Origin of the sequence: Chitinophaga terrae (ex Kim and Jung 2007), from assembly GCF_900107795.1 — a bacterium.
Taxonomy (GTDB): Bacteria; Bacteroidota; Bacteroidia; order Chitinophagales; family Chitinophagaceae; genus Chitinophaga; species Chitinophaga terrae.
In genome coordinates this window covers 159,493-271,361 of record NZ_FNRL01000007.1, presented here as the reverse complement: position 1 = coordinate 271,361, position 111,869 = coordinate 159,493, and the positions used below count along the sequence as shown (strand labels likewise).

Genomic DNA, 111,869 nt, shown 5'->3' with positions numbered 1-111,869 from the left:
AAGGCTTACCAAATGAACCCGCAAGGGTAAGCGCTTATAATAACGGTTTGATTGATGCTTTCTGTTTGCCGCATTGATTATAGCACTGGGTATTACATCTAATATTTGAGATAATACCGGCTGTCCGGAAAAACTTTTATTTTCGCCCATGGTAATTTTAAGTGTGGTAACTCAAACTTACCAAATTGGGCGGTTCTTCGGAACTGCCTTTTTTCATCCTAAAACATTATTTTAGTCGGACAATAGTGAAAAATAATATAAAACCTGTAATACCGTACACAATCAAATCAATCGCTTTTAATTAAACTAACCGATGATGAAAAGAACTATTTCCGCTTTCCGGCGGGGAATGTTATTCCTTTTGCCTGCGAGAGCCAGGGCAACGGCTAATATGCTGGTTCTGCTGCTATTCACCCTGGCGCTGAGCGCTTTTGCTGAAGCTCAGAAAGTAACCTTGTCTGTTAAACAGGTTCCCCTGGAACAGGTGTTTACAGCCATCCGCCAGCAAACAGGTTATTATTTTCTTTATAATAACGACCTGCTTAAGAAAACATCTCCTGTCAGCATCCAGGTAAAAGACGCGGATCTTACAACGGTAATGGATATGTGTATTGCCGGTCAGCCGCTTGCATACAAGATCATCGATCGTACCATCACCCTGAAAGAAGCGAACAAGCCTGCAACGGTAACCGCAGTAGCTGATACCGTGATAACAGGAAAGGTAACCGACGAAAAAGGTAATCCTTTGCCTGGCGTTACTATTGCCGTGGAAGGCTCGGCCCGTGGTGCGGTAACAGATGCTTCTGGTAAATATACTTTGCAACTGCCTGCTGGCGCCAACGCCCTGGTATTTTCTTTTATAGGTTTTACCAAACAAAGGATTGAAGTAAATGGCAATACCAATATCAATGTAAAACTGGCGGAGGCTTCCAAAGGCCTTTCGGAAGTGGTAGTAACAGCGCTCGGCGTGAAAAGGGAAACCAAATCGCTGGGTTATACCGTTGCTGAACTGAAAGGGGCCGACCTTTCGCAGGGTAAGGAAGCCAACGTAGCCAATGCGCTCTCCGGTAAAGTGGCTGGCGTACAGGTAAGCCGCCCTGCCTCCGGCGCCAGCGGTTCCTCCAAAGTAGTGATCCGCGGCAACAACTCCCTGGTCGGTAACAGCCAACCCTTGTATGTAATTGACGGGGTGCCGTTAGATAACCAGAATATTGGCGCGGCCGGAAGTACCGGCGGGATCGATTTCGGTGACGGTATTTCCAACATCAACCAGGAAGATATAGAAAGCATTTCTGTACTGAAAGGCCCCAATGCGGCAGCATTGTACGGGCAACGAGGCAGCAACGGGGTGATACTGATCACAACAAAATCAGGATCTGCACGTAAAGGCATCGGCATAAAATTCAGCAGCGACTATTCTATAGGCAATGCGCTGGTGACGCCCGATTTTCAAAACGAATATGGACAGGGCCTGAATGGGGAATTTACCCACTTCAGGGGAGAGGATGGTAAAATATATACCATTGCCCAGGCCAAACAACTGGGCATCAAAGGAATGCCTAAAATGAGCGCAGGCCGCGATCGTATTGCACGTAGCAGCTGGGGCGCGAAGATGGAAGGTCAGACCTATGAAGACCAATGGGGGAATATCCTGCAACTGACCCCGCAGCCTAATACGTACAAAGATTTCTTCAATACAGAAAAACAACGGGTGAACAACATCAGTGCAGATGGTGGCAACGAAAAAGTGAACTATCGCTTCTCTTATTCCAACACGCACGTTGACGGCTATGTGCCTACCAACACGTTAGACCGTAATACCTTTACGCTGCGTACCCAGGCCAGTATCACGCCTAAATTCCAGCTAGACGCCAAAGTCAACTACATCTCGCAAAAAGGAAAGAACAGGCCTACTTTATCTGATGCTTCCGATAACCCGGCTTACCTTTTTATCAGCATGCCGCGCAGTATGCCACTCAGCGTTCTGGCCAATGATACCTGGACCGCAGAAGATGTGGCCAAACAACTTGGTTTCAGCGGCATTACGCCGGGTATCGAGAAAACCTATGCAACCAACAGCAGCACCGCAAACCCTTACTGGACTATCAACCATACATCCAATACCGATCATAGGGACAGGGTGCTGGGTATGCTCCGGTTGTCGTATGATCTTACAAAATGGCTGAAGATCTCTGCCCGCGGCGGTACAGATTTCTATACCGAACAACGTTTGCGCTGGAGAGCGAAAGGCACTTACCAGAGCACTAACAGGAATGGAGATATAGAAGAAAAAGTGATCAGGGTAAGGGAAGATAACTATGATGTGTTGCTCACCGGCAATTTTGAACTGAATAAAGATTTCAGCCTGGGATTGAATGCCGGAAGCAGCCATCAGAAAAAATACCTGCGCCTGACCGGCAACACTGGTAAAGAGTTTATCATGCCTAACCTGCATGTGATTAACAACACACTTACCAACAGTTACCTGTTTGACCTGCAGGAGTCGGAGATCAACTCCGTATATGGTTTCGGACAATTGTCGTTCCGCAACTACTGGTTCCTGGATTTCTCTGCCCGTAACGACTGGTCTTCTACTTTATCTGCTTCCAACAACTCTTTCTTTTATCCTTCAGTCAGCACCAGTGTGATCATGACCGACCTGCTTAACATACGGAGCAACGCGATCCCTTTCTGGAAGATCCGCGCGTCTGTTGCGCAGGCAGGAAGTTCGGGAAATCCTTACCAGTTAACGGGTGCATATAGCCTCGACCAGTTCACCCATGGCGGCCAGCCCCTGGGTTACTTTACATCGGTGATCCCTGATCCTAACCTGAGGAACGAATTGACCACGTCCGTTGAATTTGGAACGGATGTTAAACTATTCAACAACCGCCTGGGACTCAGCTTTACTTACTATAACGCCTCTACTAAAAACCAGATCCTGGATGTGCCATTGCCGCCGTCCAGCAAGTTCGAGGCTCGCCGTATCAACGCCGGCGAAATCCGGAACCGGGGTATAGAGGTATCCGTTAATGGAACGCCTGTAAAACTGAAGAACGGCTTCACCTGGGAGAGCGCCTTCAATTTCTCCCGCAACCGCAACGAAGTGGTTAGCCTGGCGGAAGGAGTAGAAACCTTCAGCCTGGGAAGCGATAGGGGTATCAGCGTGGTAGCCGCGCCCGGCAAGCCTTTCGGAACCATGGTTGGCACGGGCTTCGCCTGGTTGAAAGATGAACAGGGCAATCGCCTTATCGATCCAACAACCGGACTGCCTTTACGTACAGCCGCCGCAACATTGACAGAGCTGGGCAGCGCATTGCCCGACTGGACAGGCGGTTTCTCCAACACTTTCCGCTATAAAGGAATTTCATTGGGTGCATTGGTAGATATCCGCCAGGGCGGCGTCGTATATTCCCAAAGCAACAGGGAAGAACTGATATACGGAACTACGCGTCGTACCCTCGAAGGAAGAGAGGGCGGTTATATCGCTTCAGGTATGTTGGCGCAGAAAGACGCGAACGGCAACTGGGTAAGCACCGGCAAGCCTAACAATATTGGCGTTAAAGCGCAGGACTATTGGAACGTAGTGGCCAGCGATAAAGAGAATGTAGTATCGGAAGAAATGATCAATGATGCCAGTTACATCGCGATGCGCGAGATCAGTTTAAGTTACCAGTTGCCGGCAAAACTGTTTGCTGGTAAGATAGTAAAGAGGATGGGTGTAGGTTTATACGGAAGGAACCTGTTTTATTTCCAGCGCCACACAGATGGATTTTCGCCCGAAGCGTCAGGGTTTAACGTAAACAACTCATCGCTGGGGCTGGAATCTACTTCTCTGCCAATGATGAGGAATTTTGGTGTGAACCTCAGTCTTGATTTTTAATCATATCAAAAAAGCAAGTGATGAAATATTTATCAGCAAAATATACAGCAGCATTCCTGGTAGCCGGCGCATTGATGACAGGAGGCTGTACAAAGGATTTTAACGAATTGAATACGCCGCCTACCTCTGTAACCAGTATAGACCCGGGCATCCTTTTGTCGAAAGTGGAGAAAGACGCCGCTTTTTCTGAAGGCACAGAAAGTATAAACATCCACGTTGGTTCCTGGATCCAGTATTGGGCTGGAGGAGCTGTGGCGCCTACCAGCAGGTATTTCCAGGTAAGCAAAACAGACAACCAGATATGGGCGGCTCATTATACGTTGCTGAGGAACCTGGGGCAGATCAGGTACCAGGAGTTGAAGGGCCTTGAAAATGATCCCAGGGGCAGAACAAAGCTGGCAATTGCCCGGATACTTGAAATCTCCGTCTGGCAACGGCTGACAGATCTGTACGGGGACGTGCCGTTTTCGCAAACCACGGAGTTTGCAGGAGCAGTGAACAATAAACCGAAGTACGACAAGCAGGAGGATATCTATAAGCAATTGATAGCCGACCTGGATGAAGCGATCGGGAAACTCAACGCCAGCGACGCTTCTTATGGCAATGCCGACTTCTATTATAAAGGGGCGGTAGATAACTGGAAGAAGCTGGGCAATTCCCTGAAACTACGTTTAGGCATGCGCATTAAATACGCCGCACCTGCGCTGGCAGAAAAAACGGTACGGGAAGCAATGGCGCAGCCGCTGTTGTCTGACAACCGGGATAACGCTGCTGTTCCAACTTTCAATAATGCGCAAACAACCAATGCCAATCCTGTACTTCAGCAGATCCTGACCGGCAGCCCCGATCTTCGTTACCTGGCTTCTGCGCTGGTGAAAACGCTGACAGATAAAAACGATCCGCGTTTGACGATGATCGCTGCGCCAACGGTGAATTCACAGAAAGCAGGTACGCTGGAATACAAAGGAATAGGAGTGGCGTTGACAGACGAGCAATTGGCTGGTGTGATCAAGGATAATTTTTCTACGGCTTCCATGACCACATGGTTTAACCAGAACCTGGCCGCGCCGATCCCGGCTTATGTGTTCACTTATGCAGAAGTCTGCTTTTTCCAGGCGGAAGCGGCCCTGAAAGGATGGGGCGCCGCGCCTGCCGATGCTGAAGGTTTTTACCAGAAAGGCATCCGCGCAGCAATGGCCCAGCAGCCTTATAATATTACCGTTATCCCGCAGTCCTATATCGATGCTGAGTTCTCGCTGGCCGGGCTTACAGAAGAACAGCAGTTGGAGAAGATCCTTACCCAGAAATGGCTGATGCTGTTCGGGCGCGATTATGAAGCGTATGCAGAATGGCGCCGTACCGGTTATCCGAAATTAACGCCGGGCGACAATAAGGGATCTACCAATGGCGCCATTCCCCGCCGGGCTGCTTATTCCACACAGGAAGCGCTGCTGAATACGGACAATTATAATGAGGCTGTTTCAAGAATGCCGAATAAAGACAGTTATCTTTCGAAAGTATGGTGGGATCAGAAGAAATAGTTCTTCTCCTTCCCGGTAGTGTTAAAAAGCGGGAATATTGTGGTTTATCTCCACACTATTTCCGCTTTTTTATTCTTGTTGCACATCCCTGTAAAAGCTGTTTAAAAATTCCATATACCGCGGTACGCTTTTTTCAATCCATTCTTTCCTGCTGTTAAGTTCTATGCCGTAATAGGCAAATAATGGCCTGTAATCGGCTTTTACATACTCGAAGGTCAGTTCAAAGGGCCGGGTGAGTTCCGTTAACGTATACTTGTATTTGGCCGTTGCGGCATATTCCTTCTCATCGATGCCGAGAGAAATGGCCAGGGCAATTTTCTTGCCGGCAACTTTATACCCGCTCTGCTGGCCATAAGCCCAGCCATAGGTAAGAACATCATCCAGCCACTGTTTAAAAAACGGAGGGCAGTTGAACCAGTAGAAGGGGAACTGGAATACGATGTTGTTGTATTGTTCTACCAGCTTTTGTTCTGCATCAACATCTATTTTCCCGTCAGGATAAATTTTGTGCAATTGATGGACATGGAATTTGTCCGGATGCCTGTTCAATTCTTCTATCCATCTTTTATTGATCACCGATTTTTCTATATCCGGATGGATAACAATTACCAATGTTTTCATATCTCGCTTCATCTGAAATGTATGTTGGCAAAAGTAATGGCCTAAACGCTAAATTTGCAGGTTAGCGACCAGTTGTATGGTAATATAAAAAATGTAAGTAATGACGAAGATAAAGAAGACATCAACGAACTATGCGAACAAGCAGGCCCTGGCCAACGAGTGCCTGGAAGTATACGCATCCAATATAATCGGCGGCCAATGGGCATTAGCCATTTGTTGTTACCTTATAAACGGAAAGCAAAGGTTTGGCGGGCTGAGAAAATGTTTGCCGAATATCACCGAGCGTATGTTAACCCTGCAATTGCGGAAATTGGAGGAAAACAACATTGTTAAAAGAACAGTGTATGCGGAAGTGCCGCCGCGTGTTGAATATGAGCTAACGCCTGTTGGATATGAATTAAAGCCGATCATTAAAGAGCTGGAGAAGTGGGGGAGAAAGCATAAGGGATCATTGAATTTATTGTAAGGAACAGTATCGAATGTTTACTATATTTAGCAGATGAACAACGAAGTATTACTGAATAACCCTGCGTGGAGTGCGTTAACAACTGAACAATCATTTTTTGCCAGGGGAAATGAAGTATTTAAAAGGTATCAGCCCGGCATACTTTCATTTGCCGCCTGCGCTGATCCTGGTAATTCCGATCCGGCCAGGCTGGACGAATGGCTGGAAGCCGGCGAATCATTTTATATGATAGGAGAATTGCCTGCTATACCGGGTAACTGGAAGGTGGAGTTCACACTACCTTGTTTTCAAATGGTATTAACAACACTGAACAGGAATGCCAGGTCCGGAGATGCGCCTATCCGGATATTGGGAGAAGCAGACGGAGAAGAGATGTATGAACTGATCAACAGCCTGCAACCAGGTTATTATTTGAAAGATACCAGGCAATTAGGCACTTATATGGGTATCCATGATAATGGAAAACTGGTGGCGATGGCCGGTGAAAGAATGAGAATGAGCGGGTTTACTGAACTAAGCGCCATATGTACTCATCCTTCCTACACAGGGAAGGGGTATGCCCAGCAACTGATCATCGCATTGTGCGAACAACATAAAGCCGCCGGTATTACCTCCTTCCTGCATGTTTCGGCTGCCAATGAAAGAGCGGTCAGCCTTTATGAATATATGGGATTCCGTAAAAGGACATCCATCAACTTCACTAAGCTGAAAAGAATTTAACGTTGCAGGATAGCAGTAGCAACCTGTTATCATGTTTGCTGTTAATGATTTTCCATTCCTTCATCGCGGCAGGATATCAATTATTTAGTTGTCAGGTAACCAAACTATTAACTAACGTATAACTACGCATTTTGGAAAAATTCCTTTTATGATTGTTGTTAATTCAAAATTATTTTCTACTTTTAAATCAACTTATCGACTGTTTGTTGAGACACAAAAAAATAGGATCGTAGAATAACTCCAAATAGAAAGAGAAAACCATATTGAACAGCCGCCGTTTATCAGAGCAGCCCCAAAAGAATTGATGCGTTAGTATAGTTTTCCATTTAGCTTACTTTTTCTTTTAGAGTTGATAGGTTTAATTTTTCAGCATTTTCGTGCGGTATTGTAACTGTGTTGCAAGACGAATAACCCCTTAATCTCCTTTTGTTATGATTTTCCAGGCAATGGAATTAATCAGGCAGAATGTGAACTCTTTTATTGCATCTGCTATTCCACTCCCCAATCCCGAACCGGTAGTGCTGGGCAATATTGCCTTTGCTACGCCCGATAATCCTGCTACCACGTTGGTAGACGAATCTGCGCAGGTATATATGACAATGGTCAATGTGGAAGAAGAAGCTACTTACAGGAATCTCGGCGCTGTCAGGCAAAGTGAAATAAGGCCAATGGCGTACGTCAACCCGCCTATGTATTTAAACCTGTTTATTCTTTTTTCTGCCAACCATAAAGATTATAGCACCGCGTTAAAAGTATTGGGTCTTGTTTTACAATTCCTGCAGGGCAACCGGACCTTTTCTATTTCACAGACACCGGTACCGGCAAGCGGCGTGTTTACCAACCCCGGGCCGGCGGAAAATGATATCCGGATCACGCTGGACCTCATGAGCCTCACCTTCGAACAGGTAAACTATCTCTGGGGCTCATTGGGTGGAAAGCAGCAGCCATTTTTATTGTTCAAGGCCAGGCAGATCGAGATTGACGCCGCAAGGATGCTGGCCGCCGGACAACCTGTTACAGAAATATTCATCAACTAACTGGTATGCAAATAATCTATCGGAACATATTTGAGGTGCAGTGGCACCACGATTACTTCCTGGTACCGGGGCCTGTGATGAAGTATCCTGGTATCTATGATGTACGCCGGCTGGTGAGTATCTGGCCAGATGACAGAACGCAGCGGTTAATGCAGCAATACAGGATGGTTTTCAGGAATACGGCCAGGGGTTTTGCAGTAATGGCCGAAGTAACCGAAGTAAGCCCCGGCAGTTATGCCCTGCATATTGATCCGGAACCTAACGACCGTTTTTCTTTCTGCTGGTCGCTGAATGACCCGTTGTTTGTCAATTATACGAATTGCCGGGTCAATGAACCTACTGCTTCCCTGTATTACCTGTCTAACCGTACAGGAACAAGCATAGGCGCCGTTGCCTACCTGAATAAGGCTGTACCGGCATTCGGAACAGCTTATCCGGGGCAAACATCCTATTGGTTAGGCGATACAATGGTAATGGGAGGAAAGGTTTATGAGGCGATAGAAGAAGATGTTCCGTTGGTCAACTACGCTGCAAATGCGGCGAAATGGAAGCAGATCAGCAGCGCCGTAGTGAATTACATCAACCCCGGCGACAGGCTGCTGCAACAAGGTACAAGGTTCACTTATACGCGGCCCAATACTTTACCCGGCGAATGGATCACCTGGCAGTTATTTGATTGTAATAACAACCCTGTACAGTTTACCGGTACAACCGCATACAGAACAAGTATGAAAGCCTCCGAACAGGTAGCAATAACACTGGACCTCGGATGGCTTGAACAAGGGGCTTACCGGATGGTGATCCAGCAACAGCCGGCGCCTGCGCAATTATCTTTCTACTACTATAACCAGTTAGGAGGGCCGCCAATTGCAGGCGTGTGCGAATACTTCATCAGCGGGGCCTCCCCGGCGTTCACCTTCTGCAAAAAAGATCCCGCTACCCAGAAATGGATAATAGACACCCCAAATAAAACATTTATGATCCGTTTCCGCAACCGGCTGACTCACTGGCAATACCTGCGCCAGGACCAGTCGATCTTCGACCAGCCTCCGGATCCGAGGCCGCTGACATGGTTCTATTCCGGGTACACTGTACCAGGCCCCATGGGATCTACCATACCCATGCCCGATCCGACACCTGCCAGGATCGTCCCGGAAATCAACCCCGTCACTCATCTGGTAAAAAACATTTACTCAAAAATATATTTAGCTAATTAAACTGCTTATCATGCCAAGCACTTATAAAACCCCAGGCGTTTATGTTGAGGAAATTTCAAAGTTCCCTCCATCGGTAGCTGCTGTAGATACAGCCATTCCAGCTTTTATCGGATACACGGAAATAGCTGAAAAGAATGGCGTATCCCTTCTCAATGTACCTACCCGTATAGAATCGTTCCTTGAATTCGAACAGTATTTTGGCGGTCCTCCATCCAGGAATGTGACCATTCGCCTGAATGCGGCTAACCAATACCTTTACACGGAACAGAAAGGAAATACATTCCTGCTATACGATTCTATACGCCTGTTTTACGACAACGGAGGCGGTATCTGTTATATCGTTGCCGTAGGAGGTTATGATAAGCCGCCAGCTATAGGAAATGTGTCGACCGGCCTTCTGGGTGGTCTGAAAGCGTTGGAAAAATATGATGAGCCAACGCTTATTCTCAGCCCCGACGCAACAACCCTGGGCGCGGGTCTTTATACCTTCCAGGTGCAGGCGCTTGCGCAGTGTAACGACCTGCAGGACCGTTTCCTGATCTGCGATCTCAGAAAGAACGATGAGCATACCACCGGGCAAACGCATGACGACCTGGTTGCTGAATTCAGGGATAATATCGGCATTAACTTCCTCAAATACGGCGCCGCCTATACGCCATGGTTGCAGACGTCGCTGGATGCAGGCCTCCGCTTCAGGGACGTGATCTTCGCACTGGAATCGGACCCTTCTCCCACAGCCACCTCTTCACTGGCCCTGCTCACAGGTATGACAACTACAGGCGCGCTCTCACAATTGATTTATGATCTTTCCAACGCCGTAGATACTGTCAACAAACTTCAACAGAACCTGAAGCCCGGCGGCGGATTTGTAGATGCCGGGGTTGCAGATGTGGACGCACAACTGAAAAAATTGCAGCAGAACTACATGCAGTTGTACAACGATCCCGCCAAAAACAACTATACCTTAATGCTGCCTGGCGTAACAGCTATCTACCAGCGGATTGCAGATATCATCGCAGCTGTAAAGACCATCAACGATGGGTTGCCAACTATCGTCAGCCCTGTAGTGCCGGCGCCATCCCTTTCCCAGACAGTAGAATTCAAGATGCGCAATGACATCGCGAAGATAGTGACCCAATTCAAGCAGCTATTGTCTTCCCTTGCTACGCATCACCAGGAAATATTGCAGAAAAGCGGTACAGGCAAGCTGATAGACGCGGCCAATGCCAATGTTATAAAAGCCTTGACCCTGGCTGGTTTGCCAACTACCCTGGCAAATATCCCTACAGATGCTTCTGTACAGGTATTGTACAGGATACTGGCTGCAAAGATCGCGCTGATGGACCAGTTGTCCAAGATTGCAAACGGCGCATCGGTAGGGCCGACAGCGACCGACGGACGGGATGCGGTGTTGGCGGTGATACCCGATTTTACCACGCTGAAAGCCAGCATCGATGCAGAGATCACCACAGCTAAGGCGGGTGCTGCAAACCCGGCCGCGGTAATCACGAACCTGAATAATAAGCTCACCAACGTTGCAACGCCAGACAAGGATAAAGTGATCGTAGCAATTGCTAAATCATATGCAGATGAAGAGAATAAAGTGAAAGCGCCTGCCGCCACTAACGACCTGGTGCCAACGCCGCCGGGAGTTCCGGGCGCATTCATCACCGCGATGGTCCAGGTATTTGTGGATGCGCAGCAGAAAGCCAATGCAGCGGCTATTACCGGAACTGTAAAGGCAGACGTGGCAAACGCTTTAACCTACACGCCTGTGGAAGCTAAAGAATACTCTTATATAGCTGCCGGTGTGGCAGGGAACGTAGGACCAGCAGTTGTTGGCTACTATAAAAGCCTGGTGAATACGGCTTCCACCTATGAAGACGTATTTGATCAAAGTCTTATGCAGACATTCGGAAACTATAAAACCTTTATGACCAAAGCAGGGCAGTCGCTGATGATCCTGCCGCCAGGTGCTGCCATTGCAGGTGTTTATACCAATGTCGACAATAACAGGGGGGTATGGAAAGCTCCGGCCAACGTAAGTCTTGCTTCTGTGCTTGGACCTTACTTATTACTGAATACCAAAGACCAGGAATCATTGAATGTTGATGATAATGCTGGTAAGTCGATCAACGTGATCCGGGCGTTTACAGGAAAAGGCACCATTGTTTGGGGTACCCGTACGCTTGCCGGCAACGACAATGAATGGCGCTATATCCCTGTACGGCGCTTCTTTAACTATGCCGAAGAATCTATCAAGAAGGCTACGGGAGTTTTTGTGTTCGAACCAAACGATATCAACACCTGGATCAGGGTAAAAGCGATGATAGAGAACTTCCTCATACTTGAATGGAGAAGAGGGGCGCTGGCGGGAGCCAAGCCTAACGATGCCTTCTATGTGAAGATCGGCCTGGGAGAAACGATGACAGCGCTGGACATTCTCGAGGGCCGGATGATAGTTGAAATTGGTATGGCGGTAGTAAGGCCTGCAGAATTCATCATCTTACGGTTCGCACACAAAATGCAGGAATCCTGATAACAGATTATTCATCATAAAATTCTATAAGTATGGCAAATTATCCAATGCCAAAATTCCATTTCAGTGTAGAATGGGGACCAGGAACCAAGATAGGTTTCACCGAAGTGACAGGTCTTACAATGGAATCCGATGTGATCGAATACAGGGAAGGAAGCAGCCCCGAATTTCATAAGATCAAAATGCCCGGGCTACAGAAGCTAAGCAACATCACGCTTAAAAGAGGAACATTCCAGGGCGATATAGCCTTTCATGAATGGATGGAAACCATTTCCATGAATACCGTTTCCCGCAGGGATGTTACTATCAAACTGCTGAACGAAAAGCACGAACCGGTGATCACCTGGCAGGTACTGAACGCATGGCCGGTAAAGGTACAATCCAGCGACCTGAAAGCAGATGGCAACGAAGTGGCTATCGAAACCATGGAGATTGCACACGAGGGAATAAAAGTATCCAAACAATAATTCCTGGCAGATGGCTGACATCTATTATCCGCCTGTTTCATTTCACTTCAAAGTGGAATTCGGGTTTACAGAAGCGCTGCATGGCGTAACGGCAGGGAAACAGGATATCATGTTCCAGTCGGTTGGCGGTTTGTCGACCGACCTGCAAACTGAAGCCCTTAAAGAAGGCGGCGAAAACCGGTTTGAACATGAAGTGCCGGTACGTACCAAGTACCCTAACCTCGTCCTGAAACGAGGCATAGTAAAGGATTCTGCCCTTATTAAATGGTGCCTGAACACCTTTGAACACCTGGAGATCCGGCCGGTTGACCTGGAAGTGAAACTACTAAACGAAAAACATGAGCCGCTGATCACCTGGGCGGTGAAACAGGCATGGCCGAAAAAATGGTCAACAGAGGAGTTGACGGCTATGGAAAGTAAGATATTGATCGAATCCCTTGAATTGCGTTACCAGTTTTTTACCATTCTTTAATCAACTGTTATGCCCCTGGAAATAAGAGAACTTTATATAAAGGCGGTAATTGATACCGGGGCCGGCGCGCCGCCATCATCACGGCCTGGCGAAACCGCTGCTAACGTAGCGGCCCCGGACAAGCCCCGGGAACAGGATGACATCATCGCCATCTGCGTTGAAAAAGTATTAGAGGTTTTGAAAGACAAACAGGAAAGATAAATCTATGTCTGCCGAACTGAATAAAGTAGAAATCACTGCTTACAAATCGTCAGGGTTTGAAGAAGATAAGAAGATATCTTCAGGCAAATTCACAGTGCTTATTAACCCTGAAGGCTATACGCGCTCTTATAAGATCAAATACAAGGAACAGCAGGCTTCCGGAACCAAGTCGCAGCAAATGAAGTTCGATAAGGTAGAACCGGAAGATATTGATATGGAATTTGTGTTTGACAAGACAGGCGCACTCCCCGGCACATTCAAATCTAAAGACCAGGCGGGTATACAGCAGGAAAGCAAGGAAGGTATCTGGCCAGACCTGGAACAGTTCAAGAAAGTGGTGTACGATTACAAAGGCGAGATACATCAGCCTCCTTATCTGAAGATCGCCTGGGGAGAACTGATCTTTAAGTGTGTACTGAAGGAGATGTCCGTAAACTTTAAACTCTTCAGGCCTGATGGAACTCCTATACGGGCCATTGTAAAGGCCAAGTTTGCCAGCACGGTTGAAAATGAACTGAGAGTAAGGCAACAATCGGATAAGTCTCCCGATATCACGCATAAACGCATTGTACAGGCCGGCGATACGCTGCCTATGCTTTGCTACAAGGTATACGAAGATCCGGGTTACTATCTCCAGGTTGCCAAAGCTAACGGGCTCGCAAACTTCCGGAACCTGACACCGGGGATGGAACTGATCTTCCCCCCATTGCAAAAACAATAACATGTCTAATAACCGAAACATACCAGGCAGGGTGCCCGGCGCCGCAGTAACCTTCACTGTAAAGATCGATGGAAACCAGATCCCAAGGTCGTATGAAGTGTATGCCGTTACGGTTATTAAAGCTGCCAATCGCATTCCTCAGGCCAAAGTAACGTTGATAGACGGAGAACCGGCTAAGGAATCATTTGCAGCGAGCAATGACAGCCTGTTCCTGCCCGGGGCGGCAATTGAAATATACGCCGGGCACCAGTCGCAGGAAGATTGCATTTACAAAGGGATCATTGTCAAACACGGAATATCCGTAAGAAAGAATGGTAGTTCGCAATTGAAAGTGGATTGTCGTGATATTGCCATGCGCATGACCCTTGGCCGCAAAGCGGCTATTTACACGGAAGTAAAGGATACAGACGTGGCTACGCAGCTCTTTGGCAATTATAACGTCAGTATTGCAGAAAAAGAAGAAACAACTTATAAACACGCAGAACTGGTGCAATACGACTGTTCAGACTGGGATTTTATCCTGGAACGGATGGACGTGAACGGGAAACTGGTAATAGTGAATGATGGTGCGGTGTCTGTTAAAGCGCCTTCTTTCAAACCGGACCCTGTACTTACGCTGCAGTACGGGGCAACCATACTGGAATTTACCGCAGAGATGGATGCAAGAACGCAACTGGCCGGAGTGAAAGCAACCGGCTGGAGCCCGGCAGACCAGCAGTTGCTGGAAGTTGATGCACAGGCTCCGACAGGAATAAAAGAACCGGGAAACGTAGCATCCTCCAAACTGGCTGATGTAACAGGGCTGCCTGAATTAGTGTTAAGACACGGCGGCAACCTGACCCGGGAAGAATTACAGGCCTGGGCTAATACCGCCTGGCAGAAATCCATGCTGGCCAAGATCTGTGGCACTGTAATGTTCGACGGGTTTGCAGGGATTAAGCCCGGCGACCTGGTACAGTTGCAAGGGATGGGCGACCGGTTTAACGGCAAGCATTTCGTATCCGGTATCCGCCACGATATCAGCAACGGCGGCTGGACTACAACAGCCCAACTGGGAATGGATAAGGAGTGGTATGCACAGCAAATCGCCTGTAGCGAACGCATTGCAGCAAGTAGCTTGCTGCCGCAGATACATGGTTTGCAAACGGGTATCGTAACCCGGTTAAAAAAAGATCCTTTGGGAGAAGATCGCGTACAGGTGAAGATCCCTACCATTAATGCATCCGACGGCCTTTGGGCCAGGATCGCAACGCTGGATGCGGGTAAAGACAGCGGTACATTCTTCAGGCCAGATATTGATGATGAAGTGATAGTCGGATTTATCTCGAATGACCCGCGGCAGGCAGTGATACTGGGAATGTTGAATAGCAGCAGGAAACCTGCGCCGGTAGCGGCAACTGATGAGAATAAGGAGAAAGGTTTTTATAGCGACAGCAAAATGAAAGTAGTTTTCCAGGAAGAAGACAAAAGTATTCTTATAGAAACGCCCGGCGGCAATAGTATGCTCCTGTCAGAAAAAGACAAGGGTATTACGATCCAGGATCAGAACGGGAATAAACTGGTCATGAACCAGGATGGCATCGCCCTGCAGACGGCTAAAAAGCTCTCGTTTAATTCCTCGGGCGGAGATGTAGAAACAGCAGGATTGAATATTAAGCATGCTGCCAAATCCCAGTTCAAAGCGGAAGGCACTACAGGTATAGAACTAAGCAGCAGCGCAGTAGCGAAATTAAAAGGTTCATTGGTACAAATAAACTGACCAGGTATGGGACAACCCGCAGCCCGGCTTTCTGATATGCACGTTTGTCCCCAGGTAACGCCGGGGGCGCCGGCTATTCCGCATGTGGGCGGACCCTGTAGCGGGCCTGGGGTGCCATCGGTGCTCATTGGCGGAGTTCCGGCAGTGGTAGTAGGCGACATGGCGGTATGTACAGGGCCTCCGGATACGATCATACAGGGATCGGTCACCGTTCTTATAGGAGGCAAACCGGCGGCAAGAATGGGAGATCCAACCGCGCATGGCGGACAAATAATCGCCGGAGAATTCACCGTATTGATAGGTTGAAAAATAGCAGATCACTATGAATACAGATCAATCATTTTTAGGTAACGGATGGAGCTTTCCCATATCGTTTCAACAAACAGGAGATGTAGAGATGGCATCCGAAGAAGCGGATATACGTCAAAGCCTCCAGATCCTGCTTGGCACCAGGCAGGGCGAAAGAGTGATGCAGCCAAGGTATGGCTGCAACCTGGATGTATTGTTGTTTGAGCCGCTTACAACAAGCATGCTCGCATATGTGAAAGACCTTATCCAAACAGCTATCCTTTATTATGAACCGAGGATTGAGCTGAATACTATCAAAATAACACAGGTTGATGAATTAACCGGCCTGTTGCTGATATCCCTGGATTATACCATACTGTCAACTAACTCCAGGTACAACCTTGTTTATCCTTTTTACCTGAATGAAGGAACAATTAAGTAATGGAAGAATTAAAATCAATATACCAGGCGCTTTTGTATTCCGACGGCATCGGGCAATGGGACAGGTTACTGTCGGCCTTGCGTGATGACTATGTGCAGTTGGAAGACCGGGACCCGGACGAATTGCTGCAATTCCTGTACGGGTTATCCAAACAACTGGTGTTTTTCAATAAAGAGGGGTACGATGCGGGTAACTGGACAGGATTGTTTAAAAGCCTGCTGGCCAACACCGTTACCCCGCAACTGGAGCCAATAGAAGTAGTGGCGGAAAGCAGGCGTGAAACACAGGACCTGCCCCCGCAGGTTACACTGCTGCTCACTTTTTTATCTCTCTATAACAAACTAAAAGATCATCTCAACGCTCTGCCATCAGCACATGCAAAGTGGTATTACAGCAAGCTGCTAAAATTTCCTCTGCATGAACCGGTTCCAGACAAGGTGCAGGTGTTATTTGAACTGAATAAGAATGCGGCGCCGCAGTTAATCCGTGCAAACACTTTATTGAATGCAGGAAAAACAGAAGACGGTATATCGCTTGGCTACCTGACGATGAGCGATATAGTGGTGAACCACGCGCAGGCAGTGACAGCCTGCTCACTGTTTCCGGAACGATTCCCTTCCGGGACAAAATATTGGAAGAAGGTATACGATCTTACCAGCCTGCAAGGTAATTTTTTGCCTTTTGGAATACCGCAGGGCAGTACAGAAAACCCCGCCCAGGTAATGGAACCCGCTACAGTGGGATGGGCTGTTGCCTCGCAATTGCTGGAGATGAAAGGAGGTAGACGACAGGTTACCATCACACTAACTTCGGTATCGTATCCTGTGGCGCCGGCATTGGCAGATATATCAGGCATCACGCTGGCACTTACTGGCGAAAAAGGCTGGATCACGCCTCAGATCCTGGCTGCCGAAATGATAGCAGCGCCTTTCAACAGCATACAATTGCGCTGGACATTATTGTTGCTGGAGGGCTCAGGGGCGGTTACAGGATTCAGCAATGCGATCCACACAGGCAATTTTCCAGAAGGAATACCGGTACTCAAAGTGCTGGGCAGTGAAAAGAACGGGATACCGGCCGAGTTGCTGAACTTCCAGCTTGCTGCGGCAACGGTCACTGTTACGGTGAAAGGGTTGAAACAATTGGTAGTGCAGAACGATGAGGGATTGTTGAATCCCAATAGCCCGTTTGCCATTTTCGGCTCCTGGCCTGCCATTGGCTCCAGGTTTTATATTGGATGCAGGGAGTGTTTCAGTAAGAATATCACCCAGGCAACCGTTCATTTGAAATGGCAAAACCCGCCGGTCAATTTTGCGGCATACTATGCAGGGTATTCAATTGTTCCCTGGTTCTCGTATACCGATTTTAAAGTGAATATAGATATGCTGCTTAACGGGACATTCGACGGGCATGAACTGGTGGAAGACGGATTGATGTTCCAGGGCGGCAGCAAAGACCTGGAAGCCAGTATTGAACTGACGGAGAATAAGATCCAGACGGCCAACGGCGCTGTTCCGTTGGCAAGGGATGTGGAAATCCCTGACCTGTCGGGCGGTTACGTGCCAGGCATAGACCGCGGCTTCATTCGCCTGACCCTTTCAGGGCCCACTTATCCCAGCTTTACAGCGTTCGGGCATAATAACTATGCTAATGCACTGGCAGCGGCAACACAGGCTATGATCCAGAATCCTGCGGGGACTCATACTATTCCCCAGGCGCCCTATACTCCGGTGTTGAAAGAAGTATCGCTGGATTATACGGCAACAGATACCGTTTTTCCCGGGGATTCAGACAGGTTTTTCCATATCACTCCATTTGGTATTGAAGAGCAGAAAGAAGCGGGTATATCGCTGTTCCCTTCTTTCCCGGATTATGGTTACCTCTATATAGGGTTCGATAACCTGTTGCCTTTACAGCAGGTGAATACCCTGTTCCATTTTGCGCCTGATGAAGTGCCTCCTTCGGGTACTGATCCATCGGGCTACGCAGACCCGGTTATTAGTTGGAGTTACCTGGCCGGCAATACCTGGCAACGTTTGCGTACCGACCAGGTTGCGTTGGATACGACGGCGGCTTTCAGGCAAACGGGTATTATCGCCCTCCAGACCGGCGACGATGCGAATAATAACGCAGCCGCCATGCCTGGCCGGTTAACCTGGCTACGTGCAGCGCTACAGCAGGGATTGAACCGCATTGCACCGATAGACGGAATTTTCACCCAGGCCGTAGAGGCGGTGCTGGATATTGCATCACTGGAAGAGTTCCCCGATACCCTGGCTGCCCATCTTACCGCCGGTCTGCCACCGGGGGGTATCGCCCAGTTGCCTGCGGGCAGCAATGCGCTGAAAAGAGTAATGCAACCTTATGCGTCTTATGGTGGAAGGCCGGCAGAAAGTGCAGGCAGTTTCATGACGAGGATGTCGGAAAGGTTGAGACACCGGAACCGTGCTATACAGAGTTGGGATATTGAACGTATTGGGCTGGCGGCCTTCCCCGAAATAGCAAAGATAAAATCGCTCAATGCCAGTACTACGGTCAGTCCGGGTATTACTACCGTGGTGATCATCCCAAAAGTGAATATGCACCAGCCTTTAGCCAAACGATTGCAACCTAAAGCTAACGGCTATACGCTGGATAATATCGCCTCAGGTTTGCGCAGCTACCTGCCTGCCTTTGCCGGTATACAGGTGTTGAACCCGGTGTATGAAGAACTGCTGGCAGATTTTATGGTCAAGTTCCTGGCCGGATACGACCCCGCTTATTACCTGGAGCAATTGAATACGGATCTTATCAGGTACATATCGCCCTGGGCATTTGATGAAGCATCCAGGCTGCATTTCGATACTGCGGTTTACAGGTCGGAGATCATTTATTTCATAGAGAACCTGCCGTATGTCGATTATATAACAGACTTCCGGTTATTTCACCTGGAGGCAACGGACAATGGCAGCTCGGCTATTGGTAAAATGAAAATAGGAAAAGACTTCAGCATCAGCAGGAAACCTAATCCTTTTATAGATGTGATGACAATAGGAGATGATTTTTTAGTTGGAACAGACTGGGAAGTGGTGACCCCTTCTTTGCCTGCATCCATACTGGTTTCTGTACCCAGGCATGCAATCACAGTGGTCGACAGCTCCCGTTCCTGCAACAGCGTGATAGCCCTGGGAATAGGAATGATGACAGTGAACATTGATTTTATTATCAGTAAAAGTTGATGTACCCCTAAATACTAATATTATGGAAAAAAACCGGTCAGTATTAAAAGTTTTGTTCCGTGATGGCGCGAGGCCTAACGGGAACGATTTCTCTGACTTATTCGATTCATTTGTTCACCGGTTGGATGATAATTTCAACTTTGCGAATAATCAGACTACCATTGGGAATTTTACGCTGGGTAACTTCTCGGCCACTCCTCAGAATGGCAGCATGCGTTTTAACGGAAGCGTGATCCAGTATTACGTAGGAGGAGCCTGGAAGTCGGTAGGCGGCGATACGCAGGCGTTTACCCCGCTGGCCTCACAATCGCCTACTGTATTGTCTGATATCGCTTATCGCGGAAAGGTAGGCATTAATATAGGTCCGGCGCCTTCAGCCCTGGTAGATAATCTTGAAGTGGGCACCGTCAGCGCTAAAAGTACCATCAGGACCGGTACCGCAGTTATCGGCAACAATGGCGTAGGAACCAGCAAAGCCCTGTTCTTCCATAATTCGCTGAGAGATCCAATAGCTGCGCCCAATGCCGGGAATGTAGACCTGAATTTCGCCATAGGACAGGATAGCGACGGATCAGTGAGCATCAACACAGTCAATGGCAAACCTATTAACCTGTGCAACAACAGTATCCCGTTTGCACAGTTTAAAAACGGGATCATGATGTTAGGCAACACAACGGAAATTCCCGGCCTCACCGTTTCGCCGCCGGGCCCTGTGCTGCTTCACGTACATGGTCATGCCGCCAAAACAACAGGCGCAGGCACCTGGCTGTATACTTCCGACCTGCGGGCAAAAAAAGATATTGCGGCCTTTGACGATGGACTTGAAAAAATAAAAGCGTTGCGTACAGTTAGTTATACTTATAACGGGAAATGCGGAACTACGGCTGGTGAAACCCAAATAGGAGTGGTAGGGCAGGAGGTGGAAGAAATAATGCCGTATATGGTTAAACGTTGTGGGAACCCGGGCTCTGAAGAGTACCCCGAAAATATGATCCTCCTGGATGTAAGCCCGTTGATGTTTGTAATGGTCAACGCCATCAAAGAACTGGATAGTAAAATTGAACAATTGCAACAAAAATCCTGAAAGATGTCTGAACCCCTGCACTTACAAATCACGCCGGAAGAAGCAAGCCTTATCCTGACAGCGTTAAGCAATCTTCCTTATATCCAGGTACACCAGCTTATCCATAATCTGCAGGCGCAGCTCGGCCCGCAGCTGGCCGTACAAACGGTTGGCGCAACGCAGCGTAATGGAACCAATACCAAACAAGTTGTTTCATGATCCCTTTTCTCCAGAAATTAGCGCCGGATAAGAGCAACAGCCGGTATGCCCAGTTGCTGAAAGATGCCATGCAACAGGTGATCAGGCTTTCCGGTAAAGTGTGGACAGACCACAACGAGCATGACCCAGGCATTACCATACTGGAAGCGCTTTGCTATGCAATAACGGAACAGCAGTATTTTACTGACCTGCCGGTTGAAGAACAATTGCAGATATTGAGGAAAGATAACATAGCAACAGACTTTTTCAGCCCTGAAAAGGTATTGTTTAACGCGCCTGTTACCTTGTTGGATTGGAGGAAATGGCTGATAGACAAGGAAAGCATCCTCAATGCCTGGATCACGCCGCGCAAGATATATGCTCCTTCTTTTTTTCTTCAAAATAACAGTTATAACTATACCGCAGGTACGCTTGTAGACCTGCGGGGGATTTATAATATCCTGGTACAATGGGACAGGGATAAAATATTGGGCGAGTTGAACGGCAATATTCTTTCCCTGTCCCGGACCGTTAATTTGCTAAATGGCAGCAGCGCCACTTACTGGGCCGACCTGATCTTTCCTTTCGTTTGGGATACCACAGACAGTGATTTCATCGCCTTCAGAGATGCTATGGCCTTTAATAGTATCACCATTGCAGGCGGTAACCTGGAACCTGATGCTGCCAGCCAGGGCGTCTTTTTTGCCGACCTGGATATTACCTATAACGGTATACAGCATTTAGTGTTAAGCGTTATCCTGCGGGTCAATACCCCCATGTCTACAGACGACGAAAAGGCTGCGGTGCAGGCGGTGTACGAGGCTTACCTGACAGACCTGAACGGGCCGGTTATCCTGTATAATAAAATTATACAGCAATGCAATGTGCTGGCTGCCCAAACCCGGCAGCTGCTGATGGCTAACAGGAACCTGGCAGAGGATTTTGCAGAACTAAGCGCTGTTAACATCCTTGAAATAGGCGTGCAATGCGATATTGAACTGACGCCGGGAGTTGATGTAGTACCGATTTTAGCAGAAATATTTTTTGTGCTGGATGGATTTATCAGCCCAGTTATACTGCCCGAAACGCCGGCAGAAGATGAATTGTACAAAAGCTGGGAGGGACCCGAGCTGCTGCATGGCTACCTCTCAGATACGCAGTTGCAGATGCCTCCCGGTAGAAGCATCTTCCTGTCAGACATCCTGCACATCATGCTGGAAGGGCGGCAACACCAAAGGAATCCTGATATCATTGCCATATTCAACCTGAGCCTGCAGAGCTATATCAATAACAAACTGGCCAGTGAAAGCGCAGAGAATTGCCTGCAATTGCCGGATGATTTCACCTGGAGGCCCAGGCTCAACATATTTAAATCCAGCGTTAATATCCGGCAGCGGGGCGTGACAAGGACCTACAGCATTACAGAGGTCTATAACGCTTACCAGGCGCTGAAGAATACAGTTGTCACCAGTCCGGTCATCTCATTACTTCCTCCCATTACCCCTATAGAAGATATTGCGCCTGTTCAGGCTTATTACCCGGTACAATACGAAATGCCTGCCTGTTATGAACTGCGGTTAGATGAACGTACGCCGGCCAATGCGCAGGCGCGGGGATATTTCTTTTTCTTTGAGCAGGTACTGGCCAACTTCAAATCGCAATGGGAGCATAGCATGCAGTTGCTCTCTGTAAATAATACAGCAGCGGAAACCCGTTTTCCTGCTAACCTGCGCCAACTTTTGCCTTTTTACGATGCGTACCTCGATAGCAATTATGAAACGGCGCTGGCCCCGGCAACAGCAGAAAACCAGGCAAGACGAAGTTTGCTGCTGGATCACCTGCTGGCCAGGATAGGCGAAGATTTCCGTTATTATGCCGCCTGGAACAATCTCTCTCCGGTTGCAGCTAACAGCGCTAAATATAACTTCCTGCAGGCAGCCCCGGTATTGGCGCCCCGAAGATTTCAGGCAGCGGATTATACGATGCCGGTACTCAATACAACCAACGCCCCGGCTATCCTTCAGAAATTTGTTCATTTATTCCAATTGCCGGATAACCTGGTTAAACGCAGATGGAAGAACCCCGCTCCTTTGTTCAGCATCTCCGGCGCCCCGTTTAACATCGCTTATACGGTATACGACGCCGGCAGCAATCCTGCGATGATAAGCCGTAACTACGCTTTTACGTATGAAGCGGAAGATGGTACTACCGACTTCTTTCTGTTCGGGGTAAAAAAGGATAATTACAGGATAATTGAAAATGCGGGTCTTTTTTCTTTTGTGCTGATGGACGATCAGCAACATATACTGGCTTCTTCCATCAATACCTACGCAACAGCGGCATTAGCCACAACGGCAGCCTATAACCTGGCTGGTTATATTATTTCCAACTGGCTGCCTGAAGAGGGAATGCACTTTGTAGAGCCCATCCTGCTGCGCCCCAGGTCTTATGTGAATCCTGCCCTGAAAGATGATTTCCTGGAAATTCCATTGCAACCGGATATGTCTGTAGCCGAAGGCTTCGGAACAGACCTGTATTCCTCTCACCTGTTGGTAGTACTGCCGGGGGCAGGTTCAAGATTTGGCGATCCGGGCTACCGGGAGGTCGCATCGGCAGTCATAAGGAAAGAACTTCCTGCCTGGCTGCAGGTAAGGGTGTTATGGCTGAACATCTTCCTGATGTATGAATTTGAAAATGCCTGGGAAACTTACACTATTGCTTTGAGTACGCCTGCAACACCTGAGGTGAATTTTAATACGGCGAAAAATGACCTGGTAGCTGTTATAAACAAAATTTTTGTCTGGCTTCAAAATAGGGGTGAATACTGAAATGAATTTGCACCAGATATATAAACAGGTAGTGGATCTGTCTCTCAGCGAGGGCAAAGACTTCCATGCGATAGCCGATAGCATCGGGAGCCTGATGGAGGGAACAGGGCGGCAGCAACTTGCTGCAGTGATGGATGACCTGGCCCCATCCTCCGGCCATTGGAGCATCAACAGGCTCGAGATCGACCTGGGCGTGATCAGCCTGGAAGAGTTGCAGACAGAGTTCCCCAGACGAATGGCCAGCCTGCTGGCAGCCAGTTTATCTGGTCTTTTATCAACAGCAGGGCAGGCGCCGGCAGCAGCTATCACCCCAACCTCTATTGCAATATGGAAGGCCTGGTACGACTATCTCCATACTGGGATAATGCCCTGGAACTTCGCAAGTAAATACCCGTCAAATGCCTTGTGGGAGCAGGATCTGTTAGTGGCAATGGAACAGGATGGAACAAGGGATAAAGTAAAAGATCTTGTGAAAGATGCAGTTGGCTCACCGGGTCCGCTAAAGCGTTTGTTACAGGTATTTTCATCATCTTTCATATCAAAACTTATAGCTGCTTTTCAGCTGCTTTCCGGTGTTCAGCGGCAAATACTGGAAGCCTTCAGGGTATTGTTGCTGATAACGGGCAAAGAAGCAGTTTACCAGGCCCGCGTGCTGGAACTGTTATTGGGAGCTGCAGGCAAAGCACCCGCCGAAATACTCTTTTACACGATTACAGGAGAGTTGTTGCATCGCTTTCCGCAAACAGAATGGAAACAGCTCTTACCCTTATGGGATAAACAACTGTTAGCCGAAGGAAAGGAAAATATTCTGCCGACAGATATGCGGGCGTTGATCGCAGTGCTTGATCTTATCAGTTTGCAGCAACGGGGCGGTTATACAGGTTGGCGTCTCTCAGCCGCTATTTCTTCCCGCGAAATTCAATTGCCTTACGCCGCTTTAACGTTGCTGCAGCAACTTGTCCGCCCGCCGCTTGGATCAGGTAAAGACAGCGCTGCGGCTCAGACAGCGCGTTTAACCGTTGATGACATCGCGGTAAAGACAAACCAGCCGGTAGAGGAAATATTTATTCAGAATGCCGGGTTGGTATTGATAGCAGCTTACCTGCCTGCCCTGTTCACAGAACTGGGATATATAAAGGAAGGAGAATTCGCTGATCTGCCAGCCAGGCATAAGGCTGTATTGCTTACTGCATTTATTGCGAACGGAGAACCGCGAAATCCTGACTGGCAATTGTGCCTGCCTAAAATACTCTGCGGCTTGCCTCCAACCGCTGTAATTTCTTCATACCTCGATTTAAAGGAAGAGGAAATGCAGGAAGCAGACAATATGTTGAACGCTGTTATCAGTCATTGGACCATATTGGGAGATACCAGTATTGCGGGGCTTAGAGAAGGTTTCCTGCTAAGGGAAGGAAGACTTTCCAGGAAAGACAACTGGCATTTATTGGTGCAGGCATCAGCGATCGATATACTATTGGAAACCATCCCATGGAGCTTTGGAATAATAGGACATTCATGGATGCCGGAATTGCTGGTCACTGAATGGCCTGGCGCGATTTAAAAACCGATAACCTCAAAAACAACATACGATCATGAAAAAAATTGCCCTTATACTTTTCCTGTCCCTCGGTGCTATTACCGTACGGGCCCAGGTATTGATCCAGAAGCCTGCGAATGTACGGCAAGACGGTAATATATTCTCACTGGTAGTAGTAAGAGGCGCGCCGCCTGTGACGCTTGATTTTGTGTATACCGGCGGTTCGCCGGGAGAACCTGTGGAATGGAAGATCACCCCCATTACCTGCAACTCTGCCCCGCTGAATCCCTGCTCTACTCCCCAGTTGAAAGGAGGTACTGTTAACCAGTTTACTGTGAATACCAGTTCATCATACAGCCTGTTGTGTAAAGTAACGGTGAATGCGGGCGACCCGGATCTTGGCACTATTAAAACCGCGGATACAACTTTACTTGTCACCGTCCGCAACCCCATCGATTATTCCCTGATCCTCGACAAATCCGGCAGTATGAGCACCATTATGGCTAATCCCAATGTTAGCAGGATGGACGCTTTGAAAAAAGGAGTAAGCATCATGGCTACCAAACTGGCCGAATTTGGAACGGAATACGATTCCATAGGAATCCGCTTTTTTGACTATGACAGCGTGCTGCCTGCTTCCCCAACTTTAAAAGGAAGCCTTGTTCCGCTTACAAATACTAACCTCAGTATTATACAATCGACTGTCAATGATACGAACGCCGGCGGCAACACTGCCTTGGGGCATGGCATGAGGGCGGGCCGTAACCAGTTGCTGAATGCACCTGCCGTTAAGGGCCATACCAAGGTAATGTTCGTGTTTTCCGATGGAGAGCAGAACAGCGGTAACCTGGTTAATCCCGCTAACCCCCGGTTCCTTACTACCGGCAACATCGACCTGCGCGGTACTTATCCTACTACAGATACAATTACCACTTATACGGTATGCCTGGGAGTTGTGGGTGACTACCCTCACCTGATGGCGGCAATAGCAGACAGCAACCCTAACAGGTACCTGATCCTGGAAAATTTCGATCCTGAGTTTCCGGCGAAGATTGAAGCAGGGCTCGACGCCATGGTGAACAAGATACTGAAAGGGAACAGCCCCCAGTTCGTAGGTATACGGAACAAGGATTATGCGCAAAGCGGGGCTGATTATGTTTTCAAAGAACAGTTTGTTGTCAATAAAGGCGTGCATAAAGTATTCATATCAATGGTTTCTCAACCGATCGGACGAGACACAATTACCAGCCTGACTTTAAACGGTACCAATGTATTGCCTTATGCGGTTAAACGTTATGGCCAGGGATACAGGACTTTTGTTGTGAACTTTCCTTTGGCTTCGAACCCGGTTTTAACGCCAGACGGAACATGGGAAATTAGCGGGATGGTAAGGGACTATTCAGTACCACCGATCGGGGTTTCTCACGGTGCTGCCCCTGCTGCAGTAAAACCGCACTACTACCTTTCCTTTACAGTAGATGATCACCAGGTGCATTTGGATTATTCTGTAGGCGGTAAATCCTTTACAACCGGTCAAACCCTGCATCCTGCCGTAAAACTGACCCGTAACGGCGCCGTAATAAAAAACGCTACCATCAAAGTTGGCGTATTTGCACCGGGAGTAGATTTCGGAGATTTCATTGCCCGGGCCGGGGGAACTTACGCTGCGCCACAAACGGGCGACCCGGGTTCTCCCGGTCTGCAAAAGTTGCAGGAATTAATGCAGGACACCGCGAATGCAAGTAAGTTCAGGGCAAAAGAAAATGAGATCACACTAGTATATGATCCTGCCACAGAAACGTATAAGGGAGATTTTAACCAGTTGAATGTTTCTGGCGTTTACCAGGTATTGTACAGCGTGATGGCAGAAGACAGTGTAGAAGGTAATATTCAGCGCTTCGAGCAAAACAGCGTAATGGTGACGCATAGCGGCGTTGACCTCTCACAATCCGGCGTTTCTATTTTACAGAATAATGCAGGCCAGACAGTAATTACTTTCAGACCTGCGACCAGCACCGGTATCTTCTGGGGACCAGGATGGGCAGGCGGCATCGGGGTGAATTTCCCCGGAGCGGCAATAGACAGTGTGATCGACCTGGGCGATGGAACTTATAAAGTATTTGTAAAAGGAAAGCTGGAAGGAAGTGGAAGTATTACGATAGGCGGCATCAGCGTTTTCAACGGCAATGCTTCAGCGCTTGGCTGCTACAACAACCAGGCTGGCTGGTGGAGTAAACTGGTTTGCTGGTTACTTTCTTTAGGCCTGCCGGCATGGACGGTTTGGGTAATCCTCTTCATTATTTTACTGCTGCTCTGGTTAATCTTCAGGAAGAAAAAATAATTATGAAAAAAGTTGATTCAAAATCTCCTTTCCAATCAGGACTGCAACGTAGCGTTAGCAGCCGCCCATTCTTTTCGAATGCGGGGAAAGGAGGTTTTGAACAACCCGGCAACATGGCTGTTCCTTTTTTCAGCCAGCCTCCTGTTCAGGCAAAGCTGAAAGTGCACCCGTCGGACGATGTGTTCGAGAAAGAAGCGGACGCCATGGCCGACAAAGTAGTACAGGGAAAGCAGGCGACTGCCGAAAGTGGGGAAGAAAGCAATGGTGTACAAGCGTTCCGCAATATCCAACGGCAACGGGCATTTGAAAGTCCAACTGTTTTGGAACAGAACCATGCTGCTGCAGCCCCTGAAAATGTTAACCTGCAAAGGAAGGCAGAAGGAGACGCCACAGAAGCGCCGCCGCGCCTCGAATCCCAGCTGGCCGCCTCTCAAGGCGGCGGTACGCCGATGGGAGAAGAAACCCGCAGCCAAATGGAAGGAGCGTTCGGCCAGGATTTCAGCGATGTGAAGATCCATACAGGACCCGATGCCGCCGCCATGAACAATGCCATAGACGCAAGAGCGTTTACGCATGGCAACGATATTTATTTCAATGAAGGAGAATATCAACCTGCTACAGCAAAAGGAGAACATCTGCTGGCCCATGAATTAACCCATACCATCCAACAGAACGGGGGAGTGGCAAAAAAGAAAGCTATCCAGAAAGCCGGCGAGGGAGGAGGGCCTAAAAGCCGGGACAAAGGAGTGGCATCCATCGAAAACGGTACGAAAATAATTACCTACCCGGGAACCGATAAAAAGCTGGAGCTGACCTCTTCAACCCTTAAAGGCCTTGGCCTTTCTATGCCGCAGGGAAAAGAACCCCGGCAGAGCTATTACAATGGTAAAGAATTAAAGTATGTTTTAAAGAAAGCTGAAGAAGAACAGCAGGGCGGAACAGCCGCCGAACCTGAAGAATCCAAACAGGTAAGTAACTGGAAAAAGGAAGTTAAAGTAGAAGTAGATAAGAAAGCCGATGAAGTACTGGCCAAAGCAACACCGGATAGCAGCGGCGTTTATTTCTTCCGCCTGAATGAACAGGCCGACTATCATATTATCGGTACGGCCGATGCCATTAAGGCGCAACTATATATCCCATATTGGAACGTTGGCGGGAAAAGAACGCCGCACCACGTGGATCATATTGTTGAGAAACAACTTGGCGGGGTAGACGACCATACCAACTACGAATTGCTGGATGCAGTGGTAAATACTTCCTGCGGTTCTTCTATCCGTATTGAGAGGAATAAGCGCATAGCCGGCGCCATGAGCGAATTTAACAGCGTGAACGAAAATTCGCCGGGCTTCTTTCCTGACCTGCCTAACCTCGATGCCCCGGCGACCGAGATAACCGTCTTCTTTAAAATTGACGACTGGAAACTGCAGACAAAAGGTACTTTCAGCAACCGGTGGGACCTTGGCCAGATAAAGAACGGGGAACATATCAATAAGATAGGCGAGATGAACGATGCGGAGAAGAAGGCCCTTGGCGGAAGCGAGAAAGAGGTAACCCTGTATGTCAGCGCGCGCCTGGGAACGCCTATGAAGAAAGCCTATGATGCGCTGAAGGGAGAGGTGAAAGACTTTTACCCCGGGCTGGATTATGTGAGTTCAGATCTCCAGGCCATTCAGAATACAGAGAATAACGGCAACATCACGTTCCGGTTAAACAAGGACCTTAGCAAGCGGATACAATCGCCCGACATTACATTACAACTAATAAAGCTTCCGAATCGTAAGAACACCTACTATATAAAAACTACCAGGGCCTTTACCCGCAGCCGTTTTAAAGGTATGAGCCCTGTTACGGTCAACGAATTTTATATCGATGAGAAGAATGGCCTGGTAGTAACAGGCACCATCGAACCGGATATAGACCTGCTGAAAGGGGCCTACCTCGATTTCCTGATCAGTAAAGGAGATCTGCAATTCACGGTTGTTATACCGATGGGCGTGATCGTGAAGAATTTCCCTAAACTGTTCAATGTTACGAACGCGTTCCTGATGATCAGCTACTCTACCAAAAAAGACCAGATAGACCTCTCCGGTATGATCAGGTTCAGGGTGGATAAACTGGGTGAAGGCGAGATCACCGCAGGTACGGACGGTAAAGCATTTAAACTGACAGGTAAATTTATTTTCGACAAATCCAAGTTCGACGGAGAATTGCGGGTCGGCTATCATAGCGAGAAGGGATGGTCGTTCGGCGGTACAGCCAGGATTGGAGCCGGTAAAGTAAAGGGAGTGAAAGACGCCGTGGTGAACTTCGATTATGCGGAAGGCGTGATCATTGTAACGGGTACGGCTAACCTCACAGTGCCCGGCCTGAAAACCTTGAAGATCAGCGCCAATATTGGTAAAGACGGCGACTTTGTGATCGTAGCGGAAGCAACGTTGGGAGAAGTGACCGGGTTGAAGGGAGGAAACGTTACTGTTACAATCGCCTCCAAAAAAGGAGAAGACCTGAGCTTTGCTGTGAAAGGAAATGCAGTGCCGGACTTCCCTGGCGTACCGGGTTTGGGAGCAAATGTAACCTTCTCTTACGACAAAGGAATATTGGATGTAAGAGCGGTTGTGGACTACAACAAAGGAAGGTTCATTGGAAAACTGGAACTTGGATTAACTAACAGGGGAGTAGATGAAAAAGGACAACTGACCGGAGAACCGCAGGACGGAAAGGTCTTGGTATTTGGCTACGGCGAGCTGACAGTCGAAATCTTCAAAGGCGTCAAAGGTACTATCAAAGCGCGTTTCACCCCTGATAAGAAACTGCTTGTGGCCGGCGAAATTGGTGTGAACAATATCCAGCCGTTTGGTCCGGGTGTCAATTTCCATCATAAGCTCTTTGATTTTCCTTCTATCAAAATACCGCTGGTAGGCATTCCTGGCGTAAGTATATTCTTTGAGATCAGCGGTGGCGCACATTTCAACTTTAACTGGGAGCCATTGGTGTTGCAGGAACTGACCATCGGATTCAGGGAAATTGATATTAATGAAATTGACAGCGCCCAGGTAGATATCAAAGGCAAGATTGGTTCTAAAGCATTGGCGGAAGCGTATATGGAGATTAAGGCCTCCCTTGGCGCCCAGGTACTGGTAGCGACTATTAAAGGCTCTCTTGGCGGCCAGGCAGGTATCGGAGTAGAAGGAGAAGTGGGCGGGGAAATGACCGCTACCTGGAACCACGAAAAAGGCTTGCAGTTAAAAGAAATACTGGCTTACATCACCGTTAACCCGAAAGCGATTTTCAGGCTTACTGGCAGCGTAAGCGTTGATTTGGATCTCTGGCTGACAACCATTAACCTGTACTACAAGGAATGGGTGCTGGCAGAAGGCGACGCCGATCTGAGCGGGTTAAGTCTTAAAGTGGGCGTACCAATTAAGTTCGACGAAAATGGAAATCTCATACCGCCCGACGATTTTAGTAAGCTGAATGTAGAACAGCCTAATTTCTCAGGAGAGCAGGGCCGGGCAGCGCTGGACGGCGGTATTAACGGCGATGCCAAAAATGAAAGAAAGCTGGCTAAAGATAAACTAAGGGCCGACATATCACGGGATATGAAGGCTTCTGTTAACGATGATGAATTTTCTCCATCCGAATACGCTAAGAGCCTGCAAAAGAAATATGCAGATGACCCGGAAATGCAAACCTTTATACTGGATTCCGTTAACGAAGAGGTTAAGATCCAGGAGTATGAAGAGTTTGAAAATCTAAAGGCCGAACTGAGAAAATCGGATGACCCGTTGGAGAAAAAGGTTGCAAGAATAATGGTGTTCAGGATGTTCAGGCACCAGGTATCGCCTGGCGATATAGATGGCTTCACTGCTGAACTCTATGCCCTGGAACAACAGAAGAAGGCGCAACCGGCCGCACCGCAGGCATCCGGAAATAGTTAATCACATAATACCGGTAATATGAGATCAAAAAGTATCCGTAAGAAAAAACGCCCCGCCATCCAGAAAAAGGGCCCCTTCTTCGATAAGGGCGCGAAAGAACCGTTCTTTGGCGGTTTACAACGTGCTGAAGCTGGTAAAAAAGAAGAAGATAAACCTGTACAGAAAGCTGATAAAAAAGAAGAGGAAAAACCTGTACAAAAGGCTGATAAAAAGGAGGAGGAGAAACCTGTACAAAAGGCCGATAAGAAGGAAGAAGAGAAACCTGTACAAAAGGCCGATAAGAAGGAAGAAGAGAAACCCGTGCAGAAAAAAGTTCTTCCGCCATCCGCTTCGAATATGGATAGCGCATCAGGTAAATCATAATTTTTTTATTTATGCAGATACAGGATAGTAACTGGGAATACTATTTCCAGGCATTGTCTGGCCTTCTGAATGCCCGTATCAGCCAGGCCCTCCATAACAAAGCAGGCGATCCGATATTGGTACTGCCATCCCTCGACCATGCCAGCGGGCCCCTGGCCGACTATGTGCGGAAGCACCAACTTACTTTAGCTGATCACTACTGGTTGCTGATAGCGCTATGTCCGCATATCAGGCCCGGATATTTCGATGAGGTGATCCAGGAAGCATTGGGGCAACCGGGCGATTTTCCGCCTATCGGCGGCCTGAGAGGCCGGCAGTTCAGGGGATTTCTGCCAACTGCCGAAACAGGTTTATTCCTGATAGTGGGAGAGAATTGGAAAGAACGGCATCTCTTATTCCATAAAACTTTTCATCCTAACCATTTCTTCGCAGAAAAACGGGTGCTTACCCTGGAAACTCCGCCTGAAGGAGAACCCCTCATCAGTGGTAAACTGATCCTCACGCAGGCAATGATCACGTTCTTCACAACCGGGGAAGAATACCTGCCCGTTTATAGTTCGCAGTTCCCGGCCGGTGAGCTTAAAACAAAATTAACCTGGAACGATGTTGTATTGAATCCTCAAACCGGTCATCAGCTTTCTGAATTAAGGGCCTGGCATTTTCATAACCGGGTATTGACCGAGAATATGGGTATGGGCAACAAGGTCACCCCGGGATACAGGGCCTTGTTCTATGGTCCTCCGGGTACCGGTAAGACTGTATCTACCGCCATTTTAGGGAAGGAGTTCGGACAAACAGTTTTCAGGATAGACCTTTCTAACCTCGTTTCCAAATACATCGGGGAAACGGAAAAGAACCTGAGCAGGTTGTTTGAAGAAGCCACCAACAGGAACTGGATACTCTTTTTCGACGAAGCGGATGCCCTTTTCGGGAAACGGACGCAGGTAAAGGATGCACACGACAGGTACGCTAACCAGGAGGTATCGTACCTGATGCAAAGAATAGAGACTTTTGATGGCCTGATAATTTTAGCCAGCAACCTCAAAGGAAATATGGATGATGCTTTTGTAAGAAGGTTCCAGTCAGTGATCCATTTTCCGTATCCAACTCCTGAAGAACAGTTAAGAATATGGGAGAAGGCATTCCCCGAAAAGCTGGCGCCCTGCCCCAGCATCGATTTGCAATTCATTGCTCAGCGCTATAAGCTGTCCGGAGCCAATATTGTTAACATCGCGCATTACTGCTGCCTCACTGCCATGGCAGGAAAAGAAGATAAAATAAACGCGCATTTACTCGAGCGTGGCATCCTCCGGGAACTTTCCAAAGAAGGCAAAGCATATTAAAATTCAATTAAAGTTTAATCATAGGTTCGTATAAATAATAAAAAGTCGTCAAGCGTCTTGTTACTTCCTGACAATTAATGTAATTTCGGCCCCGACTTTAGAGAATGTGGGAATTGCTGCCTTAATCATCATTCATACCATGCTTCAGTACCATTTTATGCTGAATTCTGGGTTATGAACCAGTTACCTCAAAACGGCGAGCTATGAATACACTGTAATTCTTGGAGTCATGTTTTTGTTTGGTTATAGGAGTAAATATTCCTGGAAACACGTTACCTATGATGACGGAGAAACACTTAAGTGATGCCATTTTTTACCTGTTTGGGCTGATCGTTGTATTAAGCCTGCTGGAATCTTATTTCAGCTATAAACAGGATAAAAAGCTTTATGAAACCAAAGATACGCTCACTACTATTTACCTGATGGGCGTAAACTTTTTGGTGAACCTCGTTATGAAAACAGGAACTTTCCTGTTCCTCGATTACTGCTACCAGCATTACAGCATGGTACGCATTACCAACGTTTTCTGGTATTGGACGGTATTGGTCCTGCTGCAGGATTTCCTTTACTGGTTGCTTCATACCACCGGTCACTTTGTTCGTGTTTTCTGGGCCGTACATGTTACACACCATTCTTCCGAACATTTTAACCTTACCACTGGCTTCCGTTCCAGCGTGTTTGAACCCATGTATCGCCTGTTCTTCTTTGTGCCGCTGGCACTGCTGGGCTTCAGCGCCATCGATATCCTGTTTGCCTATTACGTTACCCAGATATACGGGAACCTGGTACATACGCAAACCATCGGGAAACTGCACCCCGTCATCGAATATATTTTTGTGACGCCTTCTCATCACCGGGTGCATCATGCCAGCAACGCAAGGTATCTTGATAAAAATATGGGTATGCTGCTGATCATCTGGGACAGGATGTTCGGAACTTTCCAGGAAGAATTGCCGGAAGATGAGGTACGATATGGGCTGGTAAAAGAAGTAGAAGACCGTGGACCGGTAAATATCATCTTCCATGAATTTATTGCATTGGGTAAAGACATGAAAAAAACGCCTTCCATCATCGATAAAATAAGATATCTTTTTAATCCGCCCGGCTGGAGTCATGACGGTAATTCCCTTACCAGCAAAGATCTTCAAAAACAGTTGCTGGAAGAAGAGAATGGGATATATGTAAAATCTTAAAACATTGACCGGGTAAAAATAATTACCCGGTTTTTTATTGCCTTTACCAATAGTCGTTCACGTTAGCCCCTTCAAACACTAATCTCATTTCCTTTCTTAACATATTGATTTTCCCCGTTTAATCTCTTCTTCTATACAGATCAGGATAGTACAGGATAGTGCATGACAGTACAGGATGGTTCATGATAGAGCAGGATAGTACATGATAGGGCAGGTTGCCGGCGCTGAATTATATAGCTAATATTGAATTGTGCTTAACAGCCAGGCAGTGCACAGTGAATCAAGTCAGAGGGTCAACCAGAACAGAATTCCACTATGAATAAAAACGCGATGCGGGGAGTATGTAGCAGCATCTTATTACTATTGGCTGCTTCAACTTTTGCTCAACAACCGCTTATTAACTACAGCGCTGGTTTGCCAGCCACTGATGCAATCGGCAGGAAGTTGCCAACATACCAGGAAGTTGGAAAAGAGAAGAAAGACAAATTTGTAGGTATGTTTTATTGGACCTGGCATTATGAGCAAAGCAAAAATCTGCTGCCTCATAATACAACAGCATTCCTGGAAAAACATCCGGATGCCCTATACGATTTTAATCATCCTGCGTGGCCCAAGGGCATTATGAATTTCTGGAATGAGCCGCTTTTCGGCTACTACACGAACATGGATAAGTGGGTAGTATGGAAACATGCTGAAATGCTGTCTGATGCCGGTGTGGATATGATCATGTTCGATTGTACGAACGGCGACCTGGTTTGGAAGTCGGCCTATCAGAACCTTTGCGAAGTATTCACGGAAGCGAGAAAGAATGGGATGCGTACGCCGCAGATCGCGTTTATGATGGCTTTCGGCGCAACGCCCGGATCAAAGAGCGCTATCAACCAGGTGTATAACGACTTGTATAAACCTGGTAAATACAAAGATCTATGGTTTATGTGGAAGGGAAAACCATTGATCATGGCCTATCCGGAAAATATCACAGATCCTGAGATCCGTAACTTTTTCACCTTCCGCCCGGGCCAGCCTGTTTATAACAAAGGACCGCAACGGAATGACCATTGGGGATGGCTGGAAATTTACCCGCAGCACGGTTTTGCAAAGAACGACGACGGCAGCTTCGAACAAATGACGGTGGGCGTTTCGCAAAACTGGACGAAGGCAAATGGTCTGAATCCCATGAATGCAAGGGGAGCATTCGGACGCAGTTATACAGATAAGAACGGTCACGACAGGCGCCCGGACGCATACCAGTATGGACTTAATTTCCAGGAACAATGGGATCATGCGCTTAAGCAAAATGTACAACTGGTTTTTGTAACAGGTTGGAATGAATGGATAGCAGGCAGGTACGATGTATGGTGCGGACAGCCAAACGCTTTCCCGGACGAATTCGATACGGAGAACAGCAGGGATATTGAGCCCATGAAAGGAGGACATAACGATAACTATTACTATCAGCTGGTAGCCAACATCCGCAGGTTTAAGGGGATGCCTGCACCAGGGAAAGCATCTCCCGAAAAAACAATAAAGATCGATGGCGAATTTGCCGAATGGCAAAACGTAACGCCGCTTTTCAAAGCGCACAAAGGAAGCACCCTGCACAGGGATGCTGATGGATTTAAAGGAACACACTACACCAACACAACAGGCAGGAACGATATTGTAGCAGCAAGAACGGCCAGGGATAAGGATTATGTATACTTCTACGTAGAAACAGCAGCGCCGCTCACGCCCTCGTCTGATCCGGCATGGATGCGTTTATTCATTGACGTAGATCGCGAGAAAAGTACCGGATGGGAAGGTTACGACCTGGTCGTTAACCGCGTTACTCCTAATGGCAAAGCATTTTTAGAACGTTCCATCAATGGCTGGAACTGGCAAAAAGTTGCAGAAGTAGAATTTAAGTACAACAGTAACCAGTTAGAACTTCGTATTCCACGTATTTACCTGGATGCAGCAGGTAGAGGACTGAATTTTGAATTTAAATGGTCGGACAACATGCAGGAAGAGGGAAATATCATTGATTTCCTTGTCAACGGAGACGTAGCGCCGGCAGGCCGTTTCAATTATCTCTACCAGGAATAGCACGTCAATCTTTAACCAATTTTATCATACCAAAATTCGCGTCAGCAGAAGTCTTAAAAGACCACGATATGAAAAAACACAACAATCGTCGTTGGGTGACGGTGTGTCTGCTCCTATTCGGAATAGTCAGCTCACTAACATCCCTGGCCCAGAACAAGATCAAAGTATCAGGAACCGTCCTGGATTCGGCAGGTTCTTCGCCGATCCCGGGGGTAACCGTACAACTGCAGGGCACCAACACTGCCACACAAACAAATCCCGATGGTAAATTTACTCTCGATGCCGATCCGCGTGGCGTACTTATTTTCAGCTTTATTGGATACAACAAACAGTTGGTATCCATCAATAACAAAACCAGCTTCCTGGTAAGATTAGTCTCTTCCGATCAGAAGCTGAACGAAGTGGTGGTAATGGCATACGGTCAGCAGAAAAAAGTTTCGGTTACCGGCGCTGTTGCTTCCGTAGGCGGGCAGGAACTGCGGCAAAGCAGCTCGGCCAGCTTAACTTCCGCTCTCGCAGGGCGTTTGCCCGGCCTGGCTGCCGTGCAGTCGAGCGGGCAACCAGGGCGTGACGATGCCTCCCTTTATTTAAGAGGCGTGAGCACTACCAACGGCCAGAGTCCTCTCATCCTCATCGACGGCGTACCCCGCGATAACCTCCGTACCCTGGATGCGAGCGAAGTAGCTTCCGTAACAGTACTGAAAGACGCTTCCGCTACAGCAGTGTTCGGGGTAAGAGGCGCCAATGGCGTAATCCTGGTAACTACTAAAAGAGGTACCCCCGGTAAAACAGAATTAAATCTAAGCGTGGATCAGAGCATGTCGGCCTTCACTACTGAACCCGGCCGCCTGCATTCTGTAGAGTACCTGGAACTGCGCAACCAGGCATCTGCCAACGATGGCCTGCCTTTACCTTTCTCCGAAGAAATTATTGATAAATACAGGAATCCCTTAGCAGGGCTGGATCCTAACGATCCTGACTACGAACGGAAGAAAAAAGTAAGGGAGTATATCTATCCCGACCACGATTATTTCCGCGAACTGGTAGCCCGTTTTTCTCCTCAGACCAGGGTGAACCTGAATATGACAGGAGGCACAGAACGCGCCAGCTACTTTGCAAACGTGGCTTACCTGCACCAGGGCGGCAATATCAAAACCGAACCTAAATCACAACTCGGCTACGATCCTTCTTTCAAAATGGATCGCTTTAACTTCCGCGCCAACCTGGATTATAAAGTAACCAACACGCTGAAAGCATTTCTCAAAATCGCCAGTTATATAGAGAAAGTGAATATGCCTTCTGCCAATACTTATCCGGGTTCGTCCACAGACTGGATGATGAACGATATCATGTACCAGGCCCGTTCTATCCTGCCTATCACTCCTGGCCCAACTACCATTGATGGCTACGGTGTAAAACCTGGCATGGTAGTGCACCCGCCGTATCTCGACCGTGGCGCCTTTGAAGTGACCAACAGGCAGGGATTCAGGAATGAGCTCCGCTCCAACCTGAACAGCACCTTCGGGATGGAATGGGATCTGAGCCAGGCGGTAACAAAAGGTCTGAGCATGAAAGGAATGATCTCTTACGATTCCCGCTCTACCTCCGCGATGCAGGGCAGCAAATACGAACCGCTTTACATCGCCAACGTAAATTATGAAACCGACGAACTTTCTTACAGCGTAAAGAAACAGAGCGACGACAGGTTGTCTATTGTAAAAGGAGTAGACTCCCGTTATAACATTAACCTCCAGGCCAGTATCAACTATAACCGCACTTTCGGCAAACATGCCATCGGCGGAATGTTCCTGGGGCAGCGCGACTACTGGGAATCTACCGGCGGTGAAATCCCTTTCAACGTGATAGGCGTTGCAGGAAGGGCTACCTATGGTTATGATAATCGCTATTTTGCCGAATTCAATATGGGATACAACGGGTCTGAACAGTTTGCGCCTTCCAGGCGTTTCGGTTTCTTCCCCGCTGTATCGGTTGGTTACGTGATCACCAACGAAAGATTCCTGAAAGGAAACAACTACCTCACTAACCTGAAACTCAGAGCTTCGTATGGTAAGGTGGGTAACGATAAAATGGGATCTACCCGTTTCCTCTACCAGTCGAACATCACTACTACAACCAGCGGAGGCCCGCTGGGCAGCCTGGGCGGCGTTGTAAACCAGGGACTGCTGGGGAACCCGGATATTACCTGGGAAACTTCTGTTAAACAAAACTATGGTATAGACCTGGAGCTCTTCAAAAGCCTCACAGTGAACTTCGACTACTACTTTGAGAACAGGTCAGATATCCTCATCTCACGTGGTATGGTGCCTATTATCCAGGGTGTGCCGCTGGGAAATATCCCGAAAGTGAATATGGGAAAGGTGGATAACCAGGGGTATGAACTGGTAGTAGCTTACCGTAAAGACCTGGCCAAAGACCTGTACCTGAATGTAAGCATCAACTATGCCCGCAATAATAACGTAGTGAAATACTTTGATGAAGCCATCAGCGGGCTCGAATACGCTTACCGCTACCGCACCACCGGTTTCAGGCTGGGACAGAATTTCGGGTATAAGATCGACTATAGTAACGGTAACGGCTACTTTAATTCACAGAAAGAACTGGACGAATACCTGGCGCATACTACTTACGGATTTGGAAAACCGAGAGTGGGAGATTTTAAATATATCGATTTGAATGGCGATGGAGTAGTAGATAACAAAGACATGGCGCCTATCAAGTATTCCGGTATACCCGGTACTGTTTACGGCGGCAACCTGAATATTGGTTACAAAGGTTGGGAGCTGACAATATTCCTGCAGGGAGTTGGCCGTTTCTCTGGTCAGTATGGCGACCAGGGAGTATACGAAACAACCACTTTAGGTACCTATTTCGATTATCATAAAAATGCATGGACGGCAGAAAGATATGCGAAAGGAGAAAAGATCACTTATCCTGCATTGAGCACAGTTGCCAATACCAACCAGGTGCCGAACGATTTCTTCATACAGGATAGGTCCTATGTTCGTTTAAGAACCCTGGAACTGGCTTATAACCTGCCACAGCGCTGGCTGAAGCCTATCAGGATGAAGGCGACGCGTTTGTATATCGGCGCCCAGAATCCTTTCACCTGGAGCAAGTTGCACACTACTCACCTGGATCCTGAAAATGGAGGTCCTTTGGGTTACACTATCACCAAAACGTATAACCTGGGTCTGAATACCACTTTCTAATTCCATCAACCACATATGCAGTTATGAAAAAGCTATATATTTATTTCTTCGTGCTTTCTATGTTGTCTGTCGGGGCCTGTAATAAAGCCCTGGATATGGCCCCTGATGGGAAGATCTCACTGGGCGATGTTTTTACAGATACCACCAAGCTCAGAGGTCTGCTCAATACATGTTATGATAACGTACCTACCAAAGGTACGCGGTATTACTTCTGGAGCCGTGGTCCGGTTGTCTGGAGCGATGAAGCCTGGGATACCGATGCTGAGTCAGAACCCACCTTGTCTTCCGGCCGTCTTTACAGCGGAAGCGTATCGGCCGAGAACTTCACTCCGTTGAATTCGTTCGATGCCAGGAACGGCGATTACTGGGCTAAATACTGGACTTCCATCCGCAACTGCGCCCTGATCATTAACGGTATAGATACCGCCAGCGCACAACTCCACCCGGATGTGAAAAGCCGTTATAAAGCAGAAGCATACCTGCTGAGAGCCTATTTTTATTCTGAACTGCTGAAATGGTTCGGCCCTGTGCTGCCTATCTCCCGTAGTCCTTACAACTTCACAGAAGACTTTTCCAAACTTAAAAAGGAGAGTTATTATAATGTTGTAAAATTCATTATAGAAGACTGTGACGCTGCGCTGGCGCTGAATTTACCTGAACGGATCATGGATAGGAACGAGCCTTACAGGATGACCAAAGCGGTAGCGGAAGCCATCAAATCCAAAATGATCCTCTTTGCTGCCAGCCCGCTGAATAATGATGGTGGAAATTACTGGGAAGAAGCCTACCAGGTAAATAAAACATCCCTGGCTAACCTGAGAAAGATGGGATATGAACTTTACAGGCAGGTGAATTTCCCTTCCACCTATAAATCGGAAGATGCCCATTTTGGCCCCGATAACAACGAATACGCGGCTTTATACAACGAATATTTCACCAATAAGGTTAGTTATAGCGAATCGGTGCCTTTAGACAGGGAAACCATCTGGGAAAGCCGGGATAACCAGGGAAATGTATGGAATATCGATGGCATAGGCGCACAGGATGGCTATAAATCCGGTACCTGCCCGTCGCAGGAGCTCGTGGATGCTTACGAAACAATAGATGGCCAACCGATCCTGGACCTGGCAAATCCATACCTGGACGAAAAACATACCCAACCTAACTACAATAAAGCGAATACCCTCTACAACCCTGACGATCCGTATAAGAACAGGGACCCGCGTTTCTATGCTTCCATCTATTACAATGGGTCAAAAAGAACCGCATGGTGGGGTTTCAATGAAGTAGCTGAATCCGTAGAGAACTATCCTGCAGGTATTGGTTACCGTACAAGGGTAGTAGCTACCTGGGTGGGAGAGCCGCAGACAGGGATTAGCGGGACTGTAAGAAAAGCTACCCGCACCGGGTATTTCGAACGTAAATTCCAGCACCCCAATGCCGGTTCAGGAAACGTGATCGTTGCCGGCGCAAACACCAAGTTGTTCCGCCTGGGAGAAGTGATCCTCAACTTCGCGGAAGCCGCCGCAGAAGCAGGACACCTGGATGAAGCCGCAGCTGCAGTAAACGAGATCCGTCGCCGTGTGAACATGCCCGATATCCCAACCGGTTTAACCAAAGAACAAATGATCCTCCGTGTAAGACATGAAAGACGGGTTGAATTAGCCATGGAAGAGAACAGGTATTTCGATGTACGCAGGTGGACAGCCCCGAACGGCGACCTGTCGAAAACCGATAAGTATGTTACTGCAATGGAGATCACCCGAAGACCGGATGGAACTTTTTCCTACAAACGCCGCCCTGTTCGTGAATCAGAGCGTTTGTGCTACACCAACAAATTCCTGCGCTGGCCAGTGCCGCTGGCTGAAGCCAACCGCCTGAAAGCAATTACAGGCCAGGATTGGCAAAACCCGGGATGGTAACCACATTTACAAACGCCGATAACAGATAATCAAATGAGATCAAAATTTAGTCCACATACCATATTTGTTAGTGCTTTTGTTATGCTGACAGCCTTCGGCTCCCAGCTTTCAGCACAACAAATTTCCACCATCGTAAAAGGGAAGGTGACAGACCAATACAACAGGCCGCTGCAGGGCGTCCTGGTAAATACTCCGGATGGCAAAACAGGTACCAGCACCAACAAAAAAGGTGAATACCAGTTTGAAGTAAGCGAGGATAATTCGCAGATCACCTTTTACCAGAAGGGATTCCTGCTGCAAACAGTTCCTGTACATGCCGGTGAACAGGCGGTTGTTGTATTGCAACCAGATGCACATAAGAAAGATGAGATAGTTGCGCTGGGGTACAGCACGCAGCGACGCAGGGAGCTGGCCGGCGCTGTATCGACCGTCAGCGGAGAGGAGTTGCAACGCGCGCCTGTGGCAAACCTTGGCCTGACGCTCGCTGGCAGGCTCTCAGGTCTTACCGCCCAGGAAACCTATTCCGAACCATCACGCGCCAATACACAATTAAACGTAAGAGGATATTCTTCCGAAAGGAAAAACGGTCCCCTGGTGGTGATAGACGGGATACCAAGCGCCTATAACACCGCACAGACGCTGGAGTACATTTCAGCCAGCGAGATTGAATCCATCAGCGTATTGAAAGATGCATCCACCCAGGCTTTGTATGGCATACAGGGAGCCAACGGGGTGATAGTGGTACAAACAAAAAGAGGAAGAAAAGGGGATCTGAAAATAGATGTACGGTTGGACCAGGCCTGGCAACAGGTAACGACCAAGCCCACCTGGTACAGTTCTTACGATTATGCACGGCTGATCAACGAAGCGGCAAAGAACGACGGCAGCGCGCCAACCTACACTGATGAGCAGCTCGAAGGGTATAAGAATGGCGCTGATCCCAAACTGTACCCGAATAACAACTGGTACGACAAATACTTCCGTGACTTTGCCCTGATGCAGCGTGTCAATGTGGGTATCACAGGAGGTAACGATAAAGTGCAGTTCTACTCCAACCTGAACGTTATGCACCAGGGAGGACAGTTCAATACCGAAACAACCAAGTATAAAACAGATGCAAACGATGTTTGGGTGAACTATCGCACAAACATGGATATGCAGTTGCATAAGTACATCAAGGCTTACCTGAGTCTTGCAGGAAACGTAAAGAGAGAACGCGTTCCGGCAGGCGCCAGTGTTGCCAATGTATACAGCAGCATGCTCCAGACGCCGCCAAACATTTACGGACCGGTCAGCGAGATGAAAGTAGACCCTGCTACCGGTAAAGTAATAGATCCGGGAGGCAGGATGGTGGTGACGAATTCTTTTAACTCTAACACGTACGCATACCTGAACCGTTCCGGTTTCACCAGGCATACAGTAACCAATATCGTTTCGCAGGCAGGGTTGGATATAGACCTGGGCTTCCTGACAAAAGGACTCGACCTCACCGGAACCTTTGCCTATCAAACCAACTCAGTAGGCAGCCTGGTGGCTTCCCAGAATTATGAGCGTGTTTTGCCTAACGGACAGCGGCCTTCTTCCGGCGGAACCAATACGCCGCTGGGATATTCAAAAAGCCATTCGCTTTATTATCACCTGACCTATAATGCAAAGCTGGGCTACGACAGGACTTTCAACAAGCACCATGTAACAGGCCTGGGTTATATGTATTACCAGAACCTGACAAGGACTGAAACGTCTATGCCCAACGTATTGCCATGGAACAGGTTAAGCCTGGGAGCGGAAGCTACCTACGGGTATGATAACCGTTACTTCGTAAAACTGGACCTGGGATATTCACAATCCGACCAGTTCGTAAGAGGTAACAGGTGGACGGCCACGCCATCTGTAGCTTTGGCCTGGGAGCTGGCTAACGAAAACTTCCTGAAAGGACAGAAATGGTTAACACAATTGAAACCAAGGGTTTCATGGGGTAAAACAGCCACCGACCAGATAGGAGTGACCCGTTATGCTTACCTGGATGATATCAGGAGCGGAGGCGGAGGACCAATCGGTTCGCTGGGCGGTACCATCGTCGAAAACGCATTGGGCAATCCTTTTATCAGCGCTGAAATATCTACCAAGCAAAACGCAGGTATAGACATCGGTTTGTTCAACGCCTTATCGATCTCCTTCGATCTCTTCCAGGATAAAATGGATAACATGGTAGTAGGCGCCATCAACGAAATCCCTGCTTACCAGGGCTTCCCGCTAGCCAACTATCCCCGTAAGAATGTTGGGATCTTCAGGAATAAAGGATATGAAATCTCAGTGAACTATGTGAAAGACCTAAATAAAGACCTGACTATTTCAGTAGGCGGCATGCTCAGCTACCAGAAGAATACTGTTGTGAGCTGGAACGAAGCTGATAAGGGAGAAGGATATGCATACCGCCACTGGAGCGAAGGATATTCGCTGGGCCAGTCGTTTGGTTACCTGGTAGATTACAGCAACGGTAATGGCATGTTCAATTCAGAAGAGGAACTCAGCAAACGTAACCTGAACTACACCGCGTTAGGTAAGGTGAGAGTGGGAGACCTGATCTATAAGGATCTGAACGGAGATGGAATGATAGATGAGAAAGATAAAGCGCCATTAGGGAATGGAGACCTTCCAAGGAAATCGTTTGGTATATCCGGTGGCGTTAGGTACAAAAGTTTCGACCTGAATTTCCTGTTCCAGGGCGTAGGAGAATTTTATACCGTGTTTTCAGGAACCGGGGTGTATGAAAACGCTTATGAAGGAACATTTACTGCGCTTCATGCCAATGCCTGGACACCGGAAAGATATGCGAACGGGGAAACGATCACTTATCCTGCATTGTCGAGGAAAACAAGCACCAATTTCCAGGCCAGCGACTTTTTCCTTTACAACCGTTCCTATATCCGCCTGAAAAACCTGGAATTATCATATACGCTGCCTGATGTTGTAGCAAGGAAGATAGCGGCAGATAAAATACGCGTATTGGTGAGCGGCCAGAATCTAATCACCTGGGATCATATGAAAACAAAGGATTTTGGTCCTGAAGGCGGCGGATATCTTGCCATCCCTGTATATCGTGTATACAACGTAGGACTGAATGTAGGGTTTTAATCTTTTAACTAGAAGGATATGAAAAAAATTATCATCATATTATGTACCGTGATCGGGTTATTTGCCTGCCAGAAGCAAATGGACCTGCCATCGGATGGCCGTTTAACGACGCCTGAGATCTTTGATAACTACGACAGGGTAAAAGCCTACCTGAACTCCTGTTATGGTTATTGTCCTGCACCTGCCTTCAACAGGGCCGTTTACAGCGACGAAGCACAGGATGCCAACCTGGCCGATCCAAGGGTAACAGCAACCAGGAACTGGTATACGGGAGCGGTAACCTCTATTAATTACGGTGGTATATCACCCGATGGAGATCCATGGGATAATCTTTATACCGGTATCCGTAAATGCAATTACTTCCTGGCTAATATAGGCGCTTCCAATACTATTGCTACAGAGGAAGAAAAAGCCGGATGGACGGCGCAGGCCCGCACACTCAGGGCGCTGTATTTCCTGCAACTCATCAAACGCTATGGCGAAGCGCCGTTAACTGATTCTTTGCTGACCATCTATCATGATTTTTCTAAAGACAAAAAGAATAAAGTAAGTGAGATCGTGACATTGATATTGGCAGATTGTGATTCGGCGTTGAAGGTATCAACAGCCCGTGCTGGTTTCCCTTGGCAGATCTATGAGAACCAGTATGGTATCATGTCCCGCGCTGTCGCTTATGCGATCAAATCAGAAGCCGTGTTGTATGCCGCAAGCCCTTTGTATTCTGATGGTACTTATACCTGGGAGAAAGCGAAAGACATTACCGCAGAAGCATTGTCGCAGTGCCTGGCCAACGATTACAAACTATTCACTGAAACGCCTGCCAATTCTGCCTCTCAAAATGCTTACGGGCTTTATCACCTGATCGGGTCTAACGACCAGCGGTCGAGGGATAAAGAAACGATCCTGCATCTTGGAGGACAAATGCAGATCTGGAAAAATTCGGGCCTGCCTTCCATTACTGCCGGCGCATCGGCAGGCGCCTGCCCAACCCAGGAAATGGTAGACAGGTATGAAATGAGCAATGGCGAGGCGCCTATCACCGGTTACAGCGATGCGGCGCATCTAAACCCGATCATCAATACCGCTTCCGGTTACAATCCTGCTACTCCTTATTCCAACAGGGACCCTCGTTTCTATACTGCTATCTATTACAATGGGGCTGTACGCAACCTGAACGATCCGGATGGTATAAAAGTGGAAACATTTGTGGGCGGAAGAGAAGGCATTGACGCTAGTAATTTCAGGAATACGCCTACTGGCTACTATATGCGCAAATTCAACAGCTTCAGGTCTAACGAATCTACCAACCAGGATGGTTCTATCAGGTTGTTCAGGTTAGCAGAACTGTATCTCAACTTTGCCGAAGCAGCCTACCAGGCAGTAGGTCCGGATGCGGTAGTGAATGTGGGCAGTTTTTCAATGAGCGCCCGCGACGCGGTGAGCGCTGTCAGGGCCCGGGCAGGAATGCCGCCTTTCCCTGCAGGCATGTCAAAAGCCGATTTCGAAAAGAAATACCGCAACGAAAGAGCCGTTGAACTGGCCTTTGAAGGACATAGGTACTTCGATGTCCGCCGCTGGAAAGTCCTGGACCAAACCGATAAGTTCGTAACAGGCATGCGGATCACTAAAAATGGTGCAGATCTTACTTATACAAGGTTTAAATTTGAAGACAGGAATTGTTCTGATAATAAATTCTTACTCTATCCTATAGATCAGTCAGAAGTCAATAAAGTAAAGCAGATATCTGGCCAGGATTGGCAGAACCCGGGCTGGTAATAAATTTTTCTTGTTCACTGGCTTTCTAATCAACACCGTATGGGCATCCGTCTTTTGCTGAAAAAGACGGGATGCCCATACACCTTAAAAAGAGACGTGATGTTTAAAAAAATTGCAGCTATAGTGCTATTTTCCATTGTTACCGCAGGATCAGTATCCGCGCAACAGGCGCCCTCCCTTATTCCTCAACCGGTACAGCAGGTTGTTGGTAAAGGCGCTTTCACCATTTCAAAGGATGTTGTAATTGTTGCAGGAACCAACCTGGCAACAGAAGCAGGTTTCCTGAAAGAATTGCTTGACCAGGTTACAGGCTATAAAATACCTGTAAAGCCATCTGCAACGGGAAAGACTATACGATTATCATTGAATACGGCCAGCGATAAAACCATTGGCAACGAGGGGTACAAGCTGACCATCAATACCAATAATATTGCTATTGTTGCCAACACGCCGGCAGGAATATTCTATGGCGTACAATCCCTTCTCCAGTTGCTGCCTCCTGAAACAGAAAAACGGGAACGAATTAAAACAGCCTTGCAGTTGCCGGTTATCGCAGTAACCGATTACCCGAGGTTCGGCTGGCGGGGACTGATGCTGGATGTTAGCCGCCATTTCTTCCCGCTTAGTTTTGTAAAGAAGTATATAGACCAGATGGCTAAATACAAATACAATGTATTTCACTGGCATTTGACGGATGATCCGGGATGGAGAGTGGCCATTAAATCTTATCCCCGTTTAACAGAAATAGCGGCATGGCGACCTTTGAGAGTGGGCAGATGGGGATCTTTTCCTCCGCCTGCCAAAGATGAAAGGAACAACGACGGCGGTTTTTACAGCGCTGCTGAAATTGCGGAAGCTATCCGTTATGCAAAGGAACGCCATGTTACTATCGTGCCGGAAGTAGATATGCCGGGGCATAGCGCCGCTATTATTACCGCATATCCTGAACTCAGCTGTTCGGGGAAACCAAGGCAGATGTACAGCGGCAGCAACGATGGCGCCGGCGAAAATGTATTGTGCGCCGGTAAAGAAAGGACCTTCGAAGTATTGGATACGCTCATAGGCGACCTTGCGGCCATGTTCCCCGGCGAGTATATCCATATAGGCGGGGATGAAGTGGATAAGAGCTTTTGGAAGCGTTGCGAGTTGTGCCAGAAACGTATGAAGGAAGAAGGTTTGAAGAACGAAGAAGAATTGCAGAGCTATTTTATAAAAAGAGTGACCAAGCTGGTGAACAAGCATGGAAAAAAAGTGATTGGCTGGGATGAGATACTGGAAGGCGGATTGGCCCCCGGAGCGGCGGTAATGTCGTGGCGCGGCTATGAAGGAGCAATTGCTGCCGCCAGGGCGCAGCATAAAGCAGTGATGACGCCAACCAGTTTCTGTTACCTCGATTATATGCAAACCGACATGCACATCGAGCAAACAGGCGGCGCCTATCTCACCCTTACAAGAACATATGAGTATGAACCGGTGCCCGCTGAAGTGGATGAACAGTATATTTTAGGCGGGCAGGGCAACCTGTGGACAGAGTTTATCTCTTCTCCCGGTAGGGCGGAGTACATGACCTGGCCAAGAGCCTTTGCCTTATCAGAAATTTACTGGTCGCCAAAAAAAATGAGATCAACTGCCGAATTTCTTTCCAGAGTAGAAAAGCATTTTGTACGTTTATATTATGCAGGGGTCAACTATGCGCCTGCTGTTTATGATCCGCAGATCCATGTGAAGAAAGACGCGGCTGGTAAACCAACAATTTCGTTTACCACGGAAGTGAAAGACCTGGAAATTTATTACACCTTCGATGGCGTGATACCGGATCAATATGCCACGAGATATACAGGTGGCCCCATCATGCTTCCTCCCGGCGCTTCAGATGTAAAAGCGGTCACCTACCGGAACGGGCGGCAAATGGGTCGGGTATTGTCAATTAACCTAAATGAGATACAAGGAAAATAGAAACCCTTTTGTTATGAGAAAACTGGTACTGTGCTGGCTTTTGTTGATTGTTACACAAATAGCCCTGGCAGCAGGCGGAAGTTCCGTCGTTCCACAACAACTACGTTGCGAATACCTGGTTAATCCCAGGGGAATAGATGAAAAGCTCCCCCGTTTAAGCTGGACGTTGAAAGCGACCGATGCCGCTGCTTTCGGGCAACGGCAAACTGCCTACCAGGTGCTGGTAGCTTCATCGGAAGCCGAACTGGACGCAGGGCGGGGAAGCGCCTGGTCATCTGGCTGGGTTAACAGCGCTGATATGCAGCATATCGAATACAAAGGCAAACCGCTGGAATCAGATAATGCCTACTTCTGGAAGGTAAGGGTGAAAGATGAAAAAGGACGGATCTCCGACTGGAGCCCCGTTGCTACCTGGACAACCGGTTTATTCCGGCCATCCGACTGGAAAGCGTCCTGGATCGGGTCCGGCGACGTCTATAAACCAGGCGCGGGAACCGCTAACATAGCGGACCCCTGGTTCAGGAAAACATTTGAGTTGCAGGGCAAACCGCAGAAAGCCAACTTCTTTGTAGCCTCTGTTGGGTATCATGAGCTCTATGTGAATGGCGTGAAAGTAGGAGAAGATGTGCTGGCGCCGGCGGTAACAGATCATGCAAAAAGAGCCAGGTACGTGGCCTATGATATAGCTCCCTACCTGAAACCGGGGAAGAATGTAATTGGTCTCTGGCTGGGTACTTCCTGGTCTATCTTTGGTCCTTACATTGCGCCGGGCCGGCCTAACGCACCTATTGTAAAAGCGCAGGGCACGGTCTATGCCGGTACTGCTCCCGTTCTTATTCAAACCGATAATACCTGGAAAACTCATCCGAGCCCCAACATGCTCCTGGAAACCTGGGACTTTGCACGGATGGGAGGCGAATTATGGGATGCCAATAAAGAGATACCCGACTGGAACGCGCTGACATGCAACGACAGCGATTGGAAACAGGCGACGGTCTATCATCCTGACCTGGTCCTTTCCGCGCAGATGGTGGAACCAAACAGGGCGCTGACTCCTGTTAAACCCGTGGCGATCGAAGCCCGGCCCGACGGCAGTTATCGTGTAGACATGGGCGTTAATTTTGCCGGGTGGACGGCCGTAAAGCTTCGCGGTAAACCGGGCGACAAGATCACTTTCCAGTATTCAGAAAGGGAAAAGATGGATATGACCTTCAATCTTCACAGTGCTTATATCATAGGGAAGGAGGGACACGGCACTTTTCATAACAGGTTCAATTACAGTTCCGGGCGCTGGATCACTATCAGGGGATTATCGTACAAGCCATCGCTTGACGATATCCAGGGCTGGCTGGTACGTACCAACTATGAACCGGCTGCTACGTTTAGCTGCTCAGATTCTTTGCAGAACTGGATGTACGACCGCATCAGGTGGACGTATGAAAACCTTTCCCTTGGCGGTTATGTAGTGGATTGCCCGCAAAGGGAAAGACTGGGATATGGAGGAGATGCGCATTCGACCTGCGAAACAGGGATGTTTAATTACCACCTGGGCGCTTTCTATACGAAATGGATGGAAGACTGGAGAGATGTACAGGGTACAGAATCGATAGTGGGAAATATGTACGATACTTCCTTTGCGCATAAAGCGGTAATGAGCGGCAGGTATTTGCATAAAGGTATTTTGCCGCATACAGCCCCTACCTACTCGGGAGGCGGCGGGCCGGCCTGGGGAGGAATAGTGGTTTCCCTGCCCTGGTATGTATATCAACAGGAAGGAGATAAGCGGATACTGGAAAAAAACTTTGAAATGATCAGTCTCTGGCTGGAATTCCTGGATACCCAGACAAAAGATAACCTGTTGCAACGTTTCGGGGGCAATTGGGATTTCCTGGGCGACTGGCTATGGCCTAATGCTACCGCTGAAGGGATGAATAATAACTCTCCACAAACCCTCTGCCTGAATAACTGTTACAGGGTATATAACCTGCGCACGGCAGCCAGGATAGCAAGGGTGCTGGGAAGGAAGGCAAACGCCGAAGAATGGGAGAAGAAGGCCAAGCTGGCTTCAGATGCCATTAATACACGCTTCTATAATGCAGGCGATCATAGTTACAGCGATAGTTCTATGGGCAACCTGGCGGCAGCCTTGCTGGCGGAAGTTCCGCCGGCCGATCTTCGTCCTCTGGTAATGAAACGCCTGGAGAATGAGATCCTCGTGAAACGCAATGGGCATATTCATGTGGGAATTACGGCAGGAGCGCTGTTGTTTAAACTTTTAAGGGAAGAAGGGAGAGATGATCTTATTTATAGTATGACATCACAGACAACCTATCCGAGTTGGGGGTATATGAAAGCCAATGGGGCCACTACTATCTGGGAAATGTGGGAGAAAGACCTGCCGGGGCATTCTCTTCTTCATAGCTCTTATTTGTACCCCGGCGCCTGGTACATTAACGGCGTTGCGGGCATACGCCAGGACCCGGCCAGCGACAAAGGATACCGGAAATTTATTGTAAGACCTCCATACCTGAAGGCAGACCAGATTGCCTGGGCGAAAGCAACATTTGAATCCTCGGCGGGTACTATAAAAACCGACTGGCGCCGGGAGGGTCAACAGCTTACATTAAACGTTACGGTGCCGCCTAATTGTACAGCCCTGGTAGAGTTGCCAGGGAAGGTAACATTCAATGGCCGGGTACTTAAAAAGAATTCTTCAAAAGGCTATGTACTGGAAGCAGGTACTTATTCCCTGCTCAGCGAGCTTTAATTCTTTACATCGGTGGGGGCGGGGAAACCCGCCTTCGCCCTGTTGTTTTCCCTCCATTTAAGAAACAACACGAAATAGCCGAACTCCCAGTATAAATGATCTTCCAGCAACGCTGTAAGCAACTGGCTTTTTTCATTTCCATCAATTCCTTCTACCATAGCTACTTGTTCCTGGAGGGTTTGTTCCATAGTTCTTAACAGTACAGGTAATTCATCAACGGGGGTCCGGAGAATTTCCTGCCCGCGGGCAGTTTCTTTTAGCAATTGTGCCTTCTGGTGGGTTAATGTCGTCATTTTTACTCCTGTTACTTGTAATTTTGATCGCATACTCGTTCGGTTATATAACTATTGGAGTAAATTTTTTTAAATAGGTTACAAAAACCTATAACAATTTTTGTAACTTTTGGATTATACTTAATCAAATTATTTAATAATGAGTACCCTACTAACCGTTGCCTCTGAAACCGACATTGACCTTATTAACCGGGTTTTAAACGGAGAACAGGCTGTTTACGAACAACTGATACGCCGTCACAATGCCAGCCTTTTCCGGATCGGTATGTCCATTTTACAGAATGATGCCGATGTGGAAGACATGATGCAAACAACTTACATCAATGCCTGGCAGCACCTGGCGAGTTTCAGGAATGAAGCCGCATTCGGAACCTGGCTGAAAAGGATCATGATAAATGAATGCAACCAGCTGTTGAGAAAACGCAAACAGCAGTTGCAGGAAGATCTGAGTCAGCACGACGCGGCAACACAGAACATTAAAGAATCACCGGAAAATGCCGTTCTTAATAAAGAACTGAGCGTGGCTATGCAAAAAGCTTTGCTCCTGCTGCCAGAAAAATATCGAGCTGTTTTCCTGTTGCGGGTGGTCGAAAATCTTTCCGTCGCGCAAACAGCGGAAATCCTTGCCATTTCACAGGTTAACGTAAAAGTAAGATTGATCAGGGCTAAGTTGATGTTGAAAGAAAAAGTATCTAATTACTACAAAAACGACCTGGTATTCCCATTCCACCTGATCAGGTGCGACAGGATAGTAAATCATCTCCTCAACGAACTGAATATCAAGCGATAGTTTATCCCCGCCTATCAAAATACTTATGCTTTAAGCCCATAAATGTATATATTTATGGGCTTTACTTTTTTCAACGATGAGAAACTATTTACTAGGATTATTAATAGGAATCACGCCAGTTGCCTATGCCCAGCAGCATACGCCTGCCGATTATGTAAACCCGTTTATCGGCGCCAGTACATCTACAGCCGCTGCGGGCGTCTACCATGGACTAGGCAAAACATTCCCGGGCGCTACAACGCCTTTCGGCCTGGTACAGGTTAGTCCGAACACCATCACCGGTGGCGACAATGGCAGCGGTTACAGCTACGAACACCAGTTTATTGAAGGTTTTGCTTTTACCCAGATGAGTGGCATCGGTTGGTACGGAGATCTTGGAAACTTTCTGGTAACACCCGCAACGGGGCCGCTGAGAGTGATCGCCGGCCGGCATGCTGCGCCAGGTAAAGGTTACAGATCTGGTTATGATAAAAGCTCGGAGATAGCGGAAGCCGGCTATTACAGTGTTATGCTCACCAACCCTGACATCCGCGTTGAAGCCTCTGCAGCGCCACACAGCGGGATGCTGAGGTTTGTATTCCCCCAGCACAAACAATCGCGTATCCAGGTAGACCTGGCCCGCAGGGTAGGCGGCACCGCTATTGAACAATCTGTGGAAGTGGTAAACGCCAACACCATCGAAGGCTGGATGAAATGCACCCCCGAAGGGGGCGGCTGGGGCAATGGCGACGGAAAAGCTGATTATATAGTTTACTTCCACGCAGAGTTCAGCAAGCCGCTAAAGAACTACGGTTACTGGAATGCGCATATTCCTGAAGGGCAAAGCCGCAAGCGTGAAGCCATTGAAAGCGCAGCTTACGACAGCCTGGTAGAAAAAGCCGCCATCGTACGCAATACAAGGAAACTAACGGGGAAGCATATAGGTTTTTTCACCGAATTTGAAACGAAGGCAAACGAAACAGTTACCATGAAAGCCGGTATTTCATTTGTTTCCGTTGCCGGCGCAAGAGAGAACCTGGCCAAAGAGATCAGCGGCTGGAACTTTGAAAGCGTCCGGAAAAATGCTAAGGAGCTGTGGAACCAGGCCCTGTCGAAAGCAACGATCGAAGGAGGTACCGAAGAGCAGAAACATGTATTCTATACCGCCCTGTATCATACAATGATCGACCCGAGAAGCGCAGCGGATGTCAACGGTTTCTACACCGGCGGCGACGGACAGGTACACCGGCAGCAGCAGTTTACCAAACGTACTATATTCAGCGGCTGGGATGTATTCCGCAGCCAGTTCCCTTTGCAGAGCATCATCAATCCAACGGTGGTAAATGACATGATCAACTCCCTGGTTGAACTGGGAACTGAGTCTAAAAAGAATTACCTGGAAAGATGGGAACTGCTAAATGCCTACAGCGGTTGTATGATCGGCAACCCTGCCGTAGTGGTGATCAACGATGCTTACAGTAAAGGCATCCGCAACTTCGATATCGCTAAAGCCTATACGCTGGCTAAGAATTCCGTAGAGAAATTTGGGAATGGCGAAAGGGGATATGCTGATGGTATTTCCCAGACTTTGGAATATGCTTTCTCTGAATGGGCGCTATCCCAATTCGCGAAACAATTGGGCCACACGGCCGATGCAGCCAAATATGCCCAAAGAGCGAAGAGCTATCAAAACCTTTTCGACTCCACGCATCACTGGTTCAGGGCTAAGAATGCAGACGGTTCCTGGCAGCCATGGAACAACGGCGGACGCATAGCTCAACCAACCCTGGAAAGCAACGCCTACCAGCAAGGCTGGTTTGTGCCGCATGACCTGGATGGGCTGGTAAGCCTTTTGGGCGGCAAAGAAAAAGTAATTGCCGACCTGGAAGATCTCTTCAACAAAACTCCTGAAAACTTCTCCTGGAACGATTATTACAACCATGCCAATGAACCCGTTCATCATGTTCCTTTCCTTTTCAACAGGTTGGGCGCTCCATGGTTAACACAGTACTGGAGCAGGGTGATCTGCGAAAAAGCTTATCATAATTCTGTGGAAGGCCTGGTAGGAAATGAAGACGTAGGGCAGATGTCGGCCTGGTATGTACTGGCAGCTTCAGGTCTGCATCCCGTTTGCCCGGGCGATAACCTGTACGAGATCACCAGTCCTGTTTTCGATAAGGTGACGTTCCGCCTGGAGCCTAAATACGCCAAAGGAAAAACGTTCACTGTTGTTGCTAAGAACAACAGCGCCAATAATAAATACATTCAATCCATGACCCTTAACGGTAAGCCATATACGAATCATGCGATCAGATATGAGGATATTGCAGCCGGTGGAGTGTTGGAACTGACGATGGGGCCGGAGCCTGTAAAATAATGAATAACCCCTGTTCCGGCTTGTATCAATGCGCGGAACAGGGGTTTTAAAATCAGCATACTGCACAGCAGCATGCTGAACGCCTTTCTTACCTTACCCGTTCATAGTTCATACAAACCACGCCGGTAGATTTCAGTTGTTCTGTCTTGATCAATTTCAAAGGTAAATGTTCCCTGATCTTTCCAAACATAGGGACTCCCTTGCCCAATAATATTGGGTTATAGAACAACCAGAATTCATCTATCAGGTCCAGTTCCAGCAGGGAGTGCACCAGCCCGGGACTTCCAAACATAATGATCTCTTTGCCGGGTTGGTTCTTAAGTGTTTCCAGTTGTCCTTTCATGTCTCTACTGATAACAGTAACCAGGGGATTATCGGATTGAATGGAAGATGATACTACGTATTTGTTCACCTTATTATACCAGGTTCCATGTTCAATATCGTGTTTGGAGGCATTCGGTTTATCCGCTGCCGTGGGCCAGTAATTGTCCATCATCAGGAAGGTGTTCCTGCCGTAAAGAGCGGTATCGGATGCACTGGTACGGTTGGAGGCATATTCAAATAATTCTTCATCCACTTTTATCCAGTTCATTTCTCCATTAGGTCCTGCTACGAATCCATCCAGGGAAACATGCATAAAGGAAACTATTTTTCTCATATTATATCGGTTAGAGTGATTTACTGGTCTGTTGCAGCCATTTTTTCAACTGTTGGTAATCAACTTCCGTGTTTTCCTTTATAGAAGCTGTTTTGCGGTCGGCCGCCGTCGTAGACTGGAAATAACCTTTCACTTCGGGCAGGTCGGTAGCGTTGAATAACATGAAAGACACTTTGTCTTTGGCCGCATGAATAACGGCGGCATAATGCCCGTTTTTCAGGTAATGAGGTTTGCCATACTGCAAACGTTCTTCTGCGTTGGGGATCGCAGCCAGCGTGATTTTCCTCAGCTCATTGCAAACCTTTACCTGCCAGGGCTGGAGCTTTTCGAGGTAGGCGGATACTGCTTTGTCCATAATGCTGATTTTTTGTTATTGCAAACATAACCAGGATCGTTGAGTTTGAAGAGGGCAGTTCCGGACATAAAAAGGGGTGATTGCGTCAACAAAAAAAGGCCCGCTGAAAACAGCAGGCCTTTACAAAATAAAAAGCCAATTATTAAATATGTTTCAGTACTTCTGCACCAATGGCATCGGTACCTAAAATTTTATCGGCAGGCGTTTGTGCATCTGCGATATCGCGGGTACGATAGCCAGCTTTCAGTACCTGGTCTACAGCGTTGATAACAGCGGCAGATTCGGCCTGCATGCCAAACGAAATATCCAGCAGCAGGGCCGCCGAGAGGATAGAAGCTAACGGGTTAGCTACTCCTTTGCCTGTGATATCATGAGCCGATCCGTGAATAGGCTCATATACGCCTGTACCGTCGCCTATCGATGCGGAAGCCAGCATACCCATTGAGCCGGCGATCTGCGATGCTTCGTCTGTAAGGATATCGCCAAACAGGTTAGCGGTAACTACTACGTCGAAACGGCGCGGATCTTTGATCAGCAACATTGCTGTGGCATCAACGAACTGGTGTTCTACTTCCACATCAGGGTATTCCAGCGCTACTTTCTGAACAACCTCTCTCCACAGGCGGGAAGTTTCGATTACGTTCGCTTTATCTACAGAGCAAAGTTTCTTTCTCCTGGTCCGTGCAGCCTCAAATGCTTTCCTGGCAATACGTTCTACTTCGAACCTGCTGTATTCGGCAATGTCGAAAGCCGTGTCGCCATCGTTCTTCCTGCCTTTTTCACCGAAATAGATATCACCTGTCAGTTCACGGAAGAAAAGTATATCTGCTCCCTTGAGGATTTCAGGTTTGATGCTGGATGCGCCTAACAGCTCATCAAATAATTTGATAGGGCGGAGGTTTGCATATAATCCCAGCTCTTTTCTCATTTTCAGCAGGCCTTGTTCTGGTCTTACTTTCGCTGTAGGGTCATTGTCGTATTTCGGATGGCCTACTGCTCCGAATAATACAGCGTCAGATTTTTTCATCTTCTCCAGCGTTTCATCCGGTAAAGGATTGCCGGTTGCTTCAATCGCTACGTGTCCGATCAGCGCAGTATCATAATTGAAAGTATGACCAAATTTTGAGGCAATGGCGTCTAACACTTTTTTGCCCACTGCGGTTACTTCCTGTCCAATTCCATCGCCAGGAACTACTAATATATTTTTGGTTGCCATTCTGTTGGTTTATTGAATTTAGATCAGATTCAGCATTTTTTGAGTAGCCTTGATAGCCGATACCGTCTGGTCGCTATCCAGCCCTCTTGTTTTGAATTCTTTGTTGTTGAAACGCCAGGTAATGACAGTTTCACACAAGGCGTCGCTTTTCCCGCCGGGAGGGATACGTACGGTATAATCCGTAAGGGTAGGCAGTTCCTGTTTCAGCTTTTTGTATACTTTTTTCAAAGCGTTCATAAAAGCGTCGTACTGGCCATCGCCCTGGGAATGTTCTTCGTACAGTTCTCCGTTGATCGAGATCTTCAACGCCACAGCAGGTTGTAAATGTTTGGAGTGGGTCAGTACATAATTTTCAATTACCACTGTCTCACCTATCCGGTTGCTATCTAGTACGTCTGAAATGATATAAGGCAGATCTGCCTGCGTAACCACTTCCTTACGGTCGCCCAGTTCGATGATGCGTTGGGTTACTTTCTTCAGATCAGGGTCCGATAGTTTAATGCCCAGCTGTTGCAGGTTGTTCTCGATATTGGCTTTGCCGCTGGTTTTACCCAACGCGTATTTACGTTGCCTGCCGAACCTTTCCGGCATCAGGTCACTGAAATAGAGTTTGTTTTTCTTGTCTCCGTCTGCGTGGATACCGGCTGTCTGAGTAAATACATTTTCTCCTACTATCGGTTTGTTGGCAGGGATCCGGAAACCGGAAAATGTTTCCACCAGTTTGCTGACGCTGTACAGGGATGTTTCTGATACAGATGTTTTAACCTCCGGCAGAAAATCGTTCAATACGGCTACGGCGCTGGCCAGGGAAGCGTTCCCTGCTCTTTCACCCATCCCGTTGATGGTCAGGTGAATGCCTTTTGCCCCGGCTTTAACTCCTTCCAGCACGTTAGCAGTTCCAAGGTCATAATCGTTATGCGCATGGAAATCGAAATGCATGGCGGGGTAGCGGGTAACGATGGCGGTAATGAATTCCTTTACTTCATCGGGCGTCAGGATGCCCAGGGTATCCGGCAGCATCACCCTTTTGACAGGTTGTTGCTGCAGGAAATCCAGGTATTGATATACATAGTCGGGAGAGTGGCGCATACCGTTGCTCCAGTCTTCCAGGTATATATTGCATTCCAGTCCTTTTTTCTTGGCTGTTGCCAGTACTGCGGCTATTTCAGCAAAATGTTCCGCCGGCTTCTTCTTCAGCTGGTGCGTTAAGTGGTTCAGGGAGCCTTTGGTAAGCAGGTTCATTACTTTTGCGCCGGCTTGTTGCATCCAGTCGATGGATACTGTGCCGTCTACAAAGGTGAGTACCTCTACTTTATTGAGATAGCCATTTGCCTTTGCCCATTTGGTAATTGACTTGACAGCTGCTAATTCACCTTCAGATACGCGGGCAGAGGCAATCTCGATCCTGTCAACCTTTACCTCTGTGAGTAAAAGCTGAGCAATGGTCAATTTCTCAGATGGTGAAAAGGATACTCCGCTGGTTTGTTCCCCGTCGCGGAGGGTCGTGTCCATTATTTCAACGTGGCGAGCAGTTGCTGGCATAGTAGTTTTGGCTGTTTTAGTAGATGCTTTTTTCAGCGAATTGTTTGATTTCCTCTTTCATAGCCTGGAGGTAATCAATATCGTCATAACCGTTCATCAGGTTATGTTTTTTGTAGCTGTTGATGTCGAAAGATTCTGATTCGCCGGTTGCCGCAATGGTAATGGTTTGCGCAGGCAGATCAACTACCAGTTCTGTTTTCGGATCTGCTTCGATAGCGGTGAAGATCTTATCCAGGAACTCGGGACTTACTGTAACTGGCAGGATACCCACGTTCAGGGAGTTGTTTTTGAAGATATCAGCGAAGAAGCTGGATACCACGCAACGGAAACCGTAGTCGTAGATCGCCCATGCGGCGTGTTCGCGGCTGCTGCCGCTGCCGAAGTTCTTGCCGCCTACGAGGATCTTTCCACTGTAGATCGGGTTGTTCAGTACGAAGTCTTTCTTCGGTGTGTTGTCTGATTCGTAGCGCCAGTCGCGGAACAGGTTATCGCCAAATCCTTTACGTTCGGTTGCTTTCAGGAACCGGGCAGGGATGATCTGGTCAGTGTCCACGTTTTCAATAGGCATTGGTACTGCCGTACTTCTTAATATAGTAAATTGATCGTATGCCATTATTAATATTGTCTGTGGTGTTGGAAGAATTAAGATTAAGCGATCAGTTCTCTCGGATCTGTTACAACGCCGGTAACTGCAGCGGCGGCTGCAACCAGCGGGCTGGCCAGCAATGTCCTGGAACCAGGTCCCTGGCGGCCTTCGAAGTTCCTGTTGCTGGTACTTACTGCATATTTGCCGGCAGGAACTTTATCGTCGTTCATAGCCAGGCAGGCAGAACAACCAGGCTGACGCAGCTGGAAGCCGGCTTCTGTCAGGATATCCAGGATACCTTCTTCCCTGATCTGTTGCTCTACGATGTGAGAACCCGGAACGATCCAGGCAGTAACATGATCTGCTTTCTTTCTTCCTTTTACTATGGATGCAAATGCACGGAAATCTTCGATGCGGCCGTTAGTGCAGCTGCCGATGAATACGTAGTCCACTTTTTTGCCCAGCATTGGTTCTGCTTCATGGAAGCCCATGTATTGCAGCGATTTTTCGTAGCTGGATTTGCTGCCTCCTGCCGCTTCGGCGGTAGGAATGCTTTTGGTGATGCCGATACCCATACCCGGATTAGTTCCGTAGGTGATCATCGGTTCTATATCTGATGCATTAAATACATATTCTTTATCAAAGGTGGCGCCTTCGTCTGTTTTCAGCGTTTTCCAGTAAGCCAGCGCTTTATCCCATGCTTCGCCTTTAGGCGCTTTTTCACGGCCTTTAATGTAGTTGAAGGTTGTTTCGTCCGGAGCGATCATACCGCCACGGGCGCCCATTTCAATACTCATGTTGCACACGGTCATACGGCCTTCCATGCTCATGTTTTCAAACGCTTCACCCGCAAATTCCACGAAGTACCCGGTAGCTCCGGCAGCAGTAAGCTGGGATATAATATATAATACCACGTCTTTAGGCAGGATGCCTTTACCTAGTTTACCGTTTACGCTGATGCGCATCTTCTTAGGTTTAGGCTGCATAATGCACTGGGAAGAAAGTACCATTTCCACTTCTGAAGTACCAATACCAAATGCAATAGCACCAAAAGCGCCATGTGTGGAAGTGTGAGAGTCGCCGCACACAATTGTCATCCCCGGTAAAGTGATCCCGTTCTCTGGTCCTACAACGTGCACAATCCCGTTTTTAGGATTACCTAAGCCCCAATGCGAAATACCATATTTACCTGTATTTGTTTCCAAAGCTTTCAACTGGTTGGCAGAAAGCGGGTCTGCAACCGGCAAGTGCTGGTTGATGGTCGGTGTGTTATGATCGGCCGTCGCAAAGGTCTTTTCAGGAAACATTACCTTCAAGCCCCTGCTTTCCATTCCCAGGAAGGCAACCGGGCTGGTTACTTCATGAATAAAATGGCGGTCTATAAACAAGACATCCGGTCCATCTTCAATTTTCCTCACAACATGTGAATCCCATACTTTGTCAAATAAGGTAGCGGGTTTAATGCTCATTTTTTACAATTTTAAAAGTAGCTACTTGATTGTTCAAATTTATTCATAAAATATCATTTATTTCAACATTTTTTCTAAGAAGGGTCCTCGCCGCCCGAAAGACATCCAATACTGGCAAGGGTTTCAGCGCTTGGGAAGATTTTTGGAATTTGGTCAACGAATTGTCAATTTCGGGAAAATGAATTGGAAATAAGAAGAATTGATTTGATATGAAAAAAATGCTTATGTGTTGGGCAGGGGCGTTTCACCAAAAATGCCTTTAAAAGTTCAGGCACTTCTAAAGGCATTCAGGTCTTCATCTTAATTGAAAACATTTCCAAATGATGAGTATTTTTTGCGCGCTTGATCTACTGGGCGCTCTTGCGGGAAAAAATGGGTCGATAAGTGGAAAAGAGTAATAAAAGGTACAAAATAATATGCACACTCAACTTGTTTTTCTGTAATTAAATATAGCCCATCCATTCAGCACACCCGCAAACCCTACCAGGTATGCAAATTCCAACCCGACATCAGCAAACGAACTTCCTTTCAACACCACCATCCGGATCACTTTAATAAAATGCGTCACAGGCGTCAGGTTCGCAACAATCCTGGCCCAGCGGGGCATACTGTCCACCGCTGTAAACAACCCGCTCATCAGCATAAATATCATCATGAAAAAGAAAGCCACAAACATCGCCTGCAACTGGTTTTCGGTATAGGTAGAGATCAGCAGCCCGAATCCCAGTAACGCCACCAGGTAGATCGCCGCAAACGCATAGATGGTCAGTAAACTGCCAACCGGCCATATTCCATAAACCGCCCAGGCGATCAGCAACCCAAGGGTAAAAACGATCATTCCCACTACCCAGAACGGGATCAGCTTCCCGGAAATAAACTGCCACTTCTTAATAGGCGTTACGTTGATCTGTTCTATGGTGCCTGCTTCTTTTTCTCTCACTATATTCAGGGCCGACATAAACCCGCCTATCAGCGTAAGCAACAGTACCAGCACCGCCGGCACAATATAGAAACGGTATTCTGCCAACGGGTTAAACCAGTTCGACCAGGTGATCTCTATTTCATTCATCTTCGTAAAACCATTGGCATTGACAGGGATTTCCCTGTTGTAGTCACTGATCACTGTCAGCAGGTAATTGCCCCCGATAGCCGCTTTCGTGCCGTTTATGGCATCAACGGAAATGCCCAGCGGCTGTTGGCCCTCTCTCACAAGATTCCGCTCAAAACCCTGCGGTATCTCCAATACCACATCCGCTTTTTCAGTTTCAACATAGCGGATTGCCTCGCCGAACGAAGCGGCGCCGGCTACCAGCCGGAAGTACCCCGACGCATTGATCTTGTTGATAAGCCGGGAAGAATAAGTACTATGGTCATGGTCTACCACCGCCAGGTTGATACGCTTTACATCAAAGTTCATCGCCAGCGGCAGTATGATCAACTGTATGGTAGGCATCGCAAACATCATCGCAAGGATGGTCTTATCCCTGAATATCTGCTTAAACTCTTTCTGCAATAAATAACCCAGCACTTTCATGATAACCTGGTTTTAAATTTCTTCAGCGCAATAGTGAGCAGGATCAATGTCATCGCCAGCAATACCAATGTTTCTTTCCATATATATTTAAATCCAAGTCCTTTCAGCATCACCGCCTTGATAATAAGGAAATACCACCTGGAGGGCACCAGGTTGGAGATCAGCTGGAAGATCTTTGGCATGTTCTCCAATGGGAACATAAACCCTGTAAAGATCATGGTGGGGATCATGAGGCCCATCATGGAAAGCAGCAGCGCTGTTTGCTGTGAGTTGGTAGTGTTGGAGATCATCAGGCCGAAAGACAGGCAGGTGATGATAAACAACATGCTTTCCAGGAACAGCAGGATAATGCTGCCCTTAATGGTTACATTCAATACAAATACCGCCAGCAGGAGGATCATGATAATATTCAGCAACGAGAGGATCAGGTAAGGCACCGCCTTTGCTATCAGCACCAACAGCGGTTTAAAAGGAGAAACCAGCAATATCTCCATGGTGCCGGTTTCTTTTTCCCGCACCACCGACACAGAAGTAAGGGCAGTGCATACGATCATCAGTACCAGCGCCATTACCCCCGGTATAAAGTTCAGCGAGCCATTTCCTTCTTCATTGTACAACATCCTGGGTTCAGGGATAATGAGGTATTTTAAAGGCCTTTGCCGGCTGATCTCGTGCTGGTAAGCAGTGGTGATACTGCTGATATAGTTTACCACCGTTTTGGCGGTATTAGGGTCCGATCCGTCTGTCAGGATCTGGATCTGCGCTTTACCCTGGTGCAAAAGATCATTCCCGAAACCGGCGGGGAAGATAAGCGCGCATTTGGCGCTTCCTTTCCTGAATGCGGCCAGTACATCGTTATAGTCGATGCTGGATTCATCTACCACAAAATAGGACGACGACCTGATCTTGTTCACCAACTGCCTGCTGTTCTCATCCCTGGAGTTGTCTATTACCGTTAAGGTAATATTCTTTACCTCGCTGGTAAGGGCATACCCGAACAGCACGATCTGTACCAGCGGAAGCCCGAACATGATCAGCAGTGTACGCCGGTCGCGGAATACATGGAAAAATTCTTTTCTTATGAAAACAAGGAATTGCTTCATAGCAGTGGTTTTAATCGGCCGACCTGGTAGCCCGGCGGGCCAACTGGTAAAATACTTCATCCATAGAGGATGCGTTGAATTGTTGTTTTAGATTACCGGGAGTATCCAGCGCTTCCACTTTCCCGTCTACCATGATGGTAACCCTGTTGCAGTATTCCGCTTCATCCATATAGTGTGTGGTGACAAACACCGTAATGCCGTTGGCAGCCGCTTCGTAGATCATGTCCCAGAATTGCCGCCGGGTTACGGGATCAACGCCGCCGGTAGGTTCATCCAGGAAAACGATCTTTGGTTCATGGAAGATCGCAACGGAGAATGCCAGCTTTTGCTTCCAGCCCAAGGGTAACCCTGCCACCAGTTTCTTTGCTTCATTGGTTAATCCCAGGTTGCTGATGAGCTGCCGGCTGCGTTCTTTGATAGTGGCGGCAGGCACTCCATAAACGCCGCCAAAGAAAGTGATATTCTCTTCTACCGTCAGGTTTTCGTACAACGAAAATTTCTGGCTCATATAACCGATATTCTTTTTGATGGATTCCTGTTGGGTATACACGTCGTAACCCGCCACGGTAGCCTGGCCGGAGGTCGGGAACGAAAGGCCGCAGAGGATACGCATAGCCGTGGTTTTCCCCGCGCCGTTTGCTCCGAGGAACCCGAAGATCTCTCCTTTGCTCACATCAAAAGTGATCTTATCTACCGCATAAAAATCGCCGAATCTCTTGGTGAGTTCCCGGCAACTGATTACTTTATCTGTCATACTTCCGTATTTGCCCGGTTCATTAACTGTATAAAACTGTCTTCTATCGTTGGCCTGATCTTTTTGATCTCCACGTCTTCCTGGCCCGACCTTACCAGCGCCTGTTCTAGTTCTTCCGGCGATGCAGGAGCGTTTAAGGTAATATGGATATACTCCCCGAACGGGTAGCAACTGGCAATCTCCTTTCGTTTACGCAGCTCCGTTAGTAAGCCGTAAATATTCTTTGCTTTAATAGCGTACAGGGTATCAGGAAACCGGGAGATAATGGTATCCGGCCGCTCTATTGCCATGATCTTTCCTGCCTGCATAAGCGCTATCCGCTCGCAAAGAACCGCTTCATCCATATAAGGGGTAGACACTACGATGGTGATGCCCTGCTTTTTCAACTGTTGCAGCATCTCCCAGAACTCTTTGCGCGATACCGCATCTACACCGGTAGTAGGTTCGTCGAGGAACAGCACTTCCGGCTTGTGTATCAGCGCGCAGCAGAGCGCCAGTTTCTGTTTCATGCCGCCGGAAAGTTTTCCGGCCCGGCGATTGTTAAAAGGTTCTATTTGCCGGTAAATGTCTTTGATCAGGTCATAGTTTTCACGGATGCTGCTTCCAAAGAGCGTGGCAAAGAAATCCAGGTTTTCTTTCACCGTCAGGTCCTGGTACAGCGAGAACCTGCCTGGCATATAACCTATCCTGGCCCTGATCTCCCGGTATTCTTTATTGCAGTCATATCCCAATACTTTGGCTGTTCCCTTATCGGGCAGCAGCAGAGTGGTGAGGATGCGGAACAGCGATGTTTTGCCTGCGCCGTCTGGTCCTATCAGGCCAAACAGTTCGCCGGCTTCCACTTGCAGCGATACGTCATCTGCTGCAATTACCTTCCCTTCTTCGTAGGTTTTGGTGATATGATCCAGCAGTACTGCGCTCATGATTGTTTTTTGTTGATCAACATTTCTGCATACATACCTATTTTCAGGTAGCCATCATTTTTTACCCTTACTTTAATTGCATATACCAGGTTGGCTCTTTCATTTTTTGTCTGTATGGTTTTGGGTGTGAACTCCGATTTATCGGAGATCCAGGTGATCACGCCGGGGTAGGATTTATAGTCCGTCTTTCCCTGGTCTATCCTTACCGTTACCTGCTGTCCCAGCTGGATTTCCGGCAGGGTTGCGCCGGTTACATAAGCTTTCAGGTAAAGGGTATCAATATTGGCGATCTTATACAGCGGCTTGCCAATTGTTGCCATCTCTCCCTGGTAAGCGTATTTCGATAATACGGTTCCGGTAACAGGATTGATGATCTTTCCTTTTCTTACCTGTTCTTCCAGCTGCGCCAGGTTCTTTTCCAACGGCGCTTTCTCGCTTAATATGCTCCTGTTTTGCGTAGCGGTATTGGAATTGTTCAGTTTAAGCTGTTGGCGGGTAACGTTGAGCTGCCGTTCCAGCTGAACGATCAGCGCATTGATATCGTCGAGCTGCTTTTGGGTGGCGGCATCGCTTTTCACAAGGTTCTCTGTTCTGATCCTTTCCCTGTATTGTTGCTGAAGTTGCGCTTCCTGCACCAGCAATTGCCGTTGTACCAGCTGCGTCTGCGGAACCGGGTCTGCTGTCTTCTGGCTTAATGCCTGTATAGTGGCTTGCACCTGTTCTTTTTGCAGGGTTGGGATGGTAACATCCAGTTGTCCTACTATGTCTCCAGCTTTTATTTGCGCGCCTTCCTGGAGGGGAAAGGAAAGTATCTGGCCATTTTGTTCGGCAGATACGATCACTTCATCCGCTTCGAAATTGCCAGATGCATCGTAATCCAATTTGCCTCCTCCGCAGCTGCTTATAAAGAGGGTTAAGAAAATGCCTGCTGTTAGGTTGTATTTCATATATGAAGATTGATCAGTTTCCGGAAGTGTTTTTAAAATTGTATTCGGCCAGTAGCAGCTGTATGCGGTGCAGGATACGCGATTGCTTCGCCTGGTTCTCGGCATTCAGCTTGGAGATGTATTCATGGACGGTGATAACCCCGTTGTCGAGCTGCGCCTGGGCCGACTGGCGAACAGACGACCGGAGGGCTATTACTTCATCGTCCTGCGAAATGAGTTTCGAGAATTTATCTATATCCTTATCCTGCTGCCAGAGCGACAGATGGGTGTTGAAGAGAAATGTCTCCTTGCTGATGTCTGCCAGTTGCCTGCTGATCTCGAATTGCTGCCGGTTGTTCCTCAGGGTGTACAGGGCGCCGAGCGACCAGCTAAGCCGGATACCGCCTATCCACCAGGCGCCGAAGCTATTGTCGACAATATTGAGGGTAGGCCTGCCGTAAGCTCCTTGCAGGAATGCGTTTAACCTGGGCAGATAGCCGGTTTTGAGTTGTTTTTCCTGCGTGTCATAATATCTTTTCTGCGCATCGTATAAGGCAAGTTCCGGCCGGTTGATGGTAAAATTCTTGGCCTGGGGAGCGGGGTAGGTAAGCCGTATGCTGTCGTTAAGCGGCTGGTTCACAAAAAGGCTGAGCATTTTAATATAGCCTTGCCTGTTAGCCTGCAACTCCGTAGCCGCCATATCTGCATTTCCTATTTCTGCTTTCAGCTCATCAACATTGCTTCGGAAGGCTACCCCGTTGTTCAGCGCTGCCTGTGCCTTATCCGCCGCGCTTTGGAGGTCTGCTTTTCTTAGCTGGTTCTGTTCCAGTTGCGCTTCCAGCAGGAGGATGCCAAAGTATAACTGGGTTACCCGTTCTTTAATGCTGTACAGGTTCACTTCCAGTTGTTGCTGTTGTACCTGCTCGTTGCTCCGGCTGTTCTCTTTCTGGAATTTGCTGACGCCCCCGTCGTAAAGTTGCTGGGAGATCTCTGCCTGTATCTTATACTGGTCTTTGCTCAGGCTTGGAAATGTAATGCCCGGAAGGGGAGGGATGACATCCGAAAAATTAACGGTAGTGGATTGGTAAGTGGCCTGCCCGTTGATGCTGAGCTGCGGCAGGTATTGTTTCCCTGCATTTTCCACCGCATAGGAAGCGCTTTTGCTGATCAGGTCATGCTGCTTTATCAGCGGGTAGTTCTCCCGTGCCAGCCTGTAACACTCGTCCAGGGTCAGTGTATTGGTTTGCGCTGCGATCGCCGCCGGGCATAGCATCGCCACCAACCAACCTGTTATCTTCATTTTCTTCATGTGATAGCAGATATAAGTAGTTTAAAGGATCAAGGTCTGATCAGTATAGCCCCGGAATTATTTCAACATGCTCTTGATCCACAAAGGGATCAGTTGCTTCCGATCTTCTATAAATGCCTTAAAAGCTTCAGGGTTCAGGATATTACTCCTGTCCAGTAATGGCCTTGCGAGGAAGGGCATTACCATAAAGCCGATTAAATTAACGAGTATGTGAAGGGGATTGACTGAGAGTTTGCCGTTTGCCTGTAAAGCAGCCAGTTGCTGGAAGAAATGAGATTGAAAGATGGCGTCTTTACGGTTACCTTTTAAAATAGTATCGCCGCCCGAAAACAGTTCGTTGACCATAAACAGCGGGAAATTGGGATTCTGCAGGAGCAAGGCAGTATAATAACTGACCAGCTGCTCTATCTTTTCGTGGAGCGACAGGTTACGGTCATTCAGTATGCTGGTAACGCCTGTGAAAAGTTGCTCCACTACTTCGCTCATCACCAGCTGGAACAGTTTTTCCTTGCTTCTGAAATAATAATTAACCAGCGAGAGATTGATATCCGCTTCCGCAGCTATATCCCTGATCTTGGCCGACTCGTAACCTTTTCTGGTAAATACGATCCTGGCGGCAGCAATGATCCTTTCCTCCGTGGAGGCATCCATAGAAACTTTCTTCTCCCTGGGCATGGAAAACTGTTTATGACACAAAGATATAAACAAAAGTACAAAATTGAACAACTTTTCAAAACAACTTTTCAAACTTGCACGCAAAGGTTTCACGCAGAGAGGCATAAGGAGCAAAGCGCGCAAAGATTTTTGGATCGAAGCGGATTTTAAGAGGCAAAGGTGATATTTGGACCGAAGCGAATTTTAAGAAGCAAAGGCAGTAGAGATTGTGTTATATAACTCAATCTCTACTGCCTTTGCTTTCTTATTTTCCTTAATAAAAATCTTTGCGCGCTTTGCTCCTTATGCCTCTCTGCGTGAAACCTTTGCGTGAAATTACAAAAGGTCTTTTACGGGTTTGCCCACGCAGCCGTTAGGCATTTGGATGTGCAGCATTGCGGCCAGCGTTGCCGCGATGTCGGTCATGTGTACAGTGTCGTTGGTTGCACCGTGTTTAACATGCCAGCCCATAAATACCAATGGGATATGGATATCGAACGGATTCCAGTTGCCATGGGTAGTACCTTTCAGGGAACCTTCGAACCATCCTGGTTCAGGGATAATGATAACAGCGCCTGTACGTTTAGGGTTGTAGCCATTGATCGCCATTGATTTGATCGGCTCCGGCAGTGGGCTGTTGCCTATATTGTCCAGGTCTGCAGCGAACTGGATACCGGGTTGTGACTGAAAGTAGTTCACGGTTTCGGCTTTCACTGCATTATAATCTAATTTGGACGCTTTGATCTTTGCTTTATCGAAGCTCACATGGTAGTTCATAATAGATGAAACCAGTTTGCTTACCCCGAAGCGTTCAGTTAACACGCTGTCCAGGCCTGCTGCAAGTTTGCTTCTTTCTACCTGTCCGGCTGGCAGTTGATGCTCCTGCATAAACCTGATGGAGTGCGCGGCGCCATGGTCGGCAGTCAGGAATACCAGGTAATTGCCTTTACCAACACGTTGGTCCAGGTAGCTGAAGAAGGAAGACAGGTCTTTGTCCAGGCGGAGGTAAGTATCTTCCACTTCTATGGAGTTAGGACCGTATTTATGTCCAACGTAATCGGTAGATGCGCAGTTGATGGTGAGGAAATCAGTTGCTTCTCCTTTACCCAGGTCGTACCCGTCGATTGCCGCTTTGGCAAAGTTCAGGGTCAGCGTATTGCCGAAAGGAGTAGAGCGGATGATCCCGGGATCTTTCTTATACACGTCTTTCAGTTCATGCGGGAAAACCGGTGATTTCTCGCCGGCCGACAAACCTTCCCATTCTACATCGTCAGCAGTGCTTTGCTTATATGATTTGATAGGATACAAGGTTTCCCAGTCTTTCGACATCAGGTTCTTAGGCTCGTTCCTTTTATTAAATTTCTTAACCCAATCCGGCAGTTCATTCATATACCAGCTGCTGGTAACGAAGCTGGCATTTGCATCATCGAACCAGAAAGCGCCGTTAGGCGTATGGCCGGCCGGCAGGATTGATGCGCGGTCTTTTAATGAAACGCCCACTACTTTAGAGCGGAAGTTGGTTGCAAGTCTCAGTTCATCAGTGATTGTGCTGGCAAGCAGGTTGCGGGGCGACATTTTGCCTGCGCTGCTTGTAGTGCCAACTGGCTGTACCAGCGTGTCTTCCGTGCAGTACCATTTACGGCCGGTCACCTGGTCGGGCCAGTCGTTGCCTGTAATACCGTGAATAGCCGGCACGCTACCTGTGTAAACGGTACTGTGCCCTACTGCTGTAAAAGAAGGAAGATGGCTGATGTAAGTGTTTTCGCAGGAAAAGCCTTCTCCTAATAACCGTTTAAAACCGCCGTTCTCATAACGGTCGTAATACCTGTACAAATAGTCCCAACGCATCTGATCTACAACGATGCCTACAATTAATTTGGGTTTTTCATTGACCACCTGTGCGGATGCTGTTAACCCCTGCAGTACAGTAAATGCTCCGAAAAGCCCTGCTACTACAGCTTGTTTCATTCCATTCATAAGCTGATTTATTGCAATTAAAAGAATCGACCCTCCAATAGGGAAGGGGCAAACGTAAGAAAAAATGTATTATTTGGTTATTTTTTTGGCTGAACGGTAATTATCTGTTCTTTTTAGGTTGATAAACCCTTACCCAGTCTACCAACAACTCCTGCGGCAATACTGAATCGTCTATCGGTCCTGGCCAGTCGGCGCCCATGGCAAGGTTGAGCAGTATATAGAACGGATGCCTGAAAGCATTGAAATCCCCGGCCTGTGCTTTTGCTAAAGGGAAGCGATGATATACGCTGTCATCAAACCAGACAGATAATTCATCCCTGTTCCATTCCACTGCATACACATGGAAATCGTCGTGCAGCGACGGCGCACTGATCTTGCTGCCACTGGAGGTATGTCCGCCGCCTGCTTTCCCCCAGTGTATGGTGCCATAGATATTGGATGGCTCATTGCCGATGAATTCCATGATATCGATCTCGCCTGCCATAGGCCAGCCACCGTGGCTATGGTCGGCGCCCAGCATCCAGATGGCAGGCCACATGCCGCCGCCGGCAGGCAGTTTTGCCCTTACTTCGATCCTGCCATAGGTAAATGCAAACTTTTTATTGGTATTGATGCTGGCGCTGGTATACCTCGCCAGGCTGTCTTTCCGGTTCCATTCCCTGGAGCCGGGATTGTAAGCCGCATTGGGCCAGTCTTCCTTCCGCCCTTTGATATGCAGCAGCCCATCGGCTACCTGGATGTTCTCCGGCCTGGCATTGGTGTAGTATTGCTGCTCCCGGTTCCGTACATGGCCTACTTCATAACTCCATTTGCTGGTGTCAGGCAAGCCGGTATAATTAAATTCTTCCTGCCATATCAGTTTCCAGCCTTTCTTCTTCTGGGCTGCGGCAGGCTGGCAGGTAAAACTGCATAATCCCGCGATCATCGAAGCGGCTATCATAATTTTGTTCACTGGCATCGTAACGTGGTTTTTGACAAGATAGAAATATTACGGCAAGGATAAAAGCCGAATCGCTCATTTGCTCGTATATACCATACGTTTACAACCAAATTGGCGGGTTTATTGTAATAGGTCCAATAGCCATTTGATCCCCTTACTATCGGAATAAGAGTCATAATTGTTTAGCTATATGCGCAAATCGTTCGTTCTGTTTATTGTTCTACTGGTCGGCATTTTACTGGCACTTATCAGCGTCATATTTATAGGATACAGGGTACATCAGCGGAGCGCCGACTCTCTATTGCAGGCTACCGATACCCTGGCGGCAGACGATCCCAGCATTCACCTGCTGGATTCGGCCATCTTTACTTTAAACGATGCAGAAAACAATTTCAGGATATATACAGCACTGTACGAACGGAAAAGTCTGGCCCGGTTCTCGGAGCAACTGGGCAGCGTACTGGACATCATCGACACGATCAGCACAACGCTCGACGCTACCTATAACAGCCAGCAGCTGAATAACCTGGTAAGAAGAAGGGACGACGTATCCAGGAATATTGCCAGGCTGAAAGCAACCGCCGATTCGCTATTGGTTGTTGCGGGAAACAGCAACTTTGCCGACAGGATCATCAGCAAGATCCCCGACTATTCTGCCACCCGGGTAAAACAGGAGAAAGTAACGATGGATACAGTTTCCGCTACCAACCTGCCAAAGAAAAAGAAAGGAATACTTAAAAGATTGGGAAATGCCGTGGCAAACAGGATGGATACTGTTGGTACAGCGGTAACCATCCTTGTTAAAACACCCGATGGCAGGGTGTTGGATAAATCGGCCTACGACTCTCAGCAACTTAAAAGGATCATCAACGAGATCAATCTTTACTACAAGCGCGTGATCAGGGAACAATTGAGCGACCGCCTGCGGCTTAACCAGGAAGAATCATCGCTGGCCGGTACAAATATGCTGATCATGAGCGAACTTAAAAGCCTCCTGTATGCGCTGCGTGAAAGAGCAAGGGAGGAAGCTGTAGCCGAACGTGCCGGCGCCCGGGAGATAGTGAAAGCAAGCACCCGTAAAATGCAGCAACTGGCCTGGATAGCATTGGCTTTATTATTTATCTGCACCCTGGTTATTACCCGGAACACCATCATCAACCGGAACCGGAACCGTGAACTAAAAGCACAACGGCAGGAAGCCAGGGAAACAACCCGGATAAGGACGGAGTTTATGAATAACATGAGCCATGAAATGCGGACCCCATTGAATGCAGTCATTGGACTCTCGGAACAGTTGCTCTATTCTCCGCTGAATATCACCCAGAAAGAAACCGTACAGCATATTGTTGCGGCAGCGGATCACCTGCTGCAGGTAGCGAACGACGTACTGGATTTTTCCAGACTGGAAAAGAATTATATCTCCCTTAACCCTCAGCCATTCGTTTTATACCAGGTATTCAATGAAGCCGTTGCAATGATGAGAGTGCAGGCGCTGAAAAAGGGGCTGGTATTCGAAGCAACTTTTGATGGCGATAAAACAGGCCAGGTACATGGCGATCTTTTCCGTCTTAAACAGATACTCCTGAACCTGATCAGCAATGCAGTCAAGTATACGGAAAAAGGGACAGTAACGGTTAAGGCTACACTCGCAGGGAAAGACGCGGATAATAGGCTGTTCAGGTTCTCGGTAATAGATACCGGGGAAGGGATTGCAAAGGAGGCCATTCCTCACCTGTTCGACAGGTTTTTCCAGGCAGGCAACCAGATAAAGGGCGCCGGCCTTGGTCTGGCTATTACCAAGCGTTTGCTGGTTCTGCAAGGCGGAGATATAACGGTAGAAAGCGAAGTAGGGAAAGGAAGCACTTTTTCATTCGAAATTCCTTACCCCAAAGTTGAAATGCCATTGATGCAGGAAACACCGCCCAGGGACGTGGAAGAACCAACCGGCGCTTTTATGGAGGGCAAATATGTGCTGATCGCCGACGACCAGGAAATGAACCTTCTCTTGCTGAAAATGATACTTACGCGCTGGAAATGTCAGTTCGATATGGCCACCAGTGGTACTGCAGCGTTGGAGCTGTTTCAACGGAATAATTACGACTTTGTATTGCTGGATCTTCATATGCCGGGCCTCATGGGAACAGAGGTCATGGAACAGATACGCCAATCTCCTGATCCGCGGAAAGCCAGCGTGATCGCATTGGCGCTCAGCGCCAATCTCTCGGCTGCCGATGAAGAGGCTATCAGGCAAGCCGGTTTCAATGGCTGGCTACTGAAGCCTTTCAGGGAAAAAGACATTTATTCTGCGATCATGAAGTTCATGAACGCATAGTTACTGCCACCCCCCGCCTAACGCCCGGTACAGGTAAACAATTGATTGCAGCCTTTGCAAGTGATCATTGATCTGCTGCAACTGTGCCTGCAATAAACTTTGCTGGGCATTGAGCACTTCCGTATAGTTGGCAAATCCATATCTTACCAGCTCCTGCGTGTATTCAACGGATTTTTGAAGATTCAGCAGCTGCAGCCTCCGGGTGTTGCTTTTATCCATCGCTGTCTGGTAGCTGAACAAGGCATTAGAAACTTCCTGTCCTGCCGTCAGCACTGCCGACTGGAACCCTAACGCAGCCTGTTGTTGCTGTTCCCTGGCTATTTTCAGCCTGGCCTTGTTGATCCCCTGGTTGAAGATAGGTTGGGTTAAACCCGCTACCAGGTTGCTCACAAAAGATCCCGGGCCGGTGAACGAACGATAGGCCGAATAGCCGCCGGAAGCGCTGATGTTCAGGGAAGGATAAAATTGAGCCCGTGCAACATTTGCCAGTTGAAAATAATACCTGAGGTTATATTCGGCTTCCTGTATATCCGGTCTGTTGGCCAGCAGCTGCATGGGTACCCCCGTTTTGAGCAGCATAATAGGAAGCTGGTCGTTCAGGCTGTCCCGAGCGATCGGGCCCGAGGGTACGCCCAATAAAATGCACAACTGGTTCTCCGTTTCCCGGATCGACTGTTTCAGGTCGGGGATAGTTACTTCTGCCGCGTACCTGCTGGCTTCACTCTGTACCACTGCCGCGCCGGTCACTACGTCGGCTATTTTCAGCGCCTTCATTACTTCCACCGTAGCTTCCCGGTTAACAACCGTTTGCTGGGTTATTTTTAATTTTTCGTCCAGTGAGAGAAGAAGGTAGTAGTTGTTGGCTATCTCTGCTACCAGGGCGGTTTGCACCGCTCTTGCATTGGCGCCGGCCTGCAGGAAGGCAGCGAGGTTGGCCCTTTTAGAACTCCGGAGCTTTCCCCATATATCCGCTTCCCAGTTTGCGGTTACTTCCGCGGTATAGACCTGGCTGGTAATATTGCGTTGCGTATTGACGGTGTTGCTGGCTCCCGCAAAAGTAGCCGATGCATCGGCATTAACAGCAGGGAACAATGCCAACCTGCTTTGGCGGTATGAAGCATCCGCCTGCCGCATCCTCGAATAGGCTACCTGGAGGTCAAGGTTATTTTTTATACCCGCTTCTATCAGTTGTTGCAGCAGGGTATCTGTAAATATCTCCCTCCAATGAAGGGTAGCAATGGTGTTGGTATCTGACGTGCCTGCGTCCCTGTAGAGGTTCGACTGCGTAATACCAGGCGGCGTATACGGTTTCATGACGTTGCAGGAAAACCAGCTTCCGGCAGCTATCAGCAAAATCGCAATATGTAGTTGTTTATTCAAACGCATGTGCTATCATTTGATCTTTACAGCTTTTGGCCGTTTTACTTTTTCTTGTAAAAGCTGGAAGAGGATAAAAAGGGTTGGGGTGATGAAGATCCCAAACACGGTACCTATCAGCATTCCGCCTACCGCCCCGGTGCCTATTGACCTGTTGCCGTTTGCACCGGCGCCAGTTGCGATCATCAGGGGGATCAATCCCAGTATGAACGCAAAGGATGTCATGAGAATAGGCCTTAACCTTGCCTTGGCGCCGTTAATGGCCGCCTCGGGGATGCTCATCCCCGCGCGTCGCCTTTCCACGGCATATTCTACGATCAGGATCGCATTCTTGGCCAACAGCCCTATCAGCATAATGAAAGTGATCTGCACATAAATATTGTTGCTAATGCCAAAGAGCTTCGCAAAAAGGAAAGCGCCGAAGATCCCCACCGGGATAGTGAGCAGGATGGCCAGCGGAAGAATATAGCTTTCGTACTGGGCGCTCAGCAACAGGTATACGAAAATGAGGCAGAGCAGGAAGATGTATATGGTTTGCTTATTACCGGAAAGTTCTTCCCTGGTGATACCCGAAAACTCGTAACCAAAGCCGGGTGGCAGCGCTTCCGCCGCGGCCCTCTGGATAGCCGCGATAGCCTCTCCTGAACTGTATGCCGGGTTGGGCGTTCCGTTGATACTGATGGAATTGAAAAGATTAAAGCGGGTGATCGACTGCGGGCCATAGGTCTGGCTCAGCGTCACAAACTCAGTAATAGGCACCATCACGCCATCGGCTGTACGAACAAATACTCCGTTCATGGTTTCCGGCGTTGTCCGGTATTCAGGCGAAGCCTGTACCATTACCCGGTACTGCTGCCCGAACTGGTTGAAATTGGAGGCGTAAATACCACCATAGTAACCCTGCATGGCGCTGGTAATATCTGTTACTTTCAACCCTGCATCTTTGATCTTCGGCACATTTACTTCCATCAGGTATTGCGCAAAGTTGGGATTGAAAGATGTAGTAGCAAACTGTATCTCCGGTTGTTCGTTCAGTACATTCAGGAAGTCTTTCCCTACTTTATAGAAATGTGCTATATCGCCGCCTGTTTTATCCTGCAACTGGAAGGCAAACCCGTTGGATGCCCCGAAACCCTGGATAGTGCCGGGCGCAAAAAACTTTACTTCCGCCTCGGTGAAGTTGGCAGTTTTCTGGTTCAGCTCTTTGATGATCTGCTGGATAGTTCTCGTTCGCTGATCCCAGGGAATGAGCCGCATTACTACCATGCCATAGTTGCTGCCGGTTCCGGAGAGCTGTCCGCGCCCCGTTACCGCCAGCACGTTATTGATCTCGGGGATAGTTTTCACCAGCGATTCAATTCTCCTGGTAACTACATCCGTTCTTTGCAACGAAGCTCCCGGAGGCAAACTGATATTACAGTTGATAGTACCCAGGTCTTCTTCCGGCACAAACCCCGTAGGCGTCGTTTTAGCCAGTATGACCAGTCCCGCGCTGAAGAGTACAAGGATGGCCACAGGTAACCATTTATGTTTGCTGAAAAAGGATAAGGTATCCGTGTATTTCTTCGTAACCCTTTCAAATCCTACGTTAAATGCAGTATAAAAACGTTGCAGGAAGTTTTGCTTTTTATGTTTATCATCATGCGGTTTCAGGAACAGGGCGCAGAGCGCAGGGCTCAGCGTCAGCGCATTAATGGCCGATAAAATAATGGACGTGGCAAGCGTAAGCCCGAACTGCTTATAGAACACGCCGGAAGAACCGGTAATAAAGCTTACGGGGATGAAAACCGCCGACATGACAAGGGTAATGGATATAATGGCGCTGCTGATCTCGTCCAGCGCGTCGATGCTGGCCTGCCTGGCGTCTGAAGCGCCCTGGTCAAGCCGCGCATGCACCGCTTCCACTATCACGATGGCATCATCCACTACAATACCTATAGCCAGTATCAAAGCAAACAGGGTCAGTAAGTTGATGGTAAAACCAAAAAGCTTTAAAAAGAAGAAGGTGCCGACAATTGCCACGGGTACGGATATAGCCGGGATTAACGTGGACCTGAGATCCTGCAGGAAAAGGAATACAACGATGAATACCAGTATGAACGCCTCAAACAAGGTATGCAATACTTTTTCTATCGATGCAGAAAGGAACCAGTCAACGTTCTGCAATACCACGTATTTCACTCCGTTGGGGAACGATTTAGAGGCATCTTCCATTACTTTCAGCGTTTGGGTGATCACGTCGCGGGCATTGGAGCCGGCTACCTGTGCAACGCTGATAGAAACGGCCGGATAACCATTGGTGCGGGTACTATTGAAATAACTCAGGGCGCCCAGCTCTATCCTGGCAACATCTTTAAGCCTCAGCAACCGGCTGCGCAGGTTGGAACGTAATACAATATTGCCAAACTGGGTAGTATCTATGAGGGTGCCTGGATATTTTATAACATATTGGAACGACTGGCCGCCGCTTTCCCCGAACTGTCCCGGAGCCGCCTGTATATTCTGCTCTGCCAGCGCAGCGGTAATATCTGCCGGCACAAGTCCATAAGAGGCCATGGCCTGGCTGTTCAGCCAGATGCGCATGGAATAGTCCATATTTCCGGAAGCTGACGCGTCGCCTACACCGGGTATGCGTTTAATCACCGGCGTTATATTGATATCTGCATAGTTCTGCAGGAAGGTCTGGTCGAAAGATGGATTGGTACTGTAGATAGAAAAGATGAGCAGGTTGCTGGTCTGCTTCTTCTGCACGGTAACGCCCGAACGAACAACGTCCTGCGGCAGTTGTGGATTGGCCCTGGCTACTGCGTTCTGTACGTTCACAGCCGCCATATTCGGATCGCTGCCTATCTTGAAGCTCACTGTAATATTTGCAGAACCGTCGTTACCGGCGGTGGAAGTAATATAGTCCATGTTCTCGACCCCGTTGATCTGCTGTTCCAGCGGCACGATCACGCTTTTCAGCACAACATCCGCATTGGCGCCGCTGTAGCTGGTCTGCACCTGGATGGTAGGAGGCGCAATATCCGGGTACTGGCTGATGGGTAGCGTTACCAATCCTATGATCCCCAGGGTAACAATGATGATTGAAACTACTGTTGATAATACCGGCCGTTCAATAAATCTTTTTAGCATGGCGTTCTTTTTACAGGCTTTTAAACAGGCTGTCGGCATTCACCGGCCGGGGAGCGATCAACTGGTCTTCTCTTAAACTGCCGATACCATCTACTACTATTTTATCGCCGGGTTTCAGCCCGTGTTGCACAACGAACGACTGGCCGGCTGCATTTACATTGGAGCCGATATCTACGGATCTTACTTTGTTGTCTGCATCCAGCACATACACGAACAGTTTTCCCTGTATCTGGTAGGTAGATTTCTGGGGTACGAGTAACGCCGTATCGATTGGTTGGGGTATTCTTACAATGGCGCTGCTGCCGCTTCTTACCAGGCCGTCAGGATTCTCGAAGGTAGCCCTCATATTGAGCGCCCCGGTTTGCGGGTTGATCAGCCCACTGGCGGTTTCTACCCGTCCGGGTTTCGGGAGCACAATCCCGTTGGCCAGCACCAGGCTTACCGGTGGCAGGGTTTTCAGTTTCTCCTGCATGGTTGTTCCCTTGGAAGAAAGGAAGAAGTCGAGTCCCTGCCGCTCGTTAATAGAGAAATAAGCGTAGATCTGCGATATATCCGATACCGTAGTCAATGGGTTGGTGGTATTGCTGTTCACCAGGCTGCCGATCTTGTAGGGGAGTATGCCTATAACCCCGTCGGCAGGGCTGTAGATCGTTGTATAACTGAGATTGGTCAGCGCGTTCTGGTAAGCGGCCTGTGCCTGCGCCAATGCGGCCTGTTTAGACTGCAGGGTATACTGGGCAGATTCCAGTTCATATGCACTCACGATATCTTTCTCTACCAGCGGTTTTACTTTATTCACCTGCATGGTAGCGGCGTTCACATCGGCAATGGCAATCTTGATATTGGCTTTGGCAGTGTTTACGTTTTGTTCGTATTGGGGAGCGTTGATCTTGAACAACAGTTGGCCTTTTTTAACAGTAGCACCTTCGTCAACATAAATAGCTTCTACATAACCATCTATTTTCGGTCGGATCTCGATATTCTGGATACCCTGTATAGTGGCCGGGTAGTCAGAGTTGATGACTGCTTTTTGCCGTTGTACTGTGATGACCGGGTACGATTTGATCCCCTGGGTCGCGGTACCGCCTTTTTTCGATTTGCAGGCTCCCAGGATCCCCAGTAGTAGCATAGCGGCAACTATTTTCCTCATAATTTTTAAAACTTCGTTTAAACTGAACAGTGAGCTTTGATATAAACACTAACCTATCGGTAAAGGTTATTGTTCAATCTCCGACAGGATATTTTTACGAAAGTTTAGCCGGGGCGCTAAGATTTTACCGGTTTTTTTCTTTGTTCCATATAACCAATCATCTAAATGTTTATGAAACAATGGGTATTTGTGGCAGCTCTGGGGTTGTCAGTGTCTGTAAAGGCGCAACAGCAGTTCACTTTGCAGGGGAAATTCAAGGACAGCAAACCGGGAGCTATGGCCTTGCTCGACAGGCGGACCAGCGGAGAGATCATACAGGACTCGGCCTACCTGGTGAACGGGCAGTTTGTGCTAAAAGGAAAAGTAAGCGCTCCTGAACTGGCAATGCTGATCATTAAAGAGAAAGACGGCGAAGGGGAACCCGAAAGGCGCCTGCTTTACCTGGAACCGGGAACAATCAGGCTGGCGGGAAATTCTCTTTCTACTGCCGCAGTGGAATCAGGAACGGTTAATAAAGGGTTTGAAGATTACAAACGCTATATTTCAGCTTTCGACAGCGCTATGGCTGGTATCAACCGCGACTTCGCCGCTTCTACGCCGGCACAGCAAAAAGATACCGTTTTTATGAATGGCCTGAACAAAAGGTATCACGAGGCTATCAGCCAAAAACAGCAATTGCAGCAGCAGTACGTGAAGGAGCATCCTGCCTCTTTCTTCAGCGTGGTGGCCCTGAAAGAACTGGCTGTCATGAATAACATGAACCTGTCTGTGCTTACGCCAATGTTCAACAGCCTGAATGCCGATGTCAGAAACAGCGCTGCCGGTAAAGAATTCCAAAAGGCGATGGACACCGAAAGAAAACTCGCAGTAGGGGCAGTGGCGCCGGATTTTGTACAGAATGATATCAACGATCACCCGGTAAAATTATCTGATTTCCGCGGTAAGTATGTACTGTTGGATTTCTGGGCTTCCTGGTGCGGACCGTGCAGGCAGGAAAACCCTAATGTACTGGCTGCATACAGGAAGTACAAAGAAAAGAATTTCATGGTGCTGAGCGTATCGCTGGATCAGCCGGGCAAGAAAGCTGCGTGGTTAGGCGCTATTGAAAAAGACGGGTTAGGCGATTTTGTGCATGTATCTGACCTGAAATACTGGGATAATGCCGTTGCCAAACAATACGGGGTCAGAGGGGTACCAACCAATTATTTACTGGGACCTGATGGCCGCATCCTCGGCAAGAACCTGAGAGGCCCTGCCCTGGAAGCAAAGCTGGCAGAGGTTATAAAATAAACAGGAGCGCCGGGGACATATTCTCCCCGGCGCTTTTTTAAATGCTGTTACTGAGCTAACATGTAATTCACCATCCAGGAAATACCATACGCATCTTTCACCAATCCAAACAATGCGCCCCAGAAAGTTTTTTCCATAGGCATTATCACTGTTCCGCCTTCAGAAAGCGCAGCAAAAAGGCGTTTTGCTTCTTCTTCATTGTCCGGGTTCAGCGCCAATGCAAAATTATTGCCCTCCTGGAAGGCGGGACTGCCTTCGGGAGTATCGCTTCCCATCAATAAAGTACCACGCCCTATCGGAAGCGCTACGTGCATGATGTTGTTTTCGGGGCCGGGGGCAGATGCCGCCGTTTGCAGGCGCGTCGCCAAATCGTGATAACGTCTGGAATTCTGTTTGGAATACAGACCTGTAAAAATTGAAAGCGGCTTCACAATTGCCGTCAAACTGTAAATAAGGATTAACTGCTGCCATTGTTAATGTTGTTTTGCAAAACAAAGATATGGCTGCCCTGTTGTTACACCGGCGGTAGAACAGGACAATCGTGGGGGCGGTCAGGACATCTTTTTATTCCCATTTAAACAGCCTGACAGAGAAGAAGGCAACGATCACAGACCAGATAGCCAAACCTGCCAGCTGCACAGGTATCTGCCAGATATGCAACCCCTCGAACGCAATTTTGCGAAGGCCATCCACGAAGAATGTCAGCGGTAAAAGCTCACAGAAACTTCGCAGCCAGGCGGGGTAATCTTCTATCGGGAAAAATAATCCGCATAGTAGGATCTGCGGTACGGTTAAGGTATTGGCCACAGGAGCTATAGAACTTTCATTTTTGATAAGGCCACTGATAATAAATCCTATCCCCATAAAAATGATCAGCCCAAAAACCGATAACAACAGCATTTCAAGGAAGGTGACAAGACCGTTAACCAGTGTGAATTTAAAGGCATAATAACCCAGTGCGGTGATGATGATAAAACACAGTATCTGGAAGAGCAACCTGCTGATCATTTCTCCCAGCAATAAAAAAGAATTTTTAATGGGAGTTACAGACAAACGTTTTAACACCAGGGTATGCCGGAGATTAAAGAGGAGGAATGCAGAACCGAATACGCCCGCCATCAGCAGGGAGAATCCCAGTTGCCCCGGTAAGATAAAATCTATTTTCCTGTATATCCTTCCCGGTATTTCAACCACCTGGATGCTTGCGGCCACCGGCTGGCCAGGCAATACCTGCTGGTTAACGCCCGATGCGGCTTCCTGTAAAGCGGCCTTTATCAAGGGCAGTTTATCTGCCACTGCGCTGCTGGCTAAAAGATCTGTTCCGAAAAAAGGAACGTTGTTCTTCATTGCAGGACTATGAAGGTGCAGGATACCCGCAATCCTTCCCTTGCTTAGCGCAGTAAGCATAGCGGCTGAATCGGCGCCCGCCGATAATTTGAAAAAAGGAACAGCCTTGATGGCCTTATACATAGGGCTGGTTGTATCGCTATGCGGAGAAAGGACCAACGAAACCTTAACAGCCGAATTGTCGACCATGGCGCCGAAAACGGTTACGAATATCAGCGGGAACAATAACGCAAACACAACGGATGTAGGGCTCCTGATAGTTGCTATCAAGCTGGCTTTTGCCAGCACCAATGCTGCTTTTAACTGACTGTATTTTTTCTTTGACATATGGGATCATTACCAGATAAACGGAAGCAATATTTTTCTTTCAACCGGGTAACCTGCAAATTGTTGGCGATACCACCGGTGGTTGGAGATCGCCCTGGGCACCAGGTTGGCACAGGTCCATACCGCAAATGCCAAGCCGGGCAAACTCCAGGTCAGGATTGCAAATCCCGCCCATTCCAGCATCTCTCCACTTAAATTAGGCGAGGTAAGATATTGAAACAATCCTTTCTCTGGTATTTTGTAACCGGTATCGCCTTTTCCACGCAGTTGGATCAACTGGTGATCTGCCCACCAGTTGATGGACATACCTGTAATAAACAGGCATGTGCCAAGCAGGAAAGCAGGGGAGTAGAACCAGCCGGATGGATAAACAGCCCACCTGGCAAACCAGCAACCTAACAAGGAACCATTCACGGTATTGAAAACAATGGCCGATAGCATGATGGCCACCGGCATTTTCTTGCCTTTCGTACGGATCCTGAACGGAAAAATAAAGCTGCGGTTAATGTAGTGTACTGTGAACAGGAGGATCATTACTCCGGCGGGGCTTGTCCAATTAACTGAACCGGGAGGCAACCAGCAATAGAAGGTAACCAGCACCGTCGCTTCCATGATCAGCCACCCGGTCCGGTTGCTGATCATCGGTCCCCATTTTGTGCTGCTGAACCGCCCGTAAGGAGCGTCCTGCTTCAGCAGGTAGATACCGGCGACCAGGGCCAGCGCTATCCAGCACCATATAAATGTTCTGTACTGTTCAAATGTAAAGTTGTTGATCATAAGATAGCTCCCGTTTCTTTAAACCAATTAATTGTGTCCTGCAGGGTAGTTTCAAAGGGCCGGGGATGAAAACCGAGATCCCTGGCCGCCTTGGTATGACTTATCTTCCTGTTGCTGTAAATAAGGTTATATACGGATTGCCTGGTGTAATAGGGCGGGCCACCTGTAATCCGTGACCAGGCATTGACCAATGGCAGCATGCCAAACACCAGCCATAACGGCGCCACCGGCAACCTGACAGGCCTTCCTCTTAACTTGCCGATGCTGTATGCCAGTTCGGCCAGGCTTTTCCAGTGACCGCTGATAATATATACCTGACCTTTCGCGCCCTGGCGTATGGCCTGTACAATAGCCATTCCAAGGTCCCTTACATCCACGAAATCCACCCCGCCGGGGAACAAGGCGGGTATCTTTCCCTTATAAAGGTTGATGACCGCTTTCCCTATCAGTGAAGGGGCATGATCATGAGGGCCGATCACGGCGGTTGGCGCCAATACGATAACATCCATTTCAGGGCTGTCAAAGGCCAGCGCACAGGCCTGCGATAATGTTTTCGAGTAATCGTACCCGGGAGTAACAGAGGTAGAAGGAGGTCTTGATTCATCCATCGGTTCATCGTAGGGATATTGGTTAAACGCAGTGATGGAACTCAGGTGAATAAACCTGCGGACGCCCGCCTCCCTGGCTGCTGTTAAGATAGCTTCGGTACCTGCGGTATTGAGATGGTGAACGCGTGGATCGGGTTTATCGCTGACACTGATCACCGCTGCCAGGTGAATAACCACAGAGGCGCCACGGGTGAGGGCCGCCAGGCTGGCGGCATTCTCCAGGTCGCCATGCACCCAGGCAACGCCGGGCGGAGCTTCAGTTATGGGCCGCCTGGTTAGCAACCTAAGGGTATGTCCTTGTTCCAGTAATATCGGGATGAGCGCCGAACCAATAAATCCTGTTGCCCCGGTTATTGCAATCTCCATTTTTCTGAATAAATAGGAGCATAAGATAAGGTTTTAGCTCCAATGGAGGGCTTTTTATATATTTGTCGTGAAAAGTACTGAATTATCATTTAGCCGTCACAACGATGAGAAGCAAAATTTACAGACCGCATCCGGCTTTGCAGGATTTTGTACACTGTATTAGTATCTATGCTGTAGACTTTAGCCAAAACAATGACCTGACAAATATTTATCGCTTTGTACCCGCCTACCAACGTTATATCATTTTTTACCTGGAAGATCCCATTAAAGTATTCAAAAGCGAAAAGGAAGGATATGTCACCAAGCCGGTTTGTGTAACAATCGGTCCGCAGGAACAACCCGTGACCCTCGATATGGGGCAAAAACACCTGGCGTTTTGCATTGCTTTCCAGCCAGGCGGCCTGCATAGGTTGCTGAGGATCCCCATGCCGGAACTTTATGAAAAAGACATTGATACCCGCCTGCTCCTGGGTTCGGAAATAGATGAAATCACAGAACGGTTGAAAGGAGCGGAGGACTGGGATGAAATGACCCGTATAGTGGAATTCTACCTGTTGAAACGAATCGAAAAAATAAAGCCTTTATTGCCTGTAGACAGGGCCATGGGCGAATTGGTGAGGAGCCAGGGGAGGAAATCGATGGATGAAATAGCGGCCCTGGCCTGTATGAGCCTCCGCCAGTTTGAAAGGAAATGTAATGAACGCCTGGGCATGTCCCCGAAACAATATGCCATGCTGATCCGCTTTTGCAAAGCCTACCAGATGAAAGAAATGTTTCCCCAGAAAACATGGACGGAAATTGCCTACCATAGCGGGTATTACGATCAGATGCACTTTATCCGCGAATTCAAGAGGTTTGCCGGGATCACTCCCTCCTTTATCCAGGAAGACGAATTAAAAGCCACTATCCGGCTACATAAGTTCATGGAGTAAAAAAATGTCGTATTTGTACTATGAAGAGGTTGCTAGTCAAGATAATTTTGCAACGAATTCAGTACACGGCTTTTCTCCATGAGGTAGCATGATCCGGCAAATAGGAGCCTGGTTCACCCAAAACAACATTTAAAAGGAATGTTTGCCCGCTATCTCAACTGGCCGGAGCCAGTTGTTATGTTATTACTATGCCTGAAATTTTAATTGCCATTCTAAAATAGGGTTAAATTTCATTCATCGTTTTAGCCCCAATAATATTATATGGTAATGAAAATTGACTATATAAACGATGCTGTAACCGACAACTGTACTAAAAAATTAAGGATGATGAGATCTGATTTTCATCAACCAAAATCTGAATAAGTTTTTTCTATTTCTTGATCCTATTAAAGTAGACCGTTCATTTTTATGAACAGTATTTTCTGTACTATTTCCTTGGGGAAGGAAATCTTACAGAGTCATAGTTTTCGGCTGCACCGACAGGGCAGCCGTTTTTTTTTGATAAAATTTCAAGACAGAATTATTACCATTGCATAAATCAAGAAAAATTTAGCTATGCGACTTAAATTCTGTTCCACGTTAGTAATTAGTTTCTGTAGCTGGCAGCTGATGGCTCAGACTTCACTGCCTAAAACAGTGGCAGCGGGGGCGCAACCTGTCCTGGTATCCAGCCAGTTTGCATTCACGGAAGGCCCCGCAGCAGATAAGAAGGGAAATATTTACTTTACAGACCAACCCAACAATGCTATCTGGAAGTACGACACAAAAGGTAAACTTTCCCTGTTCCTGGATAAAGCGGGAAGGGCTAACGGGCTGTATTTCGACAGGAAAGGGAACCTCATTGCATGCGCTGACGAAAAAGACGAACTATGGCTGATCTCTCCTAAAAAGAAAGTAACAGTATTGGTGAATAATTTCGGCAACAGGCGGTTGAACGGGCCTAACGACGTTTGGGTTGCACCTGACGGCGGTATCTTTTTTACAGACCCGTATTACCAACGCGAGTACTGGGACCGCAAACAGCCCGATATTAAAGAGCAACGCGTGTATTACCTGGCCCCTGGCGCCAAGGAACCTGTAATAGCGGCAGAAGACTTTAAAAAGCCCAACGGCATTATAGGTACTAAAGATGGTAAAACCGTGTATGTGGCGGATATAGATGGAGGAAAGATCTACAGGTACGCTGTAGGAGAGGGTGGAAAGCTGGTTAACCAGGAAGCAGTTACAAATTTTACTACGGATGGAATGGCGTTAGATGAAGATGGAAACCTTTACCTGTGTGGCAATGGCATCAGGGTGATCAATAAAAATGGAGAACAGATCGGGCATATACCTATTCCTGAAAGCTGGACGGCTAACGCCTGCTTTGGTGGAAAAGACGGGAAGCTCCTGTTCGTTACCGCCGGCAAAAGTATTTATACAGTAAAAATGAATGTAAAGGGTGCAGAGTGATTGCAGTGAAAATAAAACAGGAAGGCAGCAGGTAACTGACGCCTTCCTGTTTTCCTTTATTTTTTAGCTGGCAGGTCCAGTCTCATTAGCAGGTCGGTTTGTACCTCGTTCCCCAGTTTGAATGGATGTTTGTCGAAAACCTCGAACCGGTTCTTTTCATAGAATGCTATTGCATTTTTGTTATGTTCCCAGACGCCCAGCCACAGGAATGGCGCATTAACCGCAATGGCGCTGTCGATGGCCTGGTCCAGCAATTGCTGGCCAATCCCTTTTCCCTGCCAGGCTTTAGTTACGTATATCCGTTCCAGTTCTACCGCCTTACTGTTGAATAACTCTGTCTGGGCGCTGCCGAAGTTTAATTTAAGATACCCTACAGGGTCTATTTTATGCATTGCCCAGAAGAACTCAGATTCAGGGTTTGATAGTTCGGCGGTTAACCTGGGAATGGTAAAGTTTTGCTGTGCATACAACTGCATATTGGCTGCAGTGTTAGAGGAGGCAAAGGCTTCTTCAAAAGTTTGCCTGGCAAGTTTTTGCAGTAACTCTGCTTCCGCAGTGATTGCAGGCACGATAAGAATGCTGTCCATTGATGATAAGCTATTATATTTATTCTAAATTTTGGGTATGCGATTATCTTTAAAAAGTGCATTGATTGTATTATCACTTTTTCTTTTAAGCGGAATATTACTGGGCCAGAATTTGGTTTTCAAAAATCACGAGGCTGTCAAATTGCCTGATATTCAGGAGGGTGATATTATTTTTCAGATATCAGTATCAGATTTTAGTACGGCCATTCAATTAGCAACACATTCCAAATATAGTCATTGTGGTATAATTTTTAAAAGAACCGACGGCTGGTATGTATATGAAGCCTTGCAACCGGTGCGATACACGCCTATACGTCAATGGATTGCACGGGGCAAAAAAGATCATTTTGTAATAAAGCGACTGAAGAATGCCAACACGGTGCTAACGCCCGATGTTATTGCCAGGATGAAAGAAGCAGGAGAGAAGTATAACGGGAAAGATTATGATCCTTACTTTGGCTGGTCCGACCAGCGGATATATTGTTCCGAACTGGTATGGAAAATATACCACGAAGTTACAGGACTGGAGATCGGCCGTTTACAGACGCTGAGATCCTTTGACCTGTCGAGCCCCCAGGTGAAAAAGCAGATGGAGATCATTTACCAGGGTAACATACCATACGATGAACCGATCATTTCCCCGGTGGCCATGTTCGAATCGCCGTTGCTGACAGAAGTGAATTGAATTTTACTGGTCGTCTTTTCTTCGCTTATAGGTAGGCCTGCGATAGGCGGCGGGATCGGGTACATCCGTCCAGAAATGCTGGTACTGTATAACCCAGTGGCCTATAGCCGCCAGCTGGCTGAGTACAACCGTGCAATAACGTTCCCTTCCTTCTTTGCGGATGGTTACCAGCCCGCATTTGGTAAGTATGCGCAGGTGCTTGGATATGGCGGGCCGTGTCATGTCAAAATTATGCGCCACTGCGTTAACCGGCAGCGATGCATTGGCTAATAAACTGATGATCTGTCTGCGTGTGGGGTCGGCGATTGCCTGGAAAACATCCATAAGTAACCGTTTGGTTACGAAAATAAAAATAAATTTTATTAGAACTTCCTCTTCGCATAGCTTATTTTAGCCGGCTCAAATCATGCTATATGTTCCGCAGGTTAATTATACTATCCGTTTTTGTTTTTTCAGTTATTGCCGTAGCTGCACAGGTATCCAACGTCAATATTGTTTTTATAGGCAACAGCATCACCAGGGGAGCGGGCTTGCCCAATGCGGCTGAGGAAGCGGCGCCGGCTAAAGCGGTGGCCTGGTTACAGCAGCAATTGAAAGGGAAAGTGGCATTCAGCAACCAGGGTGTAAACGGGGCTACCACCGTAGATTTCCTGCCTTCAACAAACCGGTTGTTCAATAAAGTAACAGATGCAGCCAACCAGTATAAAGATGATCCAACAGCGCAACTGGTGTTTTCTATGGTGTTGGGCACCAACGATTCGGCCATTGAAGGACCGAACGGGGCGCCGGTATCTCCCGCTCAATACGAGAAAAATGTAAAAGCCATTATCGACTCTCTCTTAAAAATGTATCCTCAGAGCATCATAATCCTGCATCATCCAATCTGGTACAGTCCCAATACCCAGAACAGGTCACGATACCTGGCAGAAGGGCTGGCCCGTTTGCAAACCTATTTCCCCGTGCTCGATAAAATGCCTGCTGCTTATCCTTCCAAAGTATTTGTAGGTTATACCAAAGGCTTCATATATTTCAGCAAACACCCGGAGTTGTTCCAGCAGGAAAAAGGCGGCCAGGGCATTTTCCATCTGCATCCTAACCCTGAAGGCGCAGCTGTATTAGGCACAGAATGGGGGAAAGCGATCAGGAAAGTTTTGAAGATTAAGGGTATTAATTAAATCCCTAACTTAGCAATATGGATATTGCATTTGACGACCACGAGCTGGCAGTAAAATACGATGAAGGCATCGATGATATTATTAACTGGGAAGACGTTATACGCATAACAGGCTATAAAGTATATGCGTACCCGGGAGAGATCACCTTTCTTGTATTCACGACCAATAAAGGCGAAGTGCTTGAAGTGAGCGATGAAATGAGCGGCTGGCTCGAACTGTTAGGCGGTTTGCCCACTGTGTTTGCATTGTTACCCGGCTGGGAAGAGCAGTTAACCGATTTAACCCCGGACGACGATAACCTGCTTATCTGGTCTAAATAATCCTCAATTTATCTACATTCAAATAAAATCTTGTTTATTAGTCTATAAAATTTGTAGACTAAAAACTTGTTCATTATTTTTGTATCCGAAAATCTAAAATCGCACATTAATCACCACAGGATTGAACCAGTTTAAGTAACTGGCCCCCGGATATGTGTTAGCCGAGAGAATGAATTGCTGGCTGCTGTTGCGCGGGGCCTTAAAACTCACCCTATGAAATTTCTTTACATTTCTTCTTACCGGGAGAAATGGATCAGTACTTTGCTGCTGCTCCTTTACTTCCCTTTGCACCTGCTGGCGCAGGAAAAACGTAGTACCGTTACAGGTAGTGTGACCAATGAAAGGAACGAACCCGTCCCGGGCGTCTCGGTAGTTGCCAAAAGCAATGTAACCGGCGCTACGATAGGCGCTCAAACTGCTGCAAACGGAACCTATGTACTCAATGGATTACAACCGGGTGTTACCTACCGTTTGCTCTTCTCCGCTGTTGGGTTTGAACCCGTAGAATCGGCGCCCCTGGCCCTTGCTGAAGGCGCTGCCAGAACGCTGAACATCACCCTGAAAGAAGCTACCTCCGTATTGAACCAGGTAGTGGTAGTGGGGTACGGAACCCAACGCCGCAAAGAGATCACGGGTGCTGTTGTTTCTGTAAAAGCAGCCGATCTGAAAGATCAGCCGGTAACAGGTTTGCAGCAGGCTATTGCCGGTAAAGTAGCCGGTGTACAGGTCCTGCAGAACTCAGGAGCTCCCGGCGGCAGCATCAGTGTACGTATCCGCGGCCTGAACTCCATATCCGCCGGTACTGATCCGTTATACGTGGTCGACGGCGTGCCCTTGTCCAACGATCTGAAAGGCTTGACAGGAGCTACGGATATGGTAAATATAACCGGGCAGGCTTCCTTCCAGAAATCTCCCGAACCTTTGAGCACCCTGAACCCCGACGATATCGCTTCTATCGATATATTAAAAGACGCTTCTGCTTCGGCTATATACGGCAGCCGGGCATCCAACGGCGTTGTCATGATCTCTACCAAACAGGGCAAAACCGCAGGACCGCCCAGCTTCAGCTACTCCATGTACGCCGGCTTCCAGCAGGTGAGCAAAAAGATCAAATTAATGGACGCTTACCAATGGTCGAAATACACCTACGATGCAAAGAATAACGCTTACCTGGATGCAAAGCCCAACGCCAGCATCGACGACGACAATGCTACCAGGGCCAACTCCAGCTACCAGCTTCCTCCAGAGATCCTTCCATACCTGAAAGGAGAACAGGGATTGGTAAATACCGACTGGCAGGATGCGCTGTTCAGGAATGCTCCTGTACAAAATCATACGCTCTCCGCATCCGGCGGCAACGAAAAATTCCAGTACTATATCTCCGGCAATTACCTGGATCAACGGGGCCTCATTATCAACTCCGGCTACAAGCGTTATGGCGCCAGGATCAATCTTACAGCTAACCTGACAGACCGCCTGAAAGTAGGAGTGAACCTGAATCCAACCGTTGCCCATTACGACCTGGTGAACTCTGAAGGCCCCTGGACTTTCGACGGGGTGCTGAGCAACGCCCTGAAAGCATCGCCGGTTTACCCGGTGTATAATGCCGATGGCTCCCTGGCAACCAACAGGCAGAACATCTGGGCCTACGGCTATTCAGGCGGCGAAAACCCCGTAGCATTGGCTACGCAGATAGACGATAAGCTGGATCACCTCCGCAACCTGGGAAGCGCCTATGCCGAATACACCATCATTAAAGGGCTGAAGTTTAAAACCTTTTTCGGAACAGACATCAACCAGTTCAACCGGAACTTCTTCCGGCCATCTGTTCTCGGTACTTATAAACCAATACAGCAAGGCGCTCCAACCGTTCCAAAAGGGGCGGCCCAATCTGCCTTATCCATAAACTGGCTATGGGAGAATACCCTGAACTATAATTTTACAGCTAATAAACATCGCTTTGATGTACTGGCTGGTTATACCTCTCAAAAGAATGTTACCAGGGCAAATGAAACCTACGGAACCGGCTTCCCTAACGATGCCGTACACACGCTGAACGCTGCCACGGTAACAAGCGGTACATCTACCGAAAGTCAATGGTCGCTGATCTCCTACCTGGCCAGGGTTAACTATAACTTCGACGACAGGTATTTCATTGCTGCCAGCATCAGGAGCGACGGCTCCTCCAGGTTCGGACCGAATAACAAATGGGGTTACTTCCCGGCCGCATCCGCCGGCTGGCTGGTCAGCAACGAACACTTCTTCAAAGTGCCCGTAATTTCTGAATTAAAGGCCAGGGTGAGCTACGGCGCTTCGGGCAACTTCCAGATCGCTAACTATGCTTCCTACGACCTGTTGTCGTCCAACGGTTATGTATTAGGGCCAGGTACAGGTAATGTGGTGAATGGCGCCGGTTTGTCTCAACCTGCCAACCCGGATCTGACCTGGGAAAAGACCTTGCAGCTGAATGCCGGTATCGACCTGGGTCTCTTTGAAAATCGCATCTACCTGAATGCCGATTACTACCGTGCCACTACTTCTGACCTGCTCCTGAATGTGCCGGTTCCTTATAGTTCCGGATTTGCAACCGCCCTGAAAAATATAGGAAAGGTCCGGAACAGCGGGGTGGAGTTTGGCCTGAACACCCGGAACTTTACAGGACCGTTTGTCTGGAACACCAGCTTCAATATTTCCGCCAATAAGAACGAAGTATTGCAACTGGGCGCTAACAATGCGCCTATTATTTCCGATGGCGGCAATGGAACTATTTCCCAGCTTTATATCACCAAAGTGGGGGCGCCTATTGGCAGCTACTACGGCTACCTGAACGGCGGCGTGTTTAAGAACCAGGCGGAAATAGACGCCTATCCGCATTACGCCAGCGCCAAACCGGGCGACAGGCGGTTCATTGATTACAACAATGATAAGAAAATAGACGCCAATGACCGGACTACAATAGGCAGCTATTTCCCTAAATATATCTGGGGGATGACCAACGATTTTAAATACAAAGGTTTCGATCTTTCCATCGCTCTACAGGCATCCCATGGCAACCAGATCATGAACCTGCAGCGCCGTTTCATCTACAACAGTGAAGGTAACGCTAACCAGATGATTGAAGAACTGGGTTACTGGAAATCGCCCAGCGACCCGGGGGACGGGAACTCTATGCGCGCTAACCGCGTCACCACCGGTAACAGCACCCAGCCGAGTTCTTTCTTCGTTGAAGACGGTTCTTATGTGCGCCTGCGGAACGTAACGCTTGGGTATACATTCGACAAACAGTTGTTTCATAATAAAATTCAGGGCCTGCGGGTGTATGTATCAGGACAGAACGTAGCTACCTGGACGCATTACACCGGCTACAACCCGGAAGTGAATGCAAGGCCTGACAGCCCGTTGAGCCAGGGTGAAGACTACGGTACTTACCCGCTTCCGAGAACTTTTATTGCCGGAATTAATCTCTCATTCTAGAAAATGATCCCATGAAACAATACATTCTATATATCACAGCAGCAGTTTCATTGATGGCATGCCGGAAAAGTTTTATCGATCTGGCCCCTGTATCCAATCAAACTACTAAAACATTTTTCAAAACCGCTTCCGACTTCGAACAGGGGGTGAACGCGATCTACGACGGGTTGCAGAGCAGCAAAACCTATGGTAAATCAGCCTATTATCTTATGGAAGTACGGAGCGATAATACAGATATCACCGACCGTGGCGCATTGGCAGGAGTGGCTTCCCAGATCGACTGGTTCGGGGAAGTCACAACCAATCCATTCCTGAGCGACGTATACGCCGGAGAGTATATTATCATATCAAGAGCTAACGCCGTATTGGACCAGGTAGATGGCGCGGCCATCGCCGATTCATCTAAAAAACAGTACAAGGGCGAAGCGTTGTTCCTCAGGTCGTTAGCCTATTTCGACCTGGTAAGGTTGTACGGCAAAGTGCCCCTGGTAGTAAAAACAGAATCTACTACCGAATCATTGAAAGATAAAAGGAATGAAGTAACTGAAATATATGCACAGCTGGAGAAGGACCTGAAACAGGCTGCCGACCTGCTTCCGGCGGTTTATACCAACACTGCCGGTTATGGCAGGGCAACTGCCGGCGCAGCAAACGGCCTGTTGGGAAAGGTGTATGTAACAGAGAAGAAATGGGCAGATGCATTGGCTGTACTGAGAAACGTCAACGGCTATACGCTGGTTGCAGATTACGCGAGCCTCTTTAATCCCGCTACCGCTATTAACAGCGAAACCCTGTTCACTGTCCGGTTTAAGAAAGGAGTTACGCCATCGGAAGGCAACACCTTCTTCTCCGACATGATGCCTTTCTCTTTCTTTTATAACGGCGCACAATACGGAGGTTCCCAGAACAACCGCCCGACAAAAGACCTTGCAGCTGCTTATGAAAAAGGCGATCTGAGGTTTGCGGCGTCAATGGATACAATATACAATGTCAGTGCCAGCGCTACGCAGAAAGGTAATTATGTGAAGAAGTACCTTGATGTGCCGGGAGCGACAAACGATGGAGGCAACAGCTTTCCTGTCCTGCGTTATGCAGATGTACTGCTGCTGCAGGCGGAAGCCCTGAATGAACAGGGGTATAGTGCAGCTAATGGTCCGGGCACCGCTTTTTATTTCCTCAACCAGGTGAGGAAACGGGCAGGACTGCCGGATAAAACAGCGCTGGACTTACCCAACCAGTCGGCGTTCCGCGATGCCGTTTTTGCTGAAAGAAGGATAGAACTGGCATTTGAGAATAACCGCTGGTTTGATCTGATCAGGTATAGCAAGGGACTGGCCATTATGCAGGCGCACCTGCAGAAGGAGTATAACCTTTCTTCGCCCGTTCTTACGCCGGCCAGGCTATTATTCCCATTACCTCAAAGTGAAATAGATATACACAACGATCCGGTGAATTTTCCGCAGAATCCATAACCAGGAATAATGAAAAGAATGACAAAAGTGCTGCTGGGAGTGTTGCTTACACTCCCGGCCCGGGCGCTCTTTGCGCAGGACTCGGCATGGGTTACAGCCAACTATGTAAAACAGGAAGAGCAAATAGTAATGAGAGATGGGGTGAAATTATTTACCAGCATCTACAGGCCTAAAGACACTATTCAACGGCGCCCGGTGCTGCTGACGCGGACTCCCTATTCGGCAGGGCCCTACGGGGAAGCCTATACGTCTAATCTCTGGAAAACTTACTGGTCCGAATACACGAAACTGGGATATATACTGGTGATACAGGATGTGCGGGGCCGTTGGATGAGTGAAGGACAGTTTGAAGATGTCAGGCCCTTTAATCCCAAAAAGAAAGGAAAGGAAACAGATGAAGCCAGCGATACTTACGATACTATTGACTGGTTGGTGAACCATGTGCCCGGCAATAACGGACGTGTAGGCGTGTTCGGTATTTCGTACCCGGGGTTTTATACCACGATGGCGGCATTGAGCGGGCATCCTGCTTTAAAGGCGGTTAGCCCGCAGGCGCCGGTCACTGATTGGTTTATGGGCGATGATTTTCATCATAACGGGGCATTCTGCCTTATGGACTGCTTCAGCTTCTATACCAAGGGGTTCGGTTACCCGCATCCCGCTCCTATAGCTGTGGCGCCCGCACAGCAGTTACAACTTCCCTGCAACGATAATTACCAGGCATTTTTGGATATAGGCGCTATCCCGAATTTCACTAAACTGACGGGCGATAGCCTCGCTTTCTGGAAAAAGATCATGCAGCATCCCGATTATGATAAGTGGTGGCAGCAACGGAATGCGAGGAACTATGTAGAGAATCTGCAGCCGGCGGTGCTTGTAGTAGGAGGGTTGTTTGATGCGGAAGACTGTTTTGGCGCCTGGAATCTTTACCAGGCCATTGAAAAGAAGAACCCGGCAGGCTTTTTCAATAAAATAGTAATGGGTCCGTGGTATCATGGGCAATGGGCTTCCAATGATGGCAGTCGCCTGGGGCATATACAGTTTGGCGGTAACACTGCTGCCTGGTACCAGCAGCATATAGAGATTCCTTTCTTTAATTATTACCTGCTTGGTAAAGGTGATCTGTCGGGTATTGCGGAAGCGACTATATTTTTTACGGGAGAAAACCAATGGCGGCAGTTCCCGAAATGGCCTCCGGCGGCTGTTCCGCAAACCTATTACCTGCAGCAGGGAGGAAGCCTGGCGGTTACTCCGCCAGCAGGAGGTAAAAGTACTTATGTCAGCGATCCGGCCCACCCGGTGCCGTATACAGAGGATGTTCACTTCTACCGGACAAGGGATTATATGACCGACGACCAGCGGTTTGCTTCCAGGAGACCCGATGTGCTGACCTTTAAAACAGGGGTATTAACAGAAGATATAACCGTGGCGGGAGCCATTACCGCTGATCTGCGTGTAAGCATTACCGGTACGGATGCGGATTTTATAGTAAAGGTGATAGACGTAATGCCGGATGATTTCCGTTACGACAATACGCCGCCGCCAAATAAAACCCGCGATGCGGGCGGTCCGTATCCCCTGGGTGGTTACCAGATGCTGGTAAGGGGAGAGGTGATGCGGGGGCGCTACAGGAACAGTTTTCAGCAACCGGAAGCGTTCAGGCCCAATGAGATCACCACCGTGCGGTTTCAGTTGCCAGACATCGCTCATACTTTCAGAAAAGGGCACCGGATAATGGTCCAGATCCAAAGCACCTGGTTCCCCCTCATCGATCGGAATCCTCAGCAGTTTGTAGATATTTACCGGGCAACAGATGAGGATTTTATTCCGCAAACCGTTAATATTCATCACGATGCAAGAAATGCTTCCGCGATTGTGCTGCCTGTACTGAAGTGATTATTTTTTAAATATCAAAATTCCGTATCTTCAAAACAGCAAATCATATTTTATGGAACCAAATGGGGGGCTACGCCTTATACTTTTCCTATTTATCTATGTAGCGTCGATTATTGGGTTTATTGTTGTCATGACACGCAGGTATAAGAACAAAAGCATTAAGTTCACCTGGCAAACGGGGGCTATTAAACTTGACTTGCGCGTATTGGCCGGCGGGATTGCGGTGGCTAGCATTTTAATAATGAAAATGGTATTGCTGCTGCTCGACTCACTGGTATAGTTATTGAATCTTCTTGTCCGATATTTCATTGTTTGTACTGTAAAATTGCATTGCTATGGCCGAAGATATTGCAGCCCCATTTGTACCCGCACAATATGTAGGAGAAGCTACTACCACTTCTGAATCCAGGGAGCTGGTTCATGAAGATGCCGCTGTGGCGTTTTTCAAAACAGTTGTAGACCGGATGCTTGATGCAAATAAGTGGTACGAATTCGCGGGTAAAGGACTGGCAGTCAGTTTTCAGTTGACAGACCTGGCAGGCCGCCCGGTTGACGGGCCGGCAGAAACAGGTATGTACATGCAGATCGACCTGCCCGGACCAGGCCCCAGTGCGGGTAAAGGATACGACTGGGTGAAGATCGAACAAAAAGAGCACGTAACCCTGAACGAACACCAGGAGATTTTCTTTATGCGGGCAAGACCTACGGAACATCCGGTTCAGAAAAGCGCCGGCATCGCCCATTTTCTCAAGAAAGAAGCCAGCAGTTCCTTTGTAGTAGTGCGGAACCAGCGTACCGTAACTGCAACGGTATATGGCCGCAACGAGGTGCCCAATGTAGACGCGCCTCACCTGAAAGATAAGATCAGGAACGCGGTTATAGGGTCAACAGGGGCGATAGGCATTTCCAAGATGCAATGGAAAGCCCTGGTGACCGGCCTCTTAGAGGTTTCCTGATTGCCGGATCTTCTGTGAACGTTCGAAAAAGCCGGATACCTTCAGTTTGGCTTCTGCTTCCTCAATTGCTTTCATCAGGTTATGCTTATTGTCGGCAATCTCCGACAACGCCCGTTGCATATTCTCCCAAACCGGCTGCATGGCATTCACCAGCGTTTTCCCTTTTTCAGTCAGTACGATCAATCGTTTTCTCTCGTCTGTCTTATCCTTCTTTGATCTGATCAGCTGTTGTTTTTCCAGCTCTTTTAATAAACTGATGGTAGAAGGATGGGCATAGCCTATTTCATTGGCTATCTCTACTACGCTCAACGAAGATTTCAGGTGCAGCGTATAAACTACAGGGAACCATTTGGGCTCGAAATCCAGCCCAAATGATTGGTAGATCAGTTGTCCCTCTTTCCTCAGTGCGTCGGCCAGCCGTTGCAGCCGGGTCGAGATCGCCAGTATGCCCGATTCGTCAATTACGTTAGTCATAAGTTATTTCATGTGCAGATGATAGAACACATTATCGGCGCTCATCAATGGAAAATAAGAAGGAAGATCTGTTTTTTTAATGACAGTGAACTGGTTTTTTTCATAAAATCGTTGGGCTGCCTTCAGTTGTTCTACCGTTCCAAGGTAAAGGTCCCTGATCCCTTTTTCCCTGCTGTATGCCAGCAATCCGTCAAGCAACCGTTGAGCAATCCCCAACTGTTTCCCCCTGTATTCTTTTTTAACGAACATCTTCCTTATAGCGCCAGCCTGGTGACCGGTATTAATAAGCGCAATCGTGCCAACCAGTGTGTTGCCGTCAAAGGCGCCCCAGAAGTGGCCCCCCGACTTGCAGTAAAAAGCTTCTATGTTCTGGAGGTCGGGCTGGTCTTCGAGCGTAACAGGTACGCCAAACTCAATTTGTTGAATAGGTAAAATAAGTTGAATGACATCATTGGAATACTGGTCGCCTATCGGTTTGTATACTATGTTTTCCATTTGGCAATTATTTGTGTATAAAACTACGTAGTTAACTACATATATGGAAATTTAATTTTGAAATTATTTTAACCAGGTAATAATAAAGGAAGTAAAAATTAAGGATTACAATAACTTCTTCGCTGCGTCTTCCCAGTTGAGGATGCGTTCATAACCGGTGACATGTACATTGTGATGTCCATGGTACAGGTACGGTTTACCTTTAAAATTGGCAAAGTTCCTTTCCAGGTCGTCTATCATAATATCTGCCTGGACAATGGACTTATCGCCGCAGAGGCAATATTGTCTCCAGCTCAGGAAGGGAAAGAATTCCTGCAGCCAGTCAAATTTATCCCTTAGCGAAGCAGGAAATTCCATTGCTGCGGAAACGATATATAATTTGTATTTTTTATTTAGTTCTTTTAATACTTCCTGGGCGTTCGGAAAGATCTCCAGGTCCCTGAAAAAGCCCGGCGTATTCAGGTATTCCTTGATCTTATCGCGGTGTTCGGGGGGTACCACATCAGAAAGGGTTTTGCCATGAAGTTCTTCCGGCGTAAAGGTGCGGCCATAATCCCTGAAGTACCATTCTCTTGCCTTTTTAATAGGGTCAGCTATGGTTTCGTCCATGTCAATTGCAATAGATAGCATGTTTCTCTCTTTTTCTGCAAAATAGTAGTTTTTAAGAAAAATTAAGAATGCAGAAGGGGCAAAGATCATGTTATACAACACAATCCCCGCCCCTTTGCTTGTTTATTGCCCTTTATCAACAATCTATTTGTTTTCGCATGCGGGCTGCCTACAATTGCTTAAGCATGATCTTGCGATAAGCGACTTTAGACGGCGGTCCAACATGCACCTGCATTCCCAGGTAACCTTTTGATTTGCCGTTTACCTTATCATTATCTGTTACATCGCTCATCAATACACCGTTGATGTAGTGTTGCAGGCGGTTTCCTTTAACAACGAGCCTGCAGGTATTCCAGTCTTCGGCTTTAATGAACTGCTGCAACGAATCGATATTGCCCAGCGAACCTACTACCTTTGCAGCCGTCCAGGCATTGTTCTTAATGCCATCCTGCAGGGAAGTGGTAGGAGGTGGAATAACGGTTTTCTGGCCACGGTAGGCGAGGGTTGTTCTGCCGCGCTCTTCATAGTTCTGCCCTGTATACCTGTTGGCGCCATCAATATCGGCCTGGTATCCTTTCAAAGCGAATGGTACATTCTCTACCCGTTCGCTGCGATAATTAATACCGCTGTTGCCGCCCGCACTGATCTTGAATTCGCAGGTCAGTTCAAAGTCGGCCGGTTGCCCGCCTTTCCAGATGAGGAAGTTATTGGTTTTTACCAGCGTTTCAGGTGTTATTTCGCCTACGATGTTACCATCTTCCACCCGCCAGTGAACGCCGTCACTTTCCCATCCATTGAGGGTTTTGCCATCAAATATGGATACAAATCCTTTTTTGTAGTCCATACTGTTAGTTGTTTTCCAGGCAATGGCGGCGCCGAGTAAGGCTGCCACTGCTGATACGCAAAGCACGCCTGTTCTTTTCCGCATAAGACGATGTTTTTTTGATTAATGTATGGTTTTCCAGGCGCCTTCTGCTGCCGAATCTAAAACAGCCTGGCATACCTGGTTTGTTTCCAATGCTTCACGGAAGGTAGGAGAGCAGCTGCCGCCCGTTTCAAGGCTTTGCATGAAATCTGCTACCTGGTGAACGAATGAGTGCTCATAGCCGATACCCAGGCCAGGTACCCACCACCTGTTCATATAAGGCTGATCGCCGTCTGTTACATGTATGGATCTCCATCCTTTAAGGACCGACTGATCAGCATTGTCGAAGAATTCCAACCTGTTCAGGTCGTGCAGGTCCCAGCGGATAGATGCATTTTCGCCGTTGATCTCAAACGTATACAACGCTTTATGTCCACGTGCATAACGGGTAGATTCAAATAAGCCAAGCGATCCGTTCTTAAACCGGCACATAAACGAACAGGCATCATCAATGCCTACCGGCTGCACATTTCCTGTGAGCTGGTGTACACGCTCTTTCACAAAAGTTTCTGTCATGGCGCTAACGGTAGTGATGCTGCCGTTCAGCCACAAAGCGGTATCAATACAATGCGATAACAGGTCGCCTGTTACGCCCGATCCGGCTACTGCCGCATCCATTCTCCATAACCCTTCTCCTCCCTGTGGCAGGTTGGCATTGATCGTCCAGTCCTGCAGGAAGTTGGCGCGGTAGTGGAAGATCCTTCCCAGTTTGCCGCTGTCAATGATCTGCTTGGCCAGTGTAACAGCAGGTAAACGGCGGTAATTATACCAAACTGTATTTTTTACTCCCGCTTTTTCAATGGCGTTCACCATACCCAACGATTCTTCGTAGGTACGTGCCAGTGGTTTCTCGCATAGTACCATTTTCCCTGCTTCCGCTGCTGCAATAGCTATTTCAGCGTGCATGTCGTTAGGGGTACAGATGTCTACCGCATCTATATCATCTCTCGCTATTAATTTCTTCCAGTCAGTTTCAATAGATTCATATCCCCATTGATCAGCAAAAGCCCGGGCTTTACTTTCTGTTCGTGCACAAACCGCTTTCAGTACCGGTTTGTATTGTTGTTCGGGGAAGAAGTTCTTCACGCGCAGATAGCCGTTTGAGTGGGTTCTGCCCATGAAACCGCATCCTATAAGTCCTATTCTCAGTTCTTTGTTAGTTGCCATAGTCCCTGGTTTTAAATACATTGTTTATTCCTGCCAGCCATGTTGTTGGCGTACTTTGATCATTGCTGCCAGGATATCATTCCATGTTTTCTGCTGGGTCATCACCTCGTTGGGGAACATGCAACCATCCCAGCAGATATGCCTGAAACGTTTGGTCAGTTGCCCGTTCTCGTCCCTCAGCCAGTAGCCTGCATCTTCGCCGATATTCAGTTTCCCGTTCGGGTCAGTAGGCAGGCAGTGACGACCTGTTTTATCATGAGAACCGCTTCCATACACTGTTCCGTCGTTCTGCGCCACATGGAAGTCGATAGTCCACGGACGCAGGGCTGCTGTCAGCGTTTTCAGACCTTCTGCCAGCGCAGCGCGATCCCCCCACTGGAAATCTGCCGGCAGTATCCTGTCTTCCGGGCTGTTATATCCCAGCAGGTACAGGAAGGTATGCGACATATCCGCCTGGAACCCCACATTCGGACGGTCTACGGCATTCAGGGTATCTATCATCGCTTTCCAGCTATGCATTCCTCCCCAGCAGATCTCGCCTTCGGCTGCCAGTTGCTCTCCGAAATCGGCTGCTACATCTGCTGCCTCCCTGAACGTTTGCGCGATCAGTTTGGTGTTGCCGGCCGGGTCTTTTGACCAGGCTTCCGGCGAACAGGCTGAGTCGATACGTATAATGCCGTTCGGGCGTATGCCGATCTTGCGTAACCGTTGCCCTACGCTGCAGGCTTTACGAACCTGTTCAATAAACCGGTTGCGTTCTTCCCTGCTGCCCATAGCAGAACCGCCTTCCGGCGGCCAGATAGGAGCCACCAGGCTACCTATCTCCAAATTATAACCGGCTACTTTATCCGCCAGTCTTTTCAGCTCATCATCCGAGCTGTTCACCGGCACATGCGGATCAAACAGCCCGATATCAATACCGTCGAATTTTACGCCGTCAACTTCTGCGGCGGCTGTCATTTGCAGCAATGTATCGAAAGGAATAATGGGTTGTGAGTCGTCTCCCTTTCCTACAATACCAGGCCAGGTGGCATTGTGCAGTTTAGGATAATTGTTGTCTTTCATAACGCAGGCGTTTTATCAGAGTTTCAGATCCGGGTTGCCGGGACCAAAATGTTTGAGCATCACAATTGGATCAGTGCTGGATGTATTGGTGATCTTAACACCTTCCATCGCTGCAGCTTCGCTAACAAAGAACTCGTCGTTCGTCAGTTGTCCATAACGGATCAGGGCTGGTGTTTCAATCTCCCAAACGCCCATGGTTCCGCGTCCCTGCATCATAATGAGTCCATACGCCGCGCTGTCTTTGATCACTACGGTAGCTCCGGGTTCTACTGTCAGTTCTTTCGCGCTGAAGTCGGCAGATTTATAACAGATCCAGTTTTCTTTGTATCCTTCCGCATTGGTAACAGCGGGTACGGGCGGCATAAAGCGGTTCTGGAACAACATCGGATCTACGTTCAGTTCCCAGTCGATAACATCCAGCAGGGCGTCATAATCGCCAATGCTTTCAGGCGGCGTACCGTTCCACAGAAGGTTTTCAGGAATGATCGCTTCATTCACCAGCGACTGGTACATGGCAAATACGTCCGATGCTTTCTGCGGCTCGTAGGTGCATAAACTGCCCGGCGCATGCAGCAGGCCGGGAGGTACGTCCCACCCGGTTCCCGGTTCCAGGCGATAGGCCTGCGAATAATTGGTGATCTTGTTATCGCCTTTCGTGAAGTTCACCAGGCATTCCCTGATCTGTTCCCGGGTAGTGCCCGGAGCAATTCCCATAAAGGTATAAGGGAAGTCGCCCCCGTGATTATTCAGTTGCGGCGGGAAGTAATAGGCTTCCGGTTTCCCGGCCTGGCCTATCAGCGCCGCTTTTTCATCATTGTGGTGTATATGATGCGGCAACGGACCCATATTATCAAAGAACTTGGAATACATAGGCCAGGCCTTGTAAGTATCCCAGATCCGTTTCCCGATCAGTTTGTCCTGCAACAGGTCAATTGCATCCTTTAATAAAAACTGGTGAGTCCTGGCGCCATCGTTGAACACGATCATGCTCATGCCTTCGTTTTCGCCCGTTAAAGGGCCGTTCTTGGCAGGAGTGGTACTGGATAGCCAACGTTCATCAATACCGCCTCTTTCGCCCCCTAATACGTAATAGTCGTCGGGGTGTAATTTGATCCTTCTTCCAGGAACACAAAAGGAGCGGGGTACCCAGGTTGGCGCCAACCTCAGGATACCTTTTCCCTGTTCGAGTGCTTTTTCAGCTAAGCTTAATTTTTCCATGGACTTTAATTATGTGTAGTTGATGATAGTGCTGTACGAAATTGCCGGATAGCGTCAGGGGTGTTGAGAATACCGAACTGCAGTTCGTATTGCCTGCGCTCTCCCGGCTGCAGGTAGATCAGGTTTCCCTCTCTTCTTGCCTTTGCCTGTCCTGTAGGCGGATGAGTGCCCGGTTCCAGGCCCATGACATATTCGCCTTTTCCCCAGTGTTGCCAGTTGGTAAGAACAGGCAGCTGCGCTTTTTTAAACCTAACGGATAATGCTATCTGCAGTTCCGGGTTGTACACGCCGCAGGTGCACCATCCGCTGGCATCGGCTTCCGGGTCAATTATGGCGGCTTCCTCGCTGCCGCCGGAATGGCTGTCTAAGGGCGCCGAACATACTTTGTAATTGTTGCCTTCCCTGAAAATGATGTCGGGGTTGCCGGCCCTCGGCTGCCAGGAGCCTTTCCAGCATATTTCCGCGCCTTCGTTAACCAGCGGCCAGCCAAAGTTCAGGTGGTACAAAAGCATATGCGGTGCAACGGTATTGCCTTCGTTGATCACTTCATCCTGTATCCGGATACTGGCTTCTCCCAATGTTCCGCTGATGGTGCGTTTCAGGATCAGCTGATCACCCAGCACGGATGTTTGCCTGATCAGGCCACTGATGCTCATATGCAGGTCGCCGGTCCGAAGGTCGGGTTGTTGAATTGTTATGATTTCCGCCGGGCTGTTGCTGATCGGACCATGCAACCCTCTTTCCCCGTATTCGTCGCTTTCCGGTCCGCCTACATGGGAAAGACCGCAGGTGGTCACTAATCCACCGCCAAAGGTCTGGAGCCAGTCCAGACCTTTATTGAGTGAATAACGCGGCGCTGTAACGCCATTATGACTTATCCAGGCAAGGCTGTATTGCTGGTAAAAAGCATCTACAATATCCATGGCCCGATCTATCACTACTTTATAACGCAGCCCGGTTCCTGTATTGATCCAGGCTATACGGGTTCCCCGTCCGGCTCCGTTATCCAGTACCGATGTTTCTATTCCGCCGATCTGCGAGTAATGAGAAACTTTATCGTGCCAGGGTTTATTCTTCAGATCCATGCCCGTTCTTATTATTTGTTTTTCGTGATCTGGGTGCCAGACAGGAATACGCTGTCTTTAGGATTGCCGCCGGATTTCAGGTAGGCCATCAGGTCTTTCAGTTCTTCTTCATTCAACCTGTTGATCAGTCCGGGCAACATCACAGATACGTTGGATGTTTTCACGCTGGCCACATCTTTTTTCAGGATAGTGCGTTGTTGTTGCGGAGCAAAAGGGTTTTGTGAAACCACATATTTCTCTGCGTCCTGGCTTACCATCCTGCCCACTACAGAACCGCCTTTTTTCAGTGCGAATACTGTAGCGGAATATTGATCCGAAATGGTTTTGCTTGGATCAATGATCGACTCGAGAATGTCTTTATCCGAGAAACGGCTGCCCAATTGGGTGAGGTCTGGTCCGGCTGTTCCGCCTTCGCCGCGCATGCCATGACAGGCGCTGCACAACGCAGTATGGAACATAGCTTTTCCCTGTTCGAAATTCCTGTTGGCCAGGCCTGTTTCAACAACTTTTACCGCTTCGTCCACTTTCCAGTTCCTGCCCGGGCCTTTTGGCTGGGCATAACCTTCCATTTGCATGCCTCCCAGGTTGGCCAGCGAATCGCCCGATAACTTGTTGTAATAGGCGAATTCCTGTTTAGGCGCATTTGCCAGCGCATTTTTACGTGCGTTGTTGATAAAGCCGATGAAGCTGTGACCTCCTTTGTAAGTAAAGGCTGTGTAGAACCATTTGAAATATTGTTCGTGCAGTTCCGGCGTCCATCCTGTTTTTGCCTGGCTTAATACGGTTGCATACCAGGTTTGCTGTAAAGGAGGGGTTTTGGAAAGCATGCCTGCGATATCGAGCCCGTATTGCGGGTTACGCATGATCAGGTCTGCGGATTGCATGGCTGTTTTCTGCAGGGTAGTATCGTCTTTTGCTGTGGCAAGCAAGGCCATGGTCTTTTCTGTTGCTTTAGGAGCATCCAGGTATACAAGGATCTTGCTCAGCGATTTATTATGTTCGTTGTCTTTAGCCGGGTAGTGCGCATCCAGGTAAGCTACTACCTGGTTGTACAGCTGGCCGGAAGGTTTGCCCATCCTGGCTATTACCAGTTCAAAAGCACGGAGCAGGTCCATCTGCTGATCTGCATTTAACTGGTCGTAGTTGATGGTCATCAGTTGCGGCAGTATCTGGGCGGAAACGTTTGTCTTGCTTTGTCTTGCCAGTGCAATGGCGCCCTGGGTAAGGATAACAGGATCTTTTTCCTGCAGGAGTTTAGCCTGCCATTCGCTGGTTGGCTGGTTCTCAATAGCTACCCTGGCGGCAAAGCGGATGAACCGGTCCGGGTGTTTCAGGTATTGCCATGCATAATCTACCGCGCCGGCTTTAGGGCCGCCATGATAAGTTTCGAGCTGGCGGCGGATCTTAGCCTCAGGAGTAATGGCCGCTACTTTTAACGGGGCATTGCTTTCCTTGTTGTCTTTATAGTATATGCGGTAAAGATCTGATTCCAGCCTTCTTCCTCCTGTCAGGAAGTATAAAGCGCCGTCAGGACCGATGGCGCCATCTGTTAAAGGTAGCGGAGATCCTGAAAGGAATTCTTCTGCTGTCGCTTTGTAGGAAGCGCCGTCAGGTTGCAAACCGATCGCGTAAATGATACCGAAGCTCCAGTCGAATGCCAATAAGCCTTTCCTGTATTTTTCAGGGAACCTGGCATTGCTGGCGCTGATAAGGTTGGTAGGAGAGCCCTGCCCGATGTTGATCAGCGGCGGCAGGTTGTCGGGGTAGGCGGGCGACCATTTTTCAGTACCCGGTCTCCATCCGTATTCGCTGCCGCTGGTAACCTGGCAGATACGGGTTGGCCTGTACCAGGGCGTACCGAAATCCCATTCCATATCTGAGTCGTAGGTGAACAGGTCGCCTGCGTCATTGAATGCAATATCGAACGGGTTGCGGTAACCGGAACTGATCAGTTCCCAGTTAGCGCCGGTAGAATCCATATGCGCTACCCAGCCTCCATGTTTGCCAACCGTGTTATCGTGGCCGTTAGGATCTTTAAGGAACGGGAACAGGTTATCCAGTTCGGCGGTGAACGGTACTTTATAACCATTCATCTGCGGTATTTTGGTGAAGTTACCGCATACCACATAGAGTGATTTTTTATCCGGGGAAAGGATAATGCTGTGAGGTCCGTGTTCTCCTTCACCTTCCAGTGTTTTGATCAGCGTGATCTTGTCAAACTGGTCGTCGCCGTCTGTATCCTGCAACCGGTACAAACCACTTGTTTTTTCAAAGCGCTGGTCGGAATTGTGATTCACCATTACATACAGACTGTTGAATGCATACAACAGCCCGTGTGCGTATCCCATAGATACTCTTTGTGAATCGGCGGTTTTACCGATGTTAAGCTGTTCGATCTTCAGTTTAGAAGAATCTTCTCCCACAGCTGGCAGTTGCAAACGGTACAGGTAACCATATTGGTCGGAAACGATCATTCGCCCTTTGTCGTCAAAGGTCATGGAAACCCAGGAGCCCTGTTTGTTATCGCCGGGACTGTATAATCGTTCTGCCTTGAAGTTATCGGGTAACTTCAGTTTGTCGATCTTCGGATTGCCAGTCAGTTGTTGCTCTTGCTGTTGCTCCGTTGAACTGTTGGCATTTATGCAGGCAATTGCTGCAACAAAGGCAGCAGATACGCATAAAAGCTGCACAGACTTTTTTCTTAACGCGGTCATAAATATGTACTTGAATAGATTTTCAGGATGATACGTTCACTATAGCAATGGGTCGCTTTCCCCAAGATAGAAAACGTTTCTTCTTTTTTCTTATTTTTTTTACCAACCTGGATTCTGTTCATACCCGTTCAGTCGGATCTCTCTTTCCGGGATTGGATAGAGTAACTGGAACGGCTGTATGTTATAGGATGCAGGACTCAGTCTTGTTAACCTTTGTTTTTCTTCTTTTCCATGCTGCGTCATTACGCTGATAGCTTTTCCTGTTCTCAGCAACTGGTACCAGCGATTGTCTTCAAACGCCAGCTCAACACGGGTTTCATGGAAGATAGTGTCTCTCAGCGCCGCCTGTCCCAAACCGTTGACAGGATCTAATCCTGCTCTTTGTCTTACTGCATTCAGGTGTGGATATGGATCTCCGGTTCCGCTTTCATTCATCGCTTCTGCCAGCATCAGCAATACTTGTGCATAACGGTATACGGGCCAGTTTTCGTTCGCCCTGCCGTCTAACGCATATGGCGGATGGTAGAATTTTTTGATGAGCGGTAATTTGCCGCCGAAAGCTACTGATTCTGCAAAGGCTGCGTTGGTAGGACTGTCGTACATGTAGATGGACGCCGCTTTCCGTTTATCCTTGGCCTCATAAGCGTTTACGATGCTTGGCGTAGGAATGTTAACGCCGCCCAGGTTACCGTTGAAACCGGTCAAATCTTTTTTACCGTTTCTTGGACCAAAGTTGAAGATGAAATTGCTGCTCTCTGTTTCCAGTCCTGAATTGTATTGTATTTCGAAGATCGCTTCTGTATTGGCAGCTTTTTTCGCAGGATCAAAACAATCTGCATAATCGGTCATCAGTGTATAATTCAGTTTGGTCACTTCCTGCAAAGCGGTAATTGCTTTCGCATATTCTTTACGGGTAAGGTAAATTTCGCCCAGCAATGTCAGTGCAGCCCCCTTGGTGATCCTTCCGCGTTCGCTGGATGGGTAGCTGGGGGGAAGACTGTTCACTGCATCCGTAACATCTGCAATGATCTGGGTATATACTTCTTCAGCAGTCGATTTCTTAGGCGTGATGGCTTCGTCCGGTCCTCCAACTTCTTTCAGTAATAATGGCACTCCGCCAAAGAGGCGTACCAGGTGAAAATAGTTGAACGCGCGGAGGAATTTTGCCTGTCCCAGGTATTGCTGTTTGGTTTCGTCGCTTTTGAATTTTACGCCATCGATACGGGTGATCACCACGTTGGTTTGCTGTATGTTGTAATAGAGCTGAGACCAGACGGTGTTGATGTAGTTATTGCTCGGAGTGGTGAGGAATTCATCAATTTCTTCCCTTTGCTGCGCACCGCGGTCGCTTTCATCGTATTGATAGTTGGTGTTGTCGGCGCGCATTTCGGTCATTGCCCAGAAGTCGCCTGTATACAATGTTTGCATGGAGCCATAGCAGCCGTTCACCGCCCTGAGTATCTGTTCTTCCGTATTGTAATAATTATTACCGCTGGAGAATGAATTAGGTTTTACATCCAGCAGGTGATTACAGGCACAAAGCAAAGCGCTGGTAAATATGGTTAGATATGTTCTTGCTGATTTCATAATACTTCGTGTTTGTAATAGTTAGAAACTAAGGTTAGCGCCCAGGGTGTAAATTCTTGGTACCGGGTAGTTGGAATAGTCGATGCCTGGTACCAGCGCCCCGCTGCCTCCTTTACCCAGGTAGTTGGTCACTTCCGGGTTGCCGTCGTATTTGGTGAACAGGAAGGCATTCTGGATGCTTACATATACACGTGCACTTTGCACAAACTTGATCTTCGGCAGGGTGTAGCCTAATGCGATGTTTTTAATCCATGCGTAGTCATTTTTCTGAACAGTTAAAGAACTAACGTCGCGGTACATCACTCTTCCGCGTCCGGAACCGTTGGTTGTAGGCACTCTTCCGTTACCCGGGTTGCTTTCTGACCTCCAGCGGTCTGCCACATCTTTGCGCACATTGAATACGCCGTCGATGTTCCCGTTATAGTCGTTGGTGGCATGTAACCTGTCGGCGCCCATTGAGCCTACGATCAGCACGCGAAGATCGAAGCTCTTATAGTTCAGGGTATTGGTTAATCCCCAGTTGAATTTAGGATAAGGGTTGCCGATGATATCAAAATCTTCTCTCGGATTGATAATGCCATTGCCGTTGATATCTTTATAGCGGATATTTCCCGGGATAGCGCCTGGGAAAGCAGGTCCTTTATCAACTTCGCCCTGGTTCTGGTAAATGCCATCAAACACATAGCCGAATAACATACCCAACGGTTTGCCTACCATGGTAACGTTGGTTGGGTTGCCCTCGCTGCTGTTTCCTGAATAGATAGGCGCATTGTCTGTACCTAAGGCCAGTACCTTGTTCCGGTTGAAGGCGATGTTGAAGTTCGTATTCCAGGTAAATGTTTTTGTTTCGATGTTGCGGCTGCTGATGCCGATTTCAAGTCCGCGGTTTTCCATATCTCCCTTGTTTTCGGTTACTGTACCGAAACCGCTCGACTGCGGTATTTCAACATTCAGCAAAAGCGCCTGGGTATTGCGTTTATAGAGGTCGGCTGTCAGGTATACCCTGTCTTTCCATAATCCAACGTCAATACCTATGTTCAGCTCTTTCATCTTTTCCCATCCCAGGTTCGGATTACCCAGCGAATTCATTACGCGGCCTCCTGCCAAAGCTCCGCCCAATACGTAATCGCTTGTACCGATGTTGCTCATGTAAGAGTAGTTGCCGATGTTGAAGTTCCCGGAGAAACCATAGGATACTCTCAGTTTCAGATCGCTGATCAGCCTGGATGATTTCATGAATTCTTCCTGCGAAATACGCCATCCCACAGCTACAGAAGGGAAAGTACCCCACCTGTTATTGGGTCCGAACCTGGAAGAACCGTCGCTTCTCAGTGTTCCTGTAAAGAGGTATTTGTCTTTATATGCGTAGTTGATCCTGGCCAGGTAGGAGAGCAGGGCCCATTCTGCCTTGTCTGTTCCTCCTGTAATGGTAGCCGCGCCGTTCAGTGTTTTGATATCATCGTCCCTGTAGTTGGTACCATTGAAGTTCGCATAGTTCTCTGTTTGTTTTTGAACAGTATATCCCAGCAAGCCGGTGAATGAATGACCATTGTCGGTATTATACTGGTAGGTCAGCGTATTTTCGTTCAGCCAGTTGAGCGAGTTGCTGTTGCCGTAAGCCGCAGAAGGAATACGGGGAGGCGCTGCATTTACATCGCCTATCGTGGAAGGAATGAAGAAGTTATAAACGCTTTCCTGGTAGTCTACGTTGAAGGTAGATTTGAGTTTCAGGTTTTTAATAATTTCCCATTCTCCGTATGTATTGAATAAAACACGGTGGTTTTCATTCTTGTTGGTCACTTCGTTCAGGAACATTACCGGGTTAGGCATGCCGAAAGTACCAGGGCTTTGGATAAACGCGTTATAAGATCCATCCGGGTTATAAACTGGTTCTATCGGGCTTGCGATGCCGAAGAAGCCGCCACGTCCTTCACCGGAGGTATTTCCTTTGCGGGTGAAGTAAGAAGGAGCGATGTTTAACCCGACTTTGAACCTGTCGGAGATATTGGCGTCTACGTTGGCCCTTGCAGAGAAACGGCGGTAGCCGGAATTAATGATGACGCCATCCTGGTTAAAATATCCTCCTGAGATGTACGTTTTGATCTTCTCTGATCCTCCGCTTACGCTGAGGTTTACTTCCTGCATAGGCGCTACCCTGGTAATGGCATCAAACCAGTTGGTGCCTTCCCCGATAGCGGCAGGATTGCGGTAGATCTCAGGAATATCATCAATTGTAGGTTCCCGGTGTTCAGTGAAACGGATGTTATCTTCAATTGCTTCTTTTCTGAATTGTGCGAATTCCTGTCCATTCATGAGGTTGGGTCTTCCTTTCTGAGGAATGGACTGCAGGCCGTAGTTGGCGCTTAGCTGCACGTTAGGAATACCTGCTGCACCGCGTTTTGTAGTGATCAGCACTACGCCGTTAGCGCCTCTTGATCCGTAGATCGCGGTTGCCGATGCATCTTTCAATACGGCCATCGATTCGATGTCCTGCGGGTTGATGGAGTTCATCGGGTCAGATACCTGGTCGGAAGTCGTACCCAAAGGATACCCGTCGACCACGTACAGCGGCTGACTGCCGGCGCCTACAGCGCCAATGCCACGAACCTGGACCTGAGGGCCGCCACCCGGAATACCGTTAGATGTACTTACCTGGATACCGGCGATCTGACCTGCCAAAGCCTGGTCTGGGCCGGCGATTGGCATGTCTTTGATGTTTCTCATGGTCACCAGTCCTACAGATCCTGTTACATCTTTTTTCTGTTGAGTACCATATCCAACTACCACGACCTGGTTAAGGACTTTGTTGCTGGATTCTAACTGGATGTTGATTTTTGTTCGATTGCCTACGTGGACAGTTTTAGAGATGTAGCCTATCATACTGAACACCAACGAATCGCTGGGCGAGGCTAAAATAGTGAATTTGCCGTTGGCATCTGAGAAGGTTCCGGAAGCGCTACCTTTTATTCCTATGGTAACACTTGGTAAAGGCGAAGAGGATGCAGCGTCGGTAACTTGTCCGCTGATGCTGTTCTTTTGTGCATATCCGGTTTCGCAATAAAGAATGGTTAGGAACAGTAAAACCATGTTGCGAACAGGAAATAGGGTGCCTTTACGACAAAGAACGCGTACTTTGATCATAACATGTGGAATTGGTGAGAGAAAACAGTATTACATTAACGGTGATCTAATATAGGGCGCAAAAAAAAGATTCCTGTCCTGTTGCATCCTGCACTGTCCTGTACTGTCCTGTTTGTAATTTCCTGCATGCTACGCCAGTCGCGCTTATAAATTACAGGACTGGTATGCTTAACTTCATTTTTTTGTCTATTTTGTACACGAAAAGAGAAATACAGTATCCATGAAATTGAAAAAACTATGCTTGCCAGTAATGGCATTAATGCTGTTAGGTAGTGCAGCATGGGCGCAGAATGGCGCCGACTCCGCTGCTATCCGGAAGAAAAAACAGGAGGAAGAAAGGATGAAACAGGATTGGGCCTGCCTTAAATGTTTTGCAGATGCTAACGCCCAGGTGGCGCCTCCTGCAGCCGGCGAAAACAGGGTGGTATTTATGGGGAACTCTATTACCATCGGGTGGTTGAAAACAATGCCCGAATATTTCAATGGCAAACCATATATCAATCGTGGTATCAGCGGGCAAACCACTCCCCAGATGCTGATCCGTTTCCGCCCTGATGTTATTAACCTGAAACCAAAAGTAGTGGTGATCCTGGCGGGAACTAACGACATTGCGGGCAACACCGGTTATACGCCGGTAGAAACCATTTACGGCAACATCGTTTCTATGGCCGAACTGGCGAAAGCGAACAATATTAAAGTAGTGCTCGCCTCCGTATTGCCGGCATTCGATTATCCATGGCGCCCCGGCCTGGAACCCGTTCCTAAAATTGCAGAACTGAACAATAAACTGAAACAATACGCTGAGTCGCACAACCTTGTGTACCTCGATTATTACAGCGCCATGGCCGACGAACGGAAAGGCCTTAAAGCGGAACTCACTTACGACGGCGTACACCCTAATAAAGCCGGCTACGAAGTAATGGCGCCCCTCGCGGAAAAGGCGATCGCCCAGGCTCTCAAGCGGAGGTAGTAGCCCGCAAAGATGCAAAGCTCGCAAAGGAGTTTTTTGCAGGCGGAGGAGTTTTGCACGCAGAGGCGCAAAGGATTTTTAGACCGAAGCGAATTTTAAGACCGCAAAG

The 111,869-nt window shown here is 48.1% G+C and carries 84 protein-coding genes; 46 read left to right on the top strand and 38 right to left on the bottom strand.

Annotated features, from left to right (window positions below):
- The coding region (locus tag BLV62_RS28960; protein ID WP_139169944.1) for a DUF4372 domain-containing protein at positions 1 to 150 on the bottom strand (150 nt) is incomplete at its 3' end.
- A gap of 166 nt (positions 151 to 316) precedes the next feature.
- Between BLV62_RS28960 and BLV62_RS10200 the strand changes: the two genes are divergently transcribed.
- A complete protein-coding gene (locus BLV62_RS10200; protein ID WP_211118324.1) occupies positions 317 to 3,883 on the top strand; it encodes a SusC/RagA family TonB-linked outer membrane protein in 3,567 nt (1,188 codons plus the stop codon).
- Between the two features lie 20 nt (positions 3,884 to 3,903).
- A complete protein-coding gene (locus tag BLV62_RS10195) occupies positions 3,904 to 5,424 on the top strand; it encodes a SusD/RagB family nutrient-binding outer membrane lipoprotein (protein WP_089761267.1) in 1,521 nt (506 codons plus the stop codon).
- A gap of 69 nt (positions 5,425 to 5,493) precedes the next feature.
- On the opposite strand, the gene BLV62_RS10190 is transcribed toward BLV62_RS10195, so the two are convergent.
- Entirely contained in the window at positions 5,494 to 6,057 is a 564-nt protein-coding gene (locus BLV62_RS10190; RefSeq protein WP_225889648.1) for an NAD(P)H-dependent oxidoreductase, read from the bottom strand.
- 88 nt (positions 6,058 to 6,145) lie between these two features.
- Between BLV62_RS10190 and BLV62_RS10185 the strand changes: the two genes are divergently transcribed.
- From BLV62_RS10185 to BLV62_RS10045, 29 genes are all read left to right on the top strand, one after another.
- The gene (locus BLV62_RS10185; protein ID WP_089761264.1) at positions 6,146 to 6,511 is read left to right on the top strand and encodes a winged helix-turn-helix transcriptional regulator; all 366 of its coding nucleotides are present in this window, start codon (positions 6,146 to 6,148) and stop codon (positions 6,509 to 6,511) included.
- 33 nt (positions 6,512 to 6,544) lie between these two features.
- Positions 6,545 to 7,231: a GNAT family N-acetyltransferase gene (locus BLV62_RS10180; RefSeq protein ID WP_089761262.1), complete on the top strand. Its 687-nt coding sequence runs from the start codon at positions 6,545 to 6,547 to the stop codon at positions 7,229 to 7,231.
- Between the two features lie 431 nt (positions 7,232 to 7,662).
- Entirely contained in the window at positions 7,663 to 8,268 is a 606-nt protein-coding gene (locus BLV62_RS10175) for a Pvc16 family protein (RefSeq protein WP_089761260.1), read from the top strand.
- A gap of 5 nt (positions 8,269 to 8,273) precedes the next feature.
- Positions 8,274 to 9,485: a hypothetical protein gene (locus tag BLV62_RS10170; protein WP_089761258.1), complete on the top strand. Its 1,212-nt coding sequence runs from the start codon at positions 8,274 to 8,276 to the stop codon at positions 9,483 to 9,485.
- Positions 9,486 to 9,495: 10 nt separating this feature from the next.
- Positions 9,496 to 12,024: a phage tail sheath family protein gene (locus tag BLV62_RS28790; RefSeq protein ID WP_225889647.1), complete on the top strand. Its 2,529-nt coding sequence runs from the start codon at positions 9,496 to 9,498 to the stop codon at positions 12,022 to 12,024.
- A 32-nt stretch (positions 12,025 to 12,056) separates the two neighbouring features.
- Positions 12,057 to 12,491: a phage tail protein gene (locus BLV62_RS10160; RefSeq protein ID WP_089761256.1), complete on the top strand. Its 435-nt coding sequence runs from the start codon at positions 12,057 to 12,059 to the stop codon at positions 12,489 to 12,491.
- A gap of 10 nt (positions 12,492 to 12,501) precedes the next feature.
- Positions 12,502 to 12,963: a phage tail protein gene (locus BLV62_RS10155; protein WP_089761254.1), complete on the top strand. Its 462-nt coding sequence runs from the start codon at positions 12,502 to 12,504 to the stop codon at positions 12,961 to 12,963.
- 9 nt (positions 12,964 to 12,972) lie between these two features.
- Positions 12,973 to 13,164 (top strand): DUF5908 family protein, encoded by a 192-nt coding sequence (locus tag BLV62_RS10150; RefSeq protein WP_089761252.1) that lies wholly within the window; start codon positions 12,973 to 12,975, stop codon positions 13,162 to 13,164.
- A gap of 4 nt (positions 13,165 to 13,168) precedes the next feature.
- Positions 13,169 to 13,885 carry a CIS tube protein gene (locus BLV62_RS10145; protein ID WP_089761250.1) on the top strand — a complete coding sequence of 239 codons (717 nt, stop codon included), beginning with the start codon at positions 13,169 to 13,171 and terminating at the stop codon, positions 13,883 to 13,885.
- 1 nt (position 13,886) lies between these two features.
- On the top strand, positions 13,887 to 15,644 hold the full coding sequence (gene vgrG, locus BLV62_RS10140; RefSeq protein ID WP_089761249.1) for a type VI secretion system tip protein VgrG: 1,758 nt from the start codon (positions 13,887 to 13,889) through the stop codon (positions 15,642 to 15,644).
- 6 nt (positions 15,645 to 15,650) lie between these two features.
- Complete coding sequence (locus tag BLV62_RS10135; RefSeq protein WP_089761247.1) at positions 15,651 to 15,950, top strand: PAAR domain-containing protein; 300 nt, start codon at positions 15,651 to 15,653, stop codon at positions 15,948 to 15,950.
- 16 nt (positions 15,951 to 15,966) lie between these two features.
- Entirely contained in the window at positions 15,967 to 16,374 is a 408-nt protein-coding gene (locus tag BLV62_RS10130) for a GPW/gp25 family protein (protein ID WP_089761245.1), read from the top strand.
- On the top strand, positions 16,374 to 19,592 hold the full coding sequence (locus BLV62_RS10125) for a hypothetical protein (protein ID WP_089761243.1): 3,219 nt from the start codon (positions 16,374 to 16,376) through the stop codon (positions 19,590 to 19,592). Before BLV62_RS10130 ends, BLV62_RS10125 begins: the two co-directional genes overlap by 1 nt.
- Positions 19,593 to 19,614: 22 nt before the next feature.
- Positions 19,615 to 20,676, top strand: a complete 1,062-nt coding sequence (locus BLV62_RS10120; RefSeq protein ID WP_089761241.1) for a tail fiber domain-containing protein — start codon at positions 19,615 to 19,617, stop codon at positions 20,674 to 20,676.
- A gap of 3 nt (positions 20,677 to 20,679) precedes the next feature.
- Positions 20,680 to 20,874: a hypothetical protein gene (locus BLV62_RS10115; protein ID WP_089761239.1), complete on the top strand. Its 195-nt coding sequence runs from the start codon at positions 20,680 to 20,682 to the stop codon at positions 20,872 to 20,874.
- Positions 20,871 to 23,681 carry a hypothetical protein gene (locus BLV62_RS10110; RefSeq protein ID WP_089761237.1) on the top strand — a complete coding sequence of 937 codons (2,811 nt, stop codon included), beginning with the start codon at positions 20,871 to 20,873 and terminating at the stop codon, positions 23,679 to 23,681. The genes BLV62_RS10115 and BLV62_RS10110 overlap by 4 nt, the downstream gene beginning before the upstream one ends.
- On the top strand, positions 23,650 to 25,242 hold the full coding sequence (locus tag BLV62_RS10105; RefSeq protein WP_139170062.1) for a contractile injection system tape measure protein: 1,593 nt from the start codon (positions 23,650 to 23,652) through the stop codon (positions 25,240 to 25,242). Before BLV62_RS10110 ends, BLV62_RS10105 begins: the two co-directional genes overlap by 32 nt.
- A gap of 31 nt (positions 25,243 to 25,273) precedes the next feature.
- The gene (locus tag BLV62_RS10100; protein ID WP_089761233.1) at positions 25,274 to 27,559 is read left to right on the top strand and encodes a vWA domain-containing protein; all 2,286 of its coding nucleotides are present in this window, start codon (positions 25,274 to 25,276) and stop codon (positions 27,557 to 27,559) included.
- A 2-nt stretch (positions 27,560 to 27,561) separates the two neighbouring features.
- On the top strand, positions 27,562 to 31,497 hold the full coding sequence (locus tag BLV62_RS10095) for an eCIS core domain-containing protein (protein WP_211117892.1): 3,936 nt from the start codon (positions 27,562 to 27,564) through the stop codon (positions 31,495 to 31,497).
- Between the two features lie 18 nt (positions 31,498 to 31,515).
- Complete coding sequence (locus BLV62_RS28540) at positions 31,516 to 31,860, top strand: hypothetical protein (RefSeq protein WP_211117890.1); 345 nt, start codon at positions 31,516 to 31,518, stop codon at positions 31,858 to 31,860.
- A gap of 11 nt (positions 31,861 to 31,871) precedes the next feature.
- On the top strand, positions 31,872 to 33,203 hold the full coding sequence (locus tag BLV62_RS10085; RefSeq protein WP_089761230.1) for an ATP-binding protein: 1,332 nt from the start codon (positions 31,872 to 31,874) through the stop codon (positions 33,201 to 33,203).
- Between the two features lie 278 nt (positions 33,204 to 33,481).
- Positions 33,482 to 34,396, top strand: coding sequence for a sterol desaturase family protein (locus tag BLV62_RS10080; protein WP_089761293.1), 915 nt, complete (start codon positions 33,482 to 33,484; stop codon positions 34,394 to 34,396).
- A 315-nt stretch (positions 34,397 to 34,711) separates the two neighbouring features.
- The gene (locus BLV62_RS10075) at positions 34,712 to 36,481 is read left to right on the top strand and encodes a DOMON domain-containing protein (RefSeq protein WP_211117889.1); all 1,770 of its coding nucleotides are present in this window, start codon (positions 34,712 to 34,714) and stop codon (positions 36,479 to 36,481) included.
- A gap of 68 nt (positions 36,482 to 36,549) precedes the next feature.
- Positions 36,550 to 39,711, top strand: a complete 3,162-nt coding sequence (locus tag BLV62_RS10070) for a SusC/RagA family TonB-linked outer membrane protein (protein ID WP_089761228.1) — start codon at positions 36,550 to 36,552, stop codon at positions 39,709 to 39,711.
- A 23-nt stretch (positions 39,712 to 39,734) separates the two neighbouring features.
- Positions 39,735 to 41,633 (top strand): RagB/SusD family nutrient uptake outer membrane protein, encoded by a 1,899-nt coding sequence (locus tag BLV62_RS10065; protein ID WP_089761226.1) that lies wholly within the window; start codon positions 39,735 to 39,737, stop codon positions 41,631 to 41,633.
- A 33-nt stretch (positions 41,634 to 41,666) separates the two neighbouring features.
- On the top strand, positions 41,667 to 44,768 hold the full coding sequence (locus BLV62_RS10060) for a SusC/RagA family TonB-linked outer membrane protein (RefSeq protein WP_089761224.1): 3,102 nt from the start codon (positions 41,667 to 41,669) through the stop codon (positions 44,766 to 44,768).
- An 18-nt stretch (positions 44,769 to 44,786) separates the two neighbouring features.
- Positions 44,787 to 46,544 carry a RagB/SusD family nutrient uptake outer membrane protein gene (locus tag BLV62_RS10055; protein WP_089761222.1) on the top strand — a complete coding sequence of 586 codons (1,758 nt, stop codon included), beginning with the start codon at positions 44,787 to 44,789 and terminating at the stop codon, positions 46,542 to 46,544.
- Positions 46,545 to 46,583: 39 nt separating this feature from the next.
- Entirely contained in the window at positions 46,584 to 48,500 is a 1,917-nt protein-coding gene (locus BLV62_RS10050; protein WP_089761221.1) for a beta-N-acetylhexosaminidase, read from the top strand.
- 13 nt (positions 48,501 to 48,513) lie between these two features.
- A complete protein-coding gene (locus BLV62_RS10045) occupies positions 48,514 to 51,267 on the top strand; it encodes a family 78 glycoside hydrolase catalytic domain (RefSeq protein ID WP_089761219.1) in 2,754 nt (917 codons plus the stop codon).
- On the opposite strand, the gene BLV62_RS10040 is transcribed toward BLV62_RS10045, so the two are convergent.
- Entirely contained in the window at positions 51,264 to 51,593 is a 330-nt protein-coding gene (locus BLV62_RS10040) for a hypothetical protein (RefSeq protein WP_139170059.1), read from the bottom strand. The two genes, BLV62_RS10045 and BLV62_RS10040, sit on opposite strands and share 4 nt — an antisense overlap.
- Before the next feature lie 106 nt (positions 51,594 to 51,699).
- On the opposite strand from BLV62_RS10040, the gene BLV62_RS10035 reads away from it, so the two are divergent.
- Together BLV62_RS10035 and BLV62_RS10030 are read left to right on the top strand one after the other, a co-directional pair.
- Positions 51,700 to 52,350, top strand: coding sequence for a sigma-70 family RNA polymerase sigma factor (locus tag BLV62_RS10035; protein WP_089761215.1), 651 nt, complete (start codon positions 51,700 to 51,702; stop codon positions 52,348 to 52,350).
- 76 nt (positions 52,351 to 52,426) lie between these two features.
- A complete protein-coding gene (locus tag BLV62_RS10030) occupies positions 52,427 to 54,706 on the top strand; it encodes a GH92 family glycosyl hydrolase (protein ID WP_089761214.1) in 2,280 nt (759 codons plus the stop codon).
- A gap of 88 nt (positions 54,707 to 54,794) precedes the next feature.
- Here BLV62_RS10030 and BLV62_RS10025 read toward each other — a convergent pair whose 3' ends face one another.
- The 15 genes from BLV62_RS10025 to BLV62_RS09955 all read right to left on the bottom strand — a co-directional run bounded on the left by BLV62_RS10025 (position 54,795) and on the right by BLV62_RS09955 (position 70,670).
- Complete coding sequence (locus tag BLV62_RS10025; RefSeq protein WP_089761212.1) at positions 54,795 to 55,364, bottom strand: dihydrofolate reductase family protein; 570 nt, start codon at positions 55,362 to 55,364, stop codon at positions 54,795 to 54,797.
- A 10-nt stretch (positions 55,365 to 55,374) separates the two neighbouring features.
- On the bottom strand, positions 55,375 to 55,719 hold the full coding sequence (locus BLV62_RS10020; protein WP_089761210.1) for a DUF1801 domain-containing protein: 345 nt from the start codon (positions 55,717 to 55,719) through the stop codon (positions 55,375 to 55,377).
- A 142-nt stretch (positions 55,720 to 55,861) separates the two neighbouring features.
- On the bottom strand, positions 55,862 to 56,935 hold the full coding sequence (gene leuB / locus BLV62_RS10015) for a 3-isopropylmalate dehydrogenase (RefSeq protein ID WP_089761208.1): 1,074 nt from the start codon (positions 56,933 to 56,935) through the stop codon (positions 55,862 to 55,864).
- A gap of 18 nt (positions 56,936 to 56,953) precedes the next feature.
- Positions 56,954 to 58,477 (bottom strand): alpha-isopropylmalate synthase regulatory domain-containing protein, encoded by a 1,524-nt coding sequence (locus tag BLV62_RS10010; RefSeq protein ID WP_089761206.1) that lies wholly within the window; start codon positions 58,475 to 58,477, stop codon positions 56,954 to 56,956.
- A 16-nt stretch (positions 58,478 to 58,493) separates the two neighbouring features.
- Positions 58,494 to 59,090: a 3-isopropylmalate dehydratase small subunit gene (gene leuD, locus BLV62_RS10005; RefSeq protein ID WP_089761204.1), complete on the bottom strand. Its 597-nt coding sequence runs from the start codon at positions 59,088 to 59,090 to the stop codon at positions 58,494 to 58,496.
- 35 nt (positions 59,091 to 59,125) lie between these two features.
- Complete coding sequence (gene leuC, locus BLV62_RS10000) at positions 59,126 to 60,532, bottom strand: 3-isopropylmalate dehydratase large subunit (protein WP_089761202.1); 1,407 nt, start codon at positions 60,530 to 60,532, stop codon at positions 59,126 to 59,128.
- A 424-nt stretch (positions 60,533 to 60,956) separates the two neighbouring features.
- Positions 60,957 to 62,066 (bottom strand): ABC transporter permease, encoded by a 1,110-nt coding sequence (locus BLV62_RS09995; protein ID WP_089761201.1) that lies wholly within the window; start codon positions 62,064 to 62,066, stop codon positions 60,957 to 60,959.
- Positions 62,063 to 63,169: an ABC transporter permease gene (locus BLV62_RS09990; protein ID WP_089761199.1), complete on the bottom strand. Its 1,107-nt coding sequence runs from the start codon at positions 63,167 to 63,169 to the stop codon at positions 62,063 to 62,065. Before BLV62_RS09990 ends, BLV62_RS09995 begins: the two co-directional genes overlap by 4 nt.
- A 10-nt stretch (positions 63,170 to 63,179) precedes the next feature.
- Entirely contained in the window at positions 63,180 to 63,923 is a 744-nt protein-coding gene (locus tag BLV62_RS09985; protein WP_089761197.1) for an ABC transporter ATP-binding protein, read from the bottom strand.
- Positions 63,920 to 64,846, bottom strand: coding sequence for an ABC transporter ATP-binding protein (locus BLV62_RS09980; RefSeq protein ID WP_089761196.1), 927 nt, complete (start codon positions 64,844 to 64,846; stop codon positions 63,920 to 63,922). Before BLV62_RS09980 ends, BLV62_RS09985 begins: the two co-directional genes overlap by 4 nt.
- On the bottom strand, positions 64,843 to 65,793 hold the full coding sequence (locus BLV62_RS09975; protein WP_089761194.1) for an HlyD family secretion protein: 951 nt from the start codon (positions 65,791 to 65,793) through the stop codon (positions 64,843 to 64,845). Before BLV62_RS09975 ends, BLV62_RS09980 begins: the two co-directional genes overlap by 4 nt.
- Positions 65,794 to 65,806: 13 nt before the next feature.
- Positions 65,807 to 67,081 (bottom strand): TolC family protein, encoded by a 1,275-nt coding sequence (locus BLV62_RS09970; protein ID WP_225889646.1) that lies wholly within the window; start codon positions 67,079 to 67,081, stop codon positions 65,807 to 65,809.
- Between the two features lie 57 nt (positions 67,082 to 67,138).
- Positions 67,139 to 67,756, bottom strand: coding sequence for a TetR/AcrR family transcriptional regulator (locus BLV62_RS09965; protein ID WP_168927931.1), 618 nt, complete (start codon positions 67,754 to 67,756; stop codon positions 67,139 to 67,141).
- A 315-nt stretch (positions 67,757 to 68,071) separates the two neighbouring features.
- Positions 68,072 to 69,703 (bottom strand): alkaline phosphatase PafA, encoded by a 1,632-nt coding sequence (gene pafA / locus BLV62_RS09960; protein WP_089761191.1) that lies wholly within the window; start codon positions 69,701 to 69,703, stop codon positions 68,072 to 68,074.
- A 109-nt stretch (positions 69,704 to 69,812) separates the two neighbouring features.
- Positions 69,813 to 70,670: a glycoside hydrolase family 16 protein gene (locus BLV62_RS09955; RefSeq protein ID WP_089761190.1), complete on the bottom strand. Its 858-nt coding sequence runs from the start codon at positions 70,668 to 70,670 to the stop codon at positions 69,813 to 69,815.
- 172 nt (positions 70,671 to 70,842) lie between these two features.
- Between BLV62_RS09955 and BLV62_RS09950 the strand changes: the two genes are divergently transcribed.
- Positions 70,843 to 72,984 (top strand): ATP-binding protein, encoded by a 2,142-nt coding sequence (locus BLV62_RS09950; protein WP_089761188.1) that lies wholly within the window; start codon positions 70,843 to 70,845, stop codon positions 72,982 to 72,984.
- On the opposite strand, the gene BLV62_RS09945 is transcribed toward BLV62_RS09950, so the two are convergent.
- The 3 genes from BLV62_RS09945 to BLV62_RS09935 are packed head-to-tail and all read right to left on the bottom strand — an operon-like array spanning position 72,985 to position 78,646.
- Positions 72,985 to 74,370: an efflux transporter outer membrane subunit gene (locus BLV62_RS09945; protein ID WP_168927930.1), complete on the bottom strand. Its 1,386-nt coding sequence runs from the start codon at positions 74,368 to 74,370 to the stop codon at positions 72,985 to 72,987. It lies immediately after the preceding gene.
- 6 nt (positions 74,371 to 74,376) lie between these two features.
- The gene (locus BLV62_RS09940; RefSeq protein WP_089761285.1) at positions 74,377 to 77,496 is read right to left on the bottom strand and encodes an efflux RND transporter permease subunit; all 3,120 of its coding nucleotides are present in this window, start codon (positions 77,494 to 77,496) and stop codon (positions 74,377 to 74,379) included.
- Positions 77,497 to 77,506: 10 nt separating this feature from the next.
- Positions 77,507 to 78,646 carry an efflux RND transporter periplasmic adaptor subunit gene (locus BLV62_RS09935; protein ID WP_089761187.1) on the bottom strand — a complete coding sequence of 380 codons (1,140 nt, stop codon included), beginning with the start codon at positions 78,644 to 78,646 and terminating at the stop codon, positions 77,507 to 77,509.
- A gap of 171 nt (positions 78,647 to 78,817) precedes the next feature.
- Here BLV62_RS09935 and BLV62_RS09930 point away from each other — a divergent pair, with 171 nt between their 5' ends.
- On the top strand, positions 78,818 to 79,936 hold the full coding sequence (locus BLV62_RS09930) for a TlpA disulfide reductase family protein (protein WP_168927929.1): 1,119 nt from the start codon (positions 78,818 to 78,820) through the stop codon (positions 79,934 to 79,936).
- A 47-nt stretch (positions 79,937 to 79,983) separates the two neighbouring features.
- On the opposite strand, the gene BLV62_RS09925 is transcribed toward BLV62_RS09930, so the two are convergent.
- From BLV62_RS09925 to BLV62_RS09910, 4 genes are all read right to left on the bottom strand, one after another.
- Complete coding sequence (locus tag BLV62_RS09925) at positions 79,984 to 80,379, bottom strand: VOC family protein (protein WP_211117888.1); 396 nt, start codon at positions 80,377 to 80,379, stop codon at positions 79,984 to 79,986.
- Between the two features lie 121 nt (positions 80,380 to 80,500).
- Entirely contained in the window at positions 80,501 to 81,610 is a 1,110-nt protein-coding gene (locus BLV62_RS09920; protein WP_089761183.1) for an ABC transporter permease, read from the bottom strand.
- A 9-nt stretch (positions 81,611 to 81,619) separates the two neighbouring features.
- Positions 81,620 to 82,387: a 3-oxo-5-alpha-steroid 4-dehydrogenase gene (locus tag BLV62_RS09915; protein ID WP_089761181.1), complete on the bottom strand. Its 768-nt coding sequence runs from the start codon at positions 82,385 to 82,387 to the stop codon at positions 81,620 to 81,622.
- The gene (locus BLV62_RS09910) at positions 82,384 to 83,361 is read right to left on the bottom strand and encodes an NAD-dependent epimerase/dehydratase family protein (RefSeq protein ID WP_089761179.1); all 978 of its coding nucleotides are present in this window, start codon (positions 83,359 to 83,361) and stop codon (positions 82,384 to 82,386) included. Before BLV62_RS09910 ends, BLV62_RS09915 begins: the two co-directional genes overlap by 4 nt.
- A gap of 104 nt (positions 83,362 to 83,465) precedes the next feature.
- Between BLV62_RS09910 and BLV62_RS09905 the strand changes: the two genes are divergently transcribed.
- Positions 83,466 to 84,293 (top strand): helix-turn-helix domain-containing protein, encoded by an 828-nt coding sequence (locus BLV62_RS09905; RefSeq protein WP_089761178.1) that lies wholly within the window; start codon positions 83,466 to 83,468, stop codon positions 84,291 to 84,293.
- Between the two features lie 555 nt (positions 84,294 to 84,848).
- A complete protein-coding gene (locus BLV62_RS09900; RefSeq protein ID WP_089761176.1) occupies positions 84,849 to 85,745 on the top strand; it encodes an SMP-30/gluconolactonase/LRE family protein in 897 nt (298 codons plus the stop codon).
- Between the two features lie 56 nt (positions 85,746 to 85,801).
- Here the strand turns inward: BLV62_RS09900 and BLV62_RS09895 are convergent, their stop codons facing one another.
- Positions 85,802 to 86,332, bottom strand: coding sequence for a GNAT family N-acetyltransferase (locus BLV62_RS09895; RefSeq protein WP_089761175.1), 531 nt, complete (start codon positions 86,330 to 86,332; stop codon positions 85,802 to 85,804).
- 37 nt (positions 86,333 to 86,369) lie between these two features.
- Here BLV62_RS09895 and BLV62_RS09890 point away from each other — a divergent pair, with 37 nt between their 5' ends.
- The gene (locus BLV62_RS09890; protein WP_089761173.1) at positions 86,370 to 87,017 is read left to right on the top strand and encodes a YiiX family permuted papain-like enzyme; all 648 of its coding nucleotides are present in this window, start codon (positions 86,370 to 86,372) and stop codon (positions 87,015 to 87,017) included.
- A 3-nt stretch (positions 87,018 to 87,020) separates the two neighbouring features.
- Here the strand turns inward: BLV62_RS09890 and BLV62_RS09885 are convergent, their stop codons facing one another.
- Entirely contained in the window at positions 87,021 to 87,341 is a 321-nt protein-coding gene (locus BLV62_RS09885) for an ArsR/SmtB family transcription factor (RefSeq protein ID WP_089761172.1), read from the bottom strand.
- Positions 87,342 to 87,430: 89 nt separating this feature from the next.
- Between BLV62_RS09885 and BLV62_RS09880 the strand changes: the two genes are divergently transcribed.
- The 7 genes from BLV62_RS09880 (at position 87,431) to BLV62_RS09850 (ending at position 96,310) form a co-directional block, all read left to right on the top strand.
- Positions 87,431 to 88,192, top strand: a complete 762-nt coding sequence (locus BLV62_RS09880) for an SGNH/GDSL hydrolase family protein (RefSeq protein ID WP_089761170.1) — start codon at positions 87,431 to 87,433, stop codon at positions 88,190 to 88,192.
- Positions 88,193 to 88,209: 17 nt separating this feature from the next.
- Positions 88,210 to 88,512: a hypothetical protein gene (locus BLV62_RS09875; protein ID WP_089761168.1), complete on the top strand. Its 303-nt coding sequence runs from the start codon at positions 88,210 to 88,212 to the stop codon at positions 88,510 to 88,512.
- A 213-nt stretch (positions 88,513 to 88,725) separates the two neighbouring features.
- Positions 88,726 to 91,986 carry a SusC/RagA family TonB-linked outer membrane protein gene (locus BLV62_RS09870; protein ID WP_089761166.1) on the top strand — a complete coding sequence of 1,087 codons (3,261 nt, stop codon included), beginning with the start codon at positions 88,726 to 88,728 and terminating at the stop codon, positions 91,984 to 91,986.
- Between the two features lie 11 nt (positions 91,987 to 91,997).
- On the top strand, positions 91,998 to 93,458 hold the full coding sequence (locus BLV62_RS09865) for a RagB/SusD family nutrient uptake outer membrane protein (protein ID WP_089761164.1): 1,461 nt from the start codon (positions 91,998 to 92,000) through the stop codon (positions 93,456 to 93,458).
- A gap of 9 nt (positions 93,459 to 93,467) precedes the next feature.
- Positions 93,468 to 95,354 carry a CocE/NonD family hydrolase gene (locus tag BLV62_RS09860; RefSeq protein WP_089761163.1) on the top strand — a complete coding sequence of 629 codons (1,887 nt, stop codon included), beginning with the start codon at positions 93,468 to 93,470 and terminating at the stop codon, positions 95,352 to 95,354.
- 52 nt (positions 95,355 to 95,406) lie between these two features.
- Positions 95,407 to 95,634, top strand: coding sequence for a hypothetical protein (locus tag BLV62_RS09855; protein ID WP_089761161.1), 228 nt, complete (start codon positions 95,407 to 95,409; stop codon positions 95,632 to 95,634).
- Positions 95,635 to 95,689: 55 nt separating this feature from the next.
- Positions 95,690 to 96,310, top strand: coding sequence for a hypothetical protein (locus BLV62_RS09850; protein ID WP_089761160.1), 621 nt, complete (start codon positions 95,690 to 95,692; stop codon positions 96,308 to 96,310).
- Here BLV62_RS09850 and BLV62_RS09845 read toward each other — a convergent pair.
- From BLV62_RS09845 to BLV62_RS09795, 11 genes are all read right to left on the bottom strand, one after another.
- Entirely contained in the window at positions 96,296 to 96,784 is a 489-nt protein-coding gene (locus BLV62_RS09845) for a MarR family winged helix-turn-helix transcriptional regulator (protein ID WP_089761158.1), read from the bottom strand. The two genes, BLV62_RS09850 and BLV62_RS09845, sit on opposite strands and share 15 nt — an antisense overlap.
- A gap of 3 nt (positions 96,785 to 96,787) precedes the next feature.
- On the bottom strand, positions 96,788 to 97,279 hold the full coding sequence (locus tag BLV62_RS09840; RefSeq protein WP_089761157.1) for a GNAT family N-acetyltransferase: 492 nt from the start codon (positions 97,277 to 97,279) through the stop codon (positions 96,788 to 96,790).
- Between the two features lie 105 nt (positions 97,280 to 97,384).
- Complete coding sequence (locus BLV62_RS09835; protein ID WP_089761284.1) at positions 97,385 to 97,909, bottom strand: 5' nucleotidase, NT5C type; 525 nt, start codon at positions 97,907 to 97,909, stop codon at positions 97,385 to 97,387.
- Between the two features lie 148 nt (positions 97,910 to 98,057).
- On the bottom strand, positions 98,058 to 98,816 hold the full coding sequence (locus BLV62_RS09830; RefSeq protein WP_089761155.1) for a 3-keto-disaccharide hydrolase: 759 nt from the start codon (positions 98,814 to 98,816) through the stop codon (positions 98,058 to 98,060).
- Between the two features lie 18 nt (positions 98,817 to 98,834).
- Entirely contained in the window at positions 98,835 to 99,980 is a 1,146-nt protein-coding gene (locus BLV62_RS09825; protein ID WP_089761153.1) for a Gfo/Idh/MocA family protein, read from the bottom strand.
- Between the two features lie 24 nt (positions 99,981 to 100,004).
- Positions 100,005 to 101,045 carry a sugar phosphate isomerase/epimerase family protein gene (locus BLV62_RS09820; protein ID WP_089761152.1) on the bottom strand — a complete coding sequence of 347 codons (1,041 nt, stop codon included), beginning with the start codon at positions 101,043 to 101,045 and terminating at the stop codon, positions 100,005 to 100,007.
- A gap of 15 nt (positions 101,046 to 101,060) precedes the next feature.
- Complete coding sequence (locus BLV62_RS09815; RefSeq protein ID WP_089761150.1) at positions 101,061 to 102,263, bottom strand: hypothetical protein; 1,203 nt, start codon at positions 102,261 to 102,263, stop codon at positions 101,061 to 101,063.
- Positions 102,264 to 102,268: 5 nt separating this feature from the next.
- The gene (locus tag BLV62_RS09810) at positions 102,269 to 103,348 is read right to left on the bottom strand and encodes an aldose 1-epimerase family protein (RefSeq protein ID WP_089761148.1); all 1,080 of its coding nucleotides are present in this window, start codon (positions 103,346 to 103,348) and stop codon (positions 102,269 to 102,271) included.
- Between the two features lie 11 nt (positions 103,349 to 103,359).
- Complete coding sequence (locus BLV62_RS09805; RefSeq protein ID WP_089761146.1) at positions 103,360 to 106,062, bottom strand: c-type cytochrome; 2,703 nt, start codon at positions 106,060 to 106,062, stop codon at positions 103,360 to 103,362.
- A 99-nt stretch (positions 106,063 to 106,161) separates the two neighbouring features.
- Complete coding sequence (locus tag BLV62_RS09800) at positions 106,162 to 107,649, bottom strand: RagB/SusD family nutrient uptake outer membrane protein (RefSeq protein ID WP_089761145.1); 1,488 nt, start codon at positions 107,647 to 107,649, stop codon at positions 106,162 to 106,164.
- 21 nt (positions 107,650 to 107,670) lie between these two features.
- On the bottom strand, positions 107,671 to 110,790 hold the full coding sequence (locus BLV62_RS09795) for a SusC/RagA family TonB-linked outer membrane protein (protein WP_089761143.1): 3,120 nt from the start codon (positions 110,788 to 110,790) through the stop codon (positions 107,671 to 107,673).
- A gap of 220 nt (positions 110,791 to 111,010) precedes the next feature.
- Here BLV62_RS09795 and BLV62_RS09790 point away from each other — a divergent pair, with 220 nt between their 5' ends.
- The gene (locus BLV62_RS09790) at positions 111,011 to 111,760 is read left to right on the top strand and encodes an SGNH/GDSL hydrolase family protein (protein WP_089761141.1); all 750 of its coding nucleotides are present in this window, start codon (positions 111,011 to 111,013) and stop codon (positions 111,758 to 111,760) included.
- Positions 111,761 to 111,869: the final 109 nt, after the last annotated feature.

Excerpts from the sequence above, each read along its gene's own strand:
- BLV62_RS09825 (WP_089761153.1), bottom strand. The coding sequence starts at position 99,980 with ATGGCAACTAACAAAGAACTGAGAATAGGACTTATAGGATGCGGTTTC.
- leuD (WP_089761204.1), bottom strand. The coding sequence starts at position 59,090 with ATGGCATACGATCAATTTACTATATTAAGAAGTACGGCAGTACCAATG.
- BLV62_RS10085 (WP_089761230.1), top strand. The coding sequence starts at position 31,872 with ATGCAGATACAGGATAGTAACTGGGAATACTATTTCCAGGCATTGTCT.
- BLV62_RS09840 (WP_089761157.1), bottom strand. The coding sequence starts at position 97,279 with ATGGAAAACATAGTATACAAACCGATAGGCGACCAGTATTCCAATGAT.
- vgrG (WP_089761249.1), top strand. The coding sequence starts at position 13,887 with ATGTCTAATAACCGAAACATACCAGGCAGGGTGCCCGGCGCCGCAGTA.
- BLV62_RS10020 (WP_089761210.1), bottom strand. The coding sequence starts at position 55,719 with ATGGACAAAGCAGTATCCGCCTACCTCGAAAAGCTCCAGCCCTGGCAG.
- BLV62_RS10155 (WP_089761254.1), top strand. The coding sequence starts at position 12,502 with ATGGCTGACATCTATTATCCGCCTGTTTCATTTCACTTCAAAGTGGAA.
- BLV62_RS10175 (WP_089761260.1), top strand. The coding sequence starts at position 7,663 with ATGATTTTCCAGGCAATGGAATTAATCAGGCAGAATGTGAACTCTTTT.
- BLV62_RS10125 (WP_089761243.1), top strand. The coding sequence starts at position 16,374 with ATGGAAGAATTAAAATCAATATACCAGGCGCTTTTGTATTCCGACGGC.
- BLV62_RS09910 (WP_089761179.1), bottom strand. The coding sequence starts at position 83,361 with ATGGAGATTGCAATAACCGGGGCAACAGGATTTATTGGTTCGGCGCTC.
- BLV62_RS10195 (WP_089761267.1), top strand. The coding sequence starts at position 3,904 with ATGAAATATTTATCAGCAAAATATACAGCAGCATTCCTGGTAGCCGGC.
- BLV62_RS10060 (WP_089761224.1), top strand. The coding sequence starts at position 41,667 with ATGAGATCAAAATTTAGTCCACATACCATATTTGTTAGTGCTTTTGTT.
- BLV62_RS09815 (WP_089761150.1), bottom strand. The coding sequence starts at position 102,263 with ATGGAAAAATTAAGCTTAGCTGAAAAAGCACTCGAACAGGGAAAAGGT.
- BLV62_RS10050 (WP_089761221.1), top strand. The coding sequence starts at position 46,584 with ATGGGCATCCGTCTTTTGCTGAAAAAGACGGGATGCCCATACACCTTA.
- BLV62_RS09845 (WP_089761158.1), bottom strand. The coding sequence starts at position 96,784 with ATGACTAACGTAATTGACGAATCGGGCATACTGGCGATCTCGACCCGG.
- BLV62_RS09955 (WP_089761190.1), bottom strand. The coding sequence starts at position 70,670 with ATGCCAGTGAACAAAATTATGATAGCCGCTTCGATGATCGCGGGATTA.
- BLV62_RS09800 (WP_089761145.1), bottom strand. The coding sequence starts at position 107,649 with ATGAAATCAGCAAGAACATATCTAACCATATTTACCAGCGCTTTGCTT.
- BLV62_RS09875 (WP_089761168.1), top strand. The coding sequence starts at position 88,210 with ATGGATATTGCATTTGACGACCACGAGCTGGCAGTAAAATACGATGAA.
- BLV62_RS09990 (WP_089761199.1), bottom strand. The coding sequence starts at position 63,169 with ATGAAGCAATTCCTTGTTTTCATAAGAAAAGAATTTTTCCATGTATTC.
- BLV62_RS10010 (WP_089761206.1), bottom strand. The coding sequence starts at position 58,477 with ATGCCAGCAACTGCTCGCCACGTTGAAATAATGGACACGACCCTCCGC.
- BLV62_RS09885 (WP_089761172.1), bottom strand. The coding sequence starts at position 87,341 with ATGGATGTTTTCCAGGCAATCGCCGACCCCACACGCAGACAGATCATC.
- BLV62_RS09975 (WP_089761194.1), bottom strand. The coding sequence starts at position 65,793 with ATGAAATACAACCTAACAGCAGGCATTTTCTTAACCCTCTTTATAAGC.
- BLV62_RS09830 (WP_089761155.1), bottom strand. The coding sequence starts at position 98,816 with ATGCGGAAAAGAACAGGCGTGCTTTGCGTATCAGCAGTGGCAGCCTTA.
- BLV62_RS10200 (WP_211118324.1), top strand. The coding sequence starts at position 317 with ATGAAAAGAACTATTTCCGCTTTCCGGCGGGGAATGTTATTCCTTTTG.
- BLV62_RS10035 (WP_089761215.1), top strand. The coding sequence starts at position 51,700 with ATGAGTACCCTACTAACCGTTGCCTCTGAAACCGACATTGACCTTATT.
- BLV62_RS09855 (WP_089761161.1), top strand. The coding sequence starts at position 95,407 with ATGGAACCAAATGGGGGGCTACGCCTTATACTTTTCCTATTTATCTAT.
- BLV62_RS09905 (WP_089761178.1), top strand. The coding sequence starts at position 83,466 with ATGAGAAGCAAAATTTACAGACCGCATCCGGCTTTGCAGGATTTTGTA.
- BLV62_RS10100 (WP_089761233.1), top strand. The coding sequence starts at position 25,274 with ATGAAAAAAATTGCCCTTATACTTTTCCTGTCCCTCGGTGCTATTACC.
- leuC (WP_089761202.1), bottom strand. The coding sequence starts at position 60,532 with ATGAGCATTAAACCCGCTACCTTATTTGACAAAGTATGGGATTCACAT.
- BLV62_RS10115 (WP_089761239.1), top strand. The coding sequence starts at position 20,680 with ATGTCTGAACCCCTGCACTTACAAATCACGCCGGAAGAAGCAAGCCTT.
- BLV62_RS10180 (WP_089761262.1), top strand. The coding sequence starts at position 6,545 with ATGAACAACGAAGTATTACTGAATAACCCTGCGTGGAGTGCGTTAACA.
- BLV62_RS09820 (WP_089761152.1), bottom strand. The coding sequence starts at position 101,045 with ATGAAAGACAACAATTATCCTAAACTGCACAATGCCACCTGGCCTGGT.
- BLV62_RS09980 (WP_089761196.1), bottom strand. The coding sequence starts at position 64,846 with ATGAGCGCAGTACTGCTGGATCATATCACCAAAACCTACGAAGAAGGG.
- BLV62_RS09930 (WP_168927929.1), top strand. The coding sequence starts at position 78,818 with ATGAAACAATGGGTATTTGTGGCAGCTCTGGGGTTGTCAGTGTCTGTA.
- BLV62_RS10055 (WP_089761222.1), top strand. The coding sequence starts at position 44,787 with ATGAAAAAAATTATCATCATATTATGTACCGTGATCGGGTTATTTGCC.
- BLV62_RS10045 (WP_089761219.1), top strand. The coding sequence starts at position 48,514 with ATGAGAAAACTGGTACTGTGCTGGCTTTTGTTGATTGTTACACAAATA.
- BLV62_RS09865 (WP_089761164.1), top strand. The coding sequence starts at position 91,998 with ATGAAACAATACATTCTATATATCACAGCAGCAGTTTCATTGATGGCA.
- BLV62_RS10065 (WP_089761226.1), top strand. The coding sequence starts at position 39,735 with ATGAAAAAGCTATATATTTATTTCTTCGTGCTTTCTATGTTGTCTGTC.
- BLV62_RS10080 (WP_089761293.1), top strand. The coding sequence starts at position 33,482 with ATGATGACGGAGAAACACTTAAGTGATGCCATTTTTTACCTGTTTGGG.
- BLV62_RS09810 (WP_089761148.1), bottom strand. The coding sequence starts at position 103,348 with ATGGATCTGAAGAATAAACCCTGGCACGATAAAGTTTCTCATTACTCG.
- BLV62_RS10110 (WP_089761237.1), top strand. The coding sequence starts at position 20,871 with ATGATCCCTTTTCTCCAGAAATTAGCGCCGGATAAGAGCAACAGCCGG.
- BLV62_RS09935 (WP_089761187.1), bottom strand. The coding sequence starts at position 78,646 with ATGAGGAAAATAGTTGCCGCTATGCTACTACTGGGGATCCTGGGAGCC.
- BLV62_RS10030 (WP_089761214.1), top strand. The coding sequence starts at position 52,427 with ATGAGAAACTATTTACTAGGATTATTAATAGGAATCACGCCAGTTGCC.
- BLV62_RS09790 (WP_089761141.1), top strand. The coding sequence starts at position 111,011 with ATGAAATTGAAAAAACTATGCTTGCCAGTAATGGCATTAATGCTGTTA.
- BLV62_RS09805 (WP_089761146.1), bottom strand. The coding sequence starts at position 106,062 with ATGACCGCGTTAAGAAAAAAGTCTGTGCAGCTTTTATGCGTATCTGCT.
- BLV62_RS09835 (WP_089761284.1), bottom strand. The coding sequence starts at position 97,909 with ATGCTATCTATTGCAATTGACATGGACGAAACCATAGCTGACCCTATT.
- BLV62_RS10150 (WP_089761252.1), top strand. The coding sequence starts at position 12,973 with ATGCCCCTGGAAATAAGAGAACTTTATATAAAGGCGGTAATTGATACC.
- BLV62_RS10185 (WP_089761264.1), top strand. The coding sequence starts at position 6,146 with ATGACGAAGATAAAGAAGACATCAACGAACTATGCGAACAAGCAGGCC.
- BLV62_RS10145 (WP_089761250.1), top strand. The coding sequence starts at position 13,169 with ATGTCTGCCGAACTGAATAAAGTAGAAATCACTGCTTACAAATCGTCA.
- leuB (WP_089761208.1), bottom strand. The coding sequence starts at position 56,935 with ATGGCAACCAAAAATATATTAGTAGTTCCTGGCGATGGAATTGGACAG.
- BLV62_RS28540 (WP_211117890.1), top strand. The coding sequence starts at position 31,516 with ATGAGATCAAAAAGTATCCGTAAGAAAAAACGCCCCGCCATCCAGAAA.
- BLV62_RS10130 (WP_089761245.1), top strand. The coding sequence starts at position 15,967 with ATGAATACAGATCAATCATTTTTAGGTAACGGATGGAGCTTTCCCATA.
- BLV62_RS10120 (WP_089761241.1), top strand. The coding sequence starts at position 19,615 with ATGGAAAAAAACCGGTCAGTATTAAAAGTTTTGTTCCGTGATGGCGCG.
- BLV62_RS09860 (WP_089761163.1), top strand. The coding sequence starts at position 93,468 with ATGAAAAGAATGACAAAAGTGCTGCTGGGAGTGTTGCTTACACTCCCG.
- BLV62_RS09940 (WP_089761285.1), bottom strand. The coding sequence starts at position 77,496 with ATGCTAAAAAGATTTATTGAACGGCCGGTATTATCAACAGTAGTTTCA.
- BLV62_RS28790 (WP_225889647.1), top strand. The coding sequence starts at position 9,496 with ATGCCAAGCACTTATAAAACCCCAGGCGTTTATGTTGAGGAAATTTCA.
- BLV62_RS10160 (WP_089761256.1), top strand. The coding sequence starts at position 12,057 with ATGGCAAATTATCCAATGCCAAAATTCCATTTCAGTGTAGAATGGGGA.
- BLV62_RS10135 (WP_089761247.1), top strand. The coding sequence starts at position 15,651 with ATGGGACAACCCGCAGCCCGGCTTTCTGATATGCACGTTTGTCCCCAG.
- BLV62_RS10070 (WP_089761228.1), top strand. The coding sequence starts at position 36,550 with ATGAAAAAACACAACAATCGTCGTTGGGTGACGGTGTGTCTGCTCCTA.
- BLV62_RS09945 (WP_168927930.1), bottom strand. The coding sequence starts at position 74,370 with ATGCGTTTGAATAAACAACTACATATTGCGATTTTGCTGATAGCTGCC.
- BLV62_RS09965 (WP_168927931.1), bottom strand. The coding sequence starts at position 67,756 with ATGCCCAGGGAGAAGAAAGTTTCTATGGATGCCTCCACGGAGGAAAGG.
- BLV62_RS10095 (WP_211117892.1), top strand. The coding sequence starts at position 27,562 with ATGAAAAAAGTTGATTCAAAATCTCCTTTCCAATCAGGACTGCAACGT.
- BLV62_RS09880 (WP_089761170.1), top strand. The coding sequence starts at position 87,431 with ATGTTCCGCAGGTTAATTATACTATCCGTTTTTGTTTTTTCAGTTATT.
- BLV62_RS09895 (WP_089761175.1), bottom strand. The coding sequence starts at position 86,332 with ATGGACAGCATTCTTATCGTGCCTGCAATCACTGCGGAAGCAGAGTTA.
- BLV62_RS10170 (WP_089761258.1), top strand. The coding sequence starts at position 8,274 with ATGCAAATAATCTATCGGAACATATTTGAGGTGCAGTGGCACCACGAT.
- BLV62_RS09795 (WP_089761143.1), bottom strand. The coding sequence starts at position 110,790 with ATGATCAAAGTACGCGTTCTTTGTCGTAAAGGCACCCTATTTCCTGTT.
- BLV62_RS10040 (WP_139170059.1), bottom strand. The coding sequence starts at position 51,593 with ATGCGATCAAAATTACAAGTAACAGGAGTAAAAATGACGACATTAACC.
- BLV62_RS09915 (WP_089761181.1), bottom strand. The coding sequence starts at position 82,387 with ATGATCAACAACTTTACATTTGAACAGTACAGAACATTTATATGGTGC.
- BLV62_RS09995 (WP_089761201.1), bottom strand. The coding sequence starts at position 62,066 with ATGAAAGTGCTGGGTTATTTATTGCAGAAAGAGTTTAAGCAGATATTC.
- BLV62_RS10025 (WP_089761212.1), bottom strand. The coding sequence starts at position 55,364 with ATGAGAAAAATAGTTTCCTTTATGCATGTTTCCCTGGATGGATTCGTA.
- pafA (WP_089761191.1), bottom strand. The coding sequence starts at position 69,703 with ATGAAACAAGCTGTAGTAGCAGGGCTTTTCGGAGCATTTACTGTACTG.
- BLV62_RS09900 (WP_089761176.1), top strand. The coding sequence starts at position 84,849 with ATGCGACTTAAATTCTGTTCCACGTTAGTAATTAGTTTCTGTAGCTGG.
- BLV62_RS09950 (WP_089761188.1), top strand. The coding sequence starts at position 70,843 with ATGCGCAAATCGTTCGTTCTGTTTATTGTTCTACTGGTCGGCATTTTA.
- BLV62_RS09970 (WP_225889646.1), bottom strand. The coding sequence starts at position 67,081 with ATGAAGAAAATGAAGATAACAGGTTGGTTGGTGGCGATGCTATGCCCG.
- BLV62_RS09890 (WP_089761173.1), top strand. The coding sequence starts at position 86,370 with ATGCGATTATCTTTAAAAAGTGCATTGATTGTATTATCACTTTTTCTT.
- BLV62_RS09850 (WP_089761160.1), top strand. The coding sequence starts at position 95,690 with ATGGCCGAAGATATTGCAGCCCCATTTGTACCCGCACAATATGTAGGA.
- BLV62_RS09985 (WP_089761197.1), bottom strand. The coding sequence starts at position 63,923 with ATGACAGATAAAGTAATCAGTTGCCGGGAACTCACCAAGAGATTCGGC.
- BLV62_RS09920 (WP_089761183.1), bottom strand. The coding sequence starts at position 81,610 with ATGTCAAAGAAAAAATACAGTCAGTTAAAAGCAGCATTGGTGCTGGCA.
- BLV62_RS09870 (WP_089761166.1), top strand. The coding sequence starts at position 88,726 with ATGAAATTTCTTTACATTTCTTCTTACCGGGAGAAATGGATCAGTACT.
- BLV62_RS10190 (WP_225889648.1), bottom strand. The coding sequence starts at position 6,057 with ATGAAGCGAGATATGAAAACATTGGTAATTGTTATCCATCCGGATATA.
- BLV62_RS10075 (WP_211117889.1), top strand. The coding sequence starts at position 34,712 with ATGAATAAAAACGCGATGCGGGGAGTATGTAGCAGCATCTTATTACTA.